The sequence below is a fragment of the Paraburkholderia sp. BL6665CI2N2 genome, assembly GCF_004366535.1.
GTDB lineage: Bacteria > Pseudomonadota > Gammaproteobacteria > Burkholderiales > Burkholderiaceae > Paraburkholderia.
The window spans coordinates 8,212,717-8,328,059 of record NZ_SORC01000001.1; the positions used below are offsets into that span (position 1 = coordinate 8,212,717).

104 protein-coding genes and 4 pseudogenes (2 of these 108 only partly in view) are annotated in these 115,343 nt (G+C 59.5%); 50 read left to right on the top strand and 58 right to left on the bottom strand.

What is annotated here, in order from left to right:
- The 12 genes from B0G81_RS36885 to B0G81_RS36940 form a co-directional block, all read right to left on the bottom strand.
- Nucleotides 1-826, bottom strand: partial view of an acyl-CoA dehydrogenase family protein gene (locus tag B0G81_RS36885; protein WP_134142618.1) — the 5' portion only. It extends 380 nt beyond the left edge of the window; the window shows 826 of its 1,206 coding nt (coding positions 1-826); it begins with the start codon at nt 824-826; the stop codon falls past the left edge of the window.
- Between the two features lie 93 nt (nt 827-919).
- Nucleotides 920-1,699 (bottom strand): enoyl-CoA hydratase/isomerase family protein, encoded by a 780-nt coding sequence (locus B0G81_RS36890; RefSeq protein ID WP_134142623.1) that lies wholly within the window; start codon nt 1,697-1,699, stop codon nt 920-922.
- Between the two features lie 65 nt (nt 1,700-1,764).
- A complete protein-coding gene (locus tag B0G81_RS36895; RefSeq protein ID WP_134142628.1) occupies nt 1,765-2,658 on the bottom strand; it encodes a crotonase/enoyl-CoA hydratase family protein in 894 nt (297 codons plus the stop codon).
- A 41-nt stretch (nt 2,659-2,699) separates the two neighbouring features.
- Nucleotides 2,700-4,232 carry a long-chain fatty acid--CoA ligase gene (locus tag B0G81_RS36900; protein WP_134142631.1) on the bottom strand — a complete coding sequence of 511 codons (1,533 nt, stop codon included), beginning with the start codon at nt 4,230-4,232 and terminating at the stop codon, nt 2,700-2,702.
- 35 nt (nt 4,233-4,267) lie between these two features.
- Entirely contained in the window at nt 4,268-5,083 is an 816-nt protein-coding gene (locus B0G81_RS36905; RefSeq protein WP_134142635.1) for a 2-oxo acid dehydrogenase subunit E2, read from the bottom strand.
- A gap of 51 nt (nt 5,084-5,134) precedes the next feature.
- Nucleotides 5,135-5,365 (bottom strand): lipoyl domain-containing protein, encoded by a 231-nt coding sequence (locus tag B0G81_RS36910; protein WP_106285290.1) that lies wholly within the window; start codon nt 5,363-5,365, stop codon nt 5,135-5,137.
- Nucleotides 5,366-5,376: 11 nt separating this feature from the next.
- Nucleotides 5,377-6,408 (bottom strand): alpha-ketoacid dehydrogenase subunit beta, encoded by a 1,032-nt coding sequence (locus B0G81_RS36915; protein ID WP_134142639.1) that lies wholly within the window; start codon nt 6,406-6,408, stop codon nt 5,377-5,379.
- Nucleotides 6,405-7,391 (bottom strand): thiamine pyrophosphate-dependent dehydrogenase E1 component subunit alpha, encoded by a 987-nt coding sequence (locus B0G81_RS36920; protein WP_134142643.1) that lies wholly within the window; start codon nt 7,389-7,391, stop codon nt 6,405-6,407. Before B0G81_RS36920 ends, B0G81_RS36915 begins: the two co-directional genes overlap by 4 nt.
- 17 nt (nt 7,392-7,408) lie before the next feature.
- Nucleotides 7,409-9,115: an FAD-binding protein gene (locus tag B0G81_RS36925; protein ID WP_134142648.1), complete on the bottom strand. Its 1,707-nt coding sequence runs from the start codon at nt 9,113-9,115 to the stop codon at nt 7,409-7,411.
- Between the two features lie 2 nt (nt 9,116-9,117).
- Nucleotides 9,118-10,476, bottom strand: a complete 1,359-nt coding sequence (locus B0G81_RS36930; RefSeq protein WP_134142653.1) for an aromatic ring-hydroxylating dioxygenase subunit alpha — start codon at nt 10,474-10,476, stop codon at nt 9,118-9,120.
- Nucleotides 10,477-10,636: 160 nt separating this feature from the next.
- Entirely contained in the window at nt 10,637-11,566 is a 930-nt protein-coding gene (locus B0G81_RS36935; RefSeq protein ID WP_134142657.1) for an FAD-binding protein, read from the bottom strand.
- A gap of 2 nt (nt 11,567-11,568) precedes the next feature.
- Nucleotides 11,569-12,318 (bottom strand): electron transfer flavoprotein subunit beta/FixA family protein, encoded by a 750-nt coding sequence (locus B0G81_RS36940; RefSeq protein WP_134142662.1) that lies wholly within the window; start codon nt 12,316-12,318, stop codon nt 11,569-11,571.
- 125 nt (nt 12,319-12,443) lie between these two features.
- Between B0G81_RS36940 and B0G81_RS36945 the strand changes: the two genes are divergently transcribed.
- The 7 genes from B0G81_RS36945 to B0G81_RS36975 all read left to right on the top strand — a co-directional run bounded on the left by B0G81_RS36945 (nt 12,444) and on the right by B0G81_RS36975 (nt 22,472).
- Complete coding sequence (locus B0G81_RS36945; protein ID WP_134142667.1) at nt 12,444-13,454, top strand: NAD(P)-dependent alcohol dehydrogenase; 1,011 nt, start codon at nt 12,444-12,446, stop codon at nt 13,452-13,454.
- Nucleotides 13,455-13,657: 203 nt separating this feature from the next.
- Nucleotides 13,658-14,452, top strand: coding sequence for a glucose 1-dehydrogenase (locus B0G81_RS36950; protein ID WP_134142672.1), 795 nt, complete (start codon nt 13,658-13,660; stop codon nt 14,450-14,452).
- Between the two features lie 74 nt (nt 14,453-14,526).
- Complete coding sequence (locus B0G81_RS36955; RefSeq protein ID WP_134142677.1) at nt 14,527-15,330, top strand: SDR family oxidoreductase; 804 nt, start codon at nt 14,527-14,529, stop codon at nt 15,328-15,330.
- Between the two features lie 268 nt (nt 15,331-15,598).
- Nucleotides 15,599-17,308 (top strand): DUF1302 family protein, encoded by a 1,710-nt coding sequence (locus B0G81_RS36960; protein ID WP_134142681.1) that lies wholly within the window; start codon nt 15,599-15,601, stop codon nt 17,306-17,308.
- 17 nt (nt 17,309-17,325) lie between these two features.
- Nucleotides 17,326-18,687, top strand: a complete 1,362-nt coding sequence (locus B0G81_RS36965; RefSeq protein ID WP_116117288.1) for a DUF1329 domain-containing protein — start codon at nt 17,326-17,328, stop codon at nt 18,685-18,687.
- Nucleotides 18,688-18,806: 119 nt separating this feature from the next.
- Nucleotides 18,807-19,907, top strand: a complete 1,101-nt coding sequence (locus B0G81_RS36970) for a YCF48-related protein (RefSeq protein WP_134142684.1) — start codon at nt 18,807-18,809, stop codon at nt 19,905-19,907.
- 33 nt (nt 19,908-19,940) lie between these two features.
- The gene (locus B0G81_RS36975) at nt 19,941-22,472 is read left to right on the top strand and encodes an MMPL family transporter (protein ID WP_134142688.1); all 2,532 of its coding nucleotides are present in this window, start codon (nt 19,941-19,943) and stop codon (nt 22,470-22,472) included.
- Between the two features lie 317 nt (nt 22,473-22,789).
- Here B0G81_RS36975 and B0G81_RS36980 read toward each other — a convergent pair whose 3' ends face one another.
- From B0G81_RS36980 to B0G81_RS37050, 15 genes are all read right to left on the bottom strand, one after another.
- Nucleotides 22,790-24,016: a cytochrome P450 gene (locus B0G81_RS36980; RefSeq protein WP_134142690.1), complete on the bottom strand. Its 1,227-nt coding sequence runs from the start codon at nt 24,014-24,016 to the stop codon at nt 22,790-22,792.
- A 76-nt stretch (nt 24,017-24,092) separates the two neighbouring features.
- The gene (locus B0G81_RS36985; protein ID WP_243856724.1) at nt 24,093-25,196 is read right to left on the bottom strand and encodes an acyl-CoA dehydrogenase; all 1,104 of its coding nucleotides are present in this window, start codon (nt 25,194-25,196) and stop codon (nt 24,093-24,095) included.
- Nucleotides 25,197-25,235: 39 nt separating this feature from the next.
- Complete coding sequence (locus B0G81_RS36990; RefSeq protein WP_134142694.1) at nt 25,236-26,444, bottom strand: acyl-CoA dehydrogenase family protein; 1,209 nt, start codon at nt 26,442-26,444, stop codon at nt 25,236-25,238.
- 51 nt (nt 26,445-26,495) lie between these two features.
- Nucleotides 26,496-27,365 carry a MaoC/PaaZ C-terminal domain-containing protein gene (locus B0G81_RS36995; protein ID WP_116117294.1) on the bottom strand — a complete coding sequence of 290 codons (870 nt, stop codon included), beginning with the start codon at nt 27,363-27,365 and terminating at the stop codon, nt 26,496-26,498.
- 19 nt (nt 27,366-27,384) lie between these two features.
- Nucleotides 27,385-28,191 (bottom strand): enoyl-CoA hydratase, encoded by an 807-nt coding sequence (locus B0G81_RS37000; protein WP_134142696.1) that lies wholly within the window; start codon nt 28,189-28,191, stop codon nt 27,385-27,387.
- Between the two features lie 27 nt (nt 28,192-28,218).
- Nucleotides 28,219-29,385 (bottom strand): acyl-CoA dehydrogenase family protein, encoded by a 1,167-nt coding sequence (locus tag B0G81_RS37005; protein ID WP_134142700.1) that lies wholly within the window; start codon nt 29,383-29,385, stop codon nt 28,219-28,221.
- A gap of 35 nt (nt 29,386-29,420) precedes the next feature.
- Nucleotides 29,421-30,668, bottom strand: coding sequence for an acyl-CoA dehydrogenase family protein (locus B0G81_RS37010; RefSeq protein ID WP_243856725.1), 1,248 nt, complete (start codon nt 30,666-30,668; stop codon nt 29,421-29,423).
- Nucleotides 30,607-31,806, bottom strand: a complete 1,200-nt coding sequence (locus B0G81_RS37015) for an acyl-CoA dehydrogenase family protein (protein WP_134142702.1) — start codon at nt 31,804-31,806, stop codon at nt 30,607-30,609. The genes B0G81_RS37010 and B0G81_RS37015 overlap by 62 nt, the downstream gene beginning before the upstream one ends.
- A gap of 70 nt (nt 31,807-31,876) precedes the next feature.
- Nucleotides 31,877-33,019 (bottom strand): CaiB/BaiF CoA-transferase family protein, encoded by a 1,143-nt coding sequence (locus B0G81_RS37020; protein WP_134142704.1) that lies wholly within the window; start codon nt 33,017-33,019, stop codon nt 31,877-31,879.
- Between the two features lie 2 nt (nt 33,020-33,021).
- Nucleotides 33,022-33,876 (bottom strand): SDR family oxidoreductase, encoded by an 855-nt coding sequence (locus B0G81_RS37025; protein ID WP_134142706.1) that lies wholly within the window; start codon nt 33,874-33,876, stop codon nt 33,022-33,024.
- Between the two features lie 67 nt (nt 33,877-33,943).
- Nucleotides 33,944-34,768: an enoyl-CoA hydratase-related protein gene (locus B0G81_RS37030; RefSeq protein ID WP_243856727.1), complete on the bottom strand. Its 825-nt coding sequence runs from the start codon at nt 34,766-34,768 to the stop codon at nt 33,944-33,946.
- 17 nt (nt 34,769-34,785) lie between these two features.
- Nucleotides 34,786-35,592 (bottom strand): enoyl-CoA hydratase/isomerase family protein, encoded by an 807-nt coding sequence (locus tag B0G81_RS37035; RefSeq protein ID WP_134142708.1) that lies wholly within the window; start codon nt 35,590-35,592, stop codon nt 34,786-34,788.
- 11 nt (nt 35,593-35,603) lie between these two features.
- The gene (locus B0G81_RS37040; RefSeq protein WP_134142710.1) at nt 35,604-36,404 is read right to left on the bottom strand and encodes an enoyl-CoA hydratase-related protein; all 801 of its coding nucleotides are present in this window, start codon (nt 36,402-36,404) and stop codon (nt 35,604-35,606) included.
- A gap of 78 nt (nt 36,405-36,482) precedes the next feature.
- Entirely contained in the window at nt 36,483-37,634 is a 1,152-nt protein-coding gene (locus tag B0G81_RS37045) for a thiolase (RefSeq protein WP_134142714.1), read from the bottom strand.
- A 58-nt stretch (nt 37,635-37,692) separates the two neighbouring features.
- Complete coding sequence (locus B0G81_RS37050) at nt 37,693-38,058, bottom strand: OB-fold domain-containing protein (protein WP_106285316.1); 366 nt, start codon at nt 38,056-38,058, stop codon at nt 37,693-37,695.
- 391 nt (nt 38,059-38,449) lie between these two features.
- On the opposite strand from B0G81_RS37050, the gene B0G81_RS37055 reads away from it, so the two are divergent.
- Genes B0G81_RS37055 through B0G81_RS37075 form a run of 5 tightly spaced genes read left to right on the top strand, consistent with a single transcriptional unit; the run spans nt 38,450 to nt 43,024 of the window.
- Entirely contained in the window at nt 38,450-39,640 is a 1,191-nt protein-coding gene (locus B0G81_RS37055) for an acyl-CoA dehydrogenase family protein (protein ID WP_134142718.1), read from the top strand.
- Nucleotides 39,641-39,664: 24 nt separating this feature from the next.
- On the top strand, nt 39,665-40,141 hold the full coding sequence (locus B0G81_RS37060; protein ID WP_134142721.1) for a MaoC/PaaZ C-terminal domain-containing protein: 477 nt from the start codon (nt 39,665-39,667) through the stop codon (nt 40,139-40,141).
- A 2-nt stretch (nt 40,142-40,143) separates the two neighbouring features.
- Nucleotides 40,144-41,397, top strand: a complete 1,254-nt coding sequence (locus B0G81_RS37065; RefSeq protein WP_134142727.1) for a CoA transferase — start codon at nt 40,144-40,146, stop codon at nt 41,395-41,397.
- Between the two features lie 43 nt (nt 41,398-41,440).
- Nucleotides 41,441-42,205 carry a glucose 1-dehydrogenase gene (locus B0G81_RS37070; RefSeq protein WP_134142732.1) on the top strand — a complete coding sequence of 255 codons (765 nt, stop codon included), beginning with the start codon at nt 41,441-41,443 and terminating at the stop codon, nt 42,203-42,205.
- 42 nt (nt 42,206-42,247) lie between these two features.
- Entirely contained in the window at nt 42,248-43,024 is a 777-nt protein-coding gene (locus tag B0G81_RS37075) for an enoyl-CoA hydratase-related protein (protein ID WP_106285321.1), read from the top strand.
- 89 nt (nt 43,025-43,113) lie between these two features.
- Here B0G81_RS37075 and B0G81_RS37080 read toward each other — a convergent pair whose 3' ends face one another.
- From B0G81_RS37080 to B0G81_RS37095, 4 genes are all read right to left on the bottom strand, one after another.
- Nucleotides 43,114-43,845: an enoyl-CoA hydratase gene (locus B0G81_RS37080; RefSeq protein ID WP_134142736.1), complete on the bottom strand. Its 732-nt coding sequence runs from the start codon at nt 43,843-43,845 to the stop codon at nt 43,114-43,116.
- Between the two features lie 16 nt (nt 43,846-43,861).
- Entirely contained in the window at nt 43,862-45,022 is a 1,161-nt protein-coding gene (locus tag B0G81_RS37085; RefSeq protein ID WP_134142738.1) for an acyl-CoA dehydrogenase, read from the bottom strand.
- A 77-nt stretch (nt 45,023-45,099) separates the two neighbouring features.
- On the bottom strand, nt 45,100-46,311 hold the full coding sequence (locus B0G81_RS37090; RefSeq protein WP_134142740.1) for an acyl-CoA dehydrogenase family protein: 1,212 nt from the start codon (nt 46,309-46,311) through the stop codon (nt 45,100-45,102).
- A 23-nt stretch (nt 46,312-46,334) separates the two neighbouring features.
- The gene (locus tag B0G81_RS37095) at nt 46,335-48,251 is read right to left on the bottom strand and encodes an AMP-binding protein (RefSeq protein WP_134142746.1); all 1,917 of its coding nucleotides are present in this window, start codon (nt 48,249-48,251) and stop codon (nt 46,335-46,337) included.
- A gap of 355 nt (nt 48,252-48,606) precedes the next feature.
- Between B0G81_RS37095 and bktB the strand changes: the two genes are divergently transcribed.
- Complete coding sequence (bktB, locus tag B0G81_RS37100; RefSeq protein ID WP_134142749.1) at nt 48,607-49,788, top strand: beta-ketothiolase BktB; 1,182 nt, start codon at nt 48,607-48,609, stop codon at nt 49,786-49,788.
- Nucleotides 49,789-49,911: 123 nt separating this feature from the next.
- On the top strand, nt 49,912-50,199 hold the full coding sequence (locus B0G81_RS43965) for a hypothetical protein (protein ID WP_347877475.1): 288 nt from the start codon (nt 49,912-49,914) through the stop codon (nt 50,197-50,199).
- Between the two features lie 110 nt (nt 50,200-50,309).
- Here the strand turns inward: B0G81_RS43965 and B0G81_RS37105 are convergent, their stop codons facing one another.
- Complete coding sequence (locus B0G81_RS37105) at nt 50,310-50,723, bottom strand: carboxymuconolactone decarboxylase family protein (protein ID WP_106285327.1); 414 nt, start codon at nt 50,721-50,723, stop codon at nt 50,310-50,312.
- Between the two features lie 23 nt (nt 50,724-50,746).
- A complete protein-coding gene (locus tag B0G81_RS37110) occupies nt 50,747-51,748 on the bottom strand; it encodes a nitronate monooxygenase family protein (protein WP_134143325.1) in 1,002 nt (333 codons plus the stop codon).
- Nucleotides 51,749-52,009: 261 nt separating this feature from the next.
- On the opposite strand from B0G81_RS37110, the gene folE reads away from it, so the two are divergent.
- Complete coding sequence (folE, locus tag B0G81_RS37115; RefSeq protein WP_134142754.1) at nt 52,010-52,642, top strand: GTP cyclohydrolase I FolE; 633 nt, start codon at nt 52,010-52,012, stop codon at nt 52,640-52,642.
- 319 nt (nt 52,643-52,961) lie between these two features.
- Here folE and B0G81_RS44910 read toward each other — a convergent pair whose 3' ends face one another.
- From B0G81_RS44910 to B0G81_RS37135, 4 genes are all read right to left on the bottom strand, one after another.
- Nucleotides 52,962-53,282, bottom strand: a complete 321-nt coding sequence (locus B0G81_RS44910) for a nuclear transport factor 2 family protein (RefSeq protein ID WP_243856728.1) — start codon at nt 53,280-53,282, stop codon at nt 52,962-52,964.
- Nucleotides 53,283-53,291: 9 nt separating this feature from the next.
- Complete coding sequence (locus tag B0G81_RS37125) at nt 53,292-53,552, bottom strand: hypothetical protein (protein ID WP_243856729.1); 261 nt, start codon at nt 53,550-53,552, stop codon at nt 53,292-53,294.
- Nucleotides 53,553-54,225: 673 nt separating this feature from the next.
- Nucleotides 54,226-55,014: an SDR family oxidoreductase gene (locus B0G81_RS37130; protein WP_134142759.1), complete on the bottom strand. Its 789-nt coding sequence runs from the start codon at nt 55,012-55,014 to the stop codon at nt 54,226-54,228.
- A 254-nt stretch (nt 55,015-55,268) separates the two neighbouring features.
- Nucleotides 55,269-56,168: a LysR substrate-binding domain-containing protein gene (locus B0G81_RS37135; RefSeq protein WP_106285333.1), complete on the bottom strand. Its 900-nt coding sequence runs from the start codon at nt 56,166-56,168 to the stop codon at nt 55,269-55,271.
- Between the two features lie 337 nt (nt 56,169-56,505).
- Here B0G81_RS37135 and B0G81_RS37140 point away from each other — a divergent pair, with 337 nt between their 5' ends.
- The 3 genes and pseudogenes from B0G81_RS37140 (at nt 56,506) to fghA (ending at nt 58,760) form a co-directional block, all read left to right on the top strand.
- Nucleotides 56,506-57,456, top strand: coding sequence for a spirocyclase AveC family protein (locus B0G81_RS37140; RefSeq protein ID WP_134142763.1), 951 nt, complete (start codon nt 56,506-56,508; stop codon nt 57,454-57,456).
- Between the two features lie 193 nt (nt 57,457-57,649).
- A pseudogene (locus B0G81_RS37145) lies at nt 57,650-57,892 on the top strand (glutathione S-transferase); the annotation flags it as partial.
- A gap of 23 nt (nt 57,893-57,915) precedes the next feature.
- Nucleotides 57,916-58,760 (top strand): annotated as a pseudogene (gene fghA, locus B0G81_RS37150) (S-formylglutathione hydrolase).
- A 1,232-nt stretch (nt 58,761-59,992) separates the two neighbouring features.
- Here the strand turns inward: fghA and B0G81_RS37155 are convergent.
- Nucleotides 59,993-63,274: an adenylate/guanylate cyclase domain-containing protein gene (locus B0G81_RS37155; protein WP_134142773.1), complete on the bottom strand. Its 3,282-nt coding sequence runs from the start codon at nt 63,272-63,274 to the stop codon at nt 59,993-59,995.
- 189 nt (nt 63,275-63,463) lie between these two features.
- On the opposite strand from B0G81_RS37155, the gene B0G81_RS37160 reads away from it, so the two are divergent.
- Nucleotides 63,464-65,731: a SulP family inorganic anion transporter gene (locus B0G81_RS37160; RefSeq protein WP_279590526.1), complete on the top strand. Its 2,268-nt coding sequence runs from the start codon at nt 63,464-63,466 to the stop codon at nt 65,729-65,731.
- A 182-nt stretch (nt 65,732-65,913) separates the two neighbouring features.
- Here B0G81_RS37160 and B0G81_RS44915 read toward each other — a convergent pair.
- The 5 genes and pseudogenes from B0G81_RS44915 to B0G81_RS37180 form a co-directional block, all read right to left on the bottom strand.
- Nucleotides 65,914-66,245: pseudogene (locus B0G81_RS44915) on the bottom strand (integrase); the annotation flags it as partial.
- A 269-nt stretch (nt 66,246-66,514) separates the two neighbouring features.
- Nucleotides 66,515-67,924 (bottom strand): adenylate/guanylate cyclase domain-containing protein, encoded by a 1,410-nt coding sequence (locus tag B0G81_RS37165; RefSeq protein ID WP_243856730.1) that lies wholly within the window; start codon nt 67,922-67,924, stop codon nt 66,515-66,517.
- A gap of 556 nt (nt 67,925-68,480) precedes the next feature.
- Nucleotides 68,481-68,558 (bottom strand): annotated as a pseudogene (locus B0G81_RS44920) (integrase); the annotation flags it as partial.
- Nucleotides 68,559-68,710: 152 nt separating this feature from the next.
- Entirely contained in the window at nt 68,711-70,018 is a 1,308-nt protein-coding gene (locus B0G81_RS37175; RefSeq protein ID WP_134142782.1) for an MFS transporter, read from the bottom strand.
- Nucleotides 70,019-70,323: 305 nt separating this feature from the next.
- On the bottom strand, nt 70,324-71,067 hold the full coding sequence (locus B0G81_RS37180; RefSeq protein ID WP_134142784.1) for a GntR family transcriptional regulator: 744 nt from the start codon (nt 71,065-71,067) through the stop codon (nt 70,324-70,326).
- Between the two features lie 143 nt (nt 71,068-71,210).
- Here B0G81_RS37180 and B0G81_RS37185 point away from each other — a divergent pair, with 143 nt between their 5' ends.
- The 5 genes from B0G81_RS37185 to B0G81_RS37210 all read left to right on the top strand — a co-directional run bounded on the left by B0G81_RS37185 (nt 71,211) and on the right by B0G81_RS37210 (nt 76,526).
- Nucleotides 71,211-72,515 (top strand): MFS transporter, encoded by a 1,305-nt coding sequence (locus tag B0G81_RS37185; protein ID WP_134142789.1) that lies wholly within the window; start codon nt 71,211-71,213, stop codon nt 72,513-72,515.
- On the top strand, nt 72,512-73,399 hold the full coding sequence (locus B0G81_RS37190; RefSeq protein ID WP_134142792.1) for an amidohydrolase family protein: 888 nt from the start codon (nt 72,512-72,514) through the stop codon (nt 73,397-73,399). The genes B0G81_RS37185 and B0G81_RS37190 overlap by 4 nt, the downstream gene beginning before the upstream one ends.
- Nucleotides 73,400-73,563: 164 nt before the next feature.
- Nucleotides 73,564-73,782, top strand: a complete 219-nt coding sequence (locus B0G81_RS37200; RefSeq protein ID WP_219907345.1) for an MOSC domain-containing protein — start codon at nt 73,564-73,566, stop codon at nt 73,780-73,782.
- Nucleotides 73,783-74,855: 1,073 nt separating this feature from the next.
- Nucleotides 74,856-75,845 carry a hypothetical protein gene (locus B0G81_RS44195; RefSeq protein ID WP_208328587.1) on the top strand — a complete coding sequence of 330 codons (990 nt, stop codon included), beginning with the start codon at nt 74,856-74,858 and terminating at the stop codon, nt 75,843-75,845.
- A gap of 294 nt (nt 75,846-76,139) precedes the next feature.
- Entirely contained in the window at nt 76,140-76,526 is a 387-nt protein-coding gene (locus B0G81_RS37210) for an MOSC N-terminal beta barrel domain-containing protein (protein ID WP_166679116.1), read from the top strand.
- Nucleotides 76,527-76,804: 278 nt separating this feature from the next.
- On the opposite strand, the gene yghU is transcribed toward B0G81_RS37210, so the two are convergent.
- Genes yghU through B0G81_RS37230 form a run of 4 tightly spaced genes read right to left on the bottom strand, consistent with a single transcriptional unit; the run spans nt 76,805 to nt 79,442 of the window.
- Nucleotides 76,805-77,671, bottom strand: a complete 867-nt coding sequence (gene yghU / locus B0G81_RS37215; protein WP_134142796.1) for a glutathione-dependent disulfide-bond oxidoreductase — start codon at nt 77,669-77,671, stop codon at nt 76,805-76,807.
- Between the two features lie 28 nt (nt 77,672-77,699).
- Nucleotides 77,700-78,404 carry a glutathione S-transferase N-terminal domain-containing protein gene (locus tag B0G81_RS37220; RefSeq protein WP_134142799.1) on the bottom strand — a complete coding sequence of 235 codons (705 nt, stop codon included), beginning with the start codon at nt 78,402-78,404 and terminating at the stop codon, nt 77,700-77,702.
- Between the two features lie 27 nt (nt 78,405-78,431).
- The gene (locus B0G81_RS37225) at nt 78,432-78,785 is read right to left on the bottom strand and encodes a hypothetical protein (RefSeq protein WP_134142801.1); all 354 of its coding nucleotides are present in this window, start codon (nt 78,783-78,785) and stop codon (nt 78,432-78,434) included.
- A 3-nt stretch (nt 78,786-78,788) separates the two neighbouring features.
- A complete protein-coding gene (locus tag B0G81_RS37230) occupies nt 78,789-79,442 on the bottom strand; it encodes a peroxiredoxin-like family protein (protein ID WP_134142805.1) in 654 nt (217 codons plus the stop codon).
- A gap of 153 nt (nt 79,443-79,595) precedes the next feature.
- Between B0G81_RS37230 and B0G81_RS37235 the strand changes: the two genes are divergently transcribed.
- On the top strand, nt 79,596-80,186 hold the full coding sequence (locus tag B0G81_RS37235) for a TetR/AcrR family transcriptional regulator (RefSeq protein WP_134142807.1): 591 nt from the start codon (nt 79,596-79,598) through the stop codon (nt 80,184-80,186).
- A gap of 188 nt (nt 80,187-80,374) precedes the next feature.
- Here B0G81_RS37235 and B0G81_RS37240 read toward each other — a convergent pair whose 3' ends face one another.
- The gene (locus B0G81_RS37240; RefSeq protein ID WP_134142811.1) at nt 80,375-82,465 is read right to left on the bottom strand and encodes an NAD(P)/FAD-dependent oxidoreductase; all 2,091 of its coding nucleotides are present in this window, start codon (nt 82,463-82,465) and stop codon (nt 80,375-80,377) included.
- A gap of 619 nt (nt 82,466-83,084) precedes the next feature.
- Between B0G81_RS37240 and B0G81_RS37245 the strand changes: the two genes are divergently transcribed.
- From B0G81_RS37245 to B0G81_RS37255, 3 genes are all read left to right on the top strand, one after another.
- Nucleotides 83,085-83,396 (top strand): DUF2282 domain-containing protein, encoded by a 312-nt coding sequence (locus B0G81_RS37245; protein ID WP_012427019.1) that lies wholly within the window; start codon nt 83,085-83,087, stop codon nt 83,394-83,396.
- A 46-nt stretch (nt 83,397-83,442) separates the two neighbouring features.
- Nucleotides 83,443-83,712, top strand: coding sequence for a DUF692 family multinuclear iron-containing protein (locus B0G81_RS44930; protein ID WP_243856814.1), 270 nt, complete (start codon nt 83,443-83,445; stop codon nt 83,710-83,712).
- A 202-nt stretch (nt 83,713-83,914) separates the two neighbouring features.
- A complete protein-coding gene (locus tag B0G81_RS37255; protein ID WP_134142813.1) occupies nt 83,915-84,418 on the top strand; it encodes a DoxX family protein in 504 nt (167 codons plus the stop codon).
- A gap of 298 nt (nt 84,419-84,716) precedes the next feature.
- Here B0G81_RS37255 and B0G81_RS37260 read toward each other — a convergent pair whose 3' ends face one another.
- From B0G81_RS37260 to B0G81_RS37280, 5 genes are all read right to left on the bottom strand, one after another.
- Nucleotides 84,717-85,601 carry a patatin-like phospholipase family protein gene (locus tag B0G81_RS37260; RefSeq protein ID WP_134142819.1) on the bottom strand — a complete coding sequence of 295 codons (885 nt, stop codon included), beginning with the start codon at nt 85,599-85,601 and terminating at the stop codon, nt 84,717-84,719.
- Nucleotides 85,602-85,914: 313 nt separating this feature from the next.
- Nucleotides 85,915-86,163: a DUF4148 domain-containing protein gene (locus B0G81_RS37265; RefSeq protein ID WP_134142823.1), complete on the bottom strand. Its 249-nt coding sequence runs from the start codon at nt 86,161-86,163 to the stop codon at nt 85,915-85,917.
- A gap of 249 nt (nt 86,164-86,412) precedes the next feature.
- Nucleotides 86,413-87,054, bottom strand: a complete 642-nt coding sequence (locus tag B0G81_RS37270) for a DUF1109 domain-containing protein (RefSeq protein ID WP_106279695.1) — start codon at nt 87,052-87,054, stop codon at nt 86,413-86,415.
- Nucleotides 87,051-87,623, bottom strand: coding sequence for a sigma-70 family RNA polymerase sigma factor (locus B0G81_RS37275; RefSeq protein ID WP_106279693.1), 573 nt, complete (start codon nt 87,621-87,623; stop codon nt 87,051-87,053). The genes B0G81_RS37270 and B0G81_RS37275 overlap by 4 nt, the downstream gene beginning before the upstream one ends.
- A gap of 98 nt (nt 87,624-87,721) precedes the next feature.
- Complete coding sequence (locus tag B0G81_RS37280) at nt 87,722-88,402, bottom strand: peroxiredoxin-like family protein (protein WP_134142829.1); 681 nt, start codon at nt 88,400-88,402, stop codon at nt 87,722-87,724.
- Between the two features lie 537 nt (nt 88,403-88,939).
- Here B0G81_RS37280 and B0G81_RS37285 point away from each other — a divergent pair.
- The 3 genes from B0G81_RS37285 to B0G81_RS37295 all read left to right on the top strand — a co-directional run bounded on the left by B0G81_RS37285 (nt 88,940) and on the right by B0G81_RS37295 (nt 92,946).
- Nucleotides 88,940-89,632, top strand: a complete 693-nt coding sequence (locus B0G81_RS37285; protein WP_134142834.1) for a DUF1223 domain-containing protein — start codon at nt 88,940-88,942, stop codon at nt 89,630-89,632.
- Nucleotides 89,633-89,664: 32 nt separating this feature from the next.
- Nucleotides 89,665-91,812 (top strand): protein-disulfide reductase DsbD domain-containing protein, encoded by a 2,148-nt coding sequence (locus B0G81_RS37290; RefSeq protein ID WP_134142839.1) that lies wholly within the window; start codon nt 89,665-89,667, stop codon nt 91,810-91,812.
- A gap of 258 nt (nt 91,813-92,070) precedes the next feature.
- Entirely contained in the window at nt 92,071-92,946 is an 876-nt protein-coding gene (locus tag B0G81_RS37295; protein WP_279590541.1) for an HD-GYP domain-containing protein, read from the top strand.
- Nucleotides 92,947-93,031: 85 nt separating this feature from the next.
- Here the strand turns inward: B0G81_RS37295 and B0G81_RS37300 are convergent, their stop codons facing one another.
- The 3 genes from B0G81_RS37300 to B0G81_RS37310 all read right to left on the bottom strand — a co-directional run bounded on the left by B0G81_RS37300 (nt 93,032) and on the right by B0G81_RS37310 (nt 95,082).
- Nucleotides 93,032-93,760: a cytochrome c biogenesis CcdA family protein gene (locus B0G81_RS37300; RefSeq protein ID WP_134142845.1), complete on the bottom strand. Its 729-nt coding sequence runs from the start codon at nt 93,758-93,760 to the stop codon at nt 93,032-93,034.
- Nucleotides 93,760-94,149: a thioredoxin family protein gene (locus B0G81_RS37305; RefSeq protein WP_134142850.1), complete on the bottom strand. Its 390-nt coding sequence runs from the start codon at nt 94,147-94,149 to the stop codon at nt 93,760-93,762. Before B0G81_RS37305 ends, B0G81_RS37300 begins: the two co-directional genes overlap by 1 nt.
- Before the next feature lie 339 nt (nt 94,150-94,488).
- Nucleotides 94,489-95,082, bottom strand: coding sequence for a TetR/AcrR family transcriptional regulator (locus tag B0G81_RS37310; protein ID WP_134142852.1), 594 nt, complete (start codon nt 95,080-95,082; stop codon nt 94,489-94,491).
- A 227-nt stretch (nt 95,083-95,309) separates the two neighbouring features.
- Here B0G81_RS37310 and B0G81_RS44935 point away from each other — a divergent pair, with 227 nt between their 5' ends.
- From B0G81_RS44935 to B0G81_RS37355, 9 genes are all read left to right on the top strand, one after another.
- The gene (locus tag B0G81_RS44935; protein WP_243856815.1) at nt 95,310-95,762 is read left to right on the top strand and encodes a hypothetical protein; all 453 of its coding nucleotides are present in this window, start codon (nt 95,310-95,312) and stop codon (nt 95,760-95,762) included.
- A gap of 280 nt (nt 95,763-96,042) precedes the next feature.
- Nucleotides 96,043-96,849, top strand: coding sequence for an SDR family NAD(P)-dependent oxidoreductase (locus B0G81_RS37320; protein WP_134142856.1), 807 nt, complete (start codon nt 96,043-96,045; stop codon nt 96,847-96,849).
- A gap of 16 nt (nt 96,850-96,865) precedes the next feature.
- The gene (locus B0G81_RS37325) at nt 96,866-97,411 is read left to right on the top strand and encodes a sigma-70 family RNA polymerase sigma factor (protein ID WP_134143326.1); all 546 of its coding nucleotides are present in this window, start codon (nt 96,866-96,868) and stop codon (nt 97,409-97,411) included.
- Nucleotides 97,408-98,049: a DUF1109 domain-containing protein gene (locus B0G81_RS37330; protein WP_134142858.1), complete on the top strand. Its 642-nt coding sequence runs from the start codon at nt 97,408-97,410 to the stop codon at nt 98,047-98,049. Before B0G81_RS37325 ends, B0G81_RS37330 begins: the two co-directional genes overlap by 4 nt.
- A gap of 158 nt (nt 98,050-98,207) precedes the next feature.
- Nucleotides 98,208-98,519, top strand: a complete 312-nt coding sequence (locus B0G81_RS37335) for a DUF2282 domain-containing protein (RefSeq protein WP_134142860.1) — start codon at nt 98,208-98,210, stop codon at nt 98,517-98,519.
- 32 nt (nt 98,520-98,551) lie between these two features.
- The gene (locus B0G81_RS37340) at nt 98,552-99,475 is read left to right on the top strand and encodes a DUF692 domain-containing protein (RefSeq protein WP_134142863.1); all 924 of its coding nucleotides are present in this window, start codon (nt 98,552-98,554) and stop codon (nt 99,473-99,475) included.
- The gene (locus tag B0G81_RS37345) at nt 99,465-100,244 is read left to right on the top strand and encodes a DNA-binding domain-containing protein (protein WP_134142866.1); all 780 of its coding nucleotides are present in this window, start codon (nt 99,465-99,467) and stop codon (nt 100,242-100,244) included. Before B0G81_RS37340 ends, B0G81_RS37345 begins: the two co-directional genes overlap by 11 nt.
- A gap of 249 nt (nt 100,245-100,493) precedes the next feature.
- Entirely contained in the window at nt 100,494-101,135 is a 642-nt protein-coding gene (locus B0G81_RS37350) for a DUF1109 domain-containing protein (protein WP_134142870.1), read from the top strand.
- Between the two features lie 120 nt (nt 101,136-101,255).
- Complete coding sequence (locus B0G81_RS37355; protein WP_134142874.1) at nt 101,256-102,938, top strand: methyl-accepting chemotaxis protein; 1,683 nt, start codon at nt 101,256-101,258, stop codon at nt 102,936-102,938.
- A 145-nt stretch (nt 102,939-103,083) separates the two neighbouring features.
- On the opposite strand, the gene B0G81_RS37360 is transcribed toward B0G81_RS37355, so the two are convergent.
- Both B0G81_RS37360 and B0G81_RS37365 read right to left on the bottom strand, forming a co-directional pair.
- Nucleotides 103,084-103,215: an Arm DNA-binding domain-containing protein gene (locus B0G81_RS37360; RefSeq protein WP_347877470.1), complete on the bottom strand. Its 132-nt coding sequence runs from the start codon at nt 103,213-103,215 to the stop codon at nt 103,084-103,086.
- A 1,148-nt stretch (nt 103,216-104,363) separates the two neighbouring features.
- Complete coding sequence (locus tag B0G81_RS37365; RefSeq protein ID WP_134142877.1) at nt 104,364-105,287, bottom strand: LysR substrate-binding domain-containing protein; 924 nt, start codon at nt 105,285-105,287, stop codon at nt 104,364-104,366.
- Between the two features lie 99 nt (nt 105,288-105,386).
- Between B0G81_RS37365 and B0G81_RS37370 the strand changes: the two genes are divergently transcribed.
- The 10 genes from B0G81_RS37370 to B0G81_RS37415 all read left to right on the top strand — a co-directional run.
- Nucleotides 105,387-106,319 carry a DMT family transporter gene (locus B0G81_RS37370; protein ID WP_134142881.1) on the top strand — a complete coding sequence of 311 codons (933 nt, stop codon included), beginning with the start codon at nt 105,387-105,389 and terminating at the stop codon, nt 106,317-106,319.
- Between the two features lie 45 nt (nt 106,320-106,364).
- Nucleotides 106,365-107,201 (top strand): AraC family transcriptional regulator, encoded by an 837-nt coding sequence (locus tag B0G81_RS37375; protein WP_134142885.1) that lies wholly within the window; start codon nt 106,365-106,367, stop codon nt 107,199-107,201.
- Nucleotides 107,202-107,279: 78 nt separating this feature from the next.
- The gene (locus tag B0G81_RS37380; protein WP_134142888.1) at nt 107,280-108,377 is read left to right on the top strand and encodes a GntG family PLP-dependent aldolase; all 1,098 of its coding nucleotides are present in this window, start codon (nt 107,280-107,282) and stop codon (nt 108,375-108,377) included.
- A gap of 150 nt (nt 108,378-108,527) precedes the next feature.
- A complete protein-coding gene (locus B0G81_RS37385; protein ID WP_134142891.1) occupies nt 108,528-108,965 on the top strand; it encodes a tautomerase family protein in 438 nt (145 codons plus the stop codon).
- A gap of 46 nt (nt 108,966-109,011) precedes the next feature.
- Entirely contained in the window at nt 109,012-110,367 is a 1,356-nt protein-coding gene (locus tag B0G81_RS37390) for an epoxide hydrolase family protein (protein WP_134142893.1), read from the top strand.
- Nucleotides 110,368-110,454: 87 nt separating this feature from the next.
- Complete coding sequence (locus B0G81_RS37395; protein WP_134142897.1) at nt 110,455-111,288, top strand: enoyl-CoA hydratase/isomerase family protein; 834 nt, start codon at nt 110,455-110,457, stop codon at nt 111,286-111,288.
- 35 nt (nt 111,289-111,323) lie between these two features.
- On the top strand, nt 111,324-112,235 hold the full coding sequence (locus tag B0G81_RS37400; RefSeq protein ID WP_134142903.1) for an alpha/beta fold hydrolase: 912 nt from the start codon (nt 111,324-111,326) through the stop codon (nt 112,233-112,235).
- Between the two features lie 22 nt (nt 112,236-112,257).
- The gene (locus tag B0G81_RS37405; RefSeq protein WP_134142909.1) at nt 112,258-113,613 is read left to right on the top strand and encodes an epoxide hydrolase family protein; all 1,356 of its coding nucleotides are present in this window, start codon (nt 112,258-112,260) and stop codon (nt 113,611-113,613) included.
- A 55-nt stretch (nt 113,614-113,668) separates the two neighbouring features.
- Nucleotides 113,669-114,295, top strand: a complete 627-nt coding sequence (locus B0G81_RS37410) for an isochorismatase family cysteine hydrolase (protein WP_134142915.1) — start codon at nt 113,669-113,671, stop codon at nt 114,293-114,295.
- A 45-nt stretch (nt 114,296-114,340) separates the two neighbouring features.
- Nucleotides 114,341-115,343, top strand: the 5' portion of a protein-coding gene (locus tag B0G81_RS37415) for an MFS transporter (RefSeq protein WP_208328588.1). 266 nt of this gene lie beyond the right edge of the window; the window shows 1,003 of its 1,269 coding nt (coding positions 1-1,003); the start codon lies at nt 114,341-114,343; the stop codon falls past the right edge of the window.

The following is a 115,343-nucleotide window of genomic DNA, read 5'->3' on the forward strand; positions in this document are numbered from 1 at the left end:
GACGAACCCCGTCAATCGTTTCCTGCTCGGCGATGCTCTTCGCACGCTGCAACTCACGCTTGTTGAAGTAAAGAAATGCGCTCGTCGTGCGCTCCTTTTCCAGCAGATATTTCGCGTAGGTCCAGCCCATCCCGGCCTCTCCGACCAGATGCGCGCTCGGCACGCGGACGTTCTCGAGAAAGACTTCGTTGAGACCTGTTCCACCTTCGATTGAAACGATCGGGCGCACGGTGATGCCTGGCGTGTCCATCTTCACGAGCAGAAACGAGATGCCGCGCTGCGGTTTAACCGTCGTATCCGTCTTGACGAGAAAGAATCCCCAATCAGCGATCGTGGCGTCGCTGGTCCATATCTTCTGACCGTTAACCACATATTCGTCACCGTCGAGCACCGCCGTAGTTCTGAGCTCCGCCAGGTCCGAGCCCGCATTCGGCTCAGAAAAGCCCTGACACCAGAACTCATCCCCAGAGAGAATGGCGGGCAGAAAGCGCTGCTTCTGCCAGTCCGAGCCGAACGCGATGATGACGGGCGCAACCATGTGCGTTCCCTGCCAGCCGTAGTCCATCGCATCGGCGTTGTACAGTTCTTCCATGAAAATATGCTTGCGAAAGCCGGACCACCCCGTTCCACCGTACTCCACCGGCCAATGCGGCGCACCCCACCCGCGCTGATGAAGAATGCCTTGCCACGTGCGAATGTCCTCTCTAGCCGGGGGATGAGCGCCAATCGTCCAGCGATGGGAGATCCCAGCCGGCAACTGCTCCGTGAAGAACTGTCTCACTTCTTGACGAAACGCTTCGTCGTCTGGGCTGTACTCGAAATGCATGTCTGGCTCCTCCTGCTATTTCCCCGCTAGCGAACGCCCGGTATGGCTCGCTGCCTTGCTTGTCCGACTGCTTGCATCGAACCAGGTGATCGACTAGCGCCCCTTGAAAGCTGGCGTGCGTTTTTCGCGCGCGGCCAGTCGTCCCTCGGCCGCATCCTCGGAATTCACAGCCAGAGCGACGGCGTTCAGCTCCTGAACGAGAAACTCTTCCATCGTGCCGGCGCTCGAACGGAACAGCTGCTTCGTCAGTCCGATCGAGAAGGTCGGCATTGCTGCCAGTTCGGCAGCGAGATCCTCGGCGACTTGCATGAGCTTCTCATCTTCGACGACGCGATTCGCCAAACCGCACTCAAATGCCTCCTTGCCTGTCAACTTGCGGTTGAGGTACATGATCTCTTTTGCGCGGAATTCGCCGCAGTGACGCGCGAGAAGATGCACCATGCCGCCTTCGGGCAGCGTCGCTCGCATAAGAAATGCTGGGATGAACTGGGCTGTGTCCGACACCAGCAGCAAGTCGGCACAAAGCGCGTAGCTCCATGCGATGCCAACCGCCACGCCTCGTACCGCCGCGATTACCGGCTTGTTGAGGTTATAGAGCCGCAATGCGATCTGCTGGTAGACGGCCATCGACTGCCGCGCGTGCAACACGCTCATCTGCGGCGGCGCTGCGCCGCTGCCCTTGATATCGGCACCCGCGCAAAATGCACGCCCTGCGCCCGTCAGGATCACCGCACGGATTGCCGGGTCCCGCTCGATACGATCGAGGTGTTCGATCAGCATGGTCAGCATGTCCGGCGTCAACGCGTTGAGCTTCTCGGGCCGGTTCAGCGATAGGGTCGCAATCGCGCCCTGTAGTGAAAGTTCGACATCCATGGTTTAGCGGTCTTCAGTGGGTGAGTCGGACGGCTCAGAAGCTCCCCGCGTCACGCGCGGAAGCGTCATTCACCGCGTGCACGCAGTTTGATCATGCCGTTGCCGAACGGCTCATCGCGACGCTTAAGCGCATCCTTCAGACCAACGGCTTCCATGTCCGCCTTGAACTGCGCTCGGCGCGGTCCCTGACCCTGATGCGCGCGCGCATCGTTCTCGACAGCGAGGCGCTGCAGCGTGCGCGCACCCGCGAGTTCAAGACCGAGGTTCACAATCCGCTTGTTGGCGGAAAGCAGGTCCGCGTCGACAAAAGACAGCCGCCGCGCCAGTTCCGATACTTCAGCGTCGAGCTCCTCGATAGGCACGGCATCCATCACCAGACCGATTTTCGCGGCATCCCGGCCCGTCAGCGAATCGCCCGACAGCAAAAGGCGCTTCGCCCACTGCGGCCCAACGTGATAGAACCACATGTGCGCCGGTGGCGAGCCGTTCGCGCGCGTCGCCGGAAAACCGATCCGCGCGTTGTCCGCCGCCAGCACCATATCGCAGGCCAACGCGAGGTCCGTGCCACCCGCGAGGCAGTTGCCGTGGACCTGAGCAATGATCGGCTTGTGAATTTCGGCCATCAGGTTGACGGTTTCCGACTGCCGCTCCATCGACCAGCAATCGTCATCGAAGCTGCGTACCGCGCCGCGGTATTCGCCCGGATCGATCTGTTCAGCCGCACGGTCCGAATACGTCGTGACGAGGTCGTAGCCGGCGCAGAAATCTTTACCAGATCCACTCAGTACAATCACATTAACCGACTTCAGATCGTCGGCTTCGAGCAGCGCCTCTTTCAGTTCACGCAGAAGAACACCGTTAATCGCATTCCGCTTGTCCGGGCGATTCAGCGTGATTCGAGCAACTCGTTCAGCAACATCGAACTGAACGCATTCTGTGCTTTTGAGCCATTTGCCCATGATTCACTCTCATTCGAAGAAGGTACTTGCGCGCCAAAAGTTCAGCGGCTGAAACGCTGGCGCAACACGACCTTGCTGATTTTTCCGGTAGGCAGACGCGGGAGTTCGTCGACGAACTCGATCGACTTCGGACATTTGTAGCTTGCGATCAGCTCGCGGCAAAACGCGATCAGTTCGGCCTCCTGCCTCGCTTCGCCCGCGCGCAACACGACAATCGCCTTCACGCATTCGCCCCATTTCTCGTGCGGCACACCGATCGCAGCTGCGTCGATCACCGCGGGATGCTGAAGCAACGCGTCTTCGACTTCGCGGCTGTAAATGTTTTCACCGCCCGAAATGATCATGTCCTTCTTACGGTCGACCAGAAACACGTAGCCACAACTGTCCTGATAGCCCATGTCACCGCTGCGATACCAGCCATCCCGCAGCGCTTCGACCGTTGCAACGCTGTTGTTCCAGTAACCGGTCAACTGCGTGGCCGAGCGCAGCCACACTTCGCCGGTCTGTCCCTGCGGAAGGTCCACCCCGTTATCGTCGACGATGCGCAATTCAATGCCCGGACATGGATGACCCACCGACGCCAAACGCCGAATTTCATCAGACGTGCCATGCGGCCGAACTTCGTGCGCCGGCAGCCAACAGGCATTACTCTCAGTCATGCCGTACTGGACCGCGAACACGGGACCCAGCACTTCGATACCCCGTTGGAGCAGTGGTACAGGAACCGGTGCGGCCGCCGTGGTGATGTTCTCAATACTCGACAGATCGTACGACGCCAGTTCGGGCACATCGAGCAAGGCCTGAAGCATGGCCGAGACGAGAAACGTGAACGTGATGCGCTCTGCCTGAATCGTCTCGAGCATCGCCTTCGGCTCGAAACCGCGGTGCAACACGGTCGTGCCGCCCATCCACGCGACCGCGTTCACATAACCGATACCGCCCACGTGAAATGCCGGCGTGGTCTGCAACACGCGTGAGTGTCCGGAGAATTCCGTCACGAGCGCACAGCTCTCCGCGGTCGCGCACATCGCACGGTGGGTGCGAACCACTCCCTTTGGACGACCCGTCGTGCCGCTGGTGTAGATCAGATAAGCGTAGTCGTCGGGCTGTGACCGGATCGGCGGTCCATCCTGCGAGCCGGCTTCCATGACGGACTCGAAAGATATCGCCCACGACGGTGCGTCGCCGATACAAATATATTGTTCGATGTCCGGCATTTGCGAGCGCAGACCGTCCACCAGCTCCGAATATTGCGCCTCGAAGACAAGGGCTTTCGGCGCCGCATCCGTCAGGATGTGCGAAATTTCCGCTGGCGCAAGCCGGAAGTTGATTGTGGCGAGCAGAAAGCCGGCCCATTCGCATGCCCGGTAAGTCTCATAGTATTCCGCGCAATTCATCGCCAGCACCGCGACCCGGTCCTGACGCCGAAGCCCCCGCTGGTAAAGCGTAGCCGAGAATCGGCGGGCTCGCTCTGCCATCTCGCCATGAGTCACGCGCCGGCTACCGAAAACCAGCGCTTCCCTGTCCGCGTAGAAACGGGCATTGCGCTCGATCATCTCCCCAATCGTTTTCATCTCGATCCTGTCTTCGTATGTTTAACGCTCGAATGTCAGGCCGCAAGCGCGTGCGGATCTGCAAGCATCGCAGCTATGAACGCCGTGAAGCGAGCTGCGTCCGCACCGTTGATCACGCGATGATCGTAGCTCAGCGAAAGCGGCAACATCTTCCGCCAGTCGACACCGCCGTTGTCGGAGGGCTGGGGCGTCAGCCGGGTTTTCGTCACCCCGAGAATGGCAACTTCAGGCGCGTTGATGATCGGCGTGAAGCCGGTGCCGCCAAACCCTCCCAGTGAGCTGATCGAGAAACAGCCGCCCGACATTTCCGCCATCGAAAGGCCTTTCTCACGCGCCTTGAGCGACACCGCCGTTAGCTCAGCCGCCAGTTCCAGAACGCTCTTTTTGTCACAGTCGCGCAAGACCGGCACCAGAAGACCAAAACGCGTGTCCACCGCGACCCCAATGTGAAAATACTTTTTCAGCACAAGGTTTTTGCCGTCACCGTCCAGCGAAGCGTTGAATTGCGGGAACTCCTGCAACGCACGGATCGCTGCCTTGATGAGAAACACCAGCGGTGTCAGCTTTATTGCGGGTCCACCATCGTTATACGCCTTGCGGAAGATCTCAAGCGTCGTAATATCGGCGTCGTCCTGATGTGTGACGTGCGGAATCGTCAGCCAGTTGCGCGACAGGAACGCGCCCGTCAGCTTCTGTATGCGTGAGACTGGCTTGACCTCGACTTCGCCAAACTCGGTGAAGTCGACCTGCGGCCACGGGGGGAGATTCGCGCCGATACCGGTCGGCGCCGAACCATTGACAACTGCGGGCGCAGCCACGGGTGGTGCGGCGGAAACGGATTCGACGCTCATGTCGGATGCCTCGCTAGACTGGTTCAATCAACATAAAAGACAACCGACGAATCAGACGATCTCCGCCAGTACCGTACCTACCGGATACACCTCGCCGATCTGCGCAACGATCCGGAGCGTCCCCGAGGCCGGCGACTCCACTTCTTGCACTGACTTGTCGCTTTCCAGCGCATAGAGCGCCTGCCCCTCAGTGACGCTCGCGCCGTCTTCCAACAGCCATTCAGTCAGCGTGCCTTCGTTCATCGAAAAGCCCAGTTTCGGAAGCAAAACCTGTGTGGACATAAGTGCTCTCTTTAAGATTGGGAAAACCGGGATGGAGACTTCGAACCGGTGTCATCGAGTGTCGCGCGGATTGCAGCTTCGATCTCCGCGGCCCCCGGTACGAAGGCATCTTCCAACGGCCTGGAAAATGGGACCGGGCAAAACTGCGAGCCGACCCGCTGCACAGGCGCCTTCAGTTCACGAAACAGCGATTCATAGATACGCGACGCGATTTCCGCGCCCACTCCAAATGGCTTGACCGCCTCGTGCACAACTACGGCGCGGCCGGTTTTAGCTACCGAGGTCAGGATAGTTTCCGTGTCGAGGGGCGAAATCGTCCGCAAATCGATCACCTCACACGAAATACCTGCTGCACCAAGCTGTTCGGCCACAGCCATCACGTCGTGCACCCTGCGGCTATAGGTGATGACGGTCACATCCGTGCCACTGCGGACCACATTGGCTTTGCCGAGCGGAATTCGCACGCCGCGCTCGGGCGCCTTGCCCGGATTCCAATAGGTCGGCATGTTCTCGATGAAGAGACACGGATCGTCGTCTTCGATGCACGAAAGCATCAGGCCGTAAGCGTCGGCGGGTGTGGACGGCGCCACTACCTTGATGCCCGCAACGTGCGCGAACCACGCTTCCAGATAGTCGGCGTGCTGGCCGCCCGTGCCGAACCCTGCACCCGTCATCGTGCGGATCACGAGCGGCACATGTGTCTGGCCGCCCGACATAAAGCGCAACTTGGCAGCGTGATTGACGATCATGTCCATCGCCACCGTCGTAAAGTTCATCAGCATGATTTCGGCGACCGGACGCATTCCGACGATCGACGCACCAATCGCCGCGCCGATGATGGCCTGCTCCGAAATGGGCGTCGATCGGACGCGCGAAGTGCCGTACTTCGTCGACAGACCTTTGGTCACGCCGACAATACCGCCTTCCTGCCCGTCGGCCACGTCTTCGCCGAGCACGATCACATTGGCGTCGGCGGCCATCGCGTCGTCAAGCGCAAGATTGACGGCCTGGATCGTATTGATGTCGGTCTGCGCCTGGTTCATGCCAGCACCTCGTCTTTAAAGATATCGCGCCGCAGTTCGGCGACGTCCGGATAATCGCTCGACAGCGCGAACTCGACAGCCGCGTCGATTTCCGCGTTGTGGTTCGCTTCCATCTCCGTCAGCTGGGCCTCGGTCGCATGCTTCGCAGCGATCAGCCATGCCCGGAACAGCGGCACCGGATCTTTTGCCACCCACGCCGCCTTTTCGTTCTGGTCCATATAGGCATCCGGGTCGCCAAATACATGGCCGTGAAAGCGGAATGTATTGGCTTCGATCAACGTCGGACCGCCGCCTTCACGGGCTCTGTCGATCGCCTCGCGCGCCACGCGATGCATCGCGATCGGGTCGTTACCGTCGACGGTGATGCCCGGCATCTGATACGCCACGGCGCGCTGCGCGATGTTCGGCACCGAGGTGCCGTACGCGTATTTCGTGTGTTCCGCATAGCCGTTGTTCTGGCACACGAAAACAACTGGCAGCTTCCAGACCGACGCCATATTCAGCGATTCGTGGAAAGCGCCGATGTTGGTGGCGCCGTCGCCAAAATAGGCGACTGCCACGCGTCGTTCGCCGCGAATCTGCGCAGCCAGCGCGAGACCATTCGCAATAGGCATCGAGCTGCCGACAATGCCTGTGGTCACCATCACGCCGGAAGCCGGATGGGTAACGTGCATCGGCCCGCCCTTGCCTTTGCAGGTGCCAGTGACGCGGCCACCCAGTTCCGCCCACAGCTCCTTGAGCGGCACGCCCTTGGCGATCATGTCATGCACGCCGCGATAGATCGTGCAGATGTAGTCCTCGTCGGTGAGACACACCGACACCGCCGATGGAATCGCCTCCTGCCCGCGCGGCGAGTAATACGGCATGACGAGCTTGCCGGATTTGATAACTGCGCGAAACCGCTCGTCGTTCTGTTTGATTAGCGTCATGCGCCGATAGATATCGACCAGTACTTCACTGCTGGGCGGCTGATGGACTTTCATGCGAAGGTCTCCTTCGATCACCAGATCGTTTGTGCGCCGCTGGCGTGCAGCGCGGCGATGTAGCCGAAAACGAACGACGCGCCGATACTGCTGCCCGCGCCAGGATAACAACGGCCAACGACGGACGCAGTGCAGTTGCCCGTCGCATAGAGCCCAGGAATCAGCGAACCGTCTTCCTTGAGCACGCGAGCGTATTCATCGGTGACAAGCCCGCCTGCCGTACCAACATCACCCGGATACATACGCACTGCGTAAAAGGGCGCCTGCTCGATGGGTCCGAGGTTGGGATTCGGCTTGATCGTAGGGTCGCCGTGGCAGCGATCGAAAGCACGTGAACCGCGCCCGTAGTCGCTGTCCACGCCCGATTTGCAAAAGCCGTTGAAGCGCGTCACGGTGTCCTGCAAGCCGGCGGTGTCGATACCACACTTCTGCGCCAGCTCGCTAATCGAGTCAGCCTTGATCATGTAGCCACTGTCCAGCCATTGCTGCGGGATCTGGCCTTGCATTGCCGTGCCCCAGGGGTAGTACTTGCGCTGCCGGCTGTCCATCACCACCCAGCTCGGTACAGCCTTACCGGTCTCCTTCTGACGCTGGTACATGCGTTGCCCGATCTCCATATAGGCACCGGCTTCGTCGCAAAAACGGCGGCCATCCTGGTCGACCATGATGGAGAACGGCAGCGACAGATCGAGGTGGTGCATGAACGGCAGGGGCGAGCCGTCGGGGGCGCGCGCGCCTTCGGGCAGCGTTTCGTTGGGCCCAAGCGATGTCACGACCCACCAGGCCTCTTCCATGCAATCCACCGCACCGCCAATCGCGACAGCGGCTTCGAGAACCTCGCCGGTGTCGCCCGGATTGGCGTTTGTCCACGCGCTCGATGACGGCTGCGGCTGATACTTACGACGCATTTCAGCGTTGTGTGAAAACCCGCCAGTGTTCAACAGCACGCCTTCGCGAGCACGCACACGCATTTCACGTCCGCCGCGCATTGCAATCACACCCGCCACACGCCCATTCTCTACGATGAGATCGCGCACGGGCGTTTCGGTCCAGATAGGAATGTTTTCACGCAGCGCTATTTGCAGCATGCGGCCCTGGATCGCCGCGCCGTTCGAAACCAGCTCTTTGCCCGTCAGCTTCTGATACAGCATGCGGCCCGCGAGCTGCATCGCTTTGCGCTTGCCACCCCATGTGCGCTTGAGCAGGAAAAGCTCTGGAAACTCGTTCGAATTGGCGGGAATCGACACGCCTTTGTACCGTGAAAGCCTCGGCGCCCATTCACCCAGTTCCTTAACGTCGAACAACTTTGCGAGCAGTGAGCGGCCACGAGGCTCGCCACCAGGCAATGTGTCGTAATAGTCGGACCATCCGTCCGCATAGACGAACTGCATGCCTTGCTGTTCGAGGAATTCAGCCATCTTCGGGCCCGTGCGCAAATAGGCTTCCCGACGCGCCGGCGATGTTCCGGGCCCTTGATAGGTGACTGCCGCATCGAAGTATTCCCGCGCGCGCTCGTACGAGTCACGCACGCCGTGGCGTCGCATCACATGATTGTTCGGCAACCACCAGACACCGCCGGAATACCCCGTCGAGCCCCCTACCTTCGACTGCTTTTCAATGATCAGCGCCTCTTTGCCCGCTGTCTTGCACGCGAGGGCGGCGCACATCGAGCCGCCGCCGCTGCCGACAACGACGAAGTCATAGGTTGCATCCCAGTCACTCATGCTCAATTCCCCTGCGCGATGAATTCCCGCAGCGCGCGGTGGAAATTGGACACCGAGGTCTCCTGCAGCGGATTCGTGCGCGATCCTTTGAAGCCACGCGATTTCATCCCTTGCTGCACGTTCGTCATGTTCTGGAAGTCCTGCCATAGGATCAGACCGAAATTCTCCAGCGCGTTCTGCTTCCAGTCGTCAACCCCGTAGTAAAACTCTCGCTTGAGAGGCGGCTCAGCGCCCGGCGCGTATCGAACCAGCGACCAGATGTCGTAAATGCAGGAATCGGGATTGTCGCCGTCGGGACGCGCACGATAGAACAGCGCACCGTCCGGGTAAGGCAGGAAAATAAGATTTGGGAACACGTGCCAGTCGGCGCCCGCTCGCCCCATCTGCTCGAAAGAGATGTCGGGCCAACCCGCACCCTCGGCGACGGCGGCCTCGCGCTGAAATTCCATGGCTTTCGCCAGAACTTCAAACTGGTTGCCGCTGGGCGCCATTTCGGTCAGCAGACGTTTGGACGCTTCGTAGTCACGCGCGGAATTGATGGCCTTCAGAGTGTCTTCCATCACCTTGAAGAAATTGACCAGCCCTTGCCGCACGTCTTCCGGCATCGGTTTGCCGGTACGCGAGGACGGGGCGCCAATGAAGCGCGTCGCTGTCGCATAGCCGAACATGCCGTGGCGCCCATAGGCGAAACTGCGGGTGACATCATCGCCGGCGACGTCGAGCAGTTGCGGGTGCGTTGCCGAGACGTGATAGCCCTCGTTGAACGCCTCTAGCGCGACCTTCCAGTTGCACGGCAACCGGCTCGACTTGTACCAGCGGTAACGCATTTTTTCGAACTCGAAGCAGTTCGTGATTTCCGGAACCGGCTCAAGGAATTTTGCAAGCGGCTCGGCGTTGGTATCCATGTTGATGAACACGAATCCCCCCCATGTATCCACCTGGACTTCCTGCAAGCGCAGATCGTCGTCGGCCATGTCGGGGCAGCCCTCCCAATCGCTGCGATCGAGCACGCGTGCGACGCTTCCGTCAAGGTTCCATTGCCACCCGTGATAGTTGCAATGAAACTTCGCCGCCTTGCCGCAGCCGTTCGTCAGACGCCGGCCGCGATGCTGACAGACGTTGTAATAGGCCTTGATCTGGTCGGCAGCAGTGCGCACCACGATGATCGACTCACCGATTACGTCAAACGTGACGTAATCGCCGACGCCCGGAATCTCTTCAAGCCGACAGGCCACCTGCCACACGCGCGGCCACAAATTTCGCGTCTCCTCGTCGAGGAACTGCTTCGAGAGATAGCTTTCCTTGGGCACAAAATCGAGGCGGACAGCATGCTCAACCGAACTGGTACTCGTGTCACCCATCGATATCTCCTTCATGGTGTCGCCGGCTTGCATGCCGATCCTGGATTCTTCGTTTCTGGCGCACCGGCCGATTGAGGCTTCGGCGCGCAGCGGTGGGTATATATGAACGTCGTTCAAAATACTAGGCTGACGGGAAGAACATTGTCAATCCGGTCCAACGTCAGTCCAGCGCCTCCGTGAGCGCGGGCACGGCATCGAAAAGATCGGCCGCGAGGCCGTAGTCGGCGACCTGGAAAATCGGCGCCTCGTTATCCTTGTTAATTGCAACGATGACCTTTGAATCCTTCATGCCCGCCAGATGCTGGATCGCACCGGAGATGCCCACAGCAATGTAGAGCTGAGGCGCGACGATTTTTCCGGTTTGCCCGACCTGGTAATCGTTCGGCACGAATCCCGCGTCCACAGCGGCGCGCGAAGCGCCGACTGCCGCGCCGAGTTTGTCGGCGAGCGCGTCGAGGAGCTTGAAGTTATCGCCGTTCTGCATGCCGCGCCCGCCGGACACGACGATATTGGCTGCCGCCAGTTCGGGCCTGCTTGATTTAGTCAGTTCCTGGTCGACAAAACGCGCGCGTTCATAGGGCGCTGCCGCCGGCACGGATTCGAGCGGCGCACTGCCCTCCAACGAAGCGGCGTCGAAGGCCGTCGTGCGGACGGTCAACACTTTGACCGGGTCGACAGACCTGACTGTGGCAAGCGCGTTGCCGGCGTAAATTGGACGCACAAATGTATCCGCTGCCTTGATGGCAACGACTTCAGAGATCTGAGCGCAATCAAGCAGCGCGGCGACTCGCGGCATGAAATTCTTGCCGACAGCCGTCGATGCGGCGATCACGTGGCTATACGGCTGCGCGAGCGACACCACCAGCGCCGCAAGGTTTTCCGGCAACGCGTGCGCGTAGGCTTCGGCGTCCACGTACAAAACTTTGGTCACGCCGCCTACTTTCGTAGCATCGGCCGCGGCGCCCGACGCTTCGTGGCCGGCAATCAGCAGATGAACATCGCCGCCGATCTGCGTCGCGGCAGCGACCGCATTGAGCGTCGCGCGGTGCAGCGCCGCGTTGTTGTGTTCTGCAATAACAAGAATGGACATGGTCAAATCACCTTGGCTTCATTGCGAAGTTTTTGGATCAACGTCTCGACGTCGGGCACCATGATTCCGCTCTTGCGCGGCGGCGGTTCAGTCACTTCGAGTACCGTCAGACGCGGCGTCACGTCCACGCCGAGTGCTTCCGGCGTCAGCGTGTCGAGCGGCTTCTTCTTCGCTTTCATGATGTTGGGCAACGTCACATAGCGGGGACTGTTCAGGCGCAAATCCGTGGTGACGACTGCGGGCAGATCGAGAGCGACTCGCTCGAGCCCACCGTCGATTTCGCGTGTCACGGTCAGCACGCCGTCCGCGACTTCCGTTTTAAAGGCGAATGTGGCTTGCGGCCAGCCAAGCAATCCGGCGAGTTTCTGACCGGTTTGGCCGGCGTCGTTGTCGATCGCCTGCTTGCCGAGCAGCACCAGTTGCGGCGCTTCGCGTTCGACGATTCCCGCCATCAGCTTCGCGACGGCGAGCGGCTGCAGATCCGTCGCCGTCTCTACCAGGATTGCCCGATCGGCGCCCATCGCCAGCGCTGTGCGCAAGACGTCTTGCGACTGCGAGGTGCCGGCGGAAATCACCACCACCTCGGTTGCGGCCCCAGTTTCCTTTAGCCGCACAGCCTCTTCCACCGCGATTTCATCGAACGGATTCATGGCCATTTTGACGTTGGCCAGATCCACGCCAGATCCGTCGGTTTTGACACGGGGCTTCACGTTGTAATCGATCACCCGCTTCACCGCGACAAGTATTTTCAATTGACGCTCCAGACGCTTTTATGAACAATGTTCTACATTCTGAACCACATCTTTCGCTACTGTCAACGACAACGAAGGTCCATCGAGGCAATCCCAAGCCGTGATGGACAGCTATGGAGGCAACCATGAAGCTTTATCGCTGCGCTCGGATTGAAGGCATTACGGGGCTGGAATTCTGCGAGGAACCGGACCTGCCGCCACCGGGGCCACATCAGGTGCTGATGAAGGTGAATGCCAGTTCGCTCAATTTTCGCGAACTGCTCTTTATGCGTGGTGCGCTCGGAGACTGGCTGCGGCCGAACTACATTCCCGTCTCTGACGGTGCGGGCACGGTCGTCGCCGTCGGCTCGGGCGTGCGCCGCGTGAAGCCCGGAGATCGGGTTGCGGCGACCTTCTACGAGAATTGGGTTGGCGGTACGCTGCCGCACCATTCGGACACGCTGGGACGCGGCGCAATCGTCGAAGGCATGCTGCGCGACACGGTGCTGCTTGGCGAAGAAGAACTCGTTGCAATACCGAAGCACCTCTCGGACGAAGAAGCGGCAACGCTGCCATGCGCGGCCCTAACTGCCTGGAACGCGCTGTGCGAGCATGGGCCGCTGCTGCCGGGGCAAACCGTGGTCGTCCAGGGAACCGGCGGCGTCTCGCTCTTTGCGCTGCAATTCGCCAAGCTTTTCGGCGCACGAGTCATCGCCACCTCGTCGAGCGACGCGAAGCTCGCACGGCTCGCGGAACTGGGCGCCGATGCGACCATCAATTACCGCAGCACGCCGCGCTGGGCGGATGCCGTGCTGGAACAGACAGACGGCAATGGCGCCGACCTCGTCGTCGAGGTTGGAGGCGCTGCGACCTTCGCCGAATCGGTCGCCGCCGCACGGAAGGGAGGTCGCATCAGTGTGGTGGGAATGCTTACCGGCGCCCCCTCGCCCGGTGACGGTTTCTTCATGCGCGGCCTTGCTATCGCCCCGATTCATGTAGGGTCTCGCCAGGATTTCGAGACCATGAACCGCGCAATCGATTTCCATCGGTTAAAACCCGTGATCGATTCAACGTTTGCCTTTGCCGATGTGCCCGACGCTCTACGTCACCTGGAGAGCCAGCGCCACTTCGGCAAAATCGTGATTCAGCACGCCTAGCGCTTGCCGGTCGGATGCGACCGGATCTCCATGCTTGTCTCGTGCGCGTCCGAGCCGGTTGCCCCCGCGTATACCCCATTTCGTGAACCGCCCCAAGTTGTTCATAATGTAGAACATCGTTCGTATGTTCCAATTTGCCGTTGATCGATGTCTACGCAAATCCAGCCATCGGATCGGCGCTCGTTCCCGGGGAAGACGTGCCAATGAAAATATTCTCTCTCGATGGTCAGGTTGCACTCGTCACCGGCGCGTCGCGTGGTCTGGGATTCGCGATGGCGAGCGCACTCGCGTCCGCGGGCGCGACCGTCGTGCTTGCCGCCCGCTCGCGCGACAGTCTGGAAACTGCCGCCGGGTCCATTCGCGGCACCGCTGGGGTCGGTAGCGAACAAGTCGACCTCGAGCCGTTCGATCTCACCGACCAGGCCGGCATCGCGGCTGCCGTACAGAACGTCCTCGCGCGTCACGGAAGGATAGACATACTGCTGAACAACGCCGGCATCTGCGAGTGGTCCGATTTTCTGCAGTCAACGCCGGCCATGTGGCAGCGCACGATGGACACCAATGTCACGGCGGCCTATCTCCTCGCGCAGCAGGTATCTCCGCCGATGATCGCGTACGGCCACGGGCGCATCATCAATGTCGGTTCGTACGTTTCGGTCCTTGGACGGGAAAAACTGCAGGCCTACGTGGCAAGCAAGCACGCAGTGGCCGGCCTCACCAAGTCGCTCGGCGCCGAACTGGGTCGCCACGGCATTCGCTGCAACGGCATCTGCCCAGGCTACTTCGTGACCGATATGGCCGAGCCCATCACGTCGAATCCTCAAATGAAAGAAATCGTCCGTTCGCACATCTCCGTCGGACGGTGGGGACGCCCAGAAGAACTTGGCGGCGCGGCCGTATTCCTCGCGTCCGAAGCCAGTTCTTATATGAACGGCCAAATGCTAATGGTCGACGGCGGTGTGTCGGAGATCCTCTGCTTCCCGATGTCAGTGGTCTAGCCATTCCTTCGCGCGAAAGCCGCTTGCGAAGCCACGCAGCGGAACGCGCCATCCGCATTTCAGAGAGCGCGTATATGAATACAAAGACGTTGACTTCCCTCCTCAACCTTGAGGGCAAAACCGCCCTCATTACCGGCGCCGCACAGGGCATCGGCGAGGCGGTTGCAAGACGTCTCGCCGAAGCCGGCGCTGCCGTCGTCATCTGCGATATCAACGGCAACCTTGCAGAAAAGACCGCGCAGTCGATCCGAGATACGGGCGCGCGGGCGTTGGCTGTCAAAGCCGACGTCGCCCGCGTTGCAGACACTCAGATGGCGGTCGACATCGCACTAAATCAGTTCGGCACACTCGACATCCTCGTGAACAACGCCGCGCTGGTCGCCCCGCGCCCCGTCATGGAGATCGATGAACAGCTGTGGAATTCCGTGCTCGATATTGACCTCAAGAGCGTGTTCTTTCAGGCGCAAGCAGCGGCTCGCCAGATGATCGCCGCCGGACGTGGCGGCAAGATCATTAATATTTCTTCGGTCGATGCGGTGTTGCCGGTCGGCGGCCTGGTTCCCTACGATTCGGCGAAAGGCGGCGTCGCGATGATGACGAAGTCACTCGCAAAGGAACTCGGCAAATACGGCATAACGGTGAATGCGGTCGCGCCGGGTGGCGTTGCCACTCCGGGCGCAAACGAAGCAGCGCCGGGGATCATGGCCGTGCTGGGCATAGCTCCCGAAGCCATTGCCGACATTCCCGTTCGATCCACCCTTGGCCGTTACGCCGAACCCGACGACATCGCAAAGGTTGTCTACTTCCTTAGCACGGGTCTGGCTGATTACATGACTGGCGCGTTCGTCACCGTGGACGGCGGTCACCTGCTGATCTGATGGCCGGCGTGGCCCGCAGTAGTGAAACTACCGTCATGAACGACGTTGACAACCCAAAAATGCGTGTTTATATTTACGAACAGTATTCACATATTTCGATTCAGGACAGTCGATAGGCATCCGGAAAACAGAGACGGCGCAGTTAGCTAAAGGCAGCGGTCAACGGTGGACCTCACTCCATCGAAAGTTGAAAAAGAGCGGACGAAGTTCCGCAGGCTTAATCGGACATCTGAGTAGTAGGCCGAAAATTCAACGTAGAGGAGACAACATGAAACACTATCGGCCGCGGCCCACGAAAATCAGCGTTGCCGTGTGGACCACCTGCCTGGCGGCTGTGTGCGGGCTATATAGCACAAGCGGATTGGCTTTCGAGATCACTACGCCGAACCCGGACATCGATATGCACTGGGACAACACCGTGCGCGGCGATTACGGCATGCGTCTGCAAGGCCGCGACGGCTTCTACACGAATAGCCCGACCTACGACGAAAGCGACCTCTCGACATCAAAATTCGGCACGATTCAAGCTCGACTGAACCTATACAGCGAGTTCGACTTCAAGTACAAGGACAACTGGGGTTTCCGCGTGAGTGCGGCCGCGTGGTACGACCCAAGCTACAGGAGCCACGTTAATAACAACACGTCCTTGCCTTCGCCTAACAATCTGCCGAACTACCCGGGTAATACCTACTCAAGTTATGTCGAGAAATACTACGGGGGTCCCAGCGGCGAGTTGCGCGACGCATTTGTCTTTGGCTCGTTCAATCTCGGCGACCACCCGGTCGACGTCAAGCTGGGCCGTACCGCCATCACCTGGGGCCAGGCCGCTTTCGCGACGATCGGTGGCACAAACTCAATTGCATTCGCCCAGCAACCAATCGATCTATATAAGGCAACGATCAGCCCGAGCGCGTCGCTGAAAGAGGTGGTTTTGCCAACCACTCAAACGGTCGTGTCGACCAAGCTGACCGACACCATTACCTTGGCGGCTCAGTACACTTTCGAATGGGACTACGACCGCATTCCCGAAGGCGGCACCTATTTCGGTGGCGCGGACGCTATCTTGTACGGACCGCCGGTGGCCGCTTATACAGCGATCCCTGGACTTGGGCCCGTGCCGCTGAACCGGGTTGCCCCGATCAAGGGCCAGCAGGGCGACATAGGCGTAGATGGAAAGTGGCGTATCGATGCGATCGGCAGCACAGCGGAAGTTGCCTTCCGGCATTTCGCCATGAAATTCCCGTGGGCCGCGCTGGTCGCGCCCGGCCGTGGCGTGAACTTAGGTCCGGTCACGCTGCCCGGTATCCAGGCGCAATACGGTAATGATGTCAACCTGGTCGGCGCCGGGATCAACGGTCCTGTTGGCAATGCCGCGTATGCAGCTGAAATTTCCTATCGCTGGAATATGCCGCTGAGCCCCACCAGTACGACAACGATCAACAACGCCCCGACTGGTCGCACGTTGCACGGGCTGTTCAATCTGACGCAATCTGTCGGCAAGACGCCCTTCTGGGACAACATGTTTGTACAGGGTGAGTTCGCGTTCAATCGGTTGATGTCTGTACAGAAGAATCCGGGCAATCTCGCATTGTCTGGCTACGATACGTCAGGACAATGCTCGGGCAGTGGCAACAATCCGTACAACAACTGCGCGTCGCGGTTCTGGATGGGTATGGGTATCGGTGCGAGCCCGCAGTGGTACCAGGTGTTTCCAGGTGTCGACCTCACCATGCCCCTCTTCATCAACTTGAACCTGAAGGGCTACTCACCGGTAATCAACAATGCCGGGGAATCGCAGGGCTTCAATACGTTCCTGATTGGATTGAACTTCAATATCCACAACAAGCATGAGATAGATATCACGTACACGTACTACACGAACAAGAAGGGATTCTCGAGCGGCGGTGCGGCGACGGCCGTCGGCGCACCGTATAGCGATAAATCGTGGCTTGGGATTACCTACCAGACTACGTTCTAAAACAGATGGAGACAGTTGTGAAACGTATATCAACACTCGTCAAGGCGCTCGTGGTCGCCGTACCGCTTTGCGCGGTTCCCTTCGCTGGCGTTACAGCACTCGCGGCAGAATCAGGTACTACGCCATTCGGCGCCGAGATTGCGGGTAACAAGGACGGCACCATCCCCGCCTATACCGGTGGCATCACGACGATGCCGGCGGGCTTCAAGGCGAACAGCGGCAAGTGGGCCGATCCCTACCCCGATGAGAAGCCGGTACTGCAAATCACGGCGCAAAATTATCAGCAGTACGCGGACAAACTGAGCGCTAGCGCGCAGGAGCTTTTCAAACGCTATCCAACCTATCGGATGGACATTTACCCGACGCATCGCAGCGCGTCTTATCCGGACTGGTATCTGGCAAATTCGGAGAAGAACGCGTCGAGCGCGAAGCTGGAGAAAAACGGCCTGTTCCTGACCGGAGCATTCGGCGGCAAACCGTTCCCTGTGCCAAAGACCGGCCAGGAAGCAATCTGGGACTGGGAACTGCGCTATGTAGGCACCTTTCAGAGGAATACGGTTAAGACTTACCTGGTCGATACCGCCGGGAACTCGACGCTTGCGGCTCAATTTAAAAGCTCATTGAGCTACCCTTACTTCGACATCAAGAACGAAGATGATTTTAAGAAGAAAGGCGGCGAAGCAATCTGGTACCAGGTGTTCAACGACTATGCCGCTCCCGCACGACTGATCGGCGAAACGACACTCTTCTGGTACTTCATGGATACCGCGGACCATGACCAGCAGTCGTGGATGTACAGCCCTGGCCAGCGTCGTGTGCGTGTCGCGCCCGATCTCGCCTATGACACGCCGAACCCGGGTTACTCCGGCGCCATCACCATGGATGACATCCAGTTGTTCTACGGCAAGCTGGACCGTTGGAATATGAAGCTTGTTGGCAAGAAGGAGATGTACATTCCGTACAACGACTACAAGCAGCAGTACGAAACACCGGCCAGCAAGATTCTCACGCCAAAGTTCGTCAATCCCGATACGACGCGTTGGGAATTGCACCGGGTATGGGTCGTGGAATTGACGCTAAAGGCCAATGTCCGTCACGTGTACAGCAAGAAGGTTATGTACATGGACGAAGATGGCGGCGGCGGTGCGATGGATGCGTACGACCAATCCGGAAAGCTCTACCGCGGCGGATTCGAAACCACGGTCCCCGCCTACGATTACAAAGTGCCATACTCGCTGGGCAACTGGTTCTATGACTTCGGCAGTGGCATCTATATCTTCGGCAGCCATCCCGCGGAGTCGCCAGGCATCTTCTTCAACGTGAGCTTCCCCAGGGATTTCTTCACGCCGGATCGTATGCAGTCGACTGGTGTCCGTTAAGGCAGCACAATGGACGGCGCGCGACGATTGGCCCGCCATCACCGCGCGCCGCCAGAACAAATGAGATGAGACAGACCGTCGTGGCACCTTGTTTTGCCGTGACGGCGCAAGGAGATTAAATGAGCCCTAGAACAGCTCGCGCGTTTGTCCCGGTTGTCCCGGCGGTCACGCTCGCGCTAGTGGCCGCGGCGTGTATCGTAACCGGCGATGCCAACGCAGCCTTTCACGACCCGATCGACACCCCTGCCGCAGCAGCGCCAAACGCTACCCACGAACCCATGATGTCGGTCGCGCTCGCAGGCAAGCGGCTTGTTGCCGTCGGACCGCGCGGCGTGATTCTTCTGTCTGACGACGACGCCGCACACTGGCGGCAGGCGCCAAGCCCAGTGAGTTCGGATTTGGTCTCAGTCATGTTTGCAACGCCGCAGCAAGGTTGGGCAGTGGGACACGATGGCCAGGTGCTGCACAGCGCGGACGGCGGAGCCACGTGGCACAAACAGCTCGACGGCATTCAGGCGGCAAAGCTGATGCAGAGCTTCTACTCTCACCAGGCGGGCACTTCACCGGATCTAAAGACAGCACAGGACGAAGCCGCACGCTTTCTGGCTGACATGGGAGGCCGACCATTCCTCGACGTATGGTTCGACAACGACCGTTCCGGCTGGGTGGTCGGCTCCTTCAATATTATTTTTCATACGAAGGACGGCGGTAAAACCTGGGAGCCATGGTTCGATCGCGTTGACAACCCGAATGCGCTGAACCTTCACACCATTCGGCGCATCGGGTCGACGCTGTACATTGCTGGCGAGCAAGGCCTTCTCCTCAAACTCGACGAGGGCGCGCAGCGCTTTGTCGGACTCAAGACGCCGTCGAAAAGCAGCTTCTTTGGTATGACCTCGAGCGGCTCGACGCTGATTGCCTACGGTCTGCTGGGTAACGCGTTCCGCACAGTCGACAACGGCCAGACGTGGCAGAAGATTTCCTTACCGACAGGCGCGAGCGTGCTGGCGAGCGGGCAACTTGCCGATGGCCGGCTGCTGCTCGGCACACAGGCAGGCGAACTGCTGGTTAGTAGCGATCACGGCAAGACCTTCAGCCGCGTCGCCACGCCCGTGCCCGGCGCGGTTTTCGGCCTGATGACGCGTGGCAGCGAGGCCATCGTCACCGGCGCGGCAGGACTTTCCCGCATCGAGCTTCCCGTCGCGGGCAACGCAAAGTGACAGTGTTTATCCATCGCATTCCAGGAGCCAGACATGGCGGCAGGTAGCAACGCCCAATTCGACAAAATGCCGGTGGTGACTGATCCCACCACGTTCGATCGGCGATCCGGAAACATGCTGGAACGACTCATATTCAACCGCCGTCCATGGCTTATGTTGATCTGCGCACTAGTGACGGCGATTCTGGGTGTTCAGGCATCGCGTCTCGAAGTCAACGCCAGCTTCGAGAAGATGATCCCGCTGTCGCACCCGTATATCCACAACTATCTGACGAACAAGGCGGATCTCAAGGGTCTCGGGAACTCGATCCGGGTCGTCGTCGAAGCAAAAAATGGCAACGTGTACGATCCTACGTATCTGAACGCGCTCAAACGGATCAACGATGCGTTGTTCCTGATCCCAGGCGTGGACCGTCCCGGCGTCAAGTCGTTGTGGATGCCGATCGTACGGTGGAACACGGTGACTGAAAACGGTTTTGCGGGCGGCCCTGTCATGCCCGAAAGCTACGACGGCTCACCGGCGCAGATCGACCGGCTCCGCACCAATGTCGCGCGTGCCAACATCGTTGGCAGCCTTGTCGCGAACGATCTGAAGTCGAGCATGATCCAGATACCCCTGCTCGACACTTATCCTGATACTGGCAAGCCTCTCGATTACGCCAGGCTTACTCGCCAGATCGAAGACGTTTTGCAGCGCGAGTCGCATGGCGAAGTGCGCGTACACGTCGTTGGATTTGCCAAGCTGATCGGTGATCTGATCTCGGGGCTCAACCTCATCACGATGTACTTCGGCATGGCGGCGCTGATCGCCCTCGTCGTGATCTTTCTCTATACGCGCTGCATTCGCAGCACCTTACTGGTCGTGAGTTGCTCGCTGATTGCCGTGATCTGGCAGCTCGGCATCATCAAGACGCTGGGATTCGTGCTTGATCCGTACTCGATTCTGGTGCCGTTTCTGGTCTTCGCGATCGGTGTGTCTCACGGCGCCCAGAAGATGAACGGTATCACGCAGGACGTCGGCCGCGGCACGCACAAGTATGTCGCCGCACGCTACACGTTCCGGCGGTTGTTCCTCGCCGGCCTCACCGCCCTGCTCGCGGACGTAGTCGGGTTTGCCGTGCTGATGGTGATCGACATCCCCGTCATCAAGGATCTCGCGTTCACCGCCAGCGTCGGCGTTGGCGTGCTGGTGTTCACTAACTTACTGCTGCTTCCGGTTCTGCTGTCGTACATCGGCGTCAGCCCGTCGGCCGCCCGACGTAGCGTCAGGACCGAGCGAGAAGAAAACGCCGGACATAATGCGGTGGGTTCAGTGTGGAACGTGCTTGACCGTTTCACTGAACGCCGATGGGCTACTGCTGCAATTGCCTGCGCAGCGCTTCTCGCCGTGGGCGGCTGGAGCGTCAGTCAGAAGTTGCAGATCGGCGACCTCGATGCGGGCGCACCGGAACTCCGGCCGGACTCCCGCTATAACATCGACAACGCTTATATCAATGCGCATTACGGGCTTTCGAGTGACCTGTTCGTGGTGATCGGCAAGTCCTCGCAGACGAGTTGTGACGGCAACAACTATCCGCTTGCTGTCGAGGCCGATCGACTCGAGACCATGCTGCGTACAGTGCCCGGCGTCCAGACAACGACCTCAATCGGCGCGCTTTCCCGCTGGGTCACCTCAGGCTTCTACGAAGGCTACCCGAAGTGGTACACGATCGACCGCGTGCCGTCGATCCAGAACAAGACCGCTTCGCAGATTGTGCTGGACCATCCGGACTTGTTGAATGCGACGTGCACGACCGCGCCGATCATTGTGTACCTGACTGATCACAAGGCGGCGACTTTGTCGCGCGTCATGGCGGCTGCCGAAGACTTTGCGAAAACGCACAATGACAAGGACCATCAGTTTCTGATGGTAGCAGGCTCGGCCGGCATCGATGCGGTGACGAACGTAGTCGTCGCGAAGGCCAACCGGTTAATGCTGCTCATGGTGTACGGTGCCGTCATCCTTTTGTGCTTTATCACCTTCCGCAGCTGGCGCGCGGTGATTGTCGCTGTCGTACCTCTCGCGGTCACTTCGATTCTCTGCGAAGCGTTGATGGTAATGCTCGGCATTGGCGTGAAAGTCTCGACATTGCCGGTGATCGCGCTGGGCGTCGGCATCGGTGTCGACTACGCACTCTATCTGTTGAGCGTCCAGTTGTCTTACCAGCGAGCAGGACTGCCGTTGGCAGAAGCGTACCGCCGGGCCGTGCAATTCACCGGCAAGGTAGTTGCACTGGTTGGGGTAACACTGGCGGCGGGTGTTGTTACATGGGCGTTTTCACCAATCAAGTTCCAAGCCGACATGGGCATTTTGCTGACGTTCATGTTCTTATGGAACATGATCGGCGCGCTGATCCTGATCCCCGCACTGTCGCATTTCCTGCTCCGTGGCATCTCCGATTCGGCGAGCAAAGCGGCGGGGATGCCAGTTAAGGCCGACGTGTCCAAGCTGGTCGTGCCCGCCGTGCGCACCGAGAATCTCGCCGCGACGGGCGGCGCTAATACTAAACAGACCTCGCGCGGCTGACCAGCGGCAAGCGGCCAGGCGCGAGAAGCAAACGCGCCTGGTGCAGGCGGCCGGCGTCAAGGTAACGCCTATTTGCACTCGTCTCCGGAAAACCGCCGAAGGCGGCGAACAAATTTGGCATTCTCAAGCTCATGAGAGCGTCCAGCAGTTCGCGGCGGACCCTGACATCAACGGTGGTGAGAGACCTATGAACAACGCGACGGCATACGGCAAATCAGTACGTTGCGTCAAGAGCATCAAGGTTGCGATTGGGCAGAGAGACGGGCACTGACTCTAATCCAGCCGCACACAGGGCACCGAAGTGCCCCGTTTTCTTCTTAACGCACATCCCACTCCAGCGGCAAATGATAGAGCGTGCCGTTGACGCCGCCATGCACGCCCGCCTTTTCGCCGGGCTTGACCCGGAAGTCAGGGATTCGCTTGAGCCATTCCTGCAGGAACACCTTGAGTTCCACGCGCGCGAGAAATGACCCTGGACAGCGATGCGCGCCATTCCCGAAAGTGGAGTGAATAGGCGTCGGGCGAGAAAAGTCCACCGTAAGCGGATCATTGAACTTACGATCGTCCAGCCCGTGCAGCGTGGTCGGGATGATGATCATGTCACCTTCCTTCATCTGCACGCCCTTGTATTCAAAGTCGTGCGTGATGCGGCGTCCCTGATTGACCACTGGAAAGCGCCGCAGTAGCTCGTCGACCGCCTTTTGCGTGAGCTCCGGGTGCTCGATCAACTCCTTGCGATGCGACGGGCTCTTCGCCAGAAAATTCGCGATAAAACCCATCGCCGATGCGACCGTGTCTAACCCGCCGATCAGCACGAGTCCGCACAGCCCCTTCAGTTCCTGATCCGTCAACGCACGCCCGTCGATCCTGGATTGAACGATCCGGCTGATAAGGTCGTCGCCCGGGTTGGCACGCCGCTCCGCAATTTTGACGCCGAGATATTCGAAAATCGCACCGAGCGCGGCCAGCTTTTGCTCCGCGGAGTCAGGCCGAACCATCTTGTCGGCGAGGCCAAGAAGGAAGTCGCGATCTTCCGCGGGCAACGCGACCATATTCATGAAAATACCGATCGGCAAGTGCTGTGCGAAGCCCGACACAAACTCCACCTCGCCCTTTCCGTAAAAGCCCTCAATCAACTCGATCGTCATCTCGCGGGCCTTCTCTTCGAGTGTGCTGATCGCCTGGGGCATAAAAGCCGGGGCAATCAGCGCACGATATGCCGTATGCAGCGGCGGATCAAAGAAGATCGGCGGCAGCGGCGCATGTTCGACCAGCGGCACCGTCAGCTGCTTCGACGAAAAATTCTCGTAGTCTTTGAATATCTGGTAGATGTCGTCTCCGCGCGTCGCAATCCAGTGACCGCCGTTTCTCGGTGTCCAGAAGATGTCGGGAACGCCGTCGTCGTGCAGCCTCTTCAGCGCGAGATGGTAGTCGGCGTCGGCGCCGGGCGGGTTGTAGATATCCATATCCACAACCAACTCCGGCGGCACGTGTGCGGGAATCGGCGCCGACTCGGGCGGCGCTGCGTGACCGGTTGCTGACATTCGGTGTCTCCTTTTCGCGACGTGGCCAAGCGCACCGACATAGCGGTTATCGCACTGGCTATTAGATGATTGATGCCTACAGGTAGGCCCCGTACAACTCAACGTGATGTTCGGTGTTGCCCCAGGTCATATCGATGCAGGTCAGGCGTTTCACGTACCATCCCACTGACAGTTCGTCGGTCATTCCCATACCACCATGCAATTGCACAGCCTGTTGTCCAACGAAGCGGCCGCTACGCCCGATCATCGCCTTGGCAGCACAGACCGCGCGATGGCTTTCGCGCCTATCGTCGTCCGCAAGTTTTGCGGCGGCGAAGTAAACCATTGAACGGGCCTGTTCGACAGCGGCGAGGATATCGGCGGCGCGATGTTGCAAAGCCTGAAACTTGCCTATCGGCGCGCCGAACTGCTTGCGTGTGCGCAAATAGTCGTAGGTCAGATTGGCCAGCTTTTCCATCGTCCCCACCGCCTCCGCGCAAAGTGCAAAGATGCCGTGATCGACTACCCACTCCAACAGCGCGAACCCTTCGTCTACCGTACCGAGCACAGCGTCCGCATTGACGTGCACCTCATCTAGCGTAATCTCCGCGACGCGCTGGCCATCGAGCGCCGGAAATCCTTTCACCGTGACGCCAGGTGTTTTTGCGTCTACAGCGAAGAGCGTGATACCCGCCGTGTCCGTCGGCTCGCCCGACGTTCGTGCGGAGACAAACAGCAGGTCTGCGCTGTCACCATGCAGGACCACACCCTTCCGACCATTGAGCACATAGCCTGCATCAGACGCTTTCGCGGTCGTGGTCACATTCCACAGGTCAAAGCGCGCGCCCGGCTCAAGCGTCGCGAGCGCGGTCTTCAGGTTGCCGCCGGCGAGACCGGTGAGCCACGACGCCTTGCGGGCCTCGTGGCCTGCAACGCCGATCAGTCTTGCGCCCAGCACCGCCGACGAAAGAAATGGCTCGAGCACAAGCCCCCGGCCAAATGCCTCCATGACGATCATGGTTTCCACCGGCGAAGCGCCAAGACCACCGTGTTCCTCTGGCACGTTCAACGCCAGCAGCCCCATGTCAGCGAGCGTGGACCAGTGCGTGGACGACCAGCCCTGGGTTGTCGTCGCCAGTCGCCGCCGCGCTTCGAAAGCATATTCGTTGTCGACGAAACGGCCGACCACGTTGGCCAGCATCTGTTGCTCTTCGACGAGCGTAAAGTCCATGACGTCTCCTCAGATGCCGAGCGCCAATTTGGCGATAATGTTTTTCTGCACCTCGGTCGAACCGCCATAGATCGAGATCTTGCGCCAGTCGAGATAGTGCGCGGCGAGCGCGTTCAGCAGTTCACCGTTCGCAGTTTCGCCGCTCCACTCCCCGTCCAGTGCGTCGGCGACGAATGGCACCGCATAAGGACCGGCGCATTCCATAATGAGTTCGGTCAATTCCTGCTGGATTTCCGAGCCACGAATTTTCAGCACGGACGCTTCGGGCCCAATCGTCCGTCCCGCCGATTCAGCGGAGGCCACACGCAGCAGCGACCACTCGTGCGCGATCAGGTCGATCTCGACCTTCGCGATCCTGTCGCGAAAGCGGACATCGTCGATCAGTGGCTTGCCGTGTTTCCGTTCCGTCCGTGCAATCTCCTTCAATCGACGCATAAAGCGTTTGCAGTTGCCAAGCCCGGCAATATTGGTGCGTTCATGGCCGAGCAGATACTTTGCGATCGACCAGCCATGATTTTCCTCGCCGACCAGATTTCGGATCGGCACCTCAACGTTCTCAAAGAAAACTTCGTTGACATCATGTCCGCCATCGAGTGTCTTGATCGGCCGGACGGTGATGCCGGGCGTTTTCATATCGATCAGCAGGAAGGAAATGCCCTCCTGCGGACGGTCGCCGCTCTGCGTGCGCACCAGACAGAAAATCCAGTTGGCCCACTGGGCAAACGAAGTCCATGTCTTCTGTCCGTTGACGATATAGAACGGTTCGCCATCGCGCGGAGCACATTCAGCGCGCGTTTTGAGTGAAGCCAGATCTGAGCCGGCGCCAGGCTCGGAATAGCCTTGACACCACCAGTCCTCCATCGTCACGATGCGAGGAAGAAAGTAAGCTCGCTGCGCCGCCGTCCCGAACTTCTGCAATACCGGTCCGACCATTGACAGGCCGAACGGCATCTGCCGAGGCGCACCGGCGGTAAAGCACTCTTCGTCGAAGATATTGCGTTGTGTAGCGTTCCACCCCGCGCCGCCGTATTCGACCGGCCACGCAGCCGCGCCCCAGCCGTTCGCTGCGAGGATGCGCTGCCAGCGAACGTAATCTTCGCGCGGCACATGACGGAAATTGAGCACTCGCTCGCGGATATCCGACGGCAACCGGGCCGCCACAAATTCCCGAACCGATGCGCGAAAGGTCTTGTCTTCCAGACTTTCTCGCAAATCCATAAACACACTCCTTTGACCACACTTGCCAGGACAACAATCCCGGTCCGGTGTTCAGCCAATCTCCACGATGCCGTTATTCAGCACCACCACGTCGCGTGCATCCACTCGAGCCCGCAAATGGAAACGTGCGTCACTCTCACGCCACAATTGAAAACGGATGGTTTCGCCGGGATAAACCGGCGACGTAAGGCGAAGCGCAAGGCGCTTCAGGCGGGACGCGTCGTTGCCGGCGCAGGTTCGGATCGCGGCATAGCCTGCAATCCCGTACGTCGCAAGTCCGTGCAGAATTGGCTGCTTGAAGCCGGCTTTCGTGGCTACCTCCGGGTCGGCATGCAGCGGATTCGAATCGCCCGAAAGTCGGTAGATCAGCGCAGTCTGGGGCGAAGTCGCAAACTCGAATTCACTGTCTGGGGCGCGCTCGGGAACCGATGGCAGCGCCTCCGGAGGCGGGTCGGTGATGCCGGTTTCCGCGCTAAAGCCACCGTCGCCGCGCAGAAAAGACACTTGCCGTACCTCGGCGAGCCGTTCGCCACTACCCTGCTCGATCAGATCACGCCTGAGTTCGACGATGGCTCCCTTACCCGCTCCCTTGTCTGACACAAGGCTCACGCGGGTCTTGCTGACGATGGTCGCGGCCGTCGGCATCGGACGGAGGAAACGGACGTCCTGCTCACCATGCACCAGCTTCAGATAGTCAACGCCGGCACGCGGATCACGCATCCATGATTTCGGCCAGGCGAATGCTGCGGCGCACGTCGGCATCGCCTGCAGCTCCTTCTCGTAGACATACCGCAATTGCGCCGCGTCGAGCGGATCACCGCCGATGCCGAGACCGAGCGCGTAGAGCATCACATCGCGCTCAGAGTAACTCTGGGTCACATCTTCAATTGGCCAGTTCCTGATGACTTCGTACTTCAGCATGACTATGCCCCGTAAGATTTCAATCGTCGGTGAAATTCGGCTTGCGCTTTTCGAGGAAGCTCGCGATGCCTTCCTTGTAGTCGTCGCACTGATTCGCAATCGGCATGTCGAGTCCGGCAGACATGACGGCTTCATGCGGCGTCTGAAACGGGACTTCCCAAAGCTGCGCCTTCATCACGCGCATCGAGCGCGGCGAGCAGTTCTCAGCGAGGTCGCGCGCATACGCATAGGTCTCTTCGGCCAACGTGCCCGATGGAAACGCGCGGTTGACAAGCCCCATTCGTTCCGCTTCGAGCCCCTTGATCTTGCGCGCCGACAGGAGCAGATCGAGCGCTCTGGCATGCCCGACATGGTGCGAGAGTATCCAGGCCATGCCATATTCGGCGGTGAGTCCCCGCCGCGCGAAAGCAGTGGTAATCGTGGCGTCCTCGGCAGCGAAGCGGATGTCGCAGAACAACGCGTGAATCAGGCCGATGCCCACCGTCGCGCCGTTGAGCATGGCGATGACCGGCTTCGGTATCGCCGGGTAGTACGAGCAGCGCGTCTGCCAGTCGGCGCGCTTGCGCATGTCGAAAGGACGCGGCAGCTTGGTCATCAGCGCGGCTGGATCGCCGCCAAAGCTATGAATATCGCCGCCGGCGCAGAACGCCTTGCCCGCTCCGGTGAACACGATGACGCGCACGCCGCGGTCGGCTCCTGCCGCCTGCATGGCCTCATAAACTTCTGTGGCCACCTTGTCGTTCCAGCTGTTCATGTGTTCGGGACGGTTCAGCGTGATCGTGGCGATCCGGTCCTTCACGTCGTACAGGATGGTCTCGTAGCCCATGGATGTCTCCGTCGGTGGTCGCGTTGTCTAGAAAGAGCGTGGCATGTCCAGCACATGCTCGGCCACGTAAGACAGAATCAGATTGGTCGAGATTGGTGCCACCTGATAAAGGCGGGTCTCGCGGAATTTCCGCTCCACATCGTATTCGCATGCAAAGCCAAAGCCGCCGTGCGTCTGCAAACAGGCATTAGCGGCCTTCCACGAGGCCGTGGCGGCCAAGTGTTTAGCCATGTTCGCTTCGGCACCACATGGCTGGTGAGCGTCGAACAGTTCACACGCCCTGTACCGCATCAGATCCGCCGCTCTCACGTCGATATACGATTCAGCGATAGGAAACTGCACGCCCTGGTTCATACCGATGGGGCGGTCAAACACCTGTCGTTCGGTGGCGTACGTCCGCGCGCGATCGACGAACCAGTAGCCGTCGCCGATACATTCGGCGGCAATCAATGCACGCTCGGCGTTCAGTCCATCGAGGATGTACTTGAAGCCTTTGCCTTCCTCGCCGATCAGGTTCTCTTCGGGAATCTCAAGGTTGTCAAAAAACAGTTCGTTGGTTTCATGGTTGACCATGTTGGGAATCGGACGCACTGTCAAACCGTTGCCGATCGCCTGATGCAAGTCGACCAGAAAGCAGGAAAGCCCGTCGGATTTTTTCTTGACGTCGGCGAGCGGCGTGGTACGGGCCAGCAGAATCATCAGGTCCGAATGCTGCACACGGGAGATCCACACTTTCTGACCATTCACGACGTAGCGGCCATCTTTCTTCACCGCCATGGTTTTCAGTTTGGTGGTGTCCGTGCCGGTGGTCGGCTCCGTCACGGCCATTGACTGAAGACGCAGTTCGCCGCTGGCGATCTTCGGCAGATAGGCCCTCTTTTGAGCCTCTGAGCCGTTGCGTAACAGCGTATTCATGTTGTACATCTGGCCGTGGCAAAACCCGGAGTTGCCGCCATTGCGATTGATCTCTTCCATAATGACGGAAGCTTCGCTCAGTCCGAGACCCGAGCCGCCGTATTCCTGGGGAATCAGCGCTGCCATCCAGCCAGCGCGGGTCAACGCGTCGACAAACGCTTCCGGATAAACACGCTCGTGGTCGATGCGGCGCCAATATTCGTCAGGATATTCCTTCGACAGATCGCGCAACGCATCGCGCAGTTCCTGATACGAATCCGAGGTAGAAAATCTGCTCATCTGAATGGTTCCGTTCACATGAAGAAGCCGCGGGCTCAGGCCGCCGCATCGATCAATCCGCCCGCACTGGCGAGCTGGGTCAAGTGGTGTTCAGCGGCGCCGAACAGAATGTCGATCACACTCAGGCGACGGAGATAGTGGCCGACCTTGCATTCCTCGGTCATACCAATGCCGCCGTGAAGCTGCACGCCCTGCTGGCCTACAAACCGCCCAGCGCGGCCGATCTGCACCTTGGCCGCTGCCATGCTGCGCGCGCGTTCTTCCACGTCCGGCTCCTCGCTCATCATGGTGGCAAACAGCGCCATGCTGCGGGCCTGCTCAACCATCACCAGCATGTCAACCGCGCGATGTTGCAATGCCTGGAACGACCCGATGGCGACGCCAAATTGCTTGCGCACCTTGAGGTATTCGACAGTTTCTTCGTGCGCGGCCGCCATCGAGCCGACGGCTTCGGCGCACAGCGCTGCAATGGCCTGCGCGACAACCGATTCGATCAGCGGAAGAGCCTTCCCCGCTTCGCCAATCACATCCGCGTCGCTCACGCGCACGCCCGACAGTTCGACATCCGCAGCGCGCAGCCGATCCTGTGTCAGATACTCTCGGCGCGTTAGACCAGGCGCATGCGCATCGACAAGAAATAGCGCAATGCCGTCGCGGTCGCGGCGGCCGCCTGAAACGCGCGCCGACACGATCAGCCTGTCCGCACCACCGCCGTGTATCACAACGCGCTTTGCTCCATCCAGCACCCAATCATTGCCATCGCGTCGCGCGGTGGTGGCAACGTCGGCGAGGTCGTACCGTGACTGCGGCTCTGCGTGTGCGAAGGCCATCAGTAGCGAACCATCGGCAATCAGCGGCAGAATCGCCTCGCGCTGCGCGATACTGCCAGCAAGACGGATGCAGCCACCGCTGAGCACCACGGTCGCCAGATAGGGCTCGACGACGAGTCCCCGCCCGAACGCCTCCATCACGATCATCGTTTCGACCGGACCGCAGCCGCTGCCGCCGAAGTCATCGGCGAAGCTCAGGCCAAGTAAGCCCATGTTGGCGTAGCGGGCCCACTGTTTGCGGCTGAACCCATCCGGCTCAGCCAGGTAGCGCGCACGCTGCTCGAAGCTGTACTCGTCCTTGACAAGCCGGTCGACACTGTCCTTGAGCATGCGTTGCTCGTCGGTAAAATCAAAGTCCATGGCCCTTGCTTCTCCGCATTTCGATTGCCGCTCAAAGTCCGAGAACGGACTTGGCGAGGATGTTTTTCTGGATTTCGTTCGATCCGCCCACAATCGAAACGTGGCGCGCGAAGTAGTGATTCGGCGCGATAGTCAGTGCCCAGTCTGGGTCCCGGATCGGCTCACCTACGCCGCGCAGGAAATCCAGATCGAGCGGCAGCGCGTCAGGGCCGGCCACTTCCAGAAGCAGTTCGGCCGCGAGTTGCTGAAGCTCCGACCCCTTGATCTTTAGAATCGACGTCTTCGGGTCCGGCGTGTGACTACCGCGTGCGGTGCTTTCCGCAATCACTCGCATCTGCGTGATTTCCAGCGCCTTCAACTCGACTTCGATAGACGCGACACGCTCGCGGAATTGAGGGTTGTCCCAAAGCACACCGTCGCCGCACGGAACGCGCTTCGCGAGATCTTTGGCGTGGCGGATACGCATCTTCGACACGCCGACACGCGCAATGCCGCTGCGCTCGTTGCCGAGCAAATACTTGGCGTAATCCCACCCCTTGTTTTCTTCGCCAATCCGGTTTGCGACAGGCACACGTACGTTATCGAAAAACACCTCATTGGTTTCATGATGACCGTCGATAGTGATGATCGGCCGCACCGTCAAGCCAGGTGTTTTCATATCGATCAGCAGATAAGTAATGCCCTCCTGTTTCTTCCCACTCGCGTCGGTACGCACGAGGCAGAACATCCAGTCCGCGTGATGGGCCGTCGAGGTCCACAGCTTCTGCCCGTTGATCACGTAGTGGTCGCCTTCCCGGACCGCCTGGGTCCTTAGCGCCGCCAGGTCGGACCCGGCACCGGGCTCCGAAAAGCCTTGGCAGAACCAGTACTCGAGACTTGCAATACGTGGCAGGAAGTCGCGTTTCTGCTCGTCACTGCCGAACGCGATCAGCACCGGGCCGATCATGTTGACATTGAACGAAAGCGTTTCCGGCGCGGGCACCATGTGCAGTTCTTCCTTGAAGATGTATTGCTGCACCGCGCTCCAGCCAGTTCCACCCCACGCCTTATCCCACGCCGGCGTCGCCCAGCCGCGTTCGTACAGAACGCGCTGCCAGCGGCGCAGATCATCCGCCGAGTAGCGCTGTCCCAGCGCCGCCTTGACGCGGATGTCTTCAGGCAACGCTTCCTTGAAAAAGGCTCGCACTACATCGCGGAACGCCAGTTCTTCGTCGGTATATCGCAGGTCCATGGTGTCTCGTCTCGATTCGTTGCCGCGCCGCTGACGGCCGTCCATTGTTTTTGTCCCGCTCAGCGGTCTCTCAGGCCAGCGTCCCTGCCTGTTTCAGTTCGTCGATACTTTGCATATCCAGCCAGACCGACAGCGCTGCCTCGATAGTCGCCGGATCTGGCGCTTCGGGTGGCGTCGGCATTGCCGGCACCGTCGACGAAAAACGCGGGGCGGGCGCTGGCTGCACGATCCCATCGATTTCCACAAAAGTCCCGCGCGCTTTCAGATGCGGATGGTTTGGCGCTTCACACCACGACAGGACAGGAGCGAAGCACGCGTCCGAGTGTTCCAGCAGCGTGGTCCACTGCGCACGGCTGCGCGTCTTGAACCTGAGCGCGAACAAGGCTCGTGCGGCCGGCCAGTTGCGCTGGTCGAGCTGGGCGCCAAGCGTGTCCGGCGATATATCAAGCAGTCGAAGGAGCTCCAGATAGAATTTGTCCTCGATTGGGCCAACCGTAATCCAGTTGCCGTCTGCGCACTCGTAGACGTCATAGAAATGCGAACCCGAATCGGTGATATTGGTGCCGCGCTCGTCGCGCCAGATGCCTGCCGCCTGCATGCCGAAAAAGGTCGTCGCCAGATTCGCCGTGCCGTCGACAATCGCCGCATCAACCACCTGCCCCGCGCCGCCACCGCGAGCATGAAGGATTGCCGAGAGCAGCCCCATTGCCAGGTACAGCGAACCGCCCGCGTAATCGCCGATCAGGTTCAGCGGGATCGACGGCGGCTGGTTTAATCGGCCGATCGCATTCAGCACGCCGGTGATCGCAATGTAGTTCAGATCGTGACCGGCATATTGTGCGAGTGGACCGTCCTGCCCCCACCCGGTGATCCGCCCATAGGCGAGCTTTGGATTGCGCGCCAGACACGCTTGCGGGCCCAGTCCAAGACGTTCGGTCACACCCGGACGAAAACCTTCTATCAACGCGTCGGCGCCCTCCACGAGGGTTAGCACAAGTTCGATCGCGGCCGGCTCCTTGAGATCCAGTGCGATCGTCCTGCGATTGCGCAGTAGCAGGTTGTAACGCAACGGTCGCTCGATACCGAGTTTGACAGGTCGCCGCCGGTCGATTCTGAGCACCGTTGCACCAAGGTCGGCGAGCAACATTGCGCACATCGGACCGGGGCCGATACCGGCCAGTTCGATGATCTTGACGCCAGCGAGCGGTCCCATGCTCAGCCCTTGCGCGCGTGGGCACGCATAGCGTCCCACTGTTCGTCGCTCCAATCCTGCATCGCGCGAAATGTGGGACCGCCCACGCCCTGCATCCAGCGGCCACCGTCGATCACGATCATGTCACCGGTGATGTAACCGGACCCCTCGGAAGCGAGATACGAGTACAGATCAGCCAGTTCATGATGGTCGCCAAAACGCCGCAACGGAACACTGCGATCCTGCGATTCAACCTGTGACCCCGGCGGGTAAAGTTGTTCCCACGCGCCTTCTGTCGGAAACAGACCTGGTGCCACGGCGTTCAGCCGAATGCCTTTCGGTCCCCACTCGACGGCGAGACTACGGGTCATCGCAAGCACGCCGGCCTTCGCCGCCGCCGACGGTGCGGTGAAGGCGGAGCCGGTCATGGTGGGCGTCGACACGGTGCTGATCACGTTGCCTGTGTGGCCTGCATCGATCCACCGCTTGCCCGCGGCGATCGTGCAATAGAAGCTGCCGTGCAGCACGATGTCCAACACCGCATCGACCGCGCGCGCCGACAGTGTTTCGGTACGCGCGATAAAGTTGGCCGCGGCATTGTTAAGCAGCACGTCAAGCGGACCATCGTGCCAGATTGTGTCCATCATCGATTCGACCGAATCAGCGTTGCGCACGTCGGCAGTGATCGTCGTCACACGGGCATTGCTGATAGCTGCGCGAAATTCGTCGGCGGTCGCGTCGAGCACTTCCTTGCGACGGCCGCAAATGACCAGTTCCGCGCCGAGTTCCAGATAACGCCGGCCAATACTCTTTCCGAGACCGGTGCCGCCGCCGGTGATCAGAATCCTTTTATCCTTCAGCAGATCGGTCGTGAACATGGTCTGTGTGCGTTCTTAAATCCAGTGGCTGAAAAAAATGGCGAAATTGAGTTGGGCGCGAACTTGCTCAGGAGCCGGTAAAGACCGGCTTGCGCTTCTCCATGAAGGCGGCAACGGCTTCCGCATGGTCGCTGGTTTGGCGCGTTAGCGGATTCAGATCGACTTCCAGGCGCCATGCGTCTTCTATCGAATTGCCCGCGTTGACGAGGCTCGCCTTCAGCAGCGCCAGCGTCACCGGCGGGTAGCTGGCGAAACGGGCCGCCTGCTCCAGAGCGGCATCGAGCGATTCGCCCGCCGCCGTAGTCTGACTGACAAGGCCGATGCGCTGCGCGGTAGCGGCGTCGATCACATCCGCTTTCAACATGAGTTCGCGCGCCTTGCCGCCACCGACCTTTTGCGGCAGCGTCCATAGAAGGCCGGTGTCAGGCAGCAAACCGACCTTGGTGAAGGCACAACAATATTTCGCTGCACTGGAGCTCACCGCGAAATCGCAAGCGGCCGCCAATGACAGCCCGGCGCCAAAACAGGTTCCCTCGACCGCAGCAACGACCGGCTTGGTGCCGGTGTAGATCAAGCGGAAAAGCCGCACGCCCACGGCGATGCGTTCACGCAGTTCAAGCAATGGCGGCGTGACTGCCTGCATTTCAGACAGGTCGCCGCCCGCGCAGAAGTGGCCGCCCGCGCCGGTGAGCACGATCGCGCGGGTAGCAGCGTCCTCGTGAAAAAGGCGCTGGAAGGTGTCCGTCAGCGCAACACGCATCTTCATCGAGAAGGCATTGCGGCGTTGCGGGTAGTTCATCGTGACGACAGCCACATCCCCTTCGTGGCGCACCTGCACGATATCGTTCCTGTCGTCCGCGCCATGCGGCGCTTCATTTCGCTCGACACTCATCGGAGATTCCCCAACGTTCATTGACCAGTAAAAACCGGCGTGGTCTTGTCGAAAAACGCCTGACATGCGGCCTGATGATCTTTGGACAGACGCAGTACCGGCTGATAATCGATTTCAGCGCGCAGTGCCAACTCCATGGTGCTGGCACCCTCGGTCAACGCGGCCTTGAGCAACGCAACGCCGAGCGGCGGTTGTTCACCCAAGTTGCGGGCCAATTCGATAGCAGCAGCGAGCGCAGCGCCCGGCTCGACCACCTGGTTTGCCAAGCCGAATTCGCCTGCTTTGATGCCATCGATTTCCATCGCGAGCGTCAGCAATTCTCTAGCGCGCGCCATGCCGATCTTTTCAGGGAGCGTCCACAGAATGCCGGTGTCGGGAATCAGCCCAACACGCATGAATGCCGCACAGAAGCGCGCATTCGATGCCGCCACCACGTAATCAGTGGCCACTGCCAGCGACAAGCCCGCGCCGAACGCTACCCCTTCGACGGCGGCCACCACCGGCTTCGCTCCCGCCAGCATGTCGCGCACCACCACACATGACTCAGCCAGAATCTCGCGGCTTTGCAGGATGGTCCGCTTCGTCATTTCGGAAATATCGGCGCCGGCGCAGAAGTGCTCGCCCGCACCAGTCAGCACAATCGCACGGGATTCGGGGTCGGCCGAGATCAGGCGGTGCATCGTGTCGCGCAGTAACTGGCGCATCTGCCTACCCATCGCGTTGCGGCGGCCGGGATTGTTCAGTGTGACAACGGCCACGGTGCCTTCCCGAGTGACCTCGATCAATGCAGGCGCGGTGTTCTCGTCCGTGTGCTTTTCACTCATGATGTGCTTTCCTAGTCCGCCACGAATACCGGCTTGCGCTTTTCCATGAAGGCGCTGACCGCCTCCTGGTGTTCGCGGCTACGGCGCAGGATGGGCTGCAGGTTGACTTCCGTTTCGATCGCTTCGTCGAGCGTACGGATGCCTGTGGCCAGCGCCGCTTTTAGATGCGCCGTAGCGACCGCCGGCAACGCCGCATATTGGCTGGCGATTTCCAGCGCCGCGGCCAACGCGCGACCAGGTTCGACGACCTGATTGGCAAAGCCGATCTGCAACGCTTCGACACCATTGAATTCGCGCGCGCTCAGCATCAGTTCACGTGCGCGGCCGCCGCCCACGCGCTGCGCGAGCGACCAATAAAGGCCTGTATCCGGCATCAATCCCACCTTGACGAACGCACTGGCGTAGCGTGCCGTCGACGAAGTGACCACCATGTCGCAGGCGGCAGCAAGCGAAAGACCCGCGCCAAACGCGAAACCTTCGACGGCCGCGACGATGGCCTTGGGCCCGGACACCATCAGCTTGAATACTTCCAGCGGCAACTGATTGCGCTCGCGATACTCGAGCACCTTGCGCGGTTTCATCTCGGAGATGTCGCCACCTGCGCAGAACGTGTTGGCGGCGCCCGTCAGTACGATTGCCCGGCAAGCTTCGTCGCGATGCATCAGGTGGTGCAGACGCGCATACAAGGTTTCGCGCATCTTCAGTGAAAACGCGTTGCGCCGCTCGGGGTAATTCAGCGTGACGATTGCGGTCGCGCCTTCATGTTGAACCTGCACGATCTGCGTCGCGTCGGCGATAGTCTCTTCGCTCATCTGTCTGTCTCCTGTTGACCCGGTCCGCCGGATCGGTGCGCGACTTCCATGCCGCGTGGCACCGACCGGCGGCACACGTCACAACGTCTCTTCGGTGCCGAGAATGACGGTTGCCTGACTCGACAATACGCCGCCATTGCCATGCGCGATGGCCAGCCGCGCACCAGGAACCTGCCGTTCACCGGCACGTCCTGTGAGTTGCCGCATCGCTTCCTCCATCAGGAACAAGCCGTACATGCCCGGATGCACGCAGGACAATCCGCCACCATTAGTGTTGACGGCAAGACGACCTCCCGGAGCAATCCCGCCGTCGGACACAAAACGGCCGCCCTCGCCCTTCGGGCAAAACCCAAGATCTTCCAGGAACAGGATCGTGTTGATCGTAAACGCGTCGTACAGCATCGCAACGTCGATGTCGCTCGCGCTTACGCCGGCCATCTCGTAGGCGCGCCGCCCTGATTCCTTTGCGGCGGTCACGGTAAGGTCGGGCATGTTCGCAATCTCCCGATGCGACGTGGCCGATGCTGCACCGAGCAGATAGACCGGCTTGTCCGTCAGATCGCGAGCGCGATCCGCGCGCACCATCACGACGGCCGCCGCGCCATCAGTCACGAGACAACAGTCGCGCACGGACAGCGGATCGGATACCAGACGCGCACCCAGCGCGTCGTCGACCGTTAGCGGCGTACGCACGTACGCATCCGGATTGAGCTGGGCCCACTTGCGGGCCGCCACCGCGACTTCGGCAAGATCCCGGCGTGTCGTTCCGTACTGGTGCATATGCCTTGCAGCGGCGAACGCATACGACGACACGGGATTCATCGGCTTATAAGGGCTTTCCCAAGGAGAAGGCCGCGACGACTGCACGAGTTTGCCCGATGCACTGCGCTGGTTGCTGCCATAGGCGATCAGCGCGACGTCGATCTGGCCCGTGACCAGCGCCATCGCCGCTGTGTGCGCATAGATCTCGAATGCCGAGCCGCCGCTGCGGTTGTTGTCGGTGAACTTCGGGTGAATACCGAGGTACTCTGCGAATGTCAGGCCGGACAACATGTCGTCCGGCGTGCAGACGAACAGGCCGTCGACATCGGCCGGAGACAACCCGACCTGTGCCAGCGCGTCGACCGACGCACGCGCGGCGAGATCCAGCGACGACATTCCCGGCGCTTCGCCAATTCCGTATGTCGCGCCTGCCACCAGCGCGGTACGCCCACGTAAGTTGAATTCCATGCGATGTCTCTTATCGGTGCAGCAGATGCCTTCCGCGTATGCTGCCGGTTAGCTGGCGTCAGGCGGGCTCGAACACGAGCAAGGGCGCGTCGTTCCTGAATACGATCCTTGCCTGCACGGGCATGCCGATGCGCACCGCGTCCGGCTCTATGCCTTCGACACAGCTGATCATCCTCACTCCTTCGTCAAGGTCGATCAACGCCACGTTGTAGCTCGGCGTGGGCGCTTTCTGCCTCACCACGGTAGTGGAATAAACCGTACCTCGGCCACACGCTTCGACCCACTCCAGATCGCGCGCGCCCGTTACCGGCTCGGCCACCCGCGGATAAAACACGTGCCGGCCGCTGCTGCGGCTGCGCTGGATCATCAACCGGCCTTCGGCCAGAAACTTCTGATAGTCGACTTCAGGACAAACAGACTCCATTTCCCGCTCCTCCCAATGCATTCCCCTACGGGTCTCGGCACCTAACCGGCTGTCGCGCTAGTTTTACCTATATGAATCAAATAGCCGAACGTCGTTCCATATTCTAAACACGCAGCAGATGGCATGTCAACCGCGGCGAATAGTACTCATGCGCCGCCCGATAAGGCTCTCACTACATCCGAACAGTGCGCGGAGCGCACTACGGGCAAACCCCCGTTCGTCCGACATCATGCTTGACGAGCCCAAAGCCATCGTTTACTTTATCGAACAGTGTTCATTTTTGTGAAGATCAGCAACTTTCCAGGGCCGCTCGGCCGTACGGGCCATCTTTACGTAGGTCCGAACGCCATTTACCTATCAGGCCCGGGATCATTAGCAAGAGACTTTCAACGTGACCTATCAACTGACAGACGACCAAATCCAGATCCGCGACCTGGTAAGGCGTGTCGCAAGGGAAAGAGTGGCGCCTCGAGCGGACGAGATCGATCGGACAGCCGAATATCCGCACGATATGTACGCGTTGCTTAAAGAACTGGGTCTTTTCACTCTTCCTTTTCCAGAGACATATGGCGGCGCCGGCAGCGTGATGTCCGCCTGCATCGCGGTCGAGGAACTGGGGCGCGTTTGCTACAACACGGGATACCTGTTGGTTGTGCAATGGACGCCGTTCGGCGCGATTCTGGCGGGCGGCACTGAACAGCAGAAGGCCCGGCTGTTGCCAGGGCTTGCGTCAGGCGACTTGCGCGGCGCGCTTTCCATTACGGAATCGCAAAGCGGCTCAGACGTGTCCGGAATCCGCACCACCGCACGCCGCCACGGGGACGGTTACGTGTTGAATGGCTCGAAGATCTGGTGCACGAATTCACACATTGCCGATTTCATGCTGGTCGCCGCTAAAACGCTTGATGAAGAAGGCAACCATCTCGGCATAAACCTCTTCGTCGTTGACCGTGAAACGCCGGGGCTCACCATTGGCCGAGAAGAAGACAAGATGGGCGCGCGCGGCGTGGCGTCGTGCCCGCTATTTTTCGACGACGCACTGATCAACGCCGATAACCGGCTTGGCCCCGAGGGGGGACAGGGATTCAAAGTCGCGATGGAAGCGCTCAATACCAGCCGCCCGATCGTGGCGGCACGCGCTGTCGGCATCGCGCAGGGTGCGATCGACCACACCATTCGCTTCATTCAGGACCGCGTCGCCTTTGGGCAGACGATCAGTCATTTTCAAGGTGTGCGCTGGATGGTGGCCGACATGATCACGCAGACGGAGGCCGCGCGTCAGCTCGTCTACCGGACGGCCTCACTGGTCGACTCCGGCGCGACCGGACGCGAGCTCGCTCCAATGGCGGCGATGGCAAAGATGTTCGCCTCGGACGTCGCGATGAAGGTGGCCACCGACGCAGTGCAGCTATTCGGCGCCGCCGGTATCTCGAACGAGTATCCGATCAACCGCTATTTCCGCGATGCCAAGGTCGTTCAGATCATCGAAGGAACCAATCAGATCCAGCGGAACATCGTCGCCGACAGCGTCTTCGGACGTGTCGAGAAGACCGAGCGCCCTGCCCGACCTACAGACGCGTGACACCACGAGAGAGGGAGAACAAATATGGAAGAGATCGAAACAGTTGGCCTGGGAGTTCATTGGGAAGACCTGCCGGTCGGCCGCAAGTTCAAGACAGTTGGACGTACTGTCACGGAGGCGGATGTCGTCAATTTCGTCTCGGTTACCGGCATGCTCGAGGTGCTGTTTACTAACATGGAGTTTCTGAAAGAGACGTCCGCAATCAAGGGACGGGTCGCACCAGGCGCCCTCGTATTTACCTTCATGGAAGGCCTGCTGACCCAGGCAACGATGCAAGGGGTCGGCTTCGCCTTTTTGAACATGGAACTCGACATCAAAGGTCCGACCTTTGTCGGGGACACCATCCATGTCGAATGTGAAGTCATCGAATGCCGTCCCAGCAACGGTCGCCCCGGCCTCGGACTGGTGCGCACGCGCAACCGCGTGATCAAGCAGGACGGCTCGGAAGTCATGGTGTACACGCCATTGCGGCTGGTGAAAGGAAAAAAATACAAGGCGTGACCATGCACACCCCACAGCAACCTCTGCAGCAGCCAACCGGCCCACTGACCGGCGTGCGCGTGATCGACCTGACCATCAATGTGCTGGGGCCCGTCGCCACGCAACTTCTCGGCGATATGGGCGCGGACGTTATCAAGATCGAGCCGCCCGAAGGTGACCAGAACCGGAAGAACGGCCCCGGTCGCAACCCCGACATGGCGGTGTTCTATACGATCATGAACCGCAACAAGCGGAGCGTGTCGCTGAACCTGAAACTGGCCGAATGCCGTGAAGCCGTTCTGCGACTGGTGGAAACCGCGGATGTCTTCATTCATAGCATGCGCCCCAGCGCGGCACGGCGTCTGGGCATCGACTACGAGAGCATCAAGGCCCGCAATCCCCGCATCATCTATGCATCTGGCCCCGGCTATCGCCCGGACGGCCCCTACAAGGATCGGCCTGCCTTCGACGACGTGATCCAGGGCGAGACCGGGATTGCCGCGATGAATCGTGATGCCGACGGCTCGCCCCGCTACTTTCCGACGGTCATCGTCGACAAGTTCTGTGGATACGTGCTTGCCTCGTCTGTCAGCATGGCGCTCTATCACCGGGAGCGCACCGGGCTCGGCCAGTGCGTGCAGGTGCCGATGTTCGAAACCATGCTTCAGTTCAACCTCTTCGAACATTTGTGGGAGGGCGCGCTTGGCTCATCGGACGGAACGGGGCTTGGTTATACACGGATGTTTTCGCCCCACCGCCGCCCCTACGCGACAAAGGACGGCCACATCTGTTTGCTTGCGGTCAACAACGAACAATGGCGGCGGGTGTTGTGCGCGATCGAAGCGGCCCATCTGCTCGACGACCCGCGCTTCTGCCACATTGCCGATCGCATGCGCAACATCAACGAGCTGTACGGCATCGTGAGCGAAGCGATCAAGACCCGAACAACGGCCGAGTGGAACGCCATTTTCGCAGCTGCCGATGTTCCGCACGGTCCTGTCCGCGAGTTGAACGAACTAATGCAGGACCACTACATCAAGGAAACCCGTTTCTTTCAGCACTATGAGCATCCGACCGAAGGAGAGATGGTCATGACATCCATTCCGGTGCACTTCTCCGAGTCGCCAGGCAATGTTCGGTACCTGCCGCCTAATCTCGGCGAACACAGCATCGAAGTGCTCATTGAGGCTGGATACACAGAACATGAGGCAACCCAGTTGAGCGGCCACGCGTCGTCCCAGACAATGCGCCCCCCTGAAATAGTCACCAAAGCTTGACGGGCGTCCCCGCGCCCTACTACATCATGCGAGGAATTCAAAAATGAAAGGTCTCAAGAACAAAGTCGTTGTTGTTACGGGTGCTGCGGGCGGTATCGGCACGGCCATCAGCAAGCGTTTCGGCGAAGAAGGCTCCACCGTCGCGCTATTCGACCTGAATGCAGAAAATGCTGCCCGGGTGGTGGCAGAAATCGAATCCGCGGGCGGCAAGGCTCGAGCCTATCGCGTCGACATCACCGATCACGAGGGCGTGAACAAGGCTGTCGCGCAAGTAGAGGACGAGCTCGGTCCAGTCGAGATGCTCGTCAACAACGCGGGCTGGGACATGGGGGCCTTTTTCCTTCAGACCGAGAAGCCGTTCTGGGACAAAGTAGTCGCCATCAACCTGTATGGTCCGTTGAACATGCATCACGCGGTACTGAAGCGGATGGCCGAACGCGGCCGCGGAAAAGTGGTGAACATTTCGTCGGATGCCGGACGCGTCGGTTCGTCGATGGAAGCGGTGTACTCGTTCTGCAAAGGCGGCATCATCGCGTTCTCGAAGACCATGGCGCGTGAAATGGCGCGGCAGCAGATTCCCATCAATGTCGTCTGCCCCGGTCCCACCCCTACAGCCTTGCTCGACAACCTCGCTCAGGGCGAAAAAGGCGACCGTATCAAGGCGGCGCTGGTCAAGGCAGTGCCGTTCGGGCGCATGGGCGAACCCGATGACGTTGCCGGCACGGTGGCGTTCCTTGCGAGCGACGACGCCGCATTCATCACTGGTCAGGTTATCAGCATCTCCGGTGGCCTCACGATGGCAGGCTAACGCCCGCCTCCCGCTCATTCAATCCGCAACTGGAATATAACCATGGAATTTCAGGACATTCTTTATAGCGAAGCCGGCGGAGTCGCGACGATCACGATCAATCGCCCGAAGGTCTACAACGCATTCAACGCGAACACCTGTGAAGAACTGATCAAGGCGTTTAGCAAGGCCGGCTGGAATAAGGACATCGGCGTCGTCGTGCTGACGGGCGCTGGCGAGAAGGCGTTCTGCACAGGCGGCGATCAGTCCGGCGACGGCTACGGTGGCCGCGGCACGGTGGGGCTGCCGATCGAAGAACTGCAGAGCGTTATCCGTGACATTCCGAAACCGGTTATCGCTCGGGTGAACGGCTACGCGATCGGTGGCGGCAACGTGCTCGTCACCCTCTGTGACCTTGCCATCGCCTCGGAGACAGCGATTTTTGGCCAGGTCGGCCCGAGAGTCGGCTCGGTCGACCCGGGTTTCGGAACAGCATATCTTGCTCGCATCATCGGTGAAAAACGTGCACGGGAGATCTGGTATCTGTGTCGTAAATACACGGCCAAAGAAGCGCTCGAGTGGGGCTTGATCAACGCTGCGGTCCCGGCCGACCAGTTGGACGCCGAGACGAAGAAGTGGTGTGACGAAATCCTGCAGATGAGCCCGACCGCGATCGCGCTCGCCAAACGTTCGTTCAACGTGGATAGCGAAAACATCCGGGGCATCGGAGCATTCGCGATGCAGGCGCTCGCGCTCTACTACGAAACGGATGAGTCGAAGGAAGGCGGTAATGCGTTTCGTGAAAAACGGAAACCGGAATTCCGGAAATACGTTAAGTAACTCGCCTTATACAAAGGAGGCGCCAACTACGCCTCCCTCTCTCCCTTTTTCTGCGCGGCGCGTACAGACAAGTCTCCTGTTCTTTTAAACTATCGCTCCGTCTGCCACGCCATGGGCGTCTTTGCCTTGCGTTCAGCCAGCGCAGCCTTCTCTATCTCCAGCGCTTCGCTCAGCGAAGCGAGCGCTCCGGCGTCGATAACTCGCTTGACGGTACCGATCAATTCCGGCGAACGGCTCGCTATCGTTGCGGCAAGCGCGCGCGCCCGCTCGAGCAACGTCGCGTGCGAAGTCACCTCGTTGACAAGACCGATCCGCAGGGCTGTAGCGGCGTCGATTGGCTCACTAGTGAAACTGATCTGCTTGGCCCAGCGTGAGCCCACAATGTGCGGCAGGCGCGCAGTCATTCCACCGCCCGCGAGCGCGCCGATCTTTGTATGGGTGTCGGCAAAACGAGCGCGCTCCGAACCGATGATGAAATCGCACCCCATTGCAAGTTCGAGGCCGCCAGTCACCGCAGCCCCATTGCACGCGGCAATGACTGGCTTGCTCAGTCGTGGCCACATGTCGATCATCGCGGCGACTTCGCCGCGTGGCGCGTCCGGAGCAGAAAATTCACCAAGGTCTAGCCCTGCGCAGAACGCCGGATCGGCACCGGTGACGATCAAAACACGGAGGCTGTCATCGCCCTCGAAGTGCGTCAATGCATCGACAAGCGCTCTCGTCAATGCAAGGTTCAAGGCGTTGCGGACATCGGGCCGGTTCAGCGTCAGTGTCAAAACACCGTTGTCTGAATCAGTTAGCAGTACCTGTGATTGCGCCATGTTCTCCGTCCTCGAGTCATGCAGCCAAAGCGCGTGCGTCCGCCTGAATCTGCCGCGCGTAACATTTCAGGTGGTACTCCATATTGCCAAACAGCACATCGGCGATTAACGTGCGCCGGTAGTGATGACCAACCTTATACTCGTCCGTGATGCCGTAGCCCCCATGCAACTGGATGCCCTGCTGCGAAACGAATTTACTGCTTCGGATGGTTTGAGCCTTGCAACCCGACACCTGAACGCTGCGCGTCGCATCGCCTTCGGTGAGCGCTCGCAGTGCCCGGTGCAACGTGGCTCTGGCCTGCATCGCCTCAATTGCCATATCGGCGATGCGGTGCTGCAGCGCCTGAAAGCTGCCGATGGGCACGCCGAACTGCTTGCGCGTCTTCAGGTACTCGGAAGTGAGTTCGACTGTGTCGTCGATATCGCCCAACAACTCCGCGCAACTCGCAACGATGGCTTCGTCGACTGCAGCCTGCAGACCTTGCAACGCCTCACCGGGCGTGCCGATCACCGCGCTCGCATCGACCGTCAGGCCCTTGAGCACCAGGTCCGCCGCGGGCGTGCCGTCGAGCAACCTGTATGGCTCGAGCATCACGCCGCGTGCGCGTGGATCGATTACAAAGAGCGCGAGCCCCGCATCGTCACGCACACCGCCGGCCACGCGCGCAACGACAATAACGCGATCAGCTACCGGCGCGCCCACGACCAGCGTCTTGCGACCGTCGAGCCTCCAGTTGCCGTCTCCCATCTGGCTGGCAGTTGCCGTCACATGTGACACGTCGCCTCGTGCGTCGCGCTCGCTGTGCGCGACGGCAACCAGCGCCTCACCCGAGATAATTTCCGCGAGCAAATCGTCTCGTTGTGCGCCGCTCGCGCAATAGGTAACCAGCGCGGCTGGAAACACGCCGCACATGACATAGGGCTCGAGCACGAGTGCCCGTCCCAGTTGCTCGGCGATCAGCGCGCTTTCAACCGGAGTAAAACCCAGGCCGCCGAAAGCATCGGGCACCGCGACGCCGAGCCATCCCATTTCGCCAAACATGCGCCACATCTCGCGCGAAAAGCCGTCTCCACGAGCAACCAGCGTACGGCGGTGCTCGAACGTATAATTTTTCTGCACGAAGCGCTGCGCGCTGTCCTGCAACATCTGCTGTTCGTCGCTTAGATCAAAGTTCATGCTGCGTCCTTTCGTGCCCGCGGGAGAAGTGATGCCCTATCAATCGGCCTGACTCGCGCCGTCGGTGATATCGCCCGTTACAGTCCGAACAGCGCCTTGGCGATAATGTTCCGCTGAATTTCTGCCGTGCCGCCGTAGATCGTGCATGCTCGCCGGTAGAACACTTCGGCGGCGAGACCTGGCGCGTAATCCGGTCCCACGAAGGTCTGGCCCCGGAGCGCGTGGTCTTCGTTCGGATCACCATAAAATACAGCGCCGTAGTCGCCAATCACTTCGAGCAGCATTTCAGTGAGCTTCTGATGTAATTCGGAACCTCGGACCTTGAGCATCGAGCCAATGGCCATGCCGCCACTGCGCTCGTCCAAACCTTGATGGAGGATTTTCTGCACTGCCATGTCGATGGCGAGCACTTCGAGTTCGTATTGGGCAAGCCTTGCGGCAAACGTCGCATCTTCGATCAGGGGCGTATCACCGGCACGTTCCTTCATCGCGTAGTGACGAATCTTGCGCAGGTAGCGTTTTAGCGCCGGGGCTTCCGCACCAAGGAACGCTCGCTCGTTGAACAAAAGAAATTTCGTGTAGCCCCAACCCTTATTTTCCTCGCCGATCAGATTTTCAACCGGCACGCGAACATTGTCGTAAAACACTTCGGCGAGATGGTTGCAACCGTCAAGCGTCGCAATCGGCCGCACCGTCACGCCCGGCGACTTCATATCGAGCAGAAGGAAGGAAATGCCCTTTTGTGGCTTGGCTTCCGCATCGGTCCGGACAAGCACGAAGTTCCACTGTCCATAACCGCCGAAGCTGGTCCAGATTTTCTGGCCGTTCACGATGTAATGGTCGCCGTCGCGGACCGCCGTCGTACGCAGCGAGGCGAGATCGGAGCCCGCTCCGGGCTCGGAGAAGCCCTGTGCCCAGAACACTTCGCCGCGCTGGATAGGCGGCAGAAAGCGGCGCTTCTGCTCGTCGTTGCCGAATTCACAAATCACCGGCCCCACGAGCGACACCCCTGCCTGATTTTGCGTGGGTGCACCCGCCAGGTAGCACTCTTCTTCAAAGATGTACCGTTGCGCCGCAGTCCATCCCGTTCCGCCGAGATCGGCCGGCCAATGCGGCACGGACCAGCCGCGCGCTTCGTGCAGGATACGGGTCCAGCGCAGCGCATCGTCGTCGCCTGCGAGAAATCCTTGCTGACCGCGCCAGGCGAGATCAGCAGGCAGATGCGCCTTAAGAAAATCCCGTACCTCTTTGCGGAAGGCTTTGTCCGCGGAATCGACATGAAAATCCATCGGGTAATTTCCTGTGTTTCAATTCAGCGGAGCGGGCTGGAGGCATTCGCAAGAGAGCCCCTTCGGGCAAGCAGCGTGCGACGCGTGGGAACCGCTTCATACAGTTCCGCGACCACAGTGCTTCTTCGCGCGAGAACGTTGGCCTGACTGATGGCGCCTTTCGCGCTCAACTCCCCGTTGTCAAGCGTCGGTTGCGCGCTTTCCAGTACGATCCGCTCGATTCGGCTCGAACTACCGCCGGGGCGTGTAGCCAGCAGATCGAGCCCGCGCTGGAAGTGCTCGCGTACGCCAGCGCTGGCCACGATCTGGTCAGCGTGCGGCATGGGCTCAACCAGGTCGTCGCACAAAGCGCGACACGCTTGCAGATCAGGAAAAACCAGCGCAGTAAGAAAGCCCTGATCATGGCCGGCGATTACGACGTCGCGTGCATAAGGTGAAAATGCGTTCAGTGCCGCGAGTCGCAGTTCCGCCACATTTACCCATGTGCCCGAGGACAATTTGAAGTTCTCAGCCAGGCGTCCATCGAAGCGCAACCCGAGTTCACGATGCTCCGGATCGATGAATGCACCGGCGTCGCCAGAGCAGAAATAGCCCTCTTCGTCGAACGACGCGCGCGTGCGCTCCGGGTCCTTCCAATAGCCGGGCGTCACGCAGTCGCCCGCATAACGGATCTCCAGCTTCTCTCCAACCGGCACGACCTTGACCCTCACGCCGGGTACTGGCAGCCCGGCAATGGCTTGCCGTCGCGGATCCCACGCCGCCGACATCGGCGTCGGCCCGGCTTCGGTGCCACCGAGCCCGGACATGATCAACACGCGCTGTCCGATCGTCTTGACCGCGAGCTCGTCCAGTGCTGCCCAGATGTATTCAGGCAGACTGGCGCCGCCGTAGTAAATCAGTGCCAGCTTACTGAAGAAATTCTTGCGTAGCGCTTCGTCCGAGCGGAGATGTGGAATCAGCGCCGCCAGTCCTTGAGGCGTATTCAGGTAGATGACCGGCGCGATTTCGCGCAACGCATCTAGTGTCGGACCGATTTGCTCGGGCGTGGGCTTACCCGGATCCAGGTAATACGTCCCTCCGCCATAGAGCACCATGCCGAAGTTGTGTGTGCCGCCAAAGGTGTGATGCCACGGGAGCCAGTCCACCAGCACCGGCGGTGCGTCCTGAAGAAAGGCGAAAGTCTGCGCGACCTGTTGCCGGTTACTGCACAGCATCCGCTGCGAGTAAATCACGCCCTTCGGTGCCCCGGTCGTGCCGGACGTGAACATGATCTTGCCGATCGTATCGGGGCCGACGTTATCGAATGCCTCATCGACCGCGGCGGTGACCGGCGTGTCAAGCCAGTCGAACAACCATGAGGCCATACGCCCCTCTGGCAACCTCCCGCTCACCACACATTCGACATCGCCGAACACGTCGCGCAACGCGCGACCGTAAAGCACGCCGTCATCCGCGAACACGAGCCCTGGCGTACACACCGACGCCAGATGTTTCAGCTTCGCAAAGTCCTCGGACAGCAATGAATACGCAGGGGTAACCGGGACATAGGGGACGCCGACGTGCAGCGCCGCAAGCGCCAGAAGCGCATGTTCGAAGCTGCGGTCCGAGAGGATCATCAGCGGCCTCGCGGGCGACAGGCCTCGGGCAAGCATAGCGTCGCCTAGCGCACGAGCGCCGTCGAGCGCTTGCCGATATGTCAGATGCTCCCAACTGGCGCCATCGGTCGTTCGCCGTGCGAGCAATGGCCGATCTGGTGCGACCGCGGCCCACTTCACAAGACGCTCAGTAAGCCGCGCTGGGTATGGACCGAGCGGTTCGTCCAGCTCATAGACCACGCTACCGTCAGGGCGCAGTTCAACAGTGGCCTTCATACCGCCAAGGCGCAGCGGCCGAAACGGCACATCCATCAAAGGGTCGTGCGAAAGCGGACCTGCGTTCATCTCTGTCATCCTGTCGTTAGCTTTTTCCGTTCATATAGCTGCCGCTTTGCGCGCCTTTACCGACCATCCCCGCGCTAGACACGCGAACCAATAAATGAACATCGATCAGAAACAAGAACAAGAATATCGCGAAATTTCGTATGCGTCCATCCAGCATCACCCGATGTGAACGGGTACCAGCGCGGCGCGGGAAGCGTCCGCCGCCGCGCGAGTGGGCGTGCATCGCCGGCGAACGTCCTCACGCAAACGATAGCAAAACCGTCCATGGACATCCGATCAAATTTGAGCTACTTTATGAACATCGTTCGTCATTTTAAACGCTGGTCACGCAGCATCAGCTTGGTGGGAGAGCGTCATGCAAAGAGAAGTCGTAGTTGCCGGCAGCGTTCGCACTGCGATTGGAGATTTCGGAGGCGCGCTTGCCTCCGTCCCGCCAACGCAACTCGGCGCGACGGTTGTCCGGGAAGTCCTGTCGCGAGTGCAGTTGAAAGGCGACGCAGTCGGACAGGTCGTGTTCGGCCATGTCATCCACACTGACCCCAAAGATATGTATCTCGCCCGCGTCGCGGCGATCGAAGGCGGTATCGGTACAGATGCGCCGGCGCTGACGCTGAACCGCCTGTGCGGCTCAGGCCTGCAGGCCATTATTTCGGCAGCGCAGGCGATCTGGCTTGGCGACACGGACATCGCGATCGGCGGCGGCGCTGAGAATATGACGCGCGCAGCCTATTTGGCCACAGGCGCACGCTGGGGCGCGCGAATGGGCGACATCCGGCTGATCGATATGATGGTGGGTGCGCTGACCGATCCCTTCGGCGCGTGCCACATGGGCGTGACAGCCGAAAATGTTGCGGCGAAATATGGCATATCGCGTGAGGACCAGGATGCACTGGCGGTGGAGTCGCATCGCCGGGCTGGACGCGCGGTCGAGGAAGGGTATTTCAAGGAGCAAATTGTTCCTGTCGCGGTGCACAGCAAAAATGGCGCGACGATGTTCGAACTGGACGAACATGTCCGTCCCACCACCACAGTCGATGAATTGGCCAAGCTACGCCCGGCATTTCAGAAGGACGGCACGGTGACAGCAGGCAACGCCTCGGGCCTGAACGACGGCGCGGCGGCCGTACTTCTAATGGAGCGCAGTGAGGCCGAAACTAGAGGTATTCGGCCACTCGCGCGACTGGTTGCCTACGCTCATGCCGGCGTTGAGCCACAATACATGGGTATCGGGCCCATTCCCGCGACCCGGAAGGCGCTGGCGAAGGCCGGCCTGACCGTTGCAGACCTCGATGTCATTGAGGCTAACGAAGCGTTCGCTGCACAGGCCTGCGCCGTGACCAAAGAACTGCAGCTCGATCCTGCGCGTGTCAACCCGAATGGCTCCGGCATATCGCTCGGTCATCCGATTGGCGCAACCGGCGCAATCATCACGGTCAAAGCGCTTCATGAGCTGCAACGGATAGACGGCCGATATGCGCTTGTAACCATGTGCATTGGTGGCGGTCAAGGGATCGCGGCCATCTTCGAGCGCATCTGATCCCAGCAGGCTAGCCCATACTGATCACATGAGGGAAAGTGGTGTGACCCGTCCCGCACCACGATCATCGATTCCCCTGACGGGAATATGACCGCATATCTCGAATCCCTCGATCAGCTCGACATGCTGTGCAACCCGTACGGAGTCGAATTCATCTTGCCGGCACACGGGCACGTGCTCGGCTCCGCGCGCGCACAAATCGCACGCATCAAAACACACCGGCTTGAACGCGAAGCGAAAATTTCCGCGGTAGTGCGAAACTTGCCGCGGGGCACTCTCGACGAGTGGGTAGAACGCGCGTACGACGATGTGCCGCGCAAGTTGTGGCCAGCCGCGACGCGTTCTCTGCACGCTCATCTCGCGCGCCCTGAAGCTCGCGAACATCCTGGCCTGCCCGGCATCTTTTGCTGAGGAGGCGACGTCGCCTTCGCCGCGGTTGACTACCGATTCCGGCTGACAACGATCCCGATCGAAAGGAGCGGCGGAGTCAACCGCCCGCGCTTCACCAATGCCGACACAGACTATTCCTGAACGGTGGCAACCTTCTCGCCTAATACTTCCTTGCAGGCTTTCAGTGCGATGCTGACGGCCGGAAAGCCCACATACGGAATAGCATGCAGGACGACCTCTTCCAGCTCCTTCTCGGTCAGACCATTCGCTAGCCCGATGCGGACATGATTACTGAATTCCCACGGCGTACGCTGTGCGATCAGCATGCCCAGCGTAACGAGACTTCTCGAACGACGATCGAGGCCCGGACGTGCCCACGCGTCGCCAAACGCGTTCTCGAGAGCGAGCGAAGCCGCATCTGCACCAAATCCGCCGGATGCCGCCGCTGCGTCCATTGCGCCTAGAAACTCGTCACCCAACATTTCGCGAACGACCTGACGCCCCTTCTCACGACTTTCCGACACGGTATGCTCCTTGTTCGTCATCGACGGTTGTACTCAATTGCCATTCAAAGCACGCAGGCTGTTGCGTTGCTTGCCTTTTCCATCATAGTTGCCAGCCTTCGGTGAATCAGTTCGCGCGCCTCCGCGACCATGCGGCTCACAAGCTCATCGCAGGTGGGAATATCGTGAATCAGGCCGATCGCGAGGCCCGCGGGAAACGTACCGTCGTCTGTGTCGCCGGTTTCATAAATGCGCTTTCCACGTTCGCCGCTCACGAGCGGCTTCAGGTCCGCAAATGTCGTTCCTTCCTGCCGCTCCAACTCGAGTACTTGCTCCGCCACCGCATTACGGAAAATCCGCGACGTATTCTTGAGGGTACGAAAAATCAGCGCCGTATTTCGCTCGTCATGTTCGAGCAATTTCCGCTTGACGTTCTCATGGATGGGTGCTTCACGAGTTGCCATGAAGCGTGTGCCCATATTGACGCCATCAGCGCCGAGAGCGAGCGCCGCTACCATGCCGCGCGCGTCGGCAATGCCACCTGATGCCAGCATTGGGATACGCAATTGCGCGGCGGCAGCCGGTAGCAAGATGAGATTGGGCACATCGTCTTCGCCCGGGTGGCCGGCACATTCGAATCCATCGACACTGACCGCGTCGCAGCCAATCGCCTCCGCCTTCAATGCATGACGTACCGACGTGCACTTGTGAATCACCTTGATACCCGCTGCCTTGAAAGCGGGCAGATAGGGCTCGGGATTGCGCCCCGCAGTTTCGACAATCTTGACGCCGCTCTCGATGATGACCTGCACGTATTCCTGATAAGGAACCGGCTTGATCGTTGGCAGAATGGTCAGGTTCACGGCAAACGGTTCGTTCGTCATTGACCTCACGCGATCGATTTCAATGCTCAACGCTTCGGGCGTTGGCTGCGTCAATGCGGTAATGGTGCCAAGCGCGCCGGCGTTCGACACCGCTGAGGCCAGTTCCGCACGACCCACCCACATCATGCCTCCCTGCACGATGGGATAGCGGATACCCAGTAGCTCGGTGATGCGTGTCTTCATTCTTCGACCTCCGTGGAGCGAAGCATTGCTCGCGCCGTAGCCAAAATCGATTACAGGAAATTGTCGCCTTGGCCATGCAGTGACGTTCTTATTTACGAACGATGTACAATTATATACACTTTTTGACGTCTCACCAACATTCGCACCGGTCACCACGCTGCCACCCGGCAGCCAGACCTAAATCAGATTTAGACCTTTGTCTATGAGACGCATAGGTCACACCAGAACACGGAACGCAGCGCACGGCTTTAAGGAGGCTACGTGAATCAGCGCGACAGCAACGGCAATCTGTCCATTACAGAACGTCCCACGAAAGCAGAGGCAGAAGAGGCAGTTCGAACGTTAATCAGATGGGCGGGAGATGATCCGCTTCGTGAAGGACTCGCAGAGACGCCCGCCAGAGTTGCGCGCGCCTATAGGGAGTTCTTTTCGGGTTATCTGTCCGACCCCATGCAGATTCTTGCTACAACCTTCTCGGAGGTCGATGGCTACGACGAAATGATTGTGTTAAAAGACATCCGCTTTGAAAGCTATTGTGAGCACCACATGGTGCCCATCATTGGCCGTGCCCATGTCGCCTATCTTCCAGATCATCGCGTGGTGGGCATTTCGAAGCTCGCGCGACTCGTCGACACGTATGCGAAGCGACTGCAGATTCAGGAGAAGATGACTGTGCAGATCGCCGACGCATTGAACACGGTACTGCAGCCTAAAGGCGTGGGCGTCATTCTGGAAGCGGCACATCAGTGCATGAGCACGCGCGGCGTACACAAACCTGGAACGTCGTTGGTCACGAGCAGGATGCTCGGCTCATTCAGGAACGATCCATCCACCCGTCGGGAGTTCCTCTCGATCATCGGCAACGGCGCGATCGGACAGCTACCTAATACCTGAACGACAAAGTCGACCGGACCGGGTCGACTTTGTCATTGGAGAGGTGGTCAGCAACCCGCATCGTACACTTCCACCTTACTGTTCCGAACTGTATTCTCGCAAGCGATCCGGATCACGCGCCTTCAAAGGCCGGTCAAACGATATGTCGCTTCTGTCGCGCGTTCTGTTGCCGTTGCTCATCAACACCTCGCGCCACGCATCGGGCAAGTTGGCAGGAGTCGACTCGTTAACCGCCTCCGAAATGCATACCCGCGCTGCGATTGCCCACTTTCCGTCCCTCTTCTCAAAGCGGTCGATATAGCGACCAACCGCCAACGTGTCAGGCTTGGACCGATTCTCGCCGAAAAAAAAGCCAATACGTTTCAGTGTGCGCGACATCACCCTGCAAATCGACGCTATGGTTGAACACCATGTGATGATGCGATAGTTGGTGCTCGCTATGGTAGTCGAATGCCCAGCTCACGAATTCTTCTGGATTGCCAACGAAAGTACCATGGTCGTCAATTGCGTCGGGATGATAGGCCGATAGGGTCAACTCACGATCCATCCGGTCGACGCCCCGGCAATAGCGATGTATGCAGTCAAGAATCGCCTGTCTATCGAGCAATTCCTCAAGACGTTGTTCGAGTTCTGGTCTCATTTTCCCCGCTCAATTGAGAATGGCCACAAAAAACACGATCGCGCCGACCAGTGCACCGAGGAAACAATACCCCTCGCTCTGCCCATCCTCGCCTGCCCCACCGCGTCGAGCAATGCAACTTACGACGCCGAAGAACGCGGCAGCACCGAGCACGACGAAAATCATCACAATGTCGAAAATCGCCGAGAGGCCGAGTTCCTCCATCCGCCAATCCCGTACCAGAAAATACGCCGCTACCGCAATGATCGACAGCAGCAGGATCGGGAGCATGATCCGGCGTTCGTCGCCGGAAAGTTTGCGCGTGCTTCGACTCATGAACGCTCTCCCTCGGATATGTCGACCGGACGTAGTGCGGCGCGATTCAGCAGACCGTGTGCGGGCCACAACGAACCGATCCTGCGAAGCCGCGTGGTCCATTGCGAAGGCGCTGCGGTAGCTTTGACAGAAGCCGACTCGCTCGCTTTCTCACGCGGAGGAGGTACGTCCGCGCACGGAACTCCGGAACGAAGTGAATAGTCCGCGAGATCACCGTTCAAATCGCTGTAGATGAGGTACATAGCTTGTCTCCGATCGGCCGAGGCCTGGTGGGTGCTCGTGCACACCTCTTGATAAACATCGTAGGCGAGGACGTTCGGTTATGCAACTGTCCGTTCAATTATTCGGATCGGTGTTTTCACTACCAGCGATTTTTTCTGCCGCTGCAACATAGCCTGAAAATTCTGGTAAGTGCAGCCCGCAAATGCACGACGCAGGCGGACTCGGGGTCGCGGCCGCTCGAGAAGCGCGCTGTCAACGCGGCGCTCCCGCATAAAAAATCCCCGGCACCAAGTTATCGGCACCGGGGACAAAAGGACACCATGCATAGGCTTCGCATGCTGCTTACAACACGGGTAAGCACCGCCGGGCCTACGGCGGTGTTCATGATCGGTAATTTATGTACTCTTCAGGAAACCTGAAATCCTCCATCGACAGCGAGCAATTGGCCCGTCACATAGTCGGCGGCCGGAGAGGCAAAGAACAAGACCGCGCTCGCGATGTCCGCAGCGCTCCCGATCCGACCCAAAGGCATACGTCCCGGCTGGGTGATCGGTCCGTGTGCTTGATGGACTTTCGTCGATGCCGCTGCGCCCTCGGTCGCAACGCCGCCGGGGAGCACTGCATTGACCCGGATCCGGTCCGCAGCGAATTCGAGCGCGGCAACTTTTGTCAGATTGTTCACGCCGGCTTTTGACGCGCCATAGTCACCGTTATCAAAGATCACGGGCTGTAGCGACGCTACTGAAGAAATATTAATGATCGATCCGCCCGCGTTGCCGGCTTGCATCCGTTTGATGGCTTCGCGCATGCATAGGAAGGTTCCGCGCAGATTGACTCGCAGCACGCGGTCCCACTTCTCCGCCGACGTATCGACGAAGCTCGTTTTCGGATAGATCCCGGCATTGTTCACGAGGATGTCGAGCCGGCCGAACTTGGCATGCGTCGTATCGAACATCCCCGTGATCGAAGCTTCGTCGCCAATATCGACTTTGACCGCGATTGCCTTGCCCGACGCATCGTCAATCTGCGCGACTGTTTGCAGAGCGCCCTCCTCGTTAAGATCGGCTGCGACGACTACCGCGCCCGCTGACGCCAGCAGCAGTGCTGTCTCGCGTCCGATGCCCGACCCTGCGCCGGTAACGACTGCGACCCGCCCATCGAGATCGAACAGGCTCGCTAACTTCGATGTACTCATTGCTCCTCCAGTTGCTCGCGATACGAACAGTTATTTTGTGAACGTCATTCGGAAACATAAACTCTTGGGCAAGTAGTGTCAAGGCGGTGATGAGTGGCAGGAAGCCAGATGGAGGGAAAAATGACAGGAGAGCACGCTGCGTAGCGCAGCGTGACAAAAGACGAGTAAAACAGTCCGCGCGATGACTCAACAGCGTTCGCCAGCCTTCTCCGACTTGCGAGCGACAGTTGCAAGTGGACTGTCGTTGGAGCGACTCAGTCGGGCGTGGGGGCCGCGAGTTCGCGAATGATATCGAGCATGGCCCGGTGGTAGGCCTTATGGGGCCGATCGGTCCAGATGAGGGAAACTTCAGTATCGAACGATGTCGGAATATCGTCTATGTCGACGAACACAACACCTTCCACCGGAAGGTGCCGCGCGGAGTCCAGCATTAATCCAATGCCAAGCTCATTTGCTACGAGATTGAGCATCGTGTAAGGATGCCGTGCCTGCTGAGTGACTTTGGGAGACAAACCTGCTTCCCGCCGAGCGGCTTCAAACGCCGCGAACACCGGCTGGGACATTTGTTGCGGAAACATGATCAGCGGATACGCCGCGAGGTCGGCGACCCGGATGCTGGCTTGCTGCGCCAATGGCCAACTTGCTGGAACGGCAGCAACCAACCTCATGCGTTCGATTGTGGAGCTTTCCAGACCTGACACGTCAGCCGCACTGTTGACGACCACGCCAAGATCGATGCTGCCATTCTTCACGCTGGCCGCCGTGAGCGCGCTGCCGCGCTCGATCAAACGGACATCGACGCCGGGCCACTGCCGGCGCAGCGTCTGTATGGCGAGCGGCATGATGCGCATCGCGCACATCGGCACAAATGCAATGCTAAGGCTGGCTAACTCATCCGCAGCCTGGCGCACGCGGCGCTCCGCCATTTCCGCTTGTGCGATCAAAGGTTTCGCTTCCGCGAGTAGCGCCGCGCCCGCAGTCGTCAACGAGACGCCACGCGGAGTACGTTCCAATAGCCTGGTTCCGAGCGACTCTTCGAGGCGCATGATGGATTGACTCAGTGGCGGTTGCGCCATGCCGAGTCGCGCTGCGGCACGGCCGAAATGTTGAGTTTCGGCGACCGCGATAAAGTGCCTGAGGTGACGCAATTCCATGACGTGATATCGCTTTGATATGACTCGATCTCGACAGAATATCCTTTTTGAAAGATCACAGCTAACCCTCCGTATTCCGCTCGCTGAGACGCTTGATCGGAATGACATGTCGTCATATCCACACAGATGACCGGCCCCCTCGCGTGCAGTGAACCTTGAACACCGACTCACTCAGCGAGATCGATAAGCCGCCGACCCGTGTAGATGACGCATCGTCAACCATCAGAGCTGCGGCATTCTGGATCGTGCCCCTGTCTTGACTGTCTGAACATAAAGCAATACATTTCAGAACAACGTTCATTTTTCAGAACGACACAACACAAGATCGGAGAATGGGATGTCGGACTTTGCATCGAGAAGCACGGCTTCGTGGCAGAGAATTCACGCATGGACCACGCTCGGGGGGCTATTTCTTTGCGCCCAGCTTTATGCATTCGTCAGTTGGATCACATCTGGAGATTTCAGGCCAGTTCCGATCGGGCTCGATCCGATTCCAGAATCCGTCAAGAAGATAACCATCGCGTACCAGGTAGTCAGCGTCGCGATGCTCGTACCCGTTCTGATCTGGTTTGCAGGCGGTGTTTACAAAAACAGGAAAATTGATGCCGTACGTTTAATGATGATTGGCTGGCTCTCGGCCTACTGGCTCGACCCATGGCTCGATTTCCTGCGACCGATGTTCACGTATAACGCCTATGCATTCAACTACGGATGCTGGTGCAGGTTTATCCCCTTCTGGCAATCTCCGCACGCTCGAATTGCCGAGCCTTTATTGATTGATGCGCCGAGCTACTTTTACACATTTACAGGCACCGCCGTCGTTGCACTGTCGGTCATGCACGCGGTTCGAAAACGCTGGCCCAACGCAGGCTTCGCAGGCCTCACCATAGCGGGATTTATTCCCATCTGGCTCACTATGGGGCTGCTCGACATCGCGGCCAGTCGCTTCATGGGGTTCGACGCGTGGCCGGGAGCTTTTCAACGGCTCTCTTTTTGGGGCGGACACTACTATCAGTTTCCCGTCTATGAATTTCTACTGTTTCCGTCGGCTTTCGTGGCTTCGGCTTTTCTCTTGCTGCACGTGGACGCCGATGGCTTCACGCCAATTGAGCGCGGCGCTCAGAATCTCGCTCTCTCGCCTTGGCGCCGCACTGCTATGCGCATCCTGGCTTTTATTGCGTTCTGCAACGTCTTGAACCTGACATACACGACAGCAATGGGTGTACACGCGCTGTACGCGGACTCATGGCCGACCGACATGCCTAGTTGGCTTGCAAACGGACGCTGACGCGGGTCTTCATGGAGGACATCGAGTTCCTTTCAGGCAAGTGCGATTGCGAGGCTCGCTTCCAGCACGTACTGGACAATCTCGCGCCGTGAAAGATCGGCCGGTTTCCTCCGCGCTCTACACCTCGTCTCTCTCAAATTCGTTGGGATGAGCGCCTGAGCTTCGCCGTAACCGGAGCAAACTCGTCGCAGCGTACAAACGACTGGACGATATGCTCTCCGACGGCCGCACGTACCTCATGGGGAGCGATTTTTCGGTGATTGACGCTTACGTGTGGGGCTCGATGTGGCACGAACGCTCCGGCGCGCCAATTCAGCATCTGTCCAACCTCTTTGCGTGGAAGGGGCGGGTCGAAGATCGGCCCTCGGTTCAGAAAGCGCTGCGTGATGAAGCGGAACTCGTTGCCAAGCACAAAGGTCAGATCGCGTGTCCGTAGGACGAATATCGTTAGGTTTTCAAATGCTTGAATTGCTCAACTCCAGCAGGGCCTTCGGCGGTGTGCAGCGGACTTACTCGCACCTTTCCGAGACGACCGGGCTAACGATGCGTTTTCGATATTCATGCCCGAAAGGATGACTAATCAAGCCGTCCCGGCCCTCTTCTTCCTTGCTGGACTTACTTGCACAGAAGAAACCATTCCCATCAAGGCGGGCGCACAACGTTACGCCGCATTAGATGGCATTGCCCTCATCACTCCCGATACGAGCCCTCGCGGTGCCGGGTGCCCGGGTGAGACAGACAACTGGGACTCCGGGGTCGGCGCCGGCTTCTACGTCGACGCAACGCAAACACCTTGGTCGACGCACTACCGGATGTATTCCCACATCCACTACGAGCTGCGAGAGACAATTCTGCGCTACTTCCCCATCGATGATTCACGGATCGGAATCTTCGGTCACTCAATGGGAGGGCACGGAGCACTCGTGTTTGCACTTCGGAATCCAGAGATCTATCGTTCGGTCTCGGCGTTCGCCCCGATTACGGCTCCGACGCGTTGTCCATGGGGCCGAAAAGCATTCGAAGGGTATCTAGGCGACAGTCCCGAACTCTGGAAGGCCAATGACGCAACGGAGCTCGTTCTCGGCGCGGCCCAGCGCTATCCAGGGACTATCCTGATCGATCAAGGCTTGGACGACCAGTTTCTGGGTGCACAGTTGAACATCGATCTTTTTGAGCAAGCCTGCACCGCACGCGGTCAGCCATTAGCCTTGCGCCGACATGCAGGCTACGATCATGGCTACTACTTCGTCTCGACGTTCATGGGCGACCATCTCGCTCACCGTGCCCATCTCCTCAAAGGCTAACGGCAATCTCGGTGGATTTCCCCTCCGGTGGCCTTGCCGGCCCATGGATGGTTCGATGCTTGACTTTGCCATTCGGCCTTCCTTCAATTGACGTCAGTGAACGAGGCATCGCGAGATGACGGACGCCGCATTCCCATCGTTCTCTCAGTCGGCCCCCCCGTCGCCGAATTCAGCGCAGCTTAAGGCTGCGCTTTTTTTGGCGCGAGCAGTACTGGAGCACTCCACTCCGCAGGTTGCAACATGCCCAAAGCGAAGTCGATCGAGAGGAGTTTATGGCGCGACGATAAGTGATGCAGACTTAAATTTCGCGTAGTAGGCAGAAGCGCTGATTCGCCTCTATCATGACTAACAACCTGTGGCACATTACTCCCGATTTCGAGCGAAATGGACTCGTCGCTGGAGCAAAGCTTGACCAGAAAACTATCTAGTCACTGAAAAACAGCGCGATTGCCGTTAGTATGTTGGCACAATCCTGTCTCGAAGAAATATCAACCGACGATACGGTAAAGGGGATTTCTAATATATTCCCACGACGTCCTATTGAAGCATGTCCTCTTGCTTGATTGTACGTCTGCGAAGTTGCCGGCCGCTCCCGCAGTGACCGAAACTCACGTTCATCGCGTGCTTAGCCGATCCCGGTCGATAAGATTGCCCAGCCACATCGGCGGATGCCTCACTTTGACCTGCTCGTGCAGCCGTTGACGACCCCGTCCGACATCGACATCTTTGCGCCCATCGTCGCCTCGCGAGGATTAAGATCCGGCGTCAATATACCCGCACCTTGCAAATCCCACAGCACCGAGCCGGCCTTGCAGGCCTTCTGCACGAGCCGTCCACGCTTGTTCAGAACCCGACAACTGAGCTTCTGCTATGAGTGGGTAGTGTCGTTCCCGTTCAATAGACGCATCGTCTGCTGCGGCCAATGACTGAGCATTCATTGTCGACACTCGGATGACTGATTGCGAGGCGAAGCCGACGCCCGAACGTCCGACCGTCGACGCGTGTGAACGGCGGGTTGTGGCCGATCACGGTCCGATGCCGATTGCATAGGGTGATCGCCAGAGATCGACACGTGTGGGACCGTCATCGACCCAAATTTGCCGTTCGGACCGTCGCGGAACAGACGACCTCTTTCAACCAGCACTGCAACGACTGTCGCCAACAACCGGGAAATGAGCACCTCCGGAAACACCCGCGACTCAATGCGAGCGGGATTGACCTCGTGTACCTGGTCACCTGAACCCACAGTGCGACAGCGCATCGTCTATTGCGGGAAGAGAGTGCAGCGCTCCAAGCCTTCGCGCTTCTTTTTTCAGGCGCAGAAGTTCGTCGAGCAATGCCGCGACCTGGTTTCCCTGCCCGCAGGCGAGTAGCGCGCGCGCCCGTGCGACGACGAATGCGGAAAACGGCGACGGCTCGCGACGGGCGTACGCCTCAAGGGCCGCAGCATGTGCTGCAGCCGCGTCCCACCATCCGCGCTCGAGACAGGCTTCGATCGCGTCACGTCGAAACAGATAGTGATTGTGGCTCACCGCCCCGGCTGCAAGCAGAGCCTCGCCCTCCTCGATAGCCTGCTTGACGATGGCGACATCGTCGGTCGCGCGCGCGAGCGTGCCCAGATACGACGCGCCGAGGTAGGCCATGCCCGTCTCGCGGCTGATCGCCAGCGCCTGTGCGATATCGTCGAGCGCCTCCCGCCGGCGCCCGGCGACCCGATGCAGTTCCGCGCGAAACGCAAGCGCCTCGCCTTCAAAGCGCCTCGATTTCAGTTCGCGCGCACAGTTCAGCGCCGAACCGGCATGCTCCCACGCGCGGTCCCACTGCGCGAGATCGTGCAGGCAATGCCACGCGGCGTGATGAGAGACGGCCAGCGCCCGCAGATGCCCGACCTTTTCCGCCGCCGCCACGCTTGCCAGGGCCGCGTCGAGCCCGGTGCTCGCCTTGCCGGCAAACCACGTGGTAATCGCGCGCATCGGCAGATTGGCGACCTCTATTCGTCCGAAGCCGTGGCGCTGACACAGCTCGATGCAAAGGCTAAATGCGTCATGCGCACTGATCATCCGTCCACGCATGTATTCACCGTCGCCAAGCCCGCCGAGCGCGGCCGCCTCCTGTTCGTAGTCGCACGCCTCGCGCGCGAGCGCAAGGCTGCGTTCATGCTCTCGCACGCAGCTGTCGCTGTCGCCGCGCGGAAAACAGAGATTGCCGCGCAGAAAGTGAATGCGTGCCTGTTCGCGCGAGAGCCGCTCGGCTGCGGCCACTGCGGCCGCGCAGTCGAGATCGGTCCAAGCGCCGTCGAGATCGTCGATGACCCGCTTCACCGTAGCGCGTCCAATCCATGCGTGACAACGTTCAGCATCGGTCGTCGCCGCCGCGAGCGCTGTTTCGAACGCACCGAGTGCCGACGTCATGGCGCCGATGTCATGCAGGATGTTGCCGCGGAGCAATTCGAGTGCGACGCGGTCGGCACAGGTATCCGCTAATGCCAGCCCGCGTTCGACAAGCTGAAGCGCAAATTCATGGCGATAGCTGGCCGCCTGCGAGCGCGCCGCGTCGCAATAAGCACGAGCCGCGTCACGGTCGCCTGCCCGATCGAGATGTTCAGCGCGCAGTACGGTATCGCGCTGCGCAAACCACTGCGCGGCGCGTCGATGTAACTCGCGGCGTTGGCTCTTCAGCAGCCCATCATAGATGGCGTCGCGAATGAGCGCGTGATGGAAGACGAGTCCGCTGCCCTGCCGACGCAGCAGGCGCGCCGTCACCATCGGCTCAAACGTCACATCAGTGCGTTCGAGAATGTGGCTGATGGCCTGCGGCTCGAAGAATTGGCCAAACACCGACGCCGCACGCAAGACGGTCTTGTCGACGGGATCGAGTCCGTCCAGCCGCGCTTGCACCAAACTTTGCACCGAACCTGGCACGCCCGTTTCTGCCGTTTTATCTGTGCTGCTGAGCAGTTGTTCGAGAAAGAGCGGATTACCCGCGGCCCGCTTGATGCAGCGCGCCACCACCTCGGTTGCACAGGAAAACGACTCGGCCATCAGGCGGGAGTCGCCGTCGTTCAAAGGGCCCAGATCGAATAGCGAGCACGGCGCGTTTGCCGCTGCGCCCGATGACGAGTCGAGCGGATCGCCCTGCGGTCGCGTTGTCAGGATCAGCACGGCCGCGCAATCCGCCGCTGCCAAGCTGAGTTCGACGAGGTCCTGCAGCGTCGATGGGTCCGCCCAATGAATGTCTTCAACGACGAGCAATCGAGGCTGCACGCGGCTCGCGCGTTGCACGAGCCTCGCCATCACGTCCTGCCGGCCTCGAACGCGCATCGCGTTATTCATGGCTTCGTAGACCGCCCGGTGTTCGGGCGGCTGCGGCACCTCGATCAGATCGTTGAGGAAAAGCGCATCGCCGGCGTCCGCCAAACCGTCGGCGATGGCTCGCGTCATGGCGGACTTGGCGGCTTCCTCATGGCTCGCGTCGTCGAACGCCAGGAGCCCACGCATAAGTGATCGGATCGCGTCGCGACCGGCTCTAGAACCGAAGTCGAGCACGAACGCCGTGTGACACACGAAGCCTAGCCCGTTTGCCTCGCGCTGAAATTCCTCGACCAGACGCGTCTTTCCGATACCAGGCTCACCCCGCAGACGAACGACGCGGCCGCGTCTCGTCTCCCGGCATGATTCGAGGATCGCCCGAAAATGGCGCAGTTCGTCGCGACGGCCAAAGAGTGGTCGACTGGCAGACGGACGTCGAAGGCCGGTGAGACGCCACACGGGAACGGGCTCGGCGAAGCCTTTCACGGCAAGTGCGCCACGGGCTTCGCACGCGATGCGGTCTGCCAGCGGGCGCCACAAAGTTTCCGAGACCAGGATTTCGCCCGGTCCGGCCGCGTCGGTCAGACGCGACGCGAGGTTGACTGTTTCGCCCGTCACGGTGTACTCGCGATGCGCCGCGCTGCCCGTGTCGCTTGCGACGACCTGGCCGACCGCAATACCGATGTGACTGGAGAGCGGGCGCACCAGCGTTCGAGACAGATTCGGCATCGCGTCGATGATCGCGAGTGCGGCCCGCGCTGCGCGCTCCCGATCGTTTCCGTACGAACGCGGCGCGCCGAACACCGCCATGACGCAATCGCCGACATGCTTGTCGATGTGCCCGCCATGTCGAACGACGATGTCATCCACCTGCTCGAAGTAGCCGCCGAGCACAACGAGCAATTCTTCCGGATCGAGTGCCCGGCTGAGATCCGTATAGCCGCAGATGTCGGCGAAGAGCACTGCGACTTGCCTGCGCTCGTCCGCTCGCGCGACAGGCTGGTCGACAGCAGCCTGTACCGTGGACGACGGTTTCTCCGCTATCGCCGTCAGCAGCCGCTTGCGATGCCCTAGCGAACGCACGCCGAGTTCCTTCAGGTCCGCATCGCTGAGCTCGCGCAGCATCGCCCCATCGATGTCGTTGTCGGCAAATACCTGCATGTACTGCTCGAGCCCAAGTTCGCGCAGCCACAGTTCGATGTCCATCGCGTCACCGCCGGAACCTGTTTCCCGTTGAGCGCTTAAGAAATACAACGGCGCTCGCCTGTTTCAGTGTAGGCGTTGCACGCACCGCCGGGTGTATGACGGCCGTTTGACACGCGCAAGGACGACGGCGGATACTGGGTCGCGCGGCGCGCTGGCATGTCTCGGCGCCGCGCGTTGCGGGAGAGCGCCGTGAAGGAAGGTGCCACAGGTTCTGCGTCCGGGTCTGCGTCCGGGTCTGCGTCCGGGTCTGCGTCCGGGTCTGCGTCGGAATTCGCGTCGAACGTCGCCGGCCTGCTCGGCGACCTGGCGGCGGGCGCCGTCTCGACGCTCGTCATGCTCTGCTACGCAATGAGCCTGGGCACGCTGGTCTTCAGCGCGGACCTCGCGCGCTATGCCCAACTCGGCGTGCCTACAGCGCTCGTCAGTTGTATCGTCACGGCGCTCGTGATCGCGCTGACCAGTTCGATGCGTCTGAATATTGCCGGGCCGGACAGCAACGCGACGGCGTTTCTCGCGGGTGTAGCGGCGGGCGTCGCCAGCAGCGCACGCGCCGACGGCGGCTCGTCACCAACCATTCTGCTGACCGTACTGATATCGATCGCGCTGTGTTCGGTGCTGACGGGCATTGTGCTGCTCTCAATCGGTTCGTCGAAGCGCAGCCGTTCATTGCAGTTCCTGCCGTATCCCGTGGTCGGAGGATTTCTCGCTGGCACGGGTTATCTGCTGCTCGCGGGCGCGTTTCGCGTGCTGACGGGCGCGTCGCCTCAATGGCATAGCCTCGGGCTGCTAGCGCATCTGCACTGGCTCGCATGGACACCCGCGCTCTTCATCGGCGTGCTCACAACCGCGCTTACGCGCGGCTGGCAGCACATTGCCGCACTGCCGATCGTACTCCTGTGCGGAATCGCGCTGTTCTATCTGCTGCTGCATCTCGCCGGACTGTCGATCGACGATGCGCGCAATATGGGCCTGCTACTGCCGCATGTGAAACTGCAATTATTCCCCGATCTCCATATCCCTGCGCCGCTCGCGCGCGGCGTGATCGACTGGGCCGCGATCGGCGCACATCTGCCTGAGACGCTCGTCGTGACATCTGCATCGGCCATCACGATCCTGATGAACTCGACGGCCATCGGCGCGGTAACGGGCGAAGACATCGACCTGAACCGCGAAATGCGCGCGGCGGGACTCGCAAACATCGCGAGCGGATTGCTGGGCGGCATGGTCGGCTACCAGTCGTACAACCGCTCGATGCTCAACGCGCGCGCCGGCGCGACGAGCCGGATGGCGGGCGTGTTCGCAGCGATCGCATGCCTCGTTGCGCTCGCTGCGTCACCGGATCTGGTCGCGCTGTTTCCCGTGCCCGTGCTGGTCGGGCTGCAACTCTTCATGGGATTGCGCCTGATGCTGCAATGGCTGGTTGGCGCGTATGCGCGGCTGAACTGGTATGAGTACGCGCTCGTGCCGGGCATACTCGCCGTAGTCGCGTTTTATGGCGTCGTCGCGGGTGTGATTGCGGGCGTGATCGCCGCGTGCGTGATGTTCGCGCTGCTGTATGGGCGCGTCAGTTGCGTGCGAATGGAATTCGATGCTACTACGCGTACCTCGACAGTCGAGCGGAGTATCGAAAACGCCGCGCGTCTGCGCGAAGTCGGCGCGCAGCTATTCGGCGTGTGCCTGCAGGGCTTCCTGTTCTTCGGCACCGCCAACTCGATCCTGCAACGCGTGCGCGAACGCCTCGAAGTACTCGACGCATTGCCCGTGCGCTATGTCGTACTCGATTTCGCGTCGACCAATGGCATGGACGCATCGGTATCGATTGCATTCGTGAAGCTGCGGCAACTCTGCGCAACGTCGGGTGCGGATCTCGTGCTGACCGCGTTGCCCGTACGCTCGCGCAATCTGCTCGTGAAGACAGGCACGCTGCACTTACGGATACGCGAGTTCCCAACGCTCGATGCCGGTCTCGAATGGATCGAAGATCAACTGCTCGCATCCGACGCAGACACGGATCGCTCCGGCGAGCACGATTTTTATGCGACGCTCGCGCCGCACTTCACGCCGTGCGCGCTGGAGAAGTTGTGTGCATGTCTCGAAGCATGCGATCTCGATGCCGGGCAGCCGCTGTTCTCGTGCGGCGAGCCGGGCGATGCGATTTATATCGTCGAGCGCGGACGCGTCGCCGTTTCGTTGCCGCTGCTCGATGGCCGGCCGGTGCGGCTGCGCTCGTTCGGTCCGGGCACGATCGTCGGCGAAATGGCCGTGTACACCCAGACGGCGCGAAGCGCCGACGTGATCGCCGAAGCGCCGACACGCGTTCACCGTCTGTCGGTGCCCGCGCTTCTCACGCTCGAACGCGATGACCCGGTCACCGCGCAGCAGTTTCACCGCTTTCTGATCAAGACGATCGCGTCGCGACTCGCAGTCGCCGATGAAGCACTGCGCGCTGCCTGGTGATCGACGCATGAAACGAGGCCTGCCGCCGCGTGCGCGGCCTCGCCACCCACGCCCGCATACTGCGACATCGCCCGATGCGGGATGATCGATGCCCATCGGATCGTGCTTTTTCATCTTGCTGCCGTAAGGCATGCACCGGCTCGAAAGGTGATGGTCGGCGGGTTTTTTCAGTCCTCGCGCAAAATCCACCCCGCGATACTCCACCGAGTCTGCTCCGTAATTTCGAACTGCACCCGCCGTTGAGTTTTCTGCTGCATGGACGTCGCACGCGAGACCACGTGGCCCCCTATGCAGATGTCCTGCACTTGCAGCCGCGTCAGGTCGCACGTGCGAAGCTAGCTATCAACCGCCAGGCTGAACAGTGCCAACTCACGAACATTGGACGACATCTGAAGTCCCGTCCGAATCGCCCAGATTTCGCGGAGCTCCAATGGCGGCTTCTGGCCGGTCAACCTGCCCTTGTTCTATGGCCCAACTGCACCCGCCGGCCGCTGGAAGAAATAAGCGTTTCCATATCGAAGGGGAGATCGTTGTGCGCTTTGAAGCCGCCCCTCTTCGGCCCACTGCCGCCGCCTGAATCAGTTCCACCTCGGCGAAGCCTTCACATTACAGCAGCCCATCCGCGCGGCCACACGGCCGATGGCTATGCGCCAAGCCGGCAGATTGTGCTCTACACGTATTCAATCCCTTGGGACCATTTCGCGACTTCACGCACAGTTGCTCGACTCAATGACGTTCTTCCCGTCTTCCAACTCAGTGGCGAGACCAATGCGGTGATTGTCATCACCCGGACGCGATGCGATATGCGCTTGCCCTGCCTTGGACGCCGCGAAGTGGAGTTTCGAATTCGACGACAGTGCGGCCAGCAAGGAGGTCACGGACGCCAGGTGAGCTATAGAGCGCTTCCGAGATGCAAATCTCTCCGGCCTCAGCGAGAGACTGCACGCGCGCGGCGACGTTGACGGTCTGGCCGAAATAATCGAGATTGTCGTTCAGCGTCACTGCTAACGATGGCCCGCAATGCGCCCCGATCTTCAGAATGATCGCCGGTTCTCCACGCTCGCGATTGAAGCGTCCGATTTCATCGACAATCCTTAACGACGCGGAAACAGCGTCCGTTGGTCGACAGAAGACGACCATCACAGCATCCCCAATCGTCTTTACGATCGCGCCGGAATACCGTTGTGCGACCATCTCGAGCAATGCGAAATGCTGTCTGACTAGCCCGTACGCATTCAGATCGCCGAGGCGTTCGTACATGGCTGTCGAACCCTTGAGATCGGTGAAAACAAATGTCACTTGCCGAATCCCGAGCCCCTCCTTCTCGTCGACGCGTTCCGAGCGGAACAGGCGCCGGAAGGTTTGTCGCGCCACTAGCGTCCCCCCGGAGAGATACGGTTCGAACTCGAGCGGCGGCTTGATGACTTGGGCGACGACCTCAGGAGGCCAATTGATCAGGAGCAGGGACCCGCGCTTGCTTCCCGTATTCCTCACCTCAACGACTACAGGGCCGGGCGGCACAACGGAGAGCGCCGGGGCAAACCGTTGCCCGTCATATCCCACCTGCAACAACGTCGGCGACGTGACCGGTTCGCCGGCAATCGTAACCACGAAAGCGGCCTGTGTTTCGACATTCACGCCCGACAAGGCACCGGGGCCAAGGTCCGCCTGCAGAGTCGTCGTCGAGCCTGGCGGCAGAAACGTCAGGCCGCGCACCAGACCCCGTAAAAAGTCGAGAAACCGAACTTGTTGGCCGGCGAAACGACCGTCACCGTTAAATCGTAGCTTCCAATGGAAATCATCCACGGAAAGCGACTCGGGATCGTGGAAGGTCAGCCTCCGGAGTTCGGGAGATATAGAAAATGTGACTTCGATGAAATCGTCCAGGTCGGTTTCGCCCGTAACGTCGCATAGTCCACAGACATAGTGGGTCTTGAGCGTGCGCAACGATCCGAAGCTATTGAGGACCATTCCTGACTGCGGACAAAGAACGTTCCAGTTCATTCCGAACAGTCCGTATCGCGCCGCATGAAGAAAGAGGTCGATGCATTCAGCCTCGCCTATGCCGCGATCACGCGCAAACGCCAGCGGGTTGACCCGGTAAACGGACAGATCGTCGCCGCTCCTGATCAGAGTCTCGAGCTTGGAAATGACACGCGGACTCCATGACCTCGCCTGCTCGATCTCGATCATTTTGCGCTCGAGAAACTGATCGTCAATGTGCATCGTCGTGGCCGAGTCAGCGGCAAACAGTCAGACACGATCTCCGTGTCCGTCGCCTGATTTCCGGGGTACTCCCAGAGCGTTACTTCTCCTGCATCCCTTCACCTTGCCTACTTCCTGCGCGAATCGGTATAGCGCGAACAGCGACGAATTCAGTTCATGATCGGCCACCTGTTCCTGGCATCTCTACCTGAAGTCGATCCCTTGGACGGCTTTTGCGAGTATACCGCCAACTGACGCATCGCAATCTACATGCTTGCACTTGGCTTTTGATTGACAATATTCGTCAGGCCATTTGCGGAACCCCGGCAGCGTGCCCTGTTAGGCCGGCTACCATCCAAGGGTATCGAGGGACAAAAACAAGGCGGCCGCGCTGCACATCAAACTGACGTAGCGGAGTGGAGTCAGCTATCCGGCGAGTTGGGGCGCGAACCGGTCGCTCGAATGACCACTTTGAGTGCACTGTGAGCGGCAGACGTTGGCTGGACAGCGCCCGATGCAGACCACCGTCCGGAGGTACCTCGGTTCAAACTTCAGTCTGCTCTGCCATCTCGAGCGCATCGTCGACCTCGATGCCAAGGTACCGCACTGTGCTTTCAAATTTGAGCCTTGCTACGGAACTGCCGCCAGCCAGCCCGGTTGGCTTTAACCGTTCGCGATGTTGAACCGCACTCGGCCTGCAACCAGTCGAAAAGTGCGGCTCGAATAAGTGTACGTTGCATCTGTGCAAAGAGCTCAGGCGTGTCAGCGCTCTCGTCAAAGCGGAACCGTCGACGATGCAAGCGCCGCCTTGCGATGCCCACCGACTGTCCACGCAATCGCGGTCCCGATTGCGAGAGCTAACAGGCATGCAGTCGGAACAAGCATTGGTGCGACATGGCTATGACTAACTTTGCCGACGTACGGCATCAGGTTCTGTGCGAAAAACCCGCCGAGATTGCCGATGCAGTTGATGGCGGCGACACTTGCCGCGGCTCGAGCGCCGGAAAAGAAGCGCGGGGGAAGCGACCAGAAACAAGGGTACAGCAGAGGAATACAGGCGCCACCCACACACAGGGCGATGAAGCGCAACGAGACCGTCGGCAATACGAGGCTGGAGGCAAAACATACAACGCCGATGCCTGCGACCACGACCATTGCTTTTAACACCACCTGTTCACGTTTGAGCTTCCCGGGAAGCCAAAGGAGAAGAAGTGTCGCGAGTGCCCACGGAATCATGTTGAGCAGGCCGTTGACGCTCGACGAAACGCCCCAGCTCTTGACCAGCGTAGGCAACCAGTACGTAACACCGTACAGCGACGTCGACATGAGCATGTAGGTTGCTGCGAACATGAGAACCTTCGGGTCAAGCAATGCCGCCCATGGCCGGGACTCTTTTGCTTCCGGGGACGCTTCGCGCACAAGCGCTGCGACCACAATGTCCTTCTCATCCTGAGAAAGGAAGTTCGCTTCCTTGACGGAGCTCGGCAGATATTTAAGCGCTACGAAGGCAATCAGTATTGCGGGAAGACCGGTGGCAAGGAAGACCCATTGCCACCCCGCCAGTCCCAGTGTTCCGCCCAAGGAAAGGAGCAGCCCTCCGACCAGCGCGCCAAGCATGTTTGCCAGCGAACTACCAAGGGTAAAAAGGCCAAGCACACGTGTCCGGTAGCTTTGAGGAAACCACTGCGTCAAGTAGTAAATGACGCCTGGATAGAACCCCGCTTCAGCAACGCCAAGTGCAAACCGGAACGAATAAAAAACTGGCAGGGACCGTGTGAACGCCATTAACACCGTAACGACGCCCCACGTAATCATGATGCGAGCGAGCCACGTCCGGGCCCCAAAACGATGAAGCGCCAGTGTGCTGGGCACCTCAAACAGGAGGTAGCCAATGAAAAACAGCGACGCTCCAAGGCCATACGCGGCTTCCGTCATGCCGAGTGCCTGAACCATTTCCAGTTTCGCGAAGCCGACGTTCTGCCGGTCGATGAATGCGATGAGAAACATGACGATCAGCAGCGGCATCAGCCGCCATGCCATTTTCTTCATTACCTGCTGCTCACGTGTTACGGACGTAGACATGTTCGTTCCGGTTCCATGCCCGCTGCCGCTCGACTGGCGTTTCGAAAACCGTCAGTCTGACGAAAACAGGCAAATTGATATAGTCATATATATGTTTGTATGTTTGAGGCCCGACTGCAATGAGGTATAACCCGGACGAGCGCACGCAAGCGAACTGCGGCCGCAGCTGGCGACGGGTGATGTATTCGGCGAACGAGGTGTAGAGCCTGAAAGTCGCGGGAAAATGCGACTTGCCTGGCGACAGAGAGTCAGTTCGCGTTGTCGGTCCCATTGACGGCATTGAACGCGGCGAGGGAGTCGCGTTGTCAGCGAATATCGACCTGATACTGGAACGCTGCAGCAGCACCACGCGTGGTGCGCCATTCAATAGGCGTCCCGGCGAAATCGGATGCCACACGGTGCACAAGGATTACCGGGCTGCCAACGTCGATATGCAAGAGCGCTGCATCAGCGTCCGTCGCCTGTTCGACGTTCAGGATCTCGGTTGCGGATGCGACGATTTGGCGGCAAAGCCGCTCGTAAAGCGGATAAAGCAAATCCTCGAAGCTACCAAGGGGCAGCGTCGCCAGCGCTTCGAAACGGCTTCGAGGTAGCCATATTTCTTCCGACAAAACGGGTTGTCCGTCAATCAGTCGTACCCGTGAGAGATGAACAGCCTTCTCCGTCGCCTTCATCCGCAAGGTTGAGCGAATCGTCTCGTTTGGCTTGACGACGTCGCGGCTGAGCACCTTCGCCGTCGGTCGGACCGGCCTCCCGTCAGCTGACTTGAATCGGAAGAAGCGGAACAACGACGAATCAAAGCGCGGGCGCCGCACAAACGTCCCCTTTCCCTGGGTGCGGGTGAGCACTCCGTCGGCTACCAACAAATCAATGGCTTTCCGAAGTGTGCCGGTCGACACGTTATAAAACAGGCTGAGTTCCGCCTCTGTGTCGATTGCCTTTTCTGGCGCCCACTCGCCCTCCGCGATGCGGCGCACCAGGTCATCGCGTAGCTGCTGGTAGCGCGGCAATCGACCGTCTGGCTTGGCCGAGAACGACTGCATATCCATGATTCATATAGTTGTTCACAGGAATAGTCACTGTACAACATCTGCAGGGACAAGGGTAAATCCCCAATGACTTCTTCGTCGATGCGCCTAAACTAAACATACAGTCATATACATGAATATATGAATTTACCGTGGAGACGGCGATGTTCACCTGGTACAAGAAAGGCACCCCTCTCGAACGCAGCACCTTCTGGGGATGTTTCGCGGGTTGGGGCCTCGATGCTCTCGATGTGCAGATGTTCACCCTGGCAATCCCCGCAATCATTGCAGCGTATGGCATCGACCACACGCAGGCGGGCGCAATCAGTGGCGTGACGTTGGTGTCGTCGGCGATGGGCGGCTGGTTGGCAGGCGCCCTGTCCGACAGGATTGGTCGTGTCCGGACGCTGCAAATTACGATTCTCTGGTTTGCCAGCTTCACGTTCCTCTGCGCCTTCGCCCAGAGTTTTCCTCAACTACTGGTCCTGAAGGCCCTGCAAGGGTTCGGGTTCGGCGGAGAGTGGGCTGCAGGCGCCGTGTTGATGGCTGAGACCATCCGGACCGAACACCGCGGCAAGGCCATGGGCGCGGTACAGAGCGCCTGGGCTGTCGGCTGGGCCGGCGCAGTGCTGTTGTATGCCGCAGCTTTTTCGTGGTTGCCGTCGGACACGGCGTGGCGTGTCATGTTCGGTGTTGGCCTGCTGCCGGCGCTTCTCGTCCTTTACGTCCGCCGCAATCTCCGCGAACCTGTGCGCATTGAGCCGTCTCGCGCTGAACCAGCGGTTTCTGTGTGGGGGCAAATCGCGCAAGTATTCCAGCCGCGCGTCATCAAGACCACCGTTATCGGGGCGATTCTGGGCACAGGCGCACACGGCGGGTACTACGCCATCATGACCTGGCTGCCGACCTTCCTCTCCAAGGAAAGACATTTGTCGGTCCTTAACACTGGTGGGTATCTTGCGGTTGTTATCGCGGCTTTCTGGTGCGGCTGTATGGCGAGCGCTTACCTGCTCGACCGTATCGGACGGCGTCGCAACATCGCATTTTTTGCATTTTCTTGCATCGTCACTGTGCTCGCCTACGTGATGCTTCCCTTGAGCAACACGGAAATGCTTGTTCTGGGCTTCCCGCTAGGCTTCTTTGCTGCCGGTATACCGGCCAGTCTGGGCGCACTCTTTAACGAGTTATATCCTTCGGACATGCGCGGGACAGGCGTCGGCTTTTGCTACAACTTCGGTCGCATCGCCTCGGCGGGTTTCCCGGTGCTGGTCGGGTACATGAGTCATTCGATGTCGCTGGGAGCAGCGATTGGCATCGATGCCGCAATTGCGTACGGGCTGGCGATGGTTGCCGTGTTGCTGCTTCCCGAAACGCGCGGCAAGCGCTTGCGGCCGTCCGGCGTCGAGCAGGCTTCGCAACTGGTCGCCGGCGCCGAATTAGCGCTTGACCATCCGCGGAGCCAGCGATGACCCAGGCACCCTCCATCGCGCGGCCACGGCTGCCGCGCGTTGACACGCACGCGCACGTGTTTGCCCGGACTCTGCCGCTGGCGGACGGACGGCGCTACGCACCCGACTATGACGCAACGCTGGACGCCTACCTGAAGCTTCTGGACGAGAACGATATTGGCAATGCCGTCCTTGTCCAGCCCAGCTTTCTCGGCACCGATAACAGCCATCTTTTAAAGGCGCTGACCAGCGACATTAGCCGGCTGCGCGGTGTGGCAGTCGTGTCGCCCGAAATTTCAGAAGACGACCTGCAGCGGCTGAACTGCCAGGGTGTGACGGGCGTGCGTCTGAACCTTGTCGGGAAGACGCTCCCCAAGCTGGGCTCGGCGCCATATCTAACGCTTTGGCAGCAGTTATCAAAACTAGGCTGGCATGTTGAGTTGCACAGGGAGGCGTCGGACCTGGCGCCGCTCGTCAACACTTTGCTGGATGTGGGCTTGCCAGTCGTCGTTGACCATTTTGGCCGCCCTGACCCGGACAGCGGCACACGCGACCCGGGGTTTCACGACCTGTTGGAGTTTGGCCCATCTGGCCGCGTGTGGGTCAAGATTTCGGGCGCCTATCGGTGCTCGGTGCAGGACTCGAGGTTCATGCGCGATGCCACTGACCAGCTCATAGACGCATTTGGCGCCGAACGTCTGATGTGGGGTAGCGACTGGCCACACACGCAGTTTGAACATGCGACGAACTACAGCCAAACGCTTACCGCGTTGCTGGACTTACCTCTCGCGCCCGCGATTGTCGAGGCAATCCTGTGCTCAACCCCGCGCTCGTTTTACGGGTTCGACAAAGACCCCGTGAGGGATATTGTCCCGACGACACTGACTTCCCAGCTCACTTCCTGAGGTCATCCTGCTAGTCACCGGTAGGTTGCACGGCGCCAGATTGCTGCAGGTCGTGGGCTTTCCGACGCCCGAGATCCCGGGTCCGGACGCTAGCGAAGAACAGATTCGAGCGATGCTGAAAAAGCACGGCATGATTTTCATCAAGCCGGTTTTCAAGGGCGGTGTTGGCAACACGCGCCAACGTCTATCTCGACGGGGTGCCTGCCTGGGCGGAGCTCAACTGGCTCGGTCGGGAAGTCGAGATTGGCGGGGTACGCTTTCGCGGGGCCCTACCGACGCGGCGCTGTGTCGCCATCAACGTCAACCCCGAGACCGCCACACGCGATGCCAATCTGCCGAAAGCGATCATGCAGCATTTCGGCCATGCCGATCTGGGCATTTAACTTCCCCTTGTCGGACCCGACGCGGTTTGGCCGAACCCGGAAGATCATCGCAAGCCGCACCGCCAACGGCGGCGAACCTCGGCTGTCGACCCGAAGCAGTCACTGGAACTGCCGCCAGCTCAATGGCCGCTTCCGGAAATCGGCGGACCATCGAAAGAGATGGCAGCAGCACTGCCTCTTGGTTCAGCCAGGATGGGCAGGGGGCCCTTCTAGTTACCCACTCGCGAACTAGCCACACCGCACCAAGCTGAAGGCATCGGTGAACCCTTCGCGTCAACTGATCAGAACGAGTTCTGAGCTTCTCACGTCGTCGTGTCGCCGTGTATGATTAGCAAAAGCGTACTAATCGGCTTTCCGATATTGCCGGCGTGGTAGCTTATCGTGGTTTGGATCGCCACGACTGAATACGACGAAAACGTTCCTCGGGGAAATATGATGAAGAAAATCAACTAACTGACAATTGGTTATAGCGACGCGGAAAATTACAAGCGAAGAGAAAATAAAAATCTATTTAACGAAATATTTATCCAAAACGACTATCTCAATCAACTTTGCAGGCCCTCGACCACGTTTTTGATTGGCGACAAAGGCATGGGGAAAACGGCTTATTCTGTTTTCATGGTTAATAATTCACATAACAATAATATTTCCTCTCTCAGATACATTCGGGAGACAGAGTACCAAAAATTTATTACGTTAAAAAACGAAAAACAGTTAGACCTTTCCGATTATTCATCGATTTGGAAGGTAATCATATATTTGCTGCTCTCTCAGGAGATATATGAGAACGAAGGTGGATCGGGGTTTTTTAGGCGCTTTACCAAATTTCAGGCGCTCCACGACGCAATTCAAGAATATTATGTCCATGCTTTCACACCCGAGATTCAGCATGCACTCCAATTCGTAAGAGAGTCAAAGATCGCCGCAGAGTTGCTGAGTAAATTCGCAAAAGCCTCTGGGGAAGAAAAGAATTCAGTACGTTCAGTGAATCAAGATTTCAGACAAATCTTCTTTATATTCAAAAAAACTTTGAGACAGCGTTAAGTTCGCTCAAGCTTCAGCGAAGCCACATTTTGTTTATTGACGGGATCGACATCCGCCCGGCATCAATTCCGTACAACGATTACATAGAATGTATTAAAGGACTTGCGAACGCCGTTTGGGAAATCAATAACGATTTCTTCCCATCAATCCGTGATTCTCCTGGTCGACTCCGAGCTGTTCTTCTAGTGCGCCCCGACATCTTTGGCTCGTTGGGACTGCAAAACCAAAATACTAAAATAAGAGACAACGCCGTACTTTTAAACTGGTCCACGACGTATCGCGACCATCGCACTAGCGACTTGTTTGCTGTAGCGGATCAAGTGTTGGCCCACCAGCAAAAAAATTCTACTGCTTTAAAGAAAGGAGACGCGTGGGACTTCTATTTTCCGTGGGATTCTCCAAGTGAAAACGATAGAACGATGGTATTTGAAAAGCCGTCTTCATTCATAAGCTTTCTTCGATTCGCTTTATATCGTCCCCGTGATATCATTACAATGTTGACGATGCTTCGCGAAAGATTTGTCACCGCATCCAAGGATCAGAGTCGATCGTTTTCATTGGATGATTTTAACGACGCTACTTTTAGACGAGATTATTCCGACTATCTCCTGGGAGAGGTGAAGGATCAGTTGTCATTTTATTACTCCAGCCAAGATTACGAAAGCTTCCTTAAGTTTTTCCAGTTTTTGGATGGCAGGAATAAATTTGATTACGAAGAATATCTAAGGGCGTATGAGTCACTTACGGCACACAACGAATCATCTGGGGTGCCGCGACCAAAATTCATGTCGTCCGCAGAGGAATTTCTACAGTTTCTATATGACTTGAACATCATTTCATATATCGAAACAACTGACGACAACCAGAAGTTTTTCCATTGGTGTTTTAAGGACAGGACATACCCCAATATCTCGCCTGGCGTTAAAATTGGAGCCCATTACGAAATTTTTTACGGAATGAGCAAAGCCTTGGATACTGGAAAGAAGTTTCAACGAAGTGAATCTGGTCGAAAATCATAATGACTGGAAGACCGGGGTAGAAACAGCGCTCGTAGAAACCGCTTCATACATCCGGTCGAACGCTTCCACCCTGTCGATCTGAAGATCGGTCGATTCCGTTGCGGAAGCGGACCACCTCTTCGTCGACGAATTTTCGGGTGGAAGCAGCACTTGTTTGCCTTTATCAACGGGGAAGTCGACGTTCGAATGTCCGTTTAGTTGCGTGGGCAGGTGGCCGTAGATGGCCGAATTCTGTCCGACGACGCTCGGCGGGAGTCGGCCCCTTCCCGCGCTATGTTAAGCACTGCGGGAATAATGGCGAAAATTATCAATCTCTACCGCCATCCAATCAAGGGTCTCTCTCCCGAGCCCTTGACGGAAATGGCCGTCAGCCACCGGCAAGGACTGTCCTTCGAACGCGCATTCGCGCTGGCGACGCGGCTGGATCCAGAGACCGGCACGCTAACCGTTCGTTATCGCGGTGAGCTTGTGCTCGAGGCGACGACGACGAGTGCTGCGGGCCGCGAGGCGATCGAGGATTTCATGGCGGCTATCTGGGCGAAGCGACTGAAGGCCGTCCCCGTCGAAACGCAGCTTTGGCACATAGAAGTGGACTCCTACCGGGCTGAGCCAACTCGATCCGCTTCGTTTGCGTATACGTATGCGAATACTCACAAGTTGACCCGATTGAAACTAGCTTAAATTCAATAACTCATGCGCTTCATTCGAGTCCTCTCCTGGGCAGCTTCGGATCGACCCTATCTGAGACCAGGAAGGTCATGCCCGCATAGCGGGGGACTGTACAAAGAGAAGAAGAATCAGGGCGGGATTGCGAGAGAGTTTAGTCAGCGCCGGCCAAACGTACCTGGGGCAACGATGCCAAAGATGACGGCGCTCATAAGAATCTGCGTAAAGAAGATTTTGACGTTATTCATTTTTTGCAGCTCTCGGCCCACGCCGGATAATCGATATAGCCGCAGTCATCCGTCCTTGTCCTGCGTCGCAGTCTCGAAATCGCTCGCGTCGTGCCGCTCGCGAAGCTGTCCGGACAGCTCGCCGCCTGTCCTGTTGACCATACGGCCGCGTCTCACGGCTGGCCGCGCGAGGAGCATGTCGGCCCAGCGTTGAACATTCGTATAGTCCTGCACGGACAGGAATTCCGCTGCCCCATATTGCCAGCCTTTGACAAGGCCGCCATACCACGGAAACACCGCCATGTCGGCAATGGTGTAAGCGTCACCGGCGAGATACTCGTTGCCGGCGAGGCGCCGGTCCAGCACGTCGAGCTGGCGCTTCACCTCCATCGCGAAACGGTCGATCGCGTACTCGATCTTCGTTGGCGCATAAGCGTAGAAATGCCCGAAGCCGCCGCCCAGGTAAGGTGCGCTGCCCATTTGCCAGAACAGCCAGTTCAGCGTCTCGGTATGGGTCTCGACGTCTGCCGGAAGAAACGCCCCGAACTTCTCGGCCAGATAGAGCAGGATCGAGCCCGATTCAAACACGCGGACCGGCTTCGACCCACTGCGATCCAGCAGCGCGGGGATCTTCGAGTTCGGATTGATGTCCACGAAGCCGCTGCCGAACTGTTCGCCCTCGCCGATCCTGATCAGCCATGCGTCGTACTCGGCGCCGGAATAGCCGGCCGCGAGCAGTTCCTCCAGCAGGATCGTTACCTTCACGCCATTGGGCGTGCCCAGCGAATAAAGCTGCAGCGGGTGCCGCCCGACCGGAAGCGCCTTCTCGTGCGTCGGCCCCGCGACCGGCCGGTTGATGTTGGCAAAGGTGCCGCCACTGGGTTTGTTCCAGGTCCAGACCTTCGGCGGAATATAGTCGAGTAAATCAGCCATGGGGCTCTCCGTAAGTCTCAGTGCCGGCTCACGCAGCCGGGGGATAGTTGGACGGGAAGAGCGCACGTCGGGTCTCCTCGTCGTTGACCTTCTTGAACACGTGGTCCTTGCCGACGGCTCTGGCACTAGCAGCCGCGGGACGTGCATCGACCGTTTCGAACAGGCGCTTGAGATTCGGAAACGCCGCCAGCGGATCGTCGGCCCCTTTGAGCACGCGCGAGGCACGATCGAGCCATCCCCAAGCCGAGATATCCGCGATCGTATAGGTGTCGCCGACGATATGCGTCCGCCCTTCCAGATGGTCGTTCAGAACGTGGTAGTGACGCTCGGCCTCCCGTCGATAGCGGTTCACGGCATAGTCGAGTCCTTCGGGCGCGGCGAACTGGAAGTGCACGGCTTGGCCCGAGAACGGGCCGAGACCGGAGGCGAGGAACAGGAGCCACGAAAGCAGCTCAGGCCTGTCCTGCGGAGAACCGAGCAGCTTGCCGGTTTTCTCCGCCAGATAGAGCAGGATCGCCGTGGAGTCGAAGACGCGCGCTTCCTCGCCTCCCGGCCCTTCCGTGTCGACAATGGCGGGCACCTTGCCGTTGGGGTTGATCGCACGGAATTGCGGTGTGTGCTGTTCGCCCTTGCTGGTATCGACGGGGATCGCCTCGTAAGGAAGGCCCGTCTCTTCAAGGAGGAGCGCGACCTTGGCCGGGTTTGGCGTGGGGTGGAAGTAAAAACGGATCATGGCAGTGCCCTCCGGGTTAAGAATGGTTCATACACGGTTGGTCGATGCACGGCGCGCCGGCGCGGGCCTGGAAGCGAGCAGCACGCCGAGAACGATGATGACGATCGACATCCCTTCGGCCGGCGACGGCGTTTCGCCGAGGAAAGGTATGGCGAGGAGCGAGGCAGCAGCAGGAAGCAGCGCAATGACGGCGGTCGCAGCGGCGATGTCCCAGATGCGAAGCTCACGGGTGACACCAAACCGCGTCACGACGAACCAGCCCGAGAAGATCATCACCGTCAGCGCTGCCCAGGCAAACCCCGCCATGCGCGCGCACGAGGCGCGTCGCCTCGCCCGCTCGGCCTCAACGGCCGCCGCGACCGGTAGCTTTTCGCTTGCCATCGTTCAGGCCGGTTGAAGCTCTTTGAGGGCGGCGAGGATCACATCCGGTTCGAGCCGCTTGCGGTAATCGACCTCGATACTGGCGAGCGCAACGCGTCCATCCGGGGCAATCACATACGTGGCCGGTATCGGCAGTTCCCAGCTCTCGTCGCCGTTGATCGCAGGCAGCGCCTTCTGGCTCGAGCGAAGTGCCTCACGCAGATCCGCGGGCAACGCGTAAGCAAGCCCGAAGCGGCGTGCGACGGAATTGTTAACGTCGCTCAGGACATCGAAGGTTAGAGCGTTTGTCTGAACAGTGGTCAGCGAGCCGTGCGCGAGTTGTGGCGAGATTGCGACCAGCCGGGCGCCCAGCGTGGCCATCTCGGGAAGGACTGCCTGATAAGCCCGCAACTGGATATTGCAGTATGGACACCATCCGCCGCGATAAAACGTAACGACGACAGGCCCCCTCTGCAACAGAAGGGACAGCGAGACACGATTGTCGTGTACGTCCAGCAGTGAAAAGTCTGGCGCTTCGTCGCCGACTCCGACCGCGTGGTCGAGCACAAAGCTGGCACGCAGCTCCTCGATCCTGGCCTCGTAAAGAGCGGCGCGCCCCGACGGCGCGGTACGCGCAAACTCGGCCCTGAAGTTGTCCAGTTGCTCCTGCAATTTCATGACGCTTTCCTCCTCCGTGCGACAATTCTGCAAGCCTGATGTGCCCAAGGCCTCATAACGTCACGCCTTTTCGTTTTAGAACGTGCATTCTATAATCACTCATCGCGGCGAAACTGGCAAGCGCGCTGTGCAATGACTTGACAGGTGACAGAGATGGCAAGACCCAGGGAATTTGACGAAGGGGCGGTGCTGGACGCGACCATGCAGTGCTTCTGGAGATTTGGGTATGAGGCGACGTCGGTGAAAGACCTGACCGAAAGGACAGGTCTCACCGCAGCCAGCCTTTACAACGCGTATGGAGACAAGCGCGGGCTCTTCCAGGCAGCGCTTGATCGCTACGTGGACGAAAGCATTGGAAGGCGCATACAGCGCTGTGAAGCGCTCCCTCCCCTTGAGGCGATCCACGCGTTTTTCGAAGAGATCGTGCGCCGCTCGCTAAATGACCGCCAGCACAAGGGCTGCATGATCGTGAACTCGGCCATGGAGATGGCACCACACGACGCTGAATTTCAGAAAATCATCGCTGGCGTTCTTGTCCGTATCGAGGATTTTTTTCTGGGTTGCGTCATGGCAGGTCAGTCCGACGGAACCATCGCGCACTCACAGCGGGCAGACGTCCTCGCTCGGCATCTTCTTGGCGTTTTGATGGGCGTTCGCGTCCTGGCTCGTGTTCGTTCCGACAGAGTGCTGCTGGAAGGGGTGATTGCACCAGCGCTTGCCTTGTTGCAACCCCCAAACGGGTGAACTAGCGATCGCCGAAGTTCGGTGTAGAGCGCCTCCCGTACCGTTTTTTATTCTGCCGTGTATGTCGTTGAATGCCCGTCACTAGACAGCGCCAGGAACTTCGGGTCAAACCCGGTAACTTGAGGGCATGACAAGAGGGACACGTAAGGCCTGTCCGACAGACGTGTCAGACCAAGAATTGAGCTTCATTAATTCATCATTTCGTCTCGCGCATCGCCTGTAATGAGCCGCGTGCTGCGCCGGTAGGTGAGATACGCCCAGAGCCAATCAAGAATGACGATGGCCCGGTTCCGTCCGCCGACCAGAAAGGCGATATGAGTTGCGCCCCAAAACCACCACGCGGGCTCCCCCCATACACAAAGCTTGCCAATCTCGGCAACGGCGGCCTGACGCCCGATCGTGGCCAGGCTGCCAAAGTGCCGATAGCGAAACGGCGGCGGCGGGCGCCGCCCCGCCACACTGGCCGCAATCACGCCAGCCACATATCGGCCCTGCTGTTTGGCCGCCGGCGCGAGACCAGGAACAACTGCTCCGCCCCATCCCAGAGAAGATGCCGTGTCGCCGATCGCATAGATCCGTTGCAGGTCAGGCACGGACAGGTCGGCTGCCACGGCAAGCCGCCCCGACGGATCGGCGGTCCGGTTCAACCATTGGGCCGCGGGCGACGCGGCAACGCCCGCCGCCCATAGAACGGTACGGGCGGCGATGCGCTGCCCGCCAATGTCGACACCCTCGCTGTCCACGCCCAGTACCCGGGTGTCGAGCCGGACATCGACCCCGAGCGCTCGCAGTGAGCGTTCTGCTGCGCCCGATAGCGTAGCGGCGAAAGTGGGCAGAATGCGCGGCCCCGACTGCAACAGGATAACGCGAGCGACGGCCGGATCGATCATGCGGTATTCCTCGGCCATCCCGTGCCGGGCCAGTTCGGCGATGGCTCCCGCCAGTTCGATGCCGGTGGGACCGCCGCCGACGATCACGAAAGTCAGCCACGCGGCACGCTCGGTCTCGCTGGCCGCGCTTTCGGCTTCCTCGAACGCCCGCAGGAGGCGGCTGCGCACGGCGGTCGCATCTTCGATACTCTTGAGTCCCGGTGCGAAAGGCGCCCAACTGTCCTTGCCAAAATAGCTGTGACGAGCGCCCGTCGCCAGCACCAGATAGTCAAATTTTATGGGTAACACGCCGATGTGTACCTCTCGCGCGACCGCATCCACTCCCGTCACCTGCCCTAGCCTGACCTGAACGTTGCGCTGACGCCGGAACAGGCTGCGGATCGGCGTGGCGATCTCCGCCGGCGACAGCGCGGCCGTGGCCACCTGGTAGAGTAGCGGCTGAAACAGATGATGGTTGCGCTGGTCGATCAGCGTGACCCGACAGCGCGCATTGCGCAATCCCTGCGCGGCTGCGACGCCGCCAAAGCCGCCCCCGACCACGACGACATGTGGCAGATCCTCCGGGGCGGAATCGTCTTCCTGCGACGCATTGCCCGTCCACCGCTCAAACAGCCAATCGAGGGAGAACATGCCACCGCCCGCGGCCACGAGCACAGCAAGCAGAAGCAGGACTGCCAGCCGATCGTCCATCGACATGGCGATACCAGCCACTGGCACCATCACCGCTATGAACAGCGCGGCAAACCGCGTCGCACAGCCAAGCACCAGCGCCAGCGCGAGCGCCGCCGCACACCACGCTGGATGGACAAGAGATGTCGCAGCGGCGCCCAACATCCCTCCCTGCAACCACGAACCGAATGGCAATACAAAGTTAACGAGTGAAGCGGCAAGCCCAACACGTATGACAAACTGCAGAAGCGGGCCCAGGTGACGTTCGAGCCAGACGTAAAGCCCACGCGTGAGCCTTACTGGGCGAAATGGGATCCACGACAAACCGCGCCCCAGAAGATTGTCCAGCGACATGGCCCCCGCCCCGCTTACGATGAACCATGAAAGGAGCGCGAGTTTGGCTCCCTGTGCGCCCGCCGCCAGCGCGCCGTGACTGTCCGCGATTGTCTCGATGAGCAGCACCAGCGCAACAGGACGAGTCAGCAGCCCCAAGGTAAGCAGCAACGGCACTACGCTGTGCAGCGCCGCATCGAGCCCGGACGGGACGCGCAGGCCGCCGGTAAACAAACCCCCGTGAGGGCTTTCTGCCATCGTCATGATCTGGTGCACGAGGACGACCTGCCCAAACCAGATCCGGGCAAGCAACAGCAACCAGGGCATGCATAGCAGGCGCAGCGCGAGGCCGAAACCGCGGGCACATTTAAGGGTCTTTCGTAGCATAGGGATAGATCGTCCAGCTATCCATGAACGGTTCGGAGTTCCACTGCGGACAGAGAGCGGACCGCCGCACCGATGCATGGGGTAACGTATTGGCTCAGGACGGCAAGTCAGTCGTAGCGCCTGTCCGTGTCTGGCTGCCCGCAAGACGTCAACGGCTCTCCGAGACATACCGTCCACATCCGACTGATAGTTCGTCTCCGGCGGCCACACGGTTACGGCGGTCGAAGAATCTTCTTCGCCGCTCAGATGCCAGGCTGGAGGAAACATTCGATGTGCGTAATCGTCCTGTTCGTTTAGCAATACCAAATAATCATGCAAAACTCAGGTCGTCCAATCTGTCCCGAACCCGGGCGGCACTCACGCGGTCCGTTCGTCCCCGACGACCGGAAACACTTCAGCGCGTCGAGCGTCGATAAAAAACGGCGGTGTGCTGTAACCGGCTGGCAACCGGCAGCGAACTACTGCAAGCGGTTTGGCCACGGCGCTTCTGGCAGACGTCATCGCTCCAACAGGTCGAAAGCAAAAAAAGCGAATCCCCTGTAACCAGACATCTACAGCCCACGAATTAGATCACGTATCCATCACGGGTACCTTCCATCCCAACTACTGGAGAAATTCAATGTCCACAAAGATCACGGTCAGTTCCACCCTGCTCGCCGGCGTTGTCGCGAGCCTGCTTGCATCAGTCGCCCACGCAGCACCGCTTACGCCGGCCGAAGGAGCCGCTGCCGTCGCAGCACACAAGGAGAAGTGCTACGGCGTTGCCCTGAAGGGGCAGAACGACTGCGCCGCCGGTCCCGGCACGACGTGTCAGGGCACATCCGCAATGGACTTCCAGGGTAACTCGTGGAAGTTCGTTCAGGGCGGCACCTGCACGAGTATCCAAGTGCCGGGTGGCGGCCACGGCTCGCTCACTCCGTTGAAGTCCTGATTCGGCGAGCGGCAAGAGGAACGGGGCGGCCATGGGCAATTCCACGATGACAACGGCAGTTAGCCAAACAGACCGCCCCCTTCGCGCGACACCTGGCGCCCAAGGGCTCGCCGGGACCCGTTTCAAGCATCAGCACCTGTCTGCGATCCTCGCGGACGGACTGAGCAACGGATTCTTCGAGGTTCATGCGGAAAACCATATGAGCGTCGGCGGACGGTCACATCGGACGCTTGCCGCAATCTGTGAGCACTATTTCCGCTCTGCATTCACGGCGTCCGTATGTCGAATGGCGGCGACCCGGAAGATGCACTCGTGACGCGACCGGTGCAGGACGTGATGGTATCGCGCCGTCCGGCCGTTGTGCGACCTTCCTCATTAGTCTTCTCAACGGCGCATCGACAGGCGAAGCGGGCACGGCCGCGTGTCGGGAAGCCCCGTCCCTCGATCTGCACGCCAACGTGGGCAGGGATGATTCCAGCCGGCGTGTTTGCAGTCGTCCAACATGGAGATTCACAGAAATGTCGAACCTACAGAACGTAAAACTGCCGCTTCCGGACGTAGTCATATCCGCGATTGGCACGGCGAGGCGGCTGATCCAGCAGCTCGCGCAGCCGTGGCTCGTTCAACTCGTACTGCGGCTTGCTCTGGCTGTGCCGTTCTGGAAATCGGGTGTTCTCAAATGGCACGGCTTCCTTCAACTGAACGATACGGCGATCGACCTGTTCACGGACGAGTTCAAGTTGCACCTGCCAGGCGGTCCGTATCCGTTTCCTGCCCCAGCTGTTTTTGCGTTTCTGTCGGGCTGCGGCGAGGTGATCTTCCCGGTGCTGCTCGTGCTTGGCTTCGGAACCCGGTTCGCCGCAGCCGGCCTGATATTTATGACGTGCATCGTCGAGCTGACTGTACCGGACGGCTGGCCCATCCATCTAACCTGGTTGGCGATGGCACTGGCAATTGCGGCCTGGGGGCCGGGTCTGATATCGATTGACTATCTGCTTGGCGACAGGTCGCCCAGGTCGTGAGCCGTTGAATACAGCTGACCGGGAAGGCGACGGGGTTATTCCAAAACGTCCGCTTCAGTTTACTGCGTCGGCATTTTTGCGCCGACGCATCGCTTGATGCGCGATATCTGAGCTTCAGGCTGGGCGCGCAGTTCGCAGCCGTATTTTTGCGGCACGCATAAATGCTGCCTTTATCCTCGATGTATCGCACCGTCCGGTTATGGAGTCTGGCGCTTTCATGACGATGCACGACTGCGCGAGAGGGCGACGGAATCACGGCAACGATGCCACGGATGTTTAGCAATTCCGCTCGCTCTACTCAAGCATGCGCGTGGTCACGCAGCTCACCAGGGATGAACGCGCGCTCAAGACCCCCTTCGTTCAACCATGCACGCGTCTTCGCGGCTGCACGCTCAATCAGGCGGTCGCACTGCGTGTAATCGTAAGGCGAGACATCGAGCGGACACAGTGGTGGAACAACAAAAATCTCCGCGCGGAAAGAGTAGGATTCCAGATCGCGCACAAGCTGACGCGCAATGAGAAGTGTCAGCGCGTGTGTAGCCTGCGCGATTGCGTTACCGGGCGGCTTGTGCAGCGCGCAGGCAAATCCGGCCGGAAGCACGATGATGCGTGTCGCACCGAGTGAGATCGCCACGGAGATCGGCGTATTGTTGGCCACGCCGCCATCGACCAGATCCAACCCGCCAATTCGCACGGGCGGAAACACACCGGGAATTGCAGCGCTCGCGAGAATGGCATCCACCAGCGGGCCGGATGAAAGGATAATTTCTTTGCCGCTCTGCATGTCCGTCGCAACGATGTGAAGCGGTATGGCCGCATGCTCTACCCGGGCAAACGACAAATTCTTTTCCAGCAGCATGCGCAGTGGTGTGGCGTCGACAAGGTGGGAGCGGCGTCGCAGCATCATCTCGAGCAATCCAAACATGGAGAGCGGCATGATGTCCCGCCGCCTGATCCGACACCACAGTAATTCAAGCATGGCGACGCCATCGCTGTCGGGCCGGCCAGCAAAATACGCCGCATTGATCGCACCAGCGGATGCGCCAATCACGCAACCCGGAAGCACACCATGATCGAGCAACTCGCGCAGCATGCCAACTTCGATCGCGCCGAGGCTGCCGCCGCCTGCGAACACAAAAGCGGTCAAGCTGGGCGGAGCGGACAAATTCGGATAAGTGGACATGTCTGCCTCCGTTGCCGTGTCATACCGGATCCGTTCTTCATGGCCCACCGAGCGAATTCGCGCCAAATGATGGGTGGCCCGATCGGGACTGCGTCGCCCGGATCGAGCCTGCTGCCTGACGTCCGCTTACCGGAATTTCATGTTTTCGCCAATACACTTAGGATAGCTATATACCGTACATGATCTATTCCGGGTGGATCTGATTTATTCGTACTACGCCGCGCCTGGCGTCCGGAGCTTTCGTGTCCGTATTACTACCGCGAACGCATTAAACCAAGACGATCGGTTTGCCTTGCTACTCCCTGCCCTTCGTTTAGTGCCGGGTGAAATTCGGTGTGCCTCCAGGCCCATAGGGATCGGGATTGCCGAAACGCGGAATGGTACCGCTCATGCGGGCGTGGATCAGTTCCTCACGCACTTGCTCGCGAGTCTTCGGACCTTGATTCGATCCTGCCGCCATTGAGTTTGCGTCAAGGGGCTGTAAAGACTGCGCGCTCGCCAGCGCCGAGATGCCGACAGATGCCACGGCAATGACCATCACCAACTTGTTCACTTTCATCATTACTCTCCCAAAGGGGATGGGTCGACCTGTCCAAATTCCAACCCGTACTGGCGCTCCGGATAGTCCGGAGTGTCTGACGCCGGTGGCTCAAGCGCAGGCTTATTCCTGCACTTCATAAGATATTTCGCCTATTTACCCGGAGGGGTTACAGACCACACAAGAAATAAGGTTGGGGATCAGTTACACGCCGGCATCACGCACCTCTGCGCAGCGCGGACTGAACACAGTTTGACCTTCCAACGGTCCGACTCACCAGTTCAGCAACCGGGGCCCCAGCGCCACGCCGGCAAGCGTGGGGATCAGCATGCCGAGGAGATACCAGACGGCCCAGAATGGCACGCCCATCTCGGGACAGTGGAAGCAGTAAGCAACGGCAGCAGTCGCTCCCGCCAGCAGGCCGCCGGCGGCGCCGGCCAGCCTGGGACGGGTGGGCGCCAGACCGCGCATCGCCCAGAACACCGTGATGAACACGGGCACTGAAAGCAACGCGATATTGCGCGGGCACACGCGCCAGGTATTGCCCATTACCAGGGGCAAGCGCGCGTCGGGAGGGGTTAACCACAACAGGATGAGCGTCGCAATCCAGACCGCGAGCGCGGGCGCAGCAAGCGCAGCCCACGCGCGCCCTACCGCCATTCCTGGCCTGGACAGTCTCGCCGTCACCAGTAACGCGGCAAGTGTGAGGCACAGCGGCAGCGCCAGCTTGATCCAGAACAGCGGCGTCTTTATTACCGCGTCGATATCGGGGCGAACGCCAAAAGCGATTGCCATGAGCGCCGTGGAACCGGCACCACCGCACACCATCGCCCAGCTGAATCGCTTTGCCGACACGTTCCGATCGACAGCGGGCACCCCCGCGGCCAGCAGTGAAACAAGATCCTCTGTCTTCATGATGCGCCTTGAAACTTCAGTGCCAATGCTTTCAAACCGCGGTGCACGCCAACCTTGACCGCCGACTCCGACAGGCCGGTGAGCTTTGCGGTTTCTGTCACCGACAGCCCCTCCAGCTTTACGTGCAGAATCGGCAGGCGCTGTCGATCGGGCAATTGTTCGAGCAGCTTGCCCAGATCACGCCGCGCCTCCGCCGGTTCGACATCGCAGGTGGCGAATATCTCGAGCTCGTCGTCCAGCGGCATGTGCAAAGCTTCCCGGCGCGATCGCGCGCGGAAAAAGTCCGCCAGCTTGTAGCGCGCGATGGCATGCACCCAGGCCGTCAACGGCTGGTCTGGACGGTAGGTATGGCGCCCATTATGCACTGCCATCAAAATCTCCTGAACCAGGTCCTCGATATCGTCTTGCAGATAGAAGAGACGCTTCCTCAGGAACCCGCGCAGATGTCCGGTCAGGTCGCCGAGAAATGCATGATAAGCCGCCGCATCCCCGTCCAGGCCACGTATGAACAGAGCCTTCAGTCGCTCTTCGACGGGACGCGCCGGTCCATTTTCAGTAGTTCGGTTCATGGCGGGTTCTGGTTACAGTTCGCGCGAAATAAGCCTTGTGAAAACATGTACGCGGTTCACGGACAGAAGTTTTCTTCTGGATATGTGGTGAGAACTTCTCACGTCCGGCCGCCAGCTGCAAGTCTGTCGAGAACCGGAAGCAGCTCGGCGGGGTCTGGACGTCTCGTGCAGTCCGGGCTCACCTCGGCGTAGGCGATGATGCCGTTCCTGTCGATGACGAACCTCGCCGGCATCGGCAGCGTCCACGAGGGGTCGTCGTTGAACGACGACAGGTCGACCCCGAACATGGTCAGGTACAACTCGACGAGATAGTCCGGCAACGCGACGCGCAGCCCATAGTCTGCCGAAAGCTCACCGCGTGGGTCTCCGAGTATTGGGAAACTGAGACGGTTCTCACGGATCGTCACGCGACTATTGACCCCGTTTTGCGGCGAAATCGCCATCAGGATCGCGCCACGCGCGACGATATCGGGAAGTGCCGCTTGCAGCGCCTGAAGATCCAGATTGCAGTATGGGCTCCATACGCCGCGATAGAACGTCAGCACCAACGGGCCATCGGCAATCAGCTTGCCCGCACTGACCGGCCGGTGGTCCGGGTCCTTCAGGACGAAACGCGGTGCCACGTCGCCGACCCTTTTCGCTCGCTCTGCCAGGCCAGATTCGATGAGCTCGTCGGTCGCCCGCTGGAGCGTATCGACGACCGAACGATGCGTGTTGAAAGGAGGTCGCCCGGACTCGAATATCGCCTTGAAGGCATCGAGACGTTTCTGCAATGACATGACACGGTTCTCCGATTCGACGTCCGCCCACCGCTCGACTTAACTGGGTACGTCAATCGGCGAAACGGACACTTACCCTCCCTCCTACAGTCGGGACTCGGCGCGAAAGATGACACAAGATGCACCTGAATTTTTCCGCCTTCCCGTTTTTTTCCGATAACGCCAGATAATTCGGGATAGGGCCGGATTTGCAGTGCCTTTCGGATCATTGGCGTCAGGCTGACGTGCACGCCTTGGCGAGAGGATTGACGCTCGCGAGGTTGAGCACGTGGCAGCCGGGCCAGAACTACACCTCCGCCATTGCCACAATTAGGCAACCTGACTGAACGTTTGTTTCAGGAAGGTGTAACCCGATCGAGGTCCGCATCGAACTAGCATAGGGACAGCGTCAGCGAGCGCTGCGAGACAGGGTGATGCATCCTGCTCACGCTTTCATTTCAACGATACAGCTGGAGATGTGGATGACGCTATTCGTGCTGTCATATCACCTGCTCCACCGCGACCCATGCATCAATGATTCTCACCAGGAGTCGACTCATGCTATCCCGTCTGCTTGGTTTCATTTCACTGCTTGTGGCCCTCCCCGTCATCGCGGCAACACCCCGACCCGTGGTTGTCGAACTGTTTACGTCCGAAGGATGTTCTTCCTGTCCGCCAGCCGACGCCTACCTGTCGGAGTTAAGTCAACAGCGAAGCGACATTCTCCCTTTGGCTTTCCACGTCACCTACTGGAACGGTCTGGGGTGGAAGGACCCGTTTTCCCTTGATATCGCCACCCAACGTCAGGCTGAATACGCTCGACGCTTCGGCGATGGCTCCTACACCCCTGAGATGGTCGTCGACGGAACAATCGGCTTTGTGGGTTCGGACCGCTCAACCGGCGAGGCCGCGATACAGAAGGCTAAAGACGCCCATGCAACGGCCACGCCGGTATCGGCGTTGCGCAAGGGCAACGTCATCACTGTTTCAGTCGGTGCCGGCTCCGGAAGCGCGCGGGTGATTCTGGTGGGTTATGACTTGCAGCATGTGACCTCAGTCGGGCGCGGTGAAAACGGCGGGCGGACGCTGAAAGAGTCGAACATCGTTCGTTCGTTTCAACCGATTGGCCAATGGACGGGCAAACCGGTGATGTTCGCACCGCAGATACCCGCGGGTGAGAAGACCGCAATCCTGCTCGAAGCACCAGACGGACGTATTGTCGGTGCGGCCCGCGTGACAGATGAGCCTTGAAGTGGCTTCGCTGCGTCCCGGAGGGACGGCTCGTGAAAACCCGACGTACCTACCCGCTTTTCGATGAGGAGCAGGCGATGCCCCGATTTACTCGCATTGGCGCCTTCCTTGTCCTGGTCGCAACGCTTGTTCTCGCTCCATCGTTTGCGGCTCGTGCGGCGTCCTCGAACTGGACTGGCGATCAGCGCGCCCGTGTACGCCTCATCACAGCAACCAACGGCGTACCGGGCAATACCTTGCAGATAGGTGTCGAGTTCCGGTATCCGGACGGGTGGCATGGTTACTGGCGCTCACCCGGCGACACCGGCATTGCGCCGATTTTCGACTGGTCCCGGTCCAGGAATGTCGCGTCAGCATACGTGTCCTGGCCAGCGCCCTCCCGCCTTGTTATTTCAGGTCTGCAAAACAGTGTCTATACGGGAGATTTCATTCTGCCGGTGAGCCTTAAGCTCGACCATCCGCACGAGGCCACCCGCATTGCGCTGGCGCTCGACTACGCGAGCTGCGCGAACGTCTGTGTGCCCGAACATGCGGAGCTGACGCTCACCTTGCCGCCGGGCACGGACGGACCATCAAGCGAAGCGGCAGATATCGCGGCAGCGGTGCAAAGGGTGCCGCGGACACCCAGCGAGGCTGGAGTCGACGTGGTGCATAGCACACTGGAGCGAACCTCCTCGGGCCGGCGCCTGAAAGTCGAACTACTTAGCGAGGGCATCCCGTTTCGGTCGCCCGACCTGTTCGTCGAAGGAGCCGAGGCCGGCCTCCCCGCAGCGCCGCAGGTACACCTTTCAAACCACGGGCACCGGGCCGCACTGGAAGTCGAACTGCCACCTGCCGGTGCAGCGAAAGACCCGTTGCGCCTGACCGTGGTGGACGGGTCCAGAGCGGCCGAGTTCATGCCCGCACCGGTCGTCTCCACGGCAGACGACGATCACGGCATCGTCGTCATTCTGGCCCTCGCACTCCTTGGCGGCCTGATTCTGAACTTCATGCCGTGCGTGTTACCCGTTCTTTCAATCAAGGTTTTCTCGGTGGCGAAAGCCGCAGGCACCGAACGCCGAACGGCAAGGCAGATGGCTCTCGCGACGGCACTGGGAATTGTCGCGTCGTTTGGATTGCTTGCAGCCGTGCTGTCAGTGCTCAAACTCGCGGGGGCGTCACTGGGTTGGGGCATACAGTTTCAGCAACCATGGTTCCTCGCCAGCATGGCGGTCGTCACAACCCTGTTCGCGGCAAGTTTTTTCGACTGGCTCCCGATCGGTCTTCCGTCATTTCTTTCTGGCGGTGCGGGCGATGCGACCAATCGGGGGCCGCTTGTCGAGGCATTCGTCGGCGGGATGCTTTCCACGCTTCTTGCAACACCGTGCTCGGCTCCCCTCGTCGGCACTGTGGTCGGCTTTGCGTTGGCACGCAGCCCGATCGAGATTACGGCGGTGCTTCTAGCACTTGGGGTAGGAATGGCACTCCCGTTCCTGACGTTGGCGCTCGCGCCTTCGCTCGCGACGCGGCTTCCGCGCCCCGGCCAGTGGATGATCCAGTTGCGCAGAATCATGGGCCTACTGCTGCTGACGACTTCGCTCTGGATGATCGCGTCGTTGTGGAATATCGCGGGTATGGCAGTCGCGTCACTCGTCAGTATCGTGCTGGTTGCCATGCTTGCCGTGCGGGCCGTCGTTACCAGATTGGGCCGCCCGCGGACCAACCGATGGTCAGGCGCAACGACTGCGCTCCTTGCGTGTTGCGCTATTGCCATTGCCTCGCTCACCCCTTCCGGCGCAGGAGACCGAAGCGTTCCACCGTCCGAATGGCAAGCGTTCGATCCAAGTGCAATCAGCACACTGGTCGCCAGCGGCAAGACCGTGCTCGTCGACGTAACGGCAAGCTGGTGTCTCACCTGCAAGGTCAACGAGCTGTCCGTTCTCGACACGGCTGCCGTGCGCACTCGGCTCAGACAGGACAATATCGTGCGCATGCGGGCCGACTGGAGCCGGTATAACCCCGGCGTGCTCGCCTACATTCAGGGTTTCGGTCGTTTCGGCATTCCGCTCGACGTCGTATATGGGCCTCGCATGCCACAAGGGCAACTGCTGCCGGAGCTCTTGCAAACTTCGACGCTCTTCCGTGCGCTCGACAACGCCACCCTCCCGCAAACGGCGAAGAGCCATTCATCCGCCGGTTGAGTTAGTGCAACTTCTTCAGAAGCCTTCCAAACTTACGGCAAGTCAGTACGCCAGTTGGAACCCGCACCGCCATCGCAAATAAATAACCTTGTTTGTGTAACCTGAAGCACGTGTTGGACGAATTTAAAGGGCAACGTCGAACCGGCACGACGCGTCGGCCGCATAAAACAAAATGGACAATCCATCGTTTGTAGCGGCTTCCCGTTTGCCCGAATATCCCTGAGAAATACTTCCACTGCGGCCATGACTCCAAAAAAGATGCTCAGCCTCGCTTCACGTCTGTTCGGCCAGGCACAACCGGCACATAGTGCGGATCGAGCGCTTCTTGATAGTCTGCTCGCCCTCGCGTGGGTGGTAGAGGCCCGCGACCCCTACACCGGCGGCCATTTGTGGCGAGTCTCCCGTTACGCAGGTCTACTGGCACGACGAATGGGTCTTTCGGATCGCGATGCGGCGAACGTCTCGGTGGGTGGATTTCTGCATGATCTGGGCAAAATCGCCATTCCCGATTCGGTCTTGCTCAAAACGGAGCGTCTGACCGATGCGGAGTATGCCGTCATCAAAACGCACCCTGAAGTCGGCAAACGATTGCTTGCGAAGCACCCTTTCGGTGAACGCATTGCGGACGCGGTCTACGCCCATCACGAGCGACCCGACGGCAAAGGTTATCCGTTAGGTATCGCTGGCGATGAGATCACCCCCATGGCTGCAATCATCGGCATCTGCGACGCCTTTGACGCCATGACCAGCACACGCCCGTACCGTAAGGCGATGCCGATAGACGATGCCTTTGCTGTCGTACGCGATAATCTCGGCACGCAGTTCAATTGCGAATATGGAGAAATGTTTCTGGAACTGGGTGGGAGCGTCAACCTGTACCACATCGCAGGCCATAGCGATGAAGGAATACCACTCCAGCATTGCCAGACATGCGGTCCAACTGTTGTCGTCAGATCAGATACACTTGAGGATGCCGAAGTATATTGTCCGGCATGCACAGCAGGCTACCGGTTCAAAGGTGTGCTCTCCGCCATGCTGCCGACGGGCAACAAGGCGAGTGCCGCCGACCTGGCTCCCTCGCCGGACCTGGCGCTCATTGCGCGCGTGACGGGTCAGCTACACAGCTTGCCGTGACAGCGCTTGCCTGGTGAGTCATGCGAAGGCAGAGTTGCTGACTCTTTACAGCAATTCCCTACGCCCCGGTGCCGCAGACGCATTCTCATATCGATGTTGTCAGAGCGGTGAGCCATGCTGGACTGACGGACAGGAGAAAGGTTTCCAACTGACGGTCGACGCCAGTTATGACGATCGTCCCCATGGCTACGAAAAGGGCACCGAGCGTCCAGCGGGCCGCCTTACCCCACGCCGCAACCGTGCCTCGCACCTTCATGAGCGAAACCCTCGAGATCGTTCCGAGCAAAACGAGCGGCAATGCCGCTCCCAAACCGAACAGCGCCATCACGATGGCGATATGGCCGAGGTCCTGACCTTGTGCCGCTAGCGACGTTGCCGCACCTAACGTTGGCCCGACGCAGGGGGTCCAGACGAACCCCAGCAGCAGCCCGACCATCAACTGCCCAAACAGTCCGTTTCCTTTCACATCGTCAAGCGCCTGCTGGCCCTTCGCACCGATGACGGAACTGAGCCGGGAAAAAGCCCTTTGAAGGGCGCCCGATAACATGACAAGGCCGAAAAATACCATCAGGCTCGCAGCCCCGCGTCGAAGGACTTCGGGGTCCAGTGCCGCTGACGCCCCCAAGGTGGCGAGAAACAGGCCGACACCCGCAAACGACATGGCCAGGCCAGCTGCCAGCGCGATGACGCCGAATCGATGTTTCGCCAACGCCGACGTCGCGAGTATCGGCAGTAGCGGAAGGACACAGGGAGACAGCGCTGATGCAGATCCGGCGACGAGACTTAACCCGTACGTTGCGGCAGTGAATTGCATTACAGAGCCTGTTCAAACACGGTCCGGATTGCGGCCTCCTGGGTCTGCCCCGTCGAACGCGCCACTTCGTGGCCGTTCCTGAAGACAACGAAGGTCGACTGCTGGGTTACCTTTAGTTCCCTTTTCAGTTTCGTTTCCGCATCGTAGTCCGCTATGAAAATCGTCACCTGCTTCAGCTTGGGGTCGGCAGACAGACGGTCGACGATCGGCTTTTGAACCCGGCAGGTTGGACACCAGCTCGCATGCAGATATACAACCGCCGGCCGGCCCGATGAGACGGTCTGATCGAAGCTTGCCTGAGTAAATGGCACTTCACCCGCGAATGCAGTGGCTGACGCAGCCAGCAACGCTGCGCCCACGATGTGTTTAACAAATCGCATCCGGTTCATGATTAGACCCTTTGGCGGTTGGGATGGAGGGGAACAGTCGATACCTCAATCCTAGTTCGGATATTCGGCAACATCGGTTACAGCGCGGCTCAAATCTGTCGCGCACCTGTTCGAAGTTCTCGATTGACCCAAGCGCGCCCGATGAAGCGACGGTCCATTTCCCATTCGGATGTAACCAAAGCGGACTTCAGATGGAACTAGCAAATTATCGATTGCAGCCGATGCTGGGCTGGCTTTCGATTTCCTTTGCGTGTTTCTGTGTTTCGCTTCTGAACCTGTCTCGGCGCCCGAAGACATTGATACCTGGTCAGGTCGTGTCTTTGAGCGCCTACTCGAAGGTCAATTGATATTGGGCTCAAGAAGCGCCAGCACCGGTCGTACAACTCCCTCCAGCAGCGCACGCTCCGGTCTTACCCGGGCAAGCACCCGTATGCCAAGGTGTGCTCCCAGCAGCAACCGGGCAAGATCATCAGCAGGTTGTGCAGTCGAAATCTCGCCAGCCTGCTGACCAGCGCGCACGCAACGCAGGAAAAACGCTTCGACCTCGATTAGGACATTTGCGATCATCGCCTGGAAATCGGCGTCGTGTGGCGCAACCTCAAGCGCTGAATTCACCAGCAGGCATCCCTTACGGCCCCTGTCGCAGACCGAGCGCTCGACAATCTCCCGGAAGAATGCCTTGATGGCATCCAGCGGTGGCAGGTTTCGCTCAAATCTCGATACCCGGTCACTGAAGCTTTTTTCAATGTAATGTGCGAGTGCTCGTTCAAACAGCGACCGTTTGTCCCCGAACGCGTTGAACAGGCTTGCCCCTGTAATTCCCATACTCTGCGCAAGGTCCCGGACGGAAGTGGCCTTATAGCCATAGATCCAAAACTGGTGGGCGGCTGCATCAAGGACCGCATTTTCATCAAATTCCCGTGGTCGGGCCATGTCAACTCCTGCGATCGCGTGACGTCTTGCCGATCGGCATTGCAACGTCACACACGTTGCGATATTCTAAATCAATCGATCTAAAATGACCTTGGGCGATAGCAAATTACCCCGGGGCCCTACGAAAAGCCATTACGCAGGCATCAGGCGGTCTGAACACGACGGACAGTAACATCATGATCGACTTCTATTTTCGCCCTACGCCCGACCCTGCAAAGGTTGACCCGATGCTTGAAGAAACCGGTCTCGAGTATGAACTGCGGCCCGTTGAGACCAAGAAGGGCGAACGGCACCTCGACTCGTTCCTCAAAGTCAAAACGAACGGCAAAGTTCCTCCAATCGGCGAGAGGGCCGGGCCAGCAGGGAGGGAAGCGAGGGCGTTCGATTCGAGTGCCATTCTGCTTTGTCTGGCTGAGAACCCTGGAAAGGATCTCAGCGCCGCAACTGATCGCCCGGAACTGCTCTCGTGGCTCTTATTCGTTAGTTCAGGCGTCGGACCGTTCTCGGGTCAATCGGTACAACTCCAGCACGGGCAGCGGAGAAGCTGCTGTACGCGATCAACCGGTTCCGCCGTGAAGCGGAGCGACACTACCGCGTACTCACTGACGAGCTCGCAAGCAGTCAGTAGCTCGTCGGAGAAGACTATACGATCGCCGACATGTCTGCGTGAGGTCGGATAGCACGCGCCGCTTTCATCCTGCCCGGCACTGATGATCCGTTAGCGCCATTCGCCAAACTCAAACGCTGGTTTGCGGAAATGGCCGGCGGCCCGACTGCGATTCGCGCGCGGGCGGTTGGGACCGGATATACGTTCAAGCAGGAGATGGATGCGGCGGCGCGGCACGGCCTCTTGCCGTTCAACTACCCGGCCGCGTGACGCGCGGAATTGCAGGGAGTTTATACCTTGCGTATAGACGATCTGAAGCGCCAATGGTTCGAGTCAAACGAGGAACATGAGGAATGGAAATCAGGAACAGGCGCGTGTTGATTACGGGCGGCTCCAGTGGTATTGGTCTGGCGCTCGCTCACATTCTCGGCTTGAAAGGCGCGCGCGTGGCGATCAGCGGTCGCCGGACTGACAAACTTGATGATGCGATTGCTAGCTTGCGGGTTTCAGGCATTACAGCGAAAGCCATCGTGGCAGACGTTGCAACGGAATCAGGCCGTGCCGCGACGATCGAAGAGGTGCTCGAAACGCTCGGCGGCGTTGACATACTGGTCAACAATGCTGGCGGAGTAAGGGCCGGCAGGCTCGAGAACACTACTGAGTCTGAAATCCGGGCGATGATCGAAGTCGATCTTGTTGCTCCCATTTTTCTTACAAGGGCGCTCCTGCCAAGCCTGCGTGAGAGCGACGACAGCGCCGTCGTGAACGTTGCTTCGGGAATCGCGTTGATCGGCATGCCGTTCTATACAACTTACGCGGCAGTCAAGGCAGGACTCGCGCATTTTGGTGAGGCGTTGCGACGCGAACTTTCAGGAGAGGGAATCCACGTCCTGACGGTGTACCCCGGGGCGACAGAGACGCCCATGATGCGGAGTTCGCGAGCCGGGGCCGAAATAGGCTTCGTACGTGAACCGGCAATAGCCGTTGCCGATGCGATCTGCTCGGGGCTTGAAGAAAACGCCTTCGAGGTCATCCGGGGCGGTGAGGCGCGCGCGCAGATGATCGCCCTGAACCGCAACGATCCTGCCGCACTCGACCGACGCTTTGCCGGCATGAAAGCCGTGCTTGAGGAAGCGGTTCGGGATCACTCTGCTCTTTGAGCCAGGGGTCAAAACCGTGTATTCCGCAGAGCAGCGTCTGAAGACATTGTTTGTCGCGGGCCTCGCGGGTAACGCCGCCGAATACCGCTCGTTCCTGTCCGAACTGACGCGTCACCTGCGGGGTTATCTTCGCAAGCGGATTCCACAACTCCACGACGACGTCGAGGATCTCGTTCAGGAAATCCTGCTTGCCGTGCACAATGCACGTCACACATACCGCCCGGACGAACCTCTCACCGCGTGGGTCCACGCGATCGCACGTTATAAGCTGATGGATTTCTTCAGGACACGTGCGCGACGCGAATCGTTGCACGAACCGCTTGACGAGCACGACGACATTTTCGCCGAATGCGACGACGAGCCAGCGGATGCCCGTCGTGATGTCGGGAAACTACTTGGTCATCTGCCTGACAAACAGAGGCTCTCGATCCTGCACGTCAAGTTGCAGGGACTTTCGGTTGCCGAAACCGCCCAGTTGACAGGGCTATCGGAGTCGGCCGTCAAGGTCAGTATCCATAGGGGACTCAAGGCTCTGGCCGCACACGTCCGGAGAATTGCATGAGAACAGATGATCTTGTCGGGTTGCTCGCGACCGGCGTAACACCTATAAAAAGAGGCACTAGAGCCCGTCGATTCAGCATCTCACTGCCTGTCGCCGCTCTTGGCGCAACGGCGTTAATGGCTGCTGTGTTTGGCATTCGCCCCGATCTGGGGGTCGTCGTCAAAACCCCGATCTTCTGGGAGAAGCTCGCGTTACCGCTATGTCTCGCAATGGGTGCCCTGATTGCGACCGTTCGGCTGGCGCGCCCCGGTGCCAAAGTTGGAGCCGGATGGCCCATCATGGCAACACCGGTGCTAGTCGTCTGGATCGCTGCAATAACGATCGTCGTCACCGCGGCACCACAAGACCGGCTGCCCGAGGTACTCGGGCACTCGTGGCGGTCATGTCCATTCAATATTCTTCTGCTCGCCGTTCCAGGCTTCATCGCCGTATTCTGGGCCGTCAAAGGTTTGGCACCCACGAGGCTCCGGCTTGCCGGTGCTGCCTCCGGGCTGCTCGCGAGTTCGATCGCCACAGTCGCGTACTGCTTTCATTGCCCTGAGATGAGCCCGGCGTTCTGGAGCATCTGGTATATGGCTGGCATGTCGCTCACAGCCGCGCTCGGGGCGGTGCTTGGCCCCAAATTCCTTCGCTGGTGAGCAAAGCTCCGACACTACGCAGTGGTGTCTCCGGATCAAATGGCTGATGTCGACCACCCAAGGTAAAAAAAGAAAACTCCCCTGTAACCGGACGTCTGTGACCCACGAATTAGATGACGTATCCATCACGGATACCTTCTAACTTCTGGAGAAATTCGATGTCCGCAAAAGCCACTGTTAGTTCCACCCTGCTTGCCGGCGTTGTCGCGAGCCTGCTTGCATCAGTCGCCCACGCAGCACCGCTCACAAAAGCGGAAGAAGGCGCAGCCATTGCGGCCCACAAGGAAAAGTGCTACGGCGTCGTCCTGAAGGGGCAGAACGACTGCGCCGCCGGTCCCGGCACGACGTGCCAAGGGACATCGGCCATGGACTTCCAGGGTAACTCGTGGAAGTTCGTCCAAGGTGGCACCTGCACGAGTATCGAAGTGCCTGGCGGTGGCCATGGATCGCTCACGCCGCTAAAGTCCTGAACCGTCCCACAGCTTGATGAACGGGAGCGGCCATGAACGATACCTCAAGGACAACGACGATTTGCGAGCCCGGCTGTTCCCGTGGCGTGACGCGTGGCGCTCAAGGGCTCGCCGGAACCAGTTTCAAACATGAACACCTGAGCGCGATTCTCGCCGACGGTCTGAAGGATGGCTTCTTCGAAGTTCACGCCGAGAACTATATGGGCGCCGGGGGTCCACCCCACCGGGCACTTGCGGCAATTCGCGAAGCCTATCCACTCTCCCTGCACGGCGTGTGCATGTCGATCGGCGGACCAGGAACACTGGACCTCTCGCATCTTGCGCGCTTTCGCGATCTGGTGACGCGCTACGAACCCATGCTGGTGTCCGAACACCTCGCGTGGTCCTCACACGGCGGCACATTCTTCAACGACCTCCTGCCGTTGCCGTACACGCAAGCAACGCTCGAGCACGTATGCGAACACATCGACCAGGTCCAGGACGCGATCAAACGCCCCCTCCTTCTTGAGAATCCGTCGACCTATGTCGCGTTCGCATCCTCGACATTGAGCGAAACCGAATTCATCCGCGCAGTCGTTCAACGTACCGGCTGCGGCTTGTTGCTGGACCTCAACAACGTGTTTGTTTCGGCGACCAATCACGGCTTTTCCGCCGAGGCGTATCTCGACGGATTACCGCTTGAACAAGTGGGCGAATTACACCTGGCCGGACATAGCGAGCAGCGCGACGATGAAAACGAACTGCTGCTCATCGATAGCCACGACTGCGCCATTGCCGATCCCGTCTGGCGTCTCTATCGGGATATCGTTGCACGAATCGGCCCGAGGCCGACGCTGATCGAATGGGATAGCAACCTTCCCGCGTGGCCTGTGTTGCGGGCTCAGGCTATGTCCGCGCGGCACATCATGGTTGAAGACGCGGTATCACTCGCTGACGAGGCCAGCCATGCGGCCTGAAAATCCTTGTGGCGGCCACGCCACCGCGTTTGCGCTGGGTCTGACGGACCCATCGATCACCGCGCCTGAAGACGCGATCGCCGCGCCGGGCAAGCGTGTGGTCAAGCGGTACAACGTCTATCGCAACAACGTCACGGTCAGTCTTATCGATGCACTCGCAGCGGTCTATCCTGCGATTCAGCGCATCACTGGCGTCGATTTCTTCAGGGCGATGGCGCGTTTTCATATCCGCGCGATGCCTCCTACTTCGCCGCTGCTGTTCGAGTACGGACGGGATTTTCCCGCGTTCATCGAATCCTACGAATATGCGCGTGAAATGCCCTGGCTTGCGGATACCGCGCGCATCGAGCGGGCGTGGCTGGATGCCTATCACGCAGCCGACCTGCCTGTGCTCGCTGCCGAGGCGTTAGCCGGGATCGAACCGGCGTCTCTCCCTGAAGTCCGTTTCACCCCACACCCCGCCGCGCGGGTGGTGCGATCACGCTATCCCGCCGTCGCCATCTTTGCGATGAACCGGACCGACGGCCCCGTTACGCCGCTCCGCTCGGGCGAAGCGGAGGATGCGCTCGTGACACGCCCCGGGCATGAAGTGCTGGTATCGCGCCTGCCGGCTGGCGGTGCGGCCTTCCTGGCCCATCTTTTCGAAGGTGCATCGCTGGGCGACGCGGTCGCGGAGGCTTTTCAGGAGGCGCCCTCCTTCGACATCCAGGCCAATCTCGCAGGAATGCTTTCTGCCGGCGTATTTACCGGCATTCAACACGGAGATTGACCAGGATGCCGGACCCACAGAGCGTGAAGCTGCCCTTTCCCTCCGTCCTCATATCCGCGATCGGCATAGCGAAGCGACTGATCCAGGCACTCCCTCAACCGTGGATTGCTCAGTTCGTGCTGCGGCTTGCGCTGGCGGTGCCGTTCGGGAGATTGGGAGTTCTGAAACTGAGAGCTCGCCCGACAGCCAGCGCCCGCATCGCATCGCGGATGCGCTTTCAAAACGTTGGGACGTTTTCCGTTGGGCAACATGAGAACTTCAGATCTCATACTTAGGCTAACTAAAAACCTGATGCCGATTGAGTCGAATTTTTCTTCGAAGCGGCTCAATCGCGCGCTTAGCGTTGGCATGTCCAGCAGCACGGCTTTGCTGGTGATACTTTATGGCATCCGCAGCGACATGCCCGAATTGTTACTGACGACGATGTTCTGGGTACGGCTCGCGTTTCCGGTCACGACGCTCATCGCTGCATTGAACCTCGCCGGACGTCTTGGACGGCCCGGCGCACCCGTCAAGCTGGCATGGTTAGCGGTCACACTACCCTTCATTGTCATGTTGCTCGTTGCCGCGTTCGTGGTGTTCGCGACCCCGCCAGGCTATCGCCTGCGCCTGATGTTAGGCACAACATGGAGAGTCACCACAGCTAATATTGTTCTGCTATCTCTACCATCGCTTGCCGCAGTGATGCACGCCTTGAAGGGACTTGCTCCCACCCGCCTGATATTGGCAGGTACAGGCGCCGGACTGCTCGCCGGCGCGCAAGGTCTGCTCGTATATTCGCTTTACTGTTCAGAGATGTCGGTACCGTTCTGGGGTGTCTGGTACGTACTGGGCATCAGCATAACCGCCGGTATCGGTGCCCTGATCGGTCCACTCTATTTGAGGTGGTAGCCAGGGAAGAGCACCAGGAGAAATCACGTCGCGGAAAAGCAGGTTTCCTGATCAATACAGGTCGTCTGTGTTGATTCGACGCTGAGTCAACAGTTGCAACCTACATGCGAAGGAAAAATCGTGAAAACTATTGGCAGTCTCAGGATAGGCGTTCGCCTTGGAATTGGATTTGGCGTGACGCTCGTTTTGCTATGTCTTGTAGGCGCGCTAGGCCTCGCCCAAACTTCCCGCATTTATGCCGGTACGCAAGACCTTGCAACCAGTCTGCTTCCCAGTGTCCAGCGTCTGGGCAATATACGGGCGCTGGCTGATGAGATGCGCCAGGCTTCCTTAAGTTATCTGATTGCATCCAGCTCTTCGGAACGTCAGTTTCAGCGGTCGAAACACGACGCCGCGCTAAATGAGTTATCGCGGGTGTGGCCACAGTACGAAGCGGTGGTCGGCTCTTCTGAAGAACTGCAATTGTCAAACCAGATCAAAGCAGCATGGAGCAGCTATCTCGCCCTGGACAAACAGCTGAACGAGCTTGCCGACAGTGGAGATGAGCACTTCAGTGACGCACGGTCTTTCGCTGGGGGCGAGTCTTTACGCGCGTTCACCAAAGTCACTGACCTCATTGCGCAAGACATTGTCCTTAATAGCCAGGGAGCGGACGATTCCAGTACAGAGGCTGCGGCCGCCTTTCACAGCGCGTTGCTTTTAACGTGCGTGCTGATCGGAACAGCCGTCGCGTTGAGCCTGATTGTTGCGTTCATCATCACTCGCTCCATCACGGCCCCAATCCGTATGTCCGTGAAGATTGCCCAAACGGTGGCGCAAGGCGACCTCACCTCGAAAATCGAAGTACGCGGCAAGGACGAAACGAGTCAGCTACTGCGCGCGCTCAAACACATGAACGAGCGACTCGCGGAACTGGTTGGACAGGTACGATCTGGCAGCGAAACCATTGCCACGGGCGCTGCGCAGATCGCAGCGGGCAATACGGATCTGAGCCAGCGCACGGAAGAACAGGCTGCGTCGATTGAGGAAACCGCAGCGAGCATGGAGCAGCTGACTTCCACCGTCAGGCAAAACACGGAAAGTGCCCGGCAAGGCAGCACGCTCGCGGCAAACGCGTCCGATATCGCGCAACGTGGCGGCAATGTTGTAGGACGGGTGATCGAGACCATGCACGCGATATCGGAAAGTTCGGCCAAGGTGAACGATATCATCGCCGTGATCGAAGGTATCGCTTTCCAAACCAATATTCTCGCGCTCAACGCGGCAGTCGAGGCGGCACGTGCGGGCGATCAGGGGCGCGGTTTTGCCGTTGTCGCGGCAGAAGTACGGACCCTTGCGCAACGAAGCGCCAGCGCCGCGAAAGAGATTAAAGGACTCATCACGCACTCAGTCGACCGCGTAAAGGCCGGTTCAGATCTGGTGAACGAAGCAGGCATGACCATGGATGAGGTGGTCCAGGCAGTCAAGCGCGTCGCCGACTTGATGGAAGAGATTACGGCAGCTTCGCTCCAACAGCATACGGGTATCGAACAGGTCAACACGGCCGTTGCGCAGATGGACCAGGTGACGCAGCAAAACGCCGCATTAGTTGAGGAGGCCGCGGCCGCGGCGCAATCGATGTCGGCGCAATCCGGCACGCTGCGCGAGGTCGTGTCAATTTTCAAGCTGGCAGCTGATCCTTCGAAGACAGCCCCTGCGAGGTCTCGAACCGTAGAGCGAAGTAAATCTGTCACCAAAAACGAAGTAAAGTCGTCAACTTCCATTTTTTCGTATTTCGCACGACAGTCTCGGGACGCGGATTGAGGGAAAGCTCCTGATCTATGAAGCGTGGGCCCCTGCCACGAGGCCGCGAGCTACCGGTAGCATTCATCCAGGGCAAAAGCTGCCTGCCATGCGATTGTCGCGTGCCTGAACGGCGGGTGCAGCCGCACCCCGCTCCTTGATCTTCTCACGCCTCGTGAGGAGAGCGGAAACTCACGGCTCCGGACGAGGTAACCGCCACGTACAGGCCGCGCTGGTCAGCGACCTTGTATATCCTGCCGGTCGGCTTGAGTGCCCGCAATTCGAGGTCCGTCAGCATGCGATACTCCGTGAACTGATAACGTGTTTGATACCGTCACGCGCCGTGACGGTATCAAACTGGATCGTCTGCAGAGAAAGATGCTATTCCGTCGCCCGTGCCGTCGGCGACGCAGCGCTGCCGACGGCACGGCAGCGGATCAAAATAGTCGATAAACCCTTGTTTTTGTATGGGAAACCAAGGAATCGCCGGACCTCTGCAGATCACTCCAGAGGATCCTGATTTATTCCCACTCGATCGTCAATCAGTGACGGGGACCCTTGCGTACACGGCTTCTCCGTCCTGTCGGGAGCGACGATACCGTCAGCCATACCGAAAAATCCAGTCGGCAGTTATCAGCTTTGGACAGGCCACATCGGAGAATCAAGGCGCACTTTCGTTTAAACATCGCGAACACAGGGATCCGAATACAACTTCTGCAGGAATACCGTCTTCGATACCGTCAGGCACCTCCAGCGTGATCCTAGCAAAGCTTGAAGAAGCCGCAATCCCAACTGCGGCCATGCCTCCGACCGGAAATGATGCAACCCGTGTGCAACCCCGGCGAGCGCAGCCCAGCGGCCGCTCGACCGGGAGATGCTGCGCAACCGAGCCTGACAAGTGCCTCAATGTCCAGCAGGCGCGATCAAACCCGTGTCAAGGGCGATCCTGCATCGACATTCTCAAATGCTCTGTTTTCCCAAACGATCATCGCGAAACACCGCATCGGGCTGCTCGCGCGATTCTCAGAACCGATCAGGACACGCTAGCACGCGTCTGGCTGAGTTCGCCTCGATGGCGGGGCCGTCGTCCCGCCGCGCTCCACGTCAGCTTTCAAGGTGCAACGGCCATTCGTCTACTCGCATAGGGAGACTGGAGTTCGGCCATTGTGGACGCTCAGCTACCGAGCCTGATCGGGCGGCTGCACGCTGCTAACCGGCCGTTCGCCGGAGCCGGATCCACAGCGGCGACTCTCACATCCGCGAACGCGTGCTGCCTACCCATTTCAGACTGTCGGGCCGCTAAGGTCCCAGGGGCCGGTATCAGAGGCAAGCAGCCGATCGCTACAGCACTCGCGGACAAGTATCGGCCAAAGCGGTCCATCACTTCCAACTCAAGAGCATCAATTGTTGACGGGAAAGGCCAGTTGGGCGGGAAATGGCTTCTATTCATCGATGTGTTGTCTGGCTGCAAGCCGGAGGAACGGGTGTGGCATTCATCCTCTCGGCCATCCATGCTTTCAGCCATATCACGCCTTGCGGGAGCTCCCGAACATCGGGGTGTACGAGGTAGTATCCGCTTGGCAGTGGCAACGCTTTGCCGAACGGTTCGACGAGCGATCCTCCAGCGAGTTCGGCCTCCACCAGGATGGGACTTGTCAGGACCACCCCTTGTGCGTGCACGGCCGCTTCGATCGCCATCAAGGACTGGTCGAATTGAATGCCGGCGATCGTCTCGATCTGCGCATCGGCAAGAGTGCTGAAGCGTATTAGCCACTCCCTCCACTGAGGGTGCTGCGTGTTGTGAAGGAGCGTCGTAGATTGAAGATTGTCGGGCCGCTTCAATCTGAAATGTTTCGCGTAAGCCGGGCTGCAGTATGCGCGTGCCTCGTCGGCGCAAAGCAGCTGTACCGCCAGTTGCGGGTCGACACCATCGAAATGCCGGACTGCGAGGTCGACGGCATCAAGCTCGAAATCGACCATTGCGGTGGATGTGGAGAGGCTCAATGCGATGCCTGGATGCGCTTGCAGCAAATCCGCCATTCGCGGGGCAAACCATTTTGCGGCGAAGCTCGGCGGCATCGAAATCCGCAGGCCTTTGTTCCGACGTTCTTGCAGACGGCGGCTTGCAAGAACAATCTCCGCAAGCGCCGGCTGAATCCGCGCGAAATACGCGCTGCCTTCCGCAGTGGGTGTCACGTGACGTATTTGCCGGACGAATAGGGCGACGCCGAGCCACTCTTCAAGCTTCTGGATTTGCTGACCCACCGCGCCGGGCGTCACGCTCAGCTCTGCGGCAGCCAGGGTAAAACTGCCAAGCCGCATCGCAGCCTCCAGAGCCACCAATGCCTTCAAGGGCGGAATCGGTCTCATGGCGTAGTTTTCCTATAGCATCGGAAAAATTTAATCATTTGTACCGCATCGGCGGCGGAACGACAATGAAGACTGGAAACATTCTTCGAGATCGTCGCCATGAATCCCGCCTACCTCGCCTTTGCAGCGCTCGGCCTCGTCTGGGGCACCAACTTCATGTTCATGAAATGGGCGAGCGTCGACATATCGGCGGCGCAGATCGTCTTTCTCCGGACGTTGTTGGGCTTCGTGCCCCTCCTCGCCATGGCGCTGACCAGGGGCGAGCTGAAATGGCGACACCTGCGCCACGCACCACATTTCCTTGTGATGTCGCTGCTTGCCACCGTGGTCTACTACTACGCATTCGCGAAGGGGGCGGCGCTGCTGCTATCCAGCGTGGCGGGCATGTTAAGCGGATCGATCCCGCTGTTTTCTTTCGTTGCCGCATGGGTGCTACTGCGCCAAGACCGGCCAACTGCCCGGATGATTGTCGGCATCGTGAGCGGCTTTATTGGCGTGTTGATGATTGCACGGCCATGGAATGCCCACGCAGCAGGCGTGGATCTGCTCGGCGTCTCTTATATGGCCGCCGGTTCGCTTAGCGTCGGATGCTCGTTCGTCTACGCGCGGCGCTTCCTCTCCGGTCTCGACCTCTCGCCACTGGCGCTTTCAACATGGCAGATCGGTTTCGCGCTTGTCGTGCTGAGCTGCGTCACAGACTTCCACGGCATGGCCCGTATAACGGGTGACACGCGTGCAGCCCTTGGGCTTGTCCTGGGTCTCGGGCTGACAGGAACGGGGCTCGCCTACATCCTGTATTACTTCATCGTCGGGCGGCTCGGCGCGGTTGCCGCTTCCAGCGTGACGTATATCCCGCCCGTCGTCGCCTTGCTGCTGGGATTGTCGATCGGCCACGAACCGATGCGCCCGCTCCATCTGATCGCGATGGCGGCCATCCTCGTGGGGGTCTATCTGCTCCAGAGCCGGCCGCGCGCGAAGCCACCTGGCGTGCCGCAGACTCGATTCGGTTGGGGTTGGATGCGATCGCGTTGACCGGAACGATGTCAGTGGCCGTTTGGTTCGTTTGGGGACCGCTCGATGAAATCGCCAGCTTCCGCCCGCCCCAACCAGGCCAAGTTCTGGCGCGAGCCGGCGTTCGCCGGCGCGGAATTACTGAGAGCGACATATCGTACGCACCGGTTTCCTCCCCACACGCACGATGAATTCGCTTTCGGCGTAATCGAGCGCGGCGCCCAAGCCTATCTCGACAGCCGGGGGCAACGGATCATCATGCCGGAAGGAACGATCTGCGTGATAAATCCTGGCCACTTGCATGAAGGTCGCCCCGCTACGGAAGCCGGATGGGACTACCGGATGGTGTACATGCCAGCAACAGGTGTCATTCGCCTGCTCGAGGACAATGGCGTAGATTTCCCGGGAACGTTGTACTTCCCCGAGACAGTTATCGACGACCCGCAGACAATGAAGCTGATAAGAGAGGCGCATGTCTGTTCGGAGTCGAGTGACGCCACGCAACTTGAAAAGACGTCGCGCCTCGCGACTGCGGTCTTCCAGCTGGTGCAGCGTCACGGGCAGATACCCCGCGCGGTTCCACGCCCGCCAGCGATACCGGGAGCAGTCAAGCGCGCCCGCGAATTTATCGACGCTCACATCGCCGAAAACCCGTCGCTCGACATCATTTCGCAGGCCGCGGAAATGAGCTCGTTCCATTTGCTTCGGGCTTTCAGGGAGGCGATCGGCGTAGCGCCTCATGCCTACCTCGTCCAGCGGCGTGTCGAGATGGCCAAGCATCTCCTTCTGAAAGGCCACCCGTTGCGGCAGGTCGCAATCGAAGTCGGATATTGCGACCAGGGACACCTTAGCCGGGAATTCAGCCGTTTTTTTGGTGTGCCGCCCGGCGTCGCGCGCCAGTGATTTGCGCAAGATTGTCCAAACCCCCAAAACACGGCCGTTGCACACTCTGGTGACCCTATCACTGTTGTGGAGCCCGAGATGATTGATCTGCGCAGCGACACCTGTAGCCAGCCCACTGAAGCCATGCGTCAGGCGATGGCCTCCGCAGCGGTTGGCGACGACGTGTACGGAGACGATCCGACCGTCAAGCAACTGGAACATGAAGTTGCGGCATTGCTGGGAAAGGAAGATGCCGTGTACATGGTCAGCGGCACAATGACGAACCAGGTCGCAATCCGGGCCCATACGGAGCCAGGCGACGCGGTGCTGTTCGACCAGAATGCGCACGTCTATATCCTCGAGGGCGGGGCGCCTGCTGCCTTCTCCGGCGTACTGCCTCGCCTTCTCCCCGGCGTCCGGGGCGTGTTCTCGGCTGAAGACGTACTCGATGCGCTGGGTAGTCCACATCGGTTCTTCCCAAGTACGATACCGGCCCCGATCAAGCTGCTATGCATGGAGAACACCCACAACATCGGCGGGGGGAAAATCTGGCCCATTGAGCAACTCGCGGATGTCTGCGAACTCGTGCGTTCAAAAGGGATCGCATCGCATCTGGATGGCGCGCGCTTGTGGCACGCCAGCGCGGCGACCAACATTCCCGAGCGGGAATATGCAAAGCACTTTGATACCGTCAGCGTATGCTTTTCCAAAGCGCTGGGCGCGCCGATCGGATCAGCGCTTGCGGGCCCCCGCGACTTCATCACCCGGGCACGTCGTTTCAAGCAACAGATCGGCGGCGGATTCCGGCAGGCAGGGATCATTGCCGCCGCCGCGCTCTATGCGCTGCGCAACAATCGCGAGCGCCTGAACGAGGACCACGAGCACGCCAGGTTACTGGCGAACGGGATCGCCGGGCTACCCGGTATCTCGCTTGACGTTGCAACGGTGGAAACCAACATCGTCAGGTTTGGGATCACATCGCTTCCCGCCGGCGAATTTGTGGAAAAGCTGTATGCGAGAGGGCTCTATGTACTGCCATCGGGCACGGACGCCGTCCGGGCCATCCCCTATCTCAACATTTCGCGTCAGCAGATTGTGGATGCAATCGCGATCATTGCTTCCGTCGCCGATGAATACGCCAGTGACGCGAAGCAGTCGGCCTACGAGATTGGCGTCCAGAAGGGAGCCGTGTACTAGCCGCGAGTAGAAGTGTGGACGCCTGTCCGGAGCCGTTGCGAAGCAATTCCCGTGGCGAGTCAGTAACCCGCTCCATTACTTCGGGGCCGCCTTCGACGCGACTGACGTCGCTTTTCATCTATCTCAACGCACCATTTAACGGAGCTCAAGATGCCTACCTATATCGTCTCTGCGCCTGCGAACCGCCTGACCACGCAGATGAAGCAGCGGATCGCTTCCCGAATAACTGAATCCCACAGCGACGCAACCGGCGCCCAAGGATTCTTTGCCCAGGTCATTTTCCGTGAAATTGCCGAGGGCGATCACTTTCTCGGCGGGAGTCCGTTGAAGGCCGATCATATTTACGTCCATGGACATATCCGTGCCGGCCGGGCAGCGGATCAGAAACGGCGCTTACTGGACGCCATCGTGAACGTGATTGTAGATGCGGCCGCAACGGAGAGGCGCTACGTTTGGATATACCTTTCCGAGTTGCCTCCGTCGCAGATGGTCGAGTACGGCCAGGTCCTTCCCGAGCCGGGGAGCGAGGGGGAATGGCTCGAATCGTTGTCAGCCGAAGACAGGGCGTACCTGCTTGGCATCGAATGAAGTCTCCTAAGCACGACCACTGGTTTCATTGCAAATTGAAGATCACATGAAAGACAGCCGATATCCCCAATCCCCGTCTCGTCGCCTTTTCGTTGGCATGGCTGCGGCGACCGCCGCTGCAGGCTCATTGAGCCGGCTGGCCTTTGCAGAAACGAACCGGGCTATTGCTCAGGCCGTCCAACCGGCAGGCGGCGACAAGACTGCGATTCGCCCACTGCGTGTGCATATTCCCGAATCGCAACTGAACGACTTGCGACGACGCATCAAGGCGACGCGCTGGCCTGAGCGGGAGACCGTCTCCGATGACTCTCAGGGCGTACCACTCGCGATGATTCAGGACCTTGCAAGCCGTTGGTCAACGGATTACGACTGGCGCAAGTGCGAGGCGAGACTGAACGCCCTGCCGAATTACGTGACTGAAATCGACGGACTGGATATTCACTTTATCCACGTGCGCTCGAAACATGAAAATGCGATGCCGCTCATCGTCACGCACGGATGGCCCGGCTCGGTAATCGAGCAGCTCAAGATCATCGATCCGCTGACCAATCCCACGGCCTATGGCGCGAGCGCGTCAGACGCCTTTCATCTGGTCGTTCCGTCGCTGCCTGGCTATGGGTTTTCGGGAAAACCCACCACGGCTGACTGGGGCGCTGCGCGCACCGCACGTGCCTGGGTCGTGTTGATGAAGCGCCTTGGCTACGCAAGATTTGCTTCACAAGGCGGCGATCTGGGTGGGATAGTCACGAATGTGATGGCTAAACAGGCGCCTCCGGAATTGCTGGGCATTCACATCAACTTTCCTGCGACGGTTCCCCCCGAGATTGTAAAGGCGCTTCAAGTGGGTGGTCCGCCTCCGGCCCACCTTACGGACGAAGAGAAGCAGGCGTACGAGCAGTTGAGCCGCTTGTCCAAACGACGTGCCTACGCGTTGGAGATGGGCACGCGCCCGCAAACGCTCTACGGATTGGCGGACTCGCCCGTCGGACTAGCGAGCTGGCTGCTTGATCATCCCGACGGCTATGGCCAGCCCGCGGCAGCACTTTCGTCGGCCGTGTTCGGACGAACGCTCAACGGACAGTCAGCGGGCGCTGTGACACGAGACGACGTTCTGGACGACATCACGCTCTACTGGCTGACGAACACGGGGGTTTCCGCAGCTCGTTTCTATTGGGCGTCGCAGTTCAACTTTTACGCCGCTGCTGATGTGTCGGTTCCGGCTGCCGTGAGCGCGTTTCCCGGTGAGAACTATCAGGCCCCGCGGAGTTGGTCGGAACGGGCCTACCCTAATCTCATCTATTACAACAGGCCCGACAAAGGCGGACATTTTGCCGCCTGGGAGCAGCCGCTACTGTTCGCCGAGGAGGTCCGGGCGGGCTTGAGACCGCTGCGCAAAGCGTAGGACCGAAGACGCAACAGCGCCTTCCACCTTTGGATTGAATAGAACCAGTTCAGGCAATCTCGCCAATATTTAGCATAACTTATCGACATGACTTATTATTTTTTGACAGTCAAATGCAAGGTCGACTCGGGTGTGCTGTTTGCCACGATCGACAATCCACCGATGAACCTGATCGACCCGGCGCTTGTTCGCGACCTGGTCGAAATGCTCGATCTGCTCGAGCAGGATGAAAGCATTGGCGTCGTGGTCTTTTCCAGCGCTGATTCAGAGTTCTTTATTCCACACGTCGACATCACGCACGTGCCGGAATATACAAGCGAGGCCGCCACGATAGGCGGACCGGCGAGCGGTGGGCTGGGCGGTTTGCTGCGCCGCCTGAGCGACGCTCGTCCGGTCACTATTGCACAGGTTGCCGGTTACACAAGAGGCGCAGGCAGCGAATTCGCGCTTGCATGCGACATGGCCTTTGCTTCCCGTGAGCGTGCCGTGTTCGGTCAGTTCGAAGCCGGTGTCGGGTCGTTACCCGGGGCCGGTGCGATTCAACATCTGTCGCGCCTGTTGGGGCGCAACCGGGCGATGGAAGTCATCTTGTCAGGCGATGACTACGACGCCGGGCTGGCAGAGCACTATGGCTGGATCAACCGTGCTTTGCCTCATGACGAGTTGGCGCCGTTCGTCGAAAAGCTGGCGAAGCGCCTGGCTGGCTTCCCCAGGTCGGCACTCGTTCGCAATAAGCGGCGTATCAACGATGTCACCCTTCCGCCGGTGGCTGACGTACGCCACGACGCCGCCCTGTTCCAGCAATCCGTGCAAGAACCCACGGTACGTATTCGCCTCCAGGAACTCGTCGCGGGTGGCATGCAGACACGAAGCGAACTGGAGCGCAATTTCGGCGAGGCGCTGCTCGGGCTTGGCAGCTGATTGGCACTGTTTGATAGATACCCTTGGAATCGAAAATGAACCAACGAGAGAATGTACGTATCCCCGTGGATGACGGCGCCAAACTGGACGCATGGTTTTATCGGCCAGCAGGCATAGCGCGCGCTCCAGCGATCACGATGGCCCCCGGATATGCCGGGTCGAAAGAGCACAAGCTGAACCGCTTCGCAGAAGCCTTTTCAAAAGCCGGATTTGCCGTTTTGCTCCACGACCATCGCGGCTTCGGTCCAAGCAGTGGGGAACCCCGGCAGGAAGTGGATCCCTGGAAGCAGATTGCGGACTGGCGTCGCGCGATTTCTTACCTTGAATCGCGCCCCGAAGTCGATCCTTCGCGGATCGGCATTTGGGGCTCGAGCTTTACGGGCGGTCACGCGCTCGTGCTAGGTGCCATCGACCGCAGAATCAAGGCCGTGGTCGCGCAGATTCCCACCATCAGCGGATACGCTTCAGGCTTGCGGCGCATTCCTGCCGACAAGCTGCCCGAACTTCATGAGCGTCTCGCGGAAGATGATCGCGCCCGTTTGCGTGGTGACGGACCGGTCTTTCAAAAAGTCGTAAGCCACGACACAGGCGAGCCAGCAGCGTATTACAACAAAGCCATCGTCGACTTTTACTTGCAGGACTTGCCGGAAGGCTCCTGGGAAAACCGCATTACGTTGCGCTCGATACTCAACGCGCGGATGTACGAGCCAGGACACTGGGTTGATCGCGTATCTCCGACGCCGCTCCTGATGGTGGTGGCGAAGGACGACACCATTGCTCCCACTGACCTTGCGCTGGCGGCCTATGAAAAGGCGCTCGAACCCAAGAGGCTGGCACTCGTCGACGGTAATCATTGCGACCCGTACCTCGGCCAGTTCGAGGCATCTTCAGCAGCGGCTTTGAATTGGTTCATTCAATATCTTCGGCCTTCGTCCAATGCGCAATAAGCCGCTCACCAGGGGAGAATTCATGCCCTGCAACACATATCCGGACTCGTCGTCCCGCCGCCGCTTTTTCGGTGCGGCAGCGGCGACGATGGCCGCTAACACACGACTTCAGTTTGACTTTGCCCAGACAAGTCGAGCCGCGACCAAGGACTTGAATGAGGTCAGCGGTCAAAAAGGCGATATCCATCCCTTTCGCGTTCACTTCCCGGACGCAGAGATCAGGGAACTGCGAAGGCGCATCAAGACGACGAAGTGGCCCGACCGCGAGACGGTCCCGGATGATTCGCAAGGCGTGCGACTCGCGATGATGCAAGAGCTCGCGCATCACTGGGCGACGGACTACGATTGGCGCAAGTGCGAGGCAAAGCTAAACGCACTACCACAGTTCGTCACCGAGATAGACGGGCTCGATATCCACTTCATTCACGTTCGCTCAAAGCATGAAAATGCATTGCCGCTCATCGTCACGCACGGATGGCCCGGGTCGGTGATCGAGCAGCTGAAGATCATCGATCCGCTTGTCAATCCGACGGCATTTGGCGCGAGCGCATCGGATGCATTCGATCTCGTGATCCCCTCGCTTCCCGGTTATGGCTTTTCGTCGAAACCATCCACCACTGGCTGGGGCCCTGATCGCATCGCGCGAGCGTGGGTCGAGTTGATGAAGCGGCTCGGATACCTGCGCTTTGTGTCGCAAGGCGGCGATTGGGGTGCCATCGTTTCGAACGTGATGGCGAAGCAGGCACCTCCGGAATTGATGGGCATTCATGTCAACTTGCCGGCTACCGTGCCACCGGACATTTCAAGAGCGCTACAGAGTGGCAGTCCACCGCCGGCCAGTCTGTCAGTTGACGAAAAGCTCGCTTATGAGCAGCTCGGCAACCTGTACTCCAGGCATCTGGGCTATGCCGGTGAAATGAAGACACGTCCACAGACGCTTTACGGTTTGGCGGATTCGCCCGTTGCCCTCGCGGCATGGCTTCTTGACCATGGTGATGGTTATGCCCAGCCGGCAGCGACGCTCACAGATGCCGTGCTGCGACGTATGGTCGATGGTCATTCTGCAGGCGAGCTGACGCGCGACGATGTCCTTGACAACATTACGTTGTATTGGTTGACGAACACAGGGATTTCATCGGCGCGTATTTATTGGGAGAGTCATTTGCGCGCGCTCGATTCCGCCGACGTTGCCGTCCCGGCTGCCGTCACAGTCTTTCCCGGCGAGCTCTATGAGGCTCCGCGAAGCTGGACCGAGCAGGCGTATCACAATCTCATTTATTACGGCAAGCCGGCTTCCGGTGGGCACTTTGCGGCTTGGGAACAGCCTCAATTGCTTGCAGAGGAAGTTCGCGCGGGGTTCAGACGCCTGCGCACGTAATCAACGTATTGCGGCAATGGTGTTTTGTTTCGGCAATCCCTCAGGAGCATTCTGTATGTATTCCCTATCCTATAGCACCAAATCGACTGCGCTACTTCTTGTAGATCCATATAACGACTTTCTGTCAGAAGGCGGCAAGGTCTGGCCGTTTATCAAGGACATTGCAGACGAAGTGAGACTGCTCGACAACCTTCGCGCCATCAACAAAGCCGTACGTGATGCTGGTATCCAGGTAGTGATCGTCCCACATCGCCGCTGGCAGCCGGGCGACTACGAATGCTGGTGTCACCCAAGCCCAAGCCAGCAGAAGATCATGCTGGGCCATTACTTTGCCAAAGGTGAATGGGGAGGCGACTGGCATCCCGAGTTCGCGCCGCAACCGGGCGATATCGTCGCGCACGAACATTGGGGCTCGAGCGGCTTCGCCAATACGGACCTCGATTTCCAGCTCAAGCAGCATGGCATCACGCACGTCGTGGTAGTGGGGTTGCTCGCCAATACCTGCATCGAGGCCACCGCGCGATATGCAACCGAACTCGGCTATCACGTGACGCTCGTCAAGGACGCGACGGCTGCACTCAAGCGTGAAATGATGTATTCGGCGCACGATCTGAACGGACCGACGTACGCCCACACCATCATCACCACACACGAACTCATCGAGGCCTTACCGAAGGTCTGAGTCTCCCGGTAAGTGCGAGCAATTTGCGCGGTATCGATCTCGCCCGTGTTGGTGCACGGGCATTCATTCAACCCAAGAGTCCATCGCAATGTCACAGCAACATGGCTGTGCGTCGGCGAGCGGAATTTCTCGTCGCCAGATCTTCCTGATGGCGACGAGTTGCGCGCTCGCCGTCGCAGCTATCTATTACCATCAGCCGTTACTGCCGCAAATAATGTCGACGTTCGATGTATCGCCGACGCGCGGAAGTCTAATGCTACGCTGACCCAACTCGGATATGCGGCGGGCTTGTTCTTCGTCGTGCCGCTCGCGGATTCCGTCCAGCCACGCAAGCTCGCTTCCCTTTCGATCGTCGGAAATGCAATGGCTCTGTTCGCATGCGCAGCGGCACCGACGTTCTTCCTGCTGGCTGCGTCCAGCTTCGCCGTCGGCGTGACGGCGGTGAGCGCGCAGATCATTATTCCCGCCGTTGCGGGTCGAGCAACGCCGGCGACGCGAGGACGCGTCGTCGGCTCACTGCTGGGCGGCCTTTCATCCGGTGTGCTGCTGGCGCGCCTATTCGGCGGTTTGATCGGCGCTCACCTTGGCTGGCGTGCGATCTTCGTGGTTGCATCAATTGTCGATCTCGCGCTCGTCGCCGTCCTGAGCCAACTCCCCGTCTCGACAGGCCTCACTACTGTCCGCTATCGCGACCTCATGCGCTCACTGAACATCCTCCTCCGCGACGAACGGCTGCTGCGCATCTCTGCAGCGTCAGGCTTTCTCGTGTTCGCAGCATTCAACGCGTTTTGGGCTACGCTCGCGGCACTACTGGCACGACCGCCCTATGGCTTCGGTCCGGCAGCCATCGGCGCATTCGGACTTATCGGACTGCCCGGTCTGGTGATGTCGTCACGCATCGGGGCCGTCATCGATCGGCTCGGTACCCGCAAGATGGTTACCGCTGGCGCCGTCATCGTTGGCATGGCCTTTGTGTTTGTCGCCGTCGGCGGATCCTGCCTGGCCACGCTGATATTCGGCATGGTTCTCCTCGACGTGGGCAATCGCG

Coding starts and splice junctions, on each gene's coding strand:
- B0G81_RS37335 (WP_134142860.1), top strand. CDS start 98,208: ATGTCCGCAAAAGCCACTGTTAGTTCCACCCTGCTTGCCGGCGTTGTC.
- yghU (WP_134142796.1), bottom strand. CDS start 77,671: ATGGCTGATTTACTCGACTATATTCCGCCGAAGGTCTGGACCTGGAAC.
- B0G81_RS37365 (WP_134142877.1), bottom strand. CDS start 105,287: ATGAGACCGATTCCGCCCTTGAAGGCATTGGTGGCTCTGGAGGCTGCG.
- B0G81_RS37265 (WP_134142823.1), bottom strand. CDS start 86,163: ATGATGAAAGTGAACAAGTTGGTGATGGTCATTGCCGTGGCATCTGTC.
- B0G81_RS36935 (WP_134142657.1), bottom strand. CDS start 11,566: ATGTCCATTCTTGTTATTGCAGAACACAACAACGCGGCGCTGCACCGC.
- B0G81_RS37165 (WP_243856730.1), bottom strand. CDS start 67,924: ATGATCGAGATCGAGCAGGCGAGGTCATGGAGTCCGCGTGTCATTTCC.
- B0G81_RS37090 (WP_134142740.1), bottom strand. CDS start 46,311: ATGGATTTTCATGTCGATTCCGCGGACAAAGCCTTCCGCAAAGAGGTA.
- B0G81_RS37035 (WP_134142708.1), bottom strand. CDS start 35,592: ATGAGTGAAAAGCACACGGACGAGAACACCGCGCCTGCATTGATCGAG.
- B0G81_RS37095 (WP_134142746.1), bottom strand. CDS start 48,251: ATGAACGCAGGTCCGCTTTCGCACGACCCTTTGATGGATGTGCCGTTT.
- B0G81_RS37060 (WP_134142721.1), top strand. CDS start 39,665: ATGGAAGAGATCGAAACAGTTGGCCTGGGAGTTCATTGGGAAGACCTG.
- B0G81_RS37185 (WP_134142789.1), top strand. CDS start 71,211: ATGTTCACCTGGTACAAGAAAGGCACCCCTCTCGAACGCAGCACCTTC.
- B0G81_RS36930 (WP_134142653.1), bottom strand. CDS start 10,476: ATGGGTGACACGAGTACCAGTTCGGTTGAGCATGCTGTCCGCCTCGAT.
- B0G81_RS36945 (WP_134142667.1), top strand. CDS start 12,444: ATGAAGCTTTATCGCTGCGCTCGGATTGAAGGCATTACGGGGCTGGAA.
- B0G81_RS36895 (WP_134142628.1), bottom strand. CDS start 2,658: ATGGGCAAATGGCTCAAAAGCACAGAATGCGTTCAGTTCGATGTTGCT.
- B0G81_RS36920 (WP_134142643.1), bottom strand. CDS start 7,391: ATGAAAGTCCATCAGCCGCCCAGCAGTGAAGTACTGGTCGATATCTAT.
- B0G81_RS36995 (WP_116117294.1), bottom strand. CDS start 27,365: ATGCTGAAGTACGAAGTCATCAGGAACTGGCCAATTGAAGATGTGACC.
- B0G81_RS37410 (WP_134142915.1), top strand. CDS start 113,669: ATGTATTCCCTATCCTATAGCACCAAATCGACTGCGCTACTTCTTGTA.
- B0G81_RS37130 (WP_134142759.1), bottom strand. CDS start 55,014: ATGAGTACATCGAAGTTAGCGAGCCTGTTCGATCTCGATGGGCGGGTC.
- B0G81_RS37125 (WP_243856729.1), bottom strand. CDS start 53,552: ATGCTCCCGATCCTGCTGCTGTCGATCATTGCGGTAGCGGCGTATTTT.
- B0G81_RS37370 (WP_134142881.1), top strand. CDS start 105,387: ATGAATCCCGCCTACCTCGCCTTTGCAGCGCTCGGCCTCGTCTGGGGC.
- B0G81_RS37345 (WP_134142866.1), top strand. CDS start 99,465: ATGCGGCCTGAAAATCCTTGTGGCGGCCACGCCACCGCGTTTGCGCTG.
- B0G81_RS37380 (WP_134142888.1), top strand. CDS start 107,280: ATGATTGATCTGCGCAGCGACACCTGTAGCCAGCCCACTGAAGCCATG.
- B0G81_RS37375 (WP_134142885.1), top strand. CDS start 106,365: ATGAAATCGCCAGCTTCCGCCCGCCCCAACCAGGCCAAGTTCTGGCGC.
- B0G81_RS37360 (WP_347877470.1), bottom strand. CDS start 103,215: ATGCTGACGGACCTCGAATTGCGGGCACTCAAGCCGACCGGCAGGATA.
- B0G81_RS37110 (WP_134143325.1), bottom strand. CDS start 51,748: ATGAAGACACGCATCACCGAGCTACTGGGTATCCGCTATCCCATCGTG.
- B0G81_RS37025 (WP_134142706.1), bottom strand. CDS start 33,876: ATGTTCACGACCGATCTGCTGAAGGATAAAAGGATTCTGATCACCGGC.
- B0G81_RS37210 (WP_166679116.1), top strand. CDS start 76,140: ATGGCGAAAATTATCAATCTCTACCGCCATCCAATCAAGGGTCTCTCT.
- B0G81_RS37295 (WP_279590541.1), top strand. CDS start 92,071: ATGCTCAGCCTCGCTTCACGTCTGTTCGGCCAGGCACAACCGGCACAT.
- B0G81_RS37285 (WP_134142834.1), top strand. CDS start 88,940: ATGCTATCCCGTCTGCTTGGTTTCATTTCACTGCTTGTGGCCCTCCCC.
- B0G81_RS36910 (WP_106285290.1), bottom strand. CDS start 5,365: ATGTCCACACAGGTTTTGCTTCCGAAACTGGGCTTTTCGATGAACGAA.
- B0G81_RS37395 (WP_134142897.1), top strand. CDS start 110,455: ATGACTTATTATTTTTTGACAGTCAAATGCAAGGTCGACTCGGGTGTG.
- B0G81_RS37085 (WP_134142738.1), bottom strand. CDS start 45,022: ATGAACTTTGATCTAAGCGACGAACAGCAGATGTTGCAGGACAGCGCG.
- B0G81_RS37230 (WP_134142805.1), bottom strand. CDS start 79,442: ATGAAATTGCAGGAGCAACTGGACAACTTCAGGGCCGAGTTTGCGCGT.
- B0G81_RS36990 (WP_134142694.1), bottom strand. CDS start 26,444: ATGGATTTGCGAGAAAGTCTGGAAGACAAGACCTTTCGCGCATCGGTT.
- B0G81_RS37175 (WP_134142782.1), bottom strand. CDS start 70,018: ATGTCTACGTCCGTAACACGTGAGCAGCAGGTAATGAAGAAAATGGCA.
- B0G81_RS37190 (WP_134142792.1), top strand. CDS start 72,512: ATGACCCAGGCACCCTCCATCGCGCGGCCACGGCTGCCGCGCGTTGAC.
- B0G81_RS37030 (WP_243856727.1), bottom strand. CDS start 34,768: ATGAGTGTCGAGCGAAATGAAGCGCCGCATGGCGCGGACGACAGGAAC.
- B0G81_RS37155 (WP_134142773.1), bottom strand. CDS start 63,274: ATGGACATCGAACTGTGGCTGCGCGAACTTGGGCTCGAGCAGTACATG.
- B0G81_RS37225 (WP_134142801.1), bottom strand. CDS start 78,785: ATGGCAAGCGAAAAGCTACCGGTCGCGGCGGCCGTTGAGGCCGAGCGG.
- B0G81_RS36985 (WP_243856724.1), bottom strand. CDS start 25,196: ATGCTGGCCAACGTGGTCGGCCGTTTCGTCGACAACGAATATGCTTTC.
- B0G81_RS37390 (WP_134142893.1), top strand. CDS start 109,012: ATGAAAGACAGCCGATATCCCCAATCCCCGTCTCGTCGCCTTTTCGTT.
- B0G81_RS36955 (WP_134142677.1), top strand. CDS start 14,527: ATGAATACAAAGACGTTGACTTCCCTCCTCAACCTTGAGGGCAAAACC.
- bktB (WP_134142749.1), top strand. CDS start 48,607: ATGCAAAGAGAAGTCGTAGTTGCCGGCAGCGTTCGCACTGCGATTGGA.
- B0G81_RS44930 (WP_243856814.1), top strand. CDS start 83,443: ATGACAACGGCAGTTAGCCAAACAGACCGCCCCCTTCGCGCGACACCT.
- B0G81_RS37075 (WP_106285321.1), top strand. CDS start 42,248: ATGGAATTTCAGGACATTCTTTATAGCGAAGCCGGCGGAGTCGCGACG.
- B0G81_RS36950 (WP_134142672.1), top strand. CDS start 13,658: ATGAAAATATTCTCTCTCGATGGTCAGGTTGCACTCGTCACCGGCGCG.
- B0G81_RS37040 (WP_134142710.1), bottom strand. CDS start 36,404: ATGAGCGAAGAGACTATCGCCGACGCGACGCAGATCGTGCAGGTTCAA.
- B0G81_RS43965 (WP_347877475.1), top strand. CDS start 49,912: ATGCTGTGCAACCCGTACGGAGTCGAATTCATCTTGCCGGCACACGGG.
- B0G81_RS37235 (WP_134142807.1), top strand. CDS start 79,596: ATGGCAAGACCCAGGGAATTTGACGAAGGGGCGGTGCTGGACGCGACC.
- B0G81_RS37350 (WP_134142870.1), top strand. CDS start 100,494: ATGAGAACTTCAGATCTCATACTTAGGCTAACTAAAAACCTGATGCCG.
- B0G81_RS37015 (WP_134142702.1), bottom strand. CDS start 31,806: ATGGACCTGCGATATACCGACGAAGAACTGGCGTTCCGCGATGTAGTG.
- B0G81_RS37255 (WP_134142813.1), top strand. CDS start 83,915: ATGTCGAACCTACAGAACGTAAAACTGCCGCTTCCGGACGTAGTCATA.
- B0G81_RS37280 (WP_134142829.1), bottom strand. CDS start 88,402: ATGTCATTGCAGAAACGTCTCGATGCCTTCAAGGCGATATTCGAGTCC.
- B0G81_RS37220 (WP_134142799.1), bottom strand. CDS start 78,404: ATGATCCGTTTTTACTTCCACCCCACGCCAAACCCGGCCAAGGTCGCG.
- B0G81_RS37080 (WP_134142736.1), bottom strand. CDS start 43,845: ATGGCGCAATCACAGGTACTGCTAACTGATTCAGACAACGGTGTTTTG.
- B0G81_RS36980 (WP_134142690.1), bottom strand. CDS start 24,016: ATGTCAGCAACCGGTCACGCAGCGCCGCCCGAGTCGGCGCCGATTCCC.
- B0G81_RS37405 (WP_134142909.1), top strand. CDS start 112,258: ATGCCCTGCAACACATATCCGGACTCGTCGTCCCGCCGCCGCTTTTTC.
- B0G81_RS37070 (WP_134142732.1), top strand. CDS start 41,441: ATGAAAGGTCTCAAGAACAAAGTCGTTGTTGTTACGGGTGCTGCGGGC.
- B0G81_RS37400 (WP_134142903.1), top strand. CDS start 111,324: ATGAACCAACGAGAGAATGTACGTATCCCCGTGGATGACGGCGCCAAA.
- B0G81_RS37005 (WP_134142700.1), bottom strand. CDS start 29,385: ATGAGCAGATTTTCTACCTCGGATTCGTATCAGGAACTGCGCGATGCG.
- B0G81_RS37270 (WP_106279695.1), bottom strand. CDS start 87,054: ATGAAGACAGAGGATCTTGTTTCACTGCTGGCCGCGGGGGTGCCCGCT.
- B0G81_RS44910 (WP_243856728.1), bottom strand. CDS start 53,282: ATGAGACCAGAACTCGAACAACGTCTTGAGGAATTGCTCGATAGACAG.
- B0G81_RS37240 (WP_134142811.1), bottom strand. CDS start 82,465: ATGCTACGAAAGACCCTTAAATGTGCCCGCGGTTTCGGCCTCGCGCTG.
- B0G81_RS37050 (WP_106285316.1), bottom strand. CDS start 38,058: ATGGAGTCTGTTTGTCCTGAAGTCGACTATCAGAAGTTTCTGGCCGAA.
- B0G81_RS36925 (WP_134142648.1), bottom strand. CDS start 9,115: ATGAGTGACTGGGATGCAACCTATGACTTCGTCGTTGTCGGCAGCGGC.
- B0G81_RS37135 (WP_106285333.1), bottom strand. CDS start 56,168: ATGGAATTGCGTCACCTCAGGCACTTTATCGCGGTCGCCGAAACTCAA.
- B0G81_RS37140 (WP_134142763.1), top strand. CDS start 56,506: ATGTCGGACTTTGCATCGAGAAGCACGGCTTCGTGGCAGAGAATTCAC.
- B0G81_RS37045 (WP_134142714.1), bottom strand. CDS start 37,634: ATGGAATTCAACTTACGTGGGCGTACCGCGCTGGTGGCAGGCGCGACA.
- B0G81_RS37330 (WP_134142858.1), top strand. CDS start 97,408: ATGAGAACAGATGATCTTGTCGGGTTGCTCGCGACCGGCGTAACACCT.
- B0G81_RS37340 (WP_134142863.1), top strand. CDS start 98,552: ATGAACGATACCTCAAGGACAACGACGATTTGCGAGCCCGGCTGTTCC.
- B0G81_RS37275 (WP_106279693.1), bottom strand. CDS start 87,623: ATGAACCGAACTACTGAAAATGGACCGGCGCGTCCCGTCGAAGAGCGA.
- B0G81_RS36900 (WP_134142631.1), bottom strand. CDS start 4,232: ATGAAAACGATTGGGGAGATGATCGAGCGCAATGCCCGTTTCTACGCG.
- B0G81_RS37180 (WP_134142784.1), bottom strand. CDS start 71,067: ATGGATATGCAGTCGTTCTCGGCCAAGCCAGACGGTCGATTGCCGCGC.
- B0G81_RS37245 (WP_012427019.1), top strand. CDS start 83,085: ATGTCCACAAAGATCACGGTCAGTTCCACCCTGCTCGCCGGCGTTGTC.
- B0G81_RS36890 (WP_134142623.1), bottom strand. CDS start 1,699: ATGGATGTCGAACTTTCACTACAGGGCGCGATTGCGACCCTATCGCTG.
- B0G81_RS37385 (WP_134142891.1), top strand. CDS start 108,528: ATGCCTACCTATATCGTCTCTGCGCCTGCGAACCGCCTGACCACGCAG.
- B0G81_RS37305 (WP_134142850.1), bottom strand. CDS start 94,149: ATGAACCGGATGCGATTTGTTAAACACATCGTGGGCGCAGCGTTGCTG.
- B0G81_RS36915 (WP_134142639.1), bottom strand. CDS start 6,408: ATGAACCAGGCGCAGACCGACATCAATACGATCCAGGCCGTCAATCTT.
- B0G81_RS37065 (WP_134142727.1), top strand. CDS start 40,144: ATGCACACCCCACAGCAACCTCTGCAGCAGCCAACCGGCCCACTGACC.
- B0G81_RS36975 (WP_134142688.1), top strand. CDS start 19,941: ATGGCGGCAGGTAGCAACGCCCAATTCGACAAAATGCCGGTGGTGACT.
- B0G81_RS36960 (WP_134142681.1), top strand. CDS start 15,599: ATGAAACACTATCGGCCGCGGCCCACGAAAATCAGCGTTGCCGTGTGG.
- B0G81_RS44935 (WP_243856815.1), top strand. CDS start 95,310: ATGCTTGAAGAAACCGGTCTCGAGTATGAACTGCGGCCCGTTGAGACC.
- B0G81_RS37310 (WP_134142852.1), bottom strand. CDS start 95,082: ATGGCCCGACCACGGGAATTTGATGAAAATGCGGTCCTTGATGCAGCC.
- B0G81_RS37260 (WP_134142819.1), bottom strand. CDS start 85,601: ATGTCCACTTATCCGAATTTGTCCGCTCCGCCCAGCTTGACCGCTTTT.
- B0G81_RS36970 (WP_134142684.1), top strand. CDS start 18,807: ATGAGCCCTAGAACAGCTCGCGCGTTTGTCCCGGTTGTCCCGGCGGTC.
- B0G81_RS37320 (WP_134142856.1), top strand. CDS start 96,043: ATGGAAATCAGGAACAGGCGCGTGTTGATTACGGGCGGCTCCAGTGGT.
- B0G81_RS37300 (WP_134142845.1), bottom strand. CDS start 93,760: ATGCAATTCACTGCCGCAACGTACGGGTTAAGTCTCGTCGCCGGATCT.
- B0G81_RS37105 (WP_106285327.1), bottom strand. CDS start 50,723: ATGACGAACAAGGAGCATACCGTGTCGGAAAGTCGTGAGAAGGGGCGT.
- B0G81_RS36905 (WP_134142635.1), bottom strand. CDS start 5,083: ATGAGCGTCGAATCCGTTTCCGCCGCACCACCCGTGGCTGCGCCCGCA.
- B0G81_RS37000 (WP_134142696.1), bottom strand. CDS start 28,191: ATGGGCTACGAGACCATCCTGTACGACGTGAAGGACCGGATCGCCACG.
- B0G81_RS37020 (WP_134142704.1), bottom strand. CDS start 33,019: ATGGGACCGCTCGCTGGCGTCAAGATCATCGAACTGGCCGGTATCGGC.